The organism is Mycobacterium sp. MOTT36Y (genome assembly GCF_000262165.1).
GTDB classification, from domain to species: domain Bacteria; phylum Actinomycetota; class Actinomycetes; order Mycobacteriales; family Mycobacteriaceae; genus Mycobacterium; species Mycobacterium intracellulare.
The window spans coordinates 4,694,150-4,805,767 of the sequence record NC_017904.1; the positions used below are offsets into that span (position 1 = coordinate 4,694,150).

The following is a 111,618-nucleotide window of genomic DNA, read 5'->3' on the forward strand; positions in this document are numbered from 1 at the left end:
CCTACGGCATGTACATCTACGCCTTCCCGATCCAGCAGTTGCTGATCGTCCTTGGGTTCATCAGCCTCACCCCCATCGTGTTCTGCCTCACCGTCGCGGTAGCGACCCTGCCGCTGGCCGCGGCAAGCTGGTTCCTCATTGAGAAACCGGCCAGGTCCCTGAAGTCGCGTTTCAAAGGGAAACCTTTTGCCTCTCGGTCGCAAGCGCCGGTCGCATTGCCACCAGAGGTCTCGGGTGCTGCTTAGCACCGGTCACGGCGTGTATCGACGTTAGGTCACCGGTCCACCGGCACGTCGTTTTGGTCGTTGTCGCCCGACCGAGCCCGCCTATGTCGCCCGACCGATACGATGGCGCCCGAGGGAGCGCGGCGTACACGTGGACGGAGGCCGATGAAACTCGGGCAGGTATTCGATCCGCGCAAAAATGCGCTGAACGCACTGAGGTTGGCGCTGGCGGCTGAGGTGATGCTGTTCCATTCCTGGCCGATTACGGGCCATACGCTACCGAAGACTTTCCTCCAGCTCCTATTCTCGGTTGGAGTAGACGGGTTTTTTGCTATCTCAGGCTTCCTCATCACTCGGAGTTGGCTCACCGACCCGCGCCTGCGCGACTACCTCGCAGCCCGCGCCCTTCGTATCCTGCCCGGCTTCTACGTCTGCTTGATCGTGACCGCGTTCGGCTTCGCCCCGCTCAGCGTGGCGATCCAGGGTGGTTCGGTGGCCAACTTGCTTCGATCCACCGCGCCCCTTGAATACGTATTGAAAAACAGCGCGGTCGCCTATCTGCAGCCCAATGTCGGCGCAACACTGAACGGTGTACAGGGCGGAACTGCTTGGAATGGTTCGCTGTGGTCCTTGATCTGGGAGTTGCTGTGCTACTTCGCCGTTGCCGGACTGGGCGTGGCGGGACTAGCCAACCGCCGGTGGGTTTCTCCCGCGATCTTAATGCTGGCTACCGGTCTCGCGACTGTGTTACCCCCGCTGACTTTCCCCGGGTTATGGACCATCCCACAGTTGGCTGTGCGCTCGGCCATCATGTTTTCAGCCGGGGCGCTTATGTACCAGTGGCGTGACACGATTCCGGCCAATTGGTCGCTCGTGGCGGTCAGCGTCGCAATTGTGTTGGCGGCCAATCGGCTTCCCGATTACCGGGTCGTCGGCGCCCTGCCGCTGGCCTATGCCGTCATCGTATCTGGTGCCCTACTGCAGGGCCGTCGCTTGAGATTGCACACCGACCTGTCCTATGGCGTCTACATCTACGCCTTTCCAATCCAACGATTATTGGCCGTCTGCGGGCTCTCTCACCTCCAGCCAGTTCTGTTCTTCCTCGTTGCCGCGACGGCTACCCTGCCGCTGGCGGCCGCCAGCTGGTTCTTCATCGAAAAGCCCTCGATGTCCCTCAAACGGCGCCTACGCCGCAAGTGGTCCGCCCCCGTCACCTCCAGCTCCGAGGAGCCGCCCCCAGTCAGCAAAGCCGACGTCATTGGCGACCGGCCCGGTCCGGGTTTGAGCGAAACCGCCTAGCTCCCAATCGCGTTCAAACCCGCTGAAAACGCCAGCCGTCTCGACGGAGTGGCATAGACTGCCGCCGACAACTGGGGATAACGGGTGGAGGGCAATGAAGCTCGGGCAGGCATTCGACACGCGGAATAACGCACTCAACGCATGGCGGTTGGTGCTGGCAGTTTCCGTGATCATGGGGCACTCCTTCACGCTCACGGGCCGCCCGTCCCCGACGGGAATCGTCGGGCATCTTCTTGGCTCAGGAGGGGTTGACGGCTTCTTCGCGGTCTCCGGATTCCTCATCACCGCCAGCTGGCTGCGCCAACCCCAACTGCGGGAATACCTGACGGCGCGAGCTCTTCGCATTCTGCCCGGGTATTACGTGTGCCTTATCGTCACCGCCTTCATCATCGCTCCCATCGGTGTGGCGATTCAGGGTGGCGCAGCGCTGAAGCTCCTCTTCTCAGCCGCGCCCTTCCAGTACGTCTTGATGAACATCGCGGTGGCGACGCTCAAGGTCGATGTCGGCGGAACACCGACCGGGATCCCTTATCCGGGAACATGGAACAGTTCGCTGTGGACGCTCATGTTCGAGCTCGCCTGCTACTTCGTCGTTGCCGGCCTGGGTGTGGTCGGGTTCGCCAATCGCCGCTGGGTTTCGCCGGCAATCCTGGCGATGGCCGTGCTTAGCGCAGCCTTATTGCCACCCTTCAGCGTGCACGAACCATTCACGCTCCAATTTGCCGCCGCCAGCGCCCGCTTCGCCATCATGTTCGCTGCGGGAGCGCTCCTCTACCAGTGGCGAGACGTCATTCCGGCGCGGTGGTGGCTCGTCGGGGTGAGTGTCGCAGTCGTCCTGCTGGGCGGGACCCTACTGCCGGATTACCGCAGGCTCGGAGGCATACCGCTTGCGTACGCGATCATCGTCTCGGGCGCACTGATCCGAAACAAGCGCTTGAGGTTACGTACCGATCTCTCGTATGGGGTGTACATCTACGCGTTCCCGACTCAACAGTTGCTGGTGATCTGTGGGGTTGGCGTTCTGAATCCGAACGTGTTCTCGATAGTGGCCACACTGTGCACCCTTCCGCTGGCCGCGCTGAGCTGGTTCGTCATCGAAAAGCCTGCGATGTCTCTCAAACGCCGACTCAAAAAGAGGTGGTCCGGGCCCGCCGCGGCCGAATCGGACCCCAGGGTGGCAGAGACCGACACAGAACGTCCCGCTGCCACGGCCGATGCGACGGCCGACCGGCCGGCCCCGAACGGCACCGGCGCCGCCTAGCCGGGTTCGGCCCTCTGACAAAATAAAAAGGCTCAATCGTCCCCGCTCCAACAGCGGTAACATCCGCGAAGCGGGGGGTGCACGACGGGCGGTGGCCGATGACCCTCGGACAAGCTTTCAATGGGGGAAACAACGCGCTGAACGCGTGGCGGCTGGTGCTGGCTGCCGAGGTGATGCTGTGGCACTGCTGGCCCATCACCGGCCGGATGCCACCCGCGGCGACGCTGCAACTTCTGTTCTCGATAGGGGTGGACGGCTTCTTCGCGATCTCGGGGTTCCTCATCACCAGGAGTTGGCTCGACGACCCGCACGTGCGTGACTACCTGACCGCCCGCGCCCTTCGTATCCTGCCCGGCTACTACGCTTGCCTCATCGTGACGGCGTTCGCCTTCGCCCCCCTCACCGTGGCTATCCAGGGCGGCTCGGTCGGCGAGCTCGTGTGCTCCGGCGGGCCGCTCGAATACGTCCTGAAAAACAGCGCGGTGGCTTATGTCCATCTCGATGTCGGCGGAACACCAAGCGGGATACCACATTCCGGGCTCTGGAACGGTTCGCTGTGGTCGCTGGTCTGGGAAGTGATCTGCTATCTCGCCGTCGCCGGTATCGGTATGGCGGGCCTGGCCCATCACCGCTGGGTCTCTCCGGCAATACTCGTCGTGGCTACGGGTCTGGCAACGGCGATGCCGCCGATGACGTTCCCGGGGGTATGGACCATCCCCCAGATCGCCGTGCGTTCGGCGATCATGTTCGCCGCCGGAGCCGTCCTCTATCAATGGAGAGAGGTGATCCCCGCGCGGTGGCCGCTCGTCGGGGTGAGCGTCGTCATCGTGCTGGCGTCCAGCATGCTGCCCGATTACCGTACGGTCGCCGCCCTTCCGTTGGCCTACGCGATCATCGTGTCCGGAGCCTTGCTGAAGAGCAGCCGCTTGAGGCTACGCACGGATCTGTCCTACGGCGTCTACATCTACGCGTTCCCGACCCAGCAACTCTTGGCCGTGTGCGGCCTTGCGCGTCTTCAACCCGTTGCGTTCTTTCTCGTCGCCGCCGCGGCGACGCTACCCGTGGCCGCGGCAAGCTGGTTCCTCATCGAAAAGCCCTCGATGGCTCTCAAGCGCCGGCTCAAACGGAAGTGGTCTGACGCCGCGAAAGCCGAAGGCGGCCACCCCGCCACCACAACAGCAGGATGACCACTTCGGCGGCCACGCTGATCGCCGCATGAGGCGACGGATCCCAGCCCCGTTCGGAGAAGCCGAAAAGCCCCACGGTCCGCGACAGCGCGAAGGCGACCAGAGATCCGGCGGCCATCGCGGCACCGGCCCAGCGCAGCCACGCGGGACCGCCGGCCACGATCAGCAGAGCGATCGCCAATGACACACTGGCCTGCACCAGGAATCCCGTGCCGATGGCCGGAATGCGTTGGTAGCCATGGACATAGAGGTAGGCGTGGCTGACGGCGCTGAGGGCCAACGACGCGGCGAGCCCGAGCCGCACCAGGGCGCCGATCACCGCAACGCCCGCTCTTTCAGCGCCAGCGCGGACTCTCCCGTGGTGTAGCCGACCTCGCGGATACCCAATGCGTCGCGCAGCTTGCCGGCCGGCAGCGTCACCGGTTTGGGCGCGGGCCCGTCACCGGGTCTGGGCAGCGGGTACGCGGTGGCGGTGCCGCTGTGAAACGTCACATTGTCCTCCGTTTTGGAAAACAGCTGGTGGACATGGCCATTGAGGCACGTGACGGAGGAGAACCGGCGCAGGTAGCTCAGCGCCTGGGCGGCGTCGTCGGTGCCCCAGCCCCATTGGGGGTACATCGCGAACAAGGGGATGTGACTGAACACGATGATCGGGGTGTCGCTCGGCAGATGGGCGACGTCCTTCTTGACGAACTCCAGCTGATCCACCCCCAGATGGCCCAGCTTGCGCAGGTTCAACGTGTTGACGAGCGCGATCAGGTGCACACCGGCGATGTCGAAGCTGTACCAGCCGTCGCCAACCGCGGCCGCGCCGAAGGTGTTTCGGTACTTCTGTCCCGCGTCGTCGACGGAGTCGTGCTCGCCCGGCACGGTGAACACGTGGGGCGTCTTCAGACCGCTCATCATCTGCTTCGCCTGGTCGAACTGTTCGGGGCTGGAAAGGTGAGTGAGGTCGCCGGTGTGGATGACGAAATCCGGTGTGTAGCCGAGGCTGTTGACCTTGTCGATCGCGTCGCTGAACGTCGCCGCGACGTCCCTGTTGGGCGCACCGTTGAAGCCGAGGTGGCTGTCGCTGATTTGGGCGAACCGCAGGGCGGGCCGGACGTGCGCGCGCTGAGCCGCCGCTTCCCCGGCGACATGCGAGATGACCTCGCCCCCGGCCACGGTCAACCCGACCGCCGCCCCGAACCACGCCGTGTGCCGGAGGAGCTGGCGCCGGGTCATGGCATCGTCGCCCGGGCGGCCGGTCATCCCGTCACCACCACGGTGCCGCGCATCATCGGATGAATCGAGCAGACATAGTCGAAAGTCCCAGGGGCGGAGAAGGTGTGGGCGAAGGTCGCTCCGGTTCCCATGCCGGGTGAGTGAAATGAGCCGTCACTTGCGGCGACCGTATGGGGTTCCTCGTCGCGGTTGGTCCAGGTGACGGTGGTCCCGGCCGGCACCGTCAGGTTCGGCGGCGCGAAAGCGAAGCCGTCGATGGTGACCTGGTTGGCGCCGGCTGCGGGGGGCGGCGCGGTGATCGACACCCCGGCGGTGGGCGCGGGGGTGGTCGCCACGGAGCGCGGCCGGCCACAGCCGGGCGATGAGATCACGCTCGCGGCCAGCACGGCCGCCAAAAGCCTTCGACGCAGGGCGATATCCATGCCCACAGATAGGGCGGCGGGTTACACCGTTCAGGCGCGGCGCCCCGGAGCGAAGACCTCGATAGCACCGTCGACCTCACGAACCATCAATTCGGGCAACGGTTTTGGTGCGATCGGCAACTGGTGGGTGAGCACCTGCCCGCTGGGCGAGAACGACGTGGTGTGGCAGGGGCAGCGCAAGGTGTCTTCGGGCGCGTCGAACCACAGCTTGCACCCTTGATGGGTGCACACCCCCGATATCGCGTGCACGTTGCCGTCGATGCGCCGGACGAATCCGGTCACCGAACCCAGATCGAAAGCGCGCATGGCCCCGTCGGGCACGTCCGAGCTGGAGGCGACGCGCTGCCAGCTTCCCTCGTTGGGGGTGAGTTGCCCGGCGGCGTTATCCGGGGCACTCGGTCGCCGATGGCGACCGGAGATCACTGCGCGATCGAGGGAAACCGCGGCGACCGCGGCCGTCGCCGCGGCCGACGTGCCGACGATGACCTGGCGGCGCGTGCCGGTGCGCCCGGGCGGGGTTCGCGGCGGCGTGCCTGACATCTGCTCGCCGATGCGACGGTGCAGATCGGCGAGGAATTCCGGGCGCGGCGTGTCATCCCCGCTGCGGGCGGCCCGCAGCTCGATGGCGGTGCGCAGCTGCGCCGCCTCGAAGTCGTCGGGCGCGAACGGCCTGGGCCGGCGCCCCCGCAACAGATCGTCGACATAGCGTCGCAAGCCCCGCGCATTCATTGCTTGCCCCCATCGTTGACCTGCGCCGCCAGCCGCAGGGCGCGGTGCTGGAGCACTTTGGCATTGGGCACGCTGATTCCGAGTTCCGCGGCCGACTCCTTGATCGAATTGCCGCGCAGAAAGCGCGATTCCAGGATCAGGCGATACCGATCCGGCAGGGCGTCCAGGACGCGGGCCACCCGCTGCGGCGCGGTGCTGATCGCCTCCTCGCTGTCGGCCGGTTGCTCGATGTCCTCGATCGAGGTGATCTCCCGTCCCAGGGTCTGGCGCCAGTGTGCGGCCAGCACCGTCCTGGCCGTGGCCCGCAGGTAGGCGCGCACCTCGGCCACGCTCACGGTCAGGCGCAGCGGCCGCAGCGCGGCGAGGAACACCTCGGCGGTGAGGTCTTCGGCGTCGGTCCGGTTGCCGACGCGCGCGAACAGCGTGCGGTACACCCACCCCACGTTGTCGGAGTACACGGCCTCCCAGTCCGGGTAGCCGGGCTCATGCCCGGCGCCGGGTACCGCGCGCAGGGGTCGCGGCCCGACGGGATCGCTTCTTGCCGCCACATGCCTCCTTCACCCGATCAATATCGGCTCGGGTTACACGGGTCAGCGCGCGGCGAGCGCGGCCTCGGCGGCCATCAGCTCGTCGAGCTTGGTGGCGGTGGCGGAAAACACGGACTTGGCGATGCCCAGTATCCGGTCGCGGACCCGGGGCTTCGCCGACGCGGACGGCAGCAGGTGGCCGATCAGGTGACCGAACAGGTCCAGGCGCGCCGTCGACAACCACGACATCAAGTCCGGGTCGTCCAACCAGCGCAGCTGGTTGCTGTAATCGGCCCACGCCAGCCGTAGCCAGTCGATGTCGGTGTCCGGATGCGGCAGCGGCACGCAAAGCTCGTTTTTCAGCGAGTCGTCGCGGTACGCGGCCTCCACGTGGGCGATCAGCGCCGCGCTGAAGATCTGTTGGCAGCCGCGCACGCTCTGCAGGGTGATGCGGTTGGAATCGAATATCGGTGTGGCGGGCCGCTTTTCGGCGCCGTCGGCGGTGCAGTCGAGATAGAGCTCGCGGCCGCTGACCGCCACGGCGCCCCGGTCGAGGACCATCGTGTCGGCCTCGATGGCCCGCAGGTGCCCCATCCTCACGACGTCGGTAATCCGCCGCAGCTGCTCGAGTTCGAGGCGGGTGACGGTGGCGCAGCGGTACATGGCGGGACGGATCGCCGGGTCGATCCGCAGCAGCAGGCCGGCCTCTTCGAGGCGGTCGAACAGATCCCGCACCGACGCCGCGTCGTTGATGGCGCGCAGTTGCGCGGTGAAGCTGGCCTTGATCTTCTCGGCGAACAACGCGCCGGGCTGCATGGTCTCGCGGTCCAGCAGCCAGGAATCGCGCGGCATGATCCAGGTGAGCCGATCCGGGTCGACGCCCTGGCCCAGTAGCCACAGGCAGGTGTCGATGCCGGTCTTGCCCGCCCCGACGATGACGTAGCGCTCGTGGGCGCCGCGCCGCGGCAGGTCGCCGGGCGGGACGCAGTCGATGCCGGGCGCGACCCGATAAGGCGGCGGGCGCATCGCGGGGACCGTGACCCGCATGTAGGTGGCGTCGACGACGCGGCGCGCCACCCGGACGGTGTAGTCGGCGCCGGCGAGCGTGCGGAACCGGGCTTCACCACGGTGTTCGCCGAGGTATTCGCTCATCGGGAAGTAGCTGACCCGCCCGCTCGGCAGCAGCCGCCGGCGCATGATGTGGTCGTAGTAGGCGCAGATCTCGCCGGCGGTGGCCAGTTCGTAAAGCCCCCGGTTCCAACCGACTTGGTCGATGGCGTCGCCACCCAGCGGCAGCGAGTTGACGCCGTAGAACGCCGAGGGCTGGTGCAGCCGCACGAACGGGTAGGCCATGGTCCAGTGCCCACCGGGCGCGTGGTTGCGGTCCACCACCACGACGCGGGCCTGCGCCGCTGAGGCTTCGGCGACCTGCGCGTCGATGAACGCCATGGCCATGGCGCCCGCCCCGACCACCAGGTAGTCGGCCTCGATGGTGTGCATACCGCTGTCAGGCTAGCCCGCCACCCACCTTGCCAAGGCCCGAACCGGGTTACTAGGATATGCAAGTATCCGCTTAAGCGCGTCAACCACATCCGAGGGCCCCATGACCACACAGATTCCCCACTTCATCGACGGTCGGCGCACCGCCGGCCAGTCCGGCCGCACCGCCGACGTCTTCGACCCCAGCACCGGGAGTGTCCAGGCCCAGGTGCCGATGGCCGGCCAGGCCGACATCGACGCCGCGGTGGCGTCGGCCCTCGAGGCCCAAAAAGGTTGGGCCGCAACGAATCCGCAACGCCGCGCGCGGGTGATGATGCGTTTCATCGAGCTGGTCAACAAACACAACGACGAGCTGGCCGAGCTGCTGTCGCGCGAGCACGGCAAGACCCTGGCCGACGCCAAGGGCGACATCCAGCGCGGCATCGAGGTCATCGAGTTCGCCATCGGCATCCCGCACCTGCTCAAGGGCGAATACAGCGAGGGCGCCGGTCCGGGCATCGACGTCTATTCGCTGCGCCAGCCGCTGGGCGTGGTCGCAGGCATCACGCCGTTCAACTTCCCGGCGATGATCCCGTTGTGGAAGGCCGGCCCGGCGCTGGCCTGCGGCAACGCGTTCGTGCTCAAGCCCAGCGAGCGCGACCCGTCGGTCCCGGTGCGCCTCGCCGAACTCTTCGTCGAGGCCGGCCTGCCACCGGGCGTGTTCCAGGTCGTGCACGGCGACAAGGAGGCCGTCGACGCCATCCTGAACCACCCGGACATCCAGGCGGTCGGGTTCGTAGGGAGCTCCGACATCGCCCAGTACATCTACGCCGGGGCCGCGGCCACCGGCAAGCGTTCGCAGTGCTTCGGCGGCGCGAAGAACCACATGATCGTGATGCCCGATGCCGACCTGGACCAGGCCGTCGACGCGCTGATCGGCGCGGGATATGGCAGCGCGGGCGAGCGCTGCATGGCGATCAGCGTCGCGGTCCCGGTCGGTGAGCAGACCGCGGACCGGCTGCGCGCCCGGCTCATCGAGCGGATCAACAACCTGCGCGTGGGCCACAGCCTGGACCCCAAGGCCGATTACGGTCCGCTGGTGACCGAGGCCGCCGTGGCGCGGGTGCGCGACTACATCGGCCAGGGCGTCGACGCGGGCGCCGAATTGGTCATCGACGGCCGCGAACGCGCCAGCGACGACCTGACTTTCGGTGACGCCAACCTCGAAGGCGGCTTCTTCATCGGGCCGACCCTGTTCGACCACGTCACCCCGGACATGTCGATCTACACCGACGAGATCTTCGGGCCCGTCCTGTGCATCGTGCGCGCCCACGACTACGAGGAGGCCCTGCGTCTGCCGTCCGAGCACGAGTACGGCAACGGCGTGGCCATCTTCACCCGCGACGGCGACGCCGCCCGCGACTTCGTCTCCCGCGTGCAGGTCGGGATGGTCGGTGTCAACGTGCCGATCCCGGTGCCGGTGGCCTACCACACCTTCGGCGGCTGGAAGCGCTCCGGCTTCGGCGACCTCAACCAGCACGGTCCGTCGTCAATCCTCTTCTACACCAAGACCAAGACGGTGACGTCTCGGTGGCCGTCCGGCATCAAGGACGGCGCCGAATTCGTCATTCCCACAATGGATTAGGGCCGCGCATGTTTACCCTTGACGACGACGAACGGGTGATCACCGAGACGGCCGCCGCGTTCGCCGCCAAGCGCCTGGCCCCGCACGCCCTGGAATGGGATGCGGCCAAGCACTTTCCGACCGACGTGCTGCGTGAGTCGGCGGAGCTAGGCATGGCGGCGATCTACTGCCGCGAGGACGTCGGCGGCAGCGGGCTGCGCCGGCTCGACGGGGTCCGCATCTTCGAGCAGCTGGCGATCGCCGACCCCACCACCGCCGCATTCCTGTCGATCCACAACATGTGCGCGTGGATGATCGACACCTTCGGCACCGCCGAACAGCGCAAGGACTGGGTCCCGCGCCTGGCGTCGATGGACGTCATCGCCAGCTACTGCCTCACCGAGCCGGGCGCCGGCTCCGACGCCAGCGCGTTGAGCACCCGCGCGGTCAAAGAGGGCGGCGACTATGTGCTCGACGGGGTCAAGCAGTTCATCTCGGGCGCGGGCGCGTCGGACGTCTACGTGGTGATGGCCAGGACCGGCGGCGAGGGCCCGCGCGGCATCTCGGCGTTCATCGTCGAAAAGGACAGTGCGGGGCTGAGTTTCGGCGCGCTGGAGGAGAAGATGGGCTGGCATGCCCAGCCCACCGCCCAGGTGATCCTGGAGGGCGTGCGGGTGCCGGCCGACGCGATGCTGGGTGGCGCGGACGGCGAGGGCGCCGGATTCGGCATCGCGATGAACGGCCTCAACGGCGGCCGGCTCAACATCGCCGCGTGCTCGCTCGGTGGCGCCCAGGCCGCCGCCGACAAGGCGGGAGCCTACGTTCGCGATCGGCAGGCGTTCGGCAAGTCCCTGCTCGACGAACCGACCATCCGGTTCGCCCTGGCCGACATGGCGACCGGCCTCGAGACGTCGCGCATGATGTTGTGGCGCGCGGCCAATGCGTTGGACACCGACGACCCCGACAAGGTCGAGTTGTGCGCGATGGCCAAGCGTTACGTCACCGACACCTGCTTCGAGGTCGCCGACAAGGCCCTGCAGCTGCACGGCGGCTACGGCTACCTGCGCGAGTATGGTCTGGAAAAGATCGTGCGCGACCTGCGGGTGCACCGGATCCTGGAAGGCACCAACGAAATCATGCGAGTGGTCATCGGTCGGGCAGAAGCCGCACGGTTCAGAGCTTCTCCGGCAACCGCATAGAAGGGTCTTCAGATGACCGAGCACGTGACCGTGGCTTTCCTGGGGTTGGGCCACATGGGCGGGCCCATGGCGACGAACCTCGTTGCGGCCAACCATGCGGTGCGCGGATTCGACCCGGTGCCCGCGGCGCTGTCCGCGGCCGCGGCGGCCGGCGTCGCCGCCTTCGACACCGCCGTCGACGCGGTGGCCGGTGCGGACGTGGTCATGACCATGCTGCCCAACGGCGAGTTGGTGAAGCGCTGCTACGCGGAGATTCTGCCCGCGGCGCGGCCCGGTGCTCTGTTCATCGACAGCTCCACGATCTCGGTCGATGACGCCCGCGAGGTGCATGCGCTGGCGGAGTCGCGCGGCATCGCCCAGCTGGACGCGCCCGTCTCGGGCGGGGTGAACGGCGCGGTCGCCGGGACGCTGGCATTCATGGTGGGTGGCGACGACGCCGCCCTGCAACGCGCGCGGCCGGTGCTGGAACCCATGGCGGGCAAGATCATTCACTGCGGCGCGGCCGGGGCGGGCCAGGCCGCCAAGGTGTGCAACAACATGGTGCTGGCGGTGCAGCAGATCGCGATCGGCGAGGCGTTCGTCCTGGCCGAAAAGCTCGGCCTGTCGGCGCAGTCGCTGTTCGACGTGATCACCGGGGCGACCGGAAACTGCTGGGCCGTGCACACCAATTGCCCTGTGCCGGGCCCGGTCCCGACGTCGCCGGCCAACAACGACTTCAAGCCGGGGTTTGCGACCGCGCTGATGAACAAGGACCTTGGACTGGCGATGGATGCGGTGTCCTCCAGCGGTTCGACCGCCCCCCTGGGCCGCCACGCCGCCGAGATCTACGCTGAGTTCGTTGCGTCGGACGCCTCCCACGGTGACAAGGACTTCAGCGCGATCATCGAGACGCTGCGTTGACCGCGCGCCGAACGTCGACTTGTGGCGGGAAATAAGCCGATTCGGCGCAACAACTCCACGTTGGGCGCGCGGGACGAAGAGCTTCAGAAGTCGCCGGCGTTGCGGCGCAACGTCTCGATGGACGACGCGAGGTCCTGCGATTCGGCGTCGGACATCCCGAGATCGGCGAACACCTGCTTGTTGAGCGTGATCGTCGCGTCCTCGACCGTGGAGCGGCCCAGGTCGGTGATCTGGACCAGCGTGGTGCGCCCGTCGGTGGGGTGCGGAACACGCTGCACCAGCCCGTCGGCCTCCAGCCGGCGGATCGCGTGGGTGACGCTGGTGACGTGAACCTGCAGCCGGTCGGAGGCCTTGGTGATGGGTAGCGCGCCGGAGCGGCTGAACGCCAGCAGCCGCAGCAATTCGTACCGGGAGAAGCTGAGGTCGTAGGGCCGCAACGCCGTCTCCACGCGGGCCAGCAGGATCTGGTGCGCACGCATCACCGACGTCACCGCGACCATGCCCGGCGCCACGTCACCCCACCCGGCGCGCTCCCAGTTGGCCCGCGCCGCGGCGATCGGATCACGCTTGTCCGGTCGTGAGTCGGCCACGCCCCTTCTTACCGCACTTGGAGCCCGAGCGTGGCCTTTCCCAACGCCGACAGCACCGCCGTCGTCGATGCGCGGCCGCCCACGGTGATCCGCGCGGCACCGTCCGCGTAATACCGCACGCGTGGAGCGTCGTCGCCGAAAGCCTCACGCCACGACAAGCCCTGTTGAGACGGCAGATACATGAAGTTCGCGTGCGCGTCGGTCGTGTAGATCCCCAGCGCGCTCAGGCGCATCCGGAGATAGCGGCGTTCGGCGGTGATCAGCCGGATCCGGCGCAGCAGTTCACCTTCCGCGGCATACGACGCCGCGACCGCGAGCAGGCCCGTGATCGCGATGCCGAACGGCAGCTGCTGGGTCCACAGCGTCGGCGCCAGCTGGTGGGACGCCACCGCGTAACCGATTCGCAGCCCGGCCAGGCCGTAGGCTTTGGAGAAGGTCCGCACCACCACGACGTTGGGAAAACGGGTGACCAGTGCCGCCACGTCGAAACGGTGCTCGGGAGCGGTGAACTCGATATAGGCCTCGTCGAGCAGCACGACGGTGTCGCGCGGCACCCGGCGCAGGAACCGGAGAACGGCGGCCGCGGGCTCCAGCGTGCCGGTCGGATTGTGCGGCCGGCACACCACCACCACGCGGGCGGCGCCGGCCGCGTCGGCCAGCGCGTCGAGGTCGTGCTGGCCGTGCGCGTCCAGCGGAACGAACGACGAGTTCAATCGTGCCAGTTGCGCGACGATCGGATAGCCATCGAACGTCGGCGACGCCATGGCGATCGTGTCGCCCGGCGCGGTCAGCGCCTGCAGCGCCTGCAACACGACGCCCGTCGCCCCGGCGCCCAGCACCACCCGCTCGGTGGGCACACCGATGTGGCCGGCGACCAAGCCGCGCAACCGCTCCGGCAAGAACTCCGGATACCGGTTCGCCGCGGAAACGGACCGAATCAACGCCGAACGCACCGACGGTAGCGGCGGAAACGGATTCTCGTTGAGCGACAAGGCGAACGGATCCACCGCGTCGGGCAGCGCATCGCAGATCTGGCCGGCAACCGGGGCCGGAACCGCGTGCATCAGTCTCGTCCGCCCCAGCGCACCGCGGCGGCGCCGGCGAAGTCGCCGGCATGCGCGAAGGCCGCCATCATGACCACTTCCCCGGCACCCAGCTGGCCGTCGGCGATCGCGCGGTCCAGATTGATCGGGATCCCGGCACCGAACAGGTTGCCGCACTCGTCAAAGGTGTCCCGATGACGTTGCGGGGGCAACTCGAGCGCGTCACGCCAATTGCGCAGAAACGCCCTGTTGGGCTGGTTGGTGACCAGCAGGTCGATGTCCTTGGCGGCCAACCCGATTCGGTCGCAGACCGCCAGCGCCACTTCCGGAACCTGCCGGTTGCCGCGGGCCAGCACCTTGGTGATCTTGCTCTCCGTGAAACCGATGCTGCCCTCGCCGGGGCCGGCCTGCCACCACTTGCGGGGCGGGTCGTAGGACAGCGTCATTTCGCCCGCATACTCGCCGTAGGTGCGGCACTCGACATCCAGGATGGGCGAGTGTTCGCTCAGCGCGACCAGTCCCACGGCGGCGCCGTCACCGGGCACCGCCGACTGCGCCTTGCGGCGGATGGTCGGCTGATCGAAGAATTGTCCGGCCGCGTTCTGTGCGATCGCGATGAGCGCGGTGCGGCCCTGGCCCGCGGACAACAATGTGCGGGCCACGTTGAGCGCCAACACGAATGCGGCGCAGCCGCCGTTGTTCAGGTCGAGCACCCAGGACGGCCGCATGCCCAGCCGATGCGCGATGCCGCCACCCTGGCCGTAGAACGCCATGTCGGGTACCTGGGTGTGGGTGATCAGCACGTCCGCACCTGCGACGACGTCGCGGCCGTGCCGTTCGATCAGGCCCCGGGCCGCACGCTCGATCATGTCGACCGAGCTCTCGTCCGCGCCGACGTGATGGCGAAACTTCGGAGCGCGGAACATCACGTTGTCGCGCAGGTCGTCGGATTCGGCGAATCGGGCGTAGTAGCCGGCGGGAATCGGATCCCCCGGCAGATAGGTGGAAACGTCGATCAGGCTGACGGTCGGCTTAGCCATGGTCTGCTCATCTCATCCACACCGGCGTCACGGGCAGGCCGTTGCGGTGGCGGTACTCGGCGATCGCCTTGAGGTTGCGCAACTCCAGCAGGTGGCCGGCGGCGAACATGTCCCAGAAGTCGCCGACCCACACGGGCCGCTGCGCCGGAGCGGTCTCCGGGTACGGGTTGTGGTCGTAGAAGGGGTGGTGGCAATTCGTCCACAGCACAACCGATCCCGGCTTGTCGAGGACGGTCTGGGCGTCGACGACACGCATCAGGTAGATCATCCACAGATGTTTGCCTTGATCCCAGGCGCAGTGGTAATCCACGGTCCGCGCCTGGGCGTTGGCGACGGTGCGCGTGTAGATCTCGGTTTCCGAGCCGAGCCGGTCGTGCGCCAGCCATAATCCGGGCTCGTCGGTGGGGGTGAACCCGCGCAGGCTGTACGTCCACTCCTCCAGGCTGCGGGTGTCGGCCATGTACTCGTAGAGCTCGTCGGGCGGGCAGTCGACGTAGTCGTTGACGGTGCAGTACTGCCCGAAGACCTGGTCGTGCGGGTACACCGACCGCATCATGTCCATGATGATCGGCGTGGCCTTCTCCCTGGGGCTGGTTTCGATGCGGGTGACCCCGTCGATGAGGTCCGGGATATCCTCAAGCGCTGGCAGCGACATTGGTCAAGTTCTCCTCAGCAAGTGAAATCTGGTCCACCCCGCGGCCTTTAGCGGGCGCGGCGGTGAGAAATGGTGCGAACGGCGGGATCTCGTCGGCGGCGCACTCGACACTGACCACCGCCGGGCCGTCGATGTCGAGCGCCGCGCCCATGGCCGCGGCGAATCCATCGGCGTCGCTGACGTCCACCGCCGCCAGGCCGGGGAACATCGCCGCCAGGCCGGCGCCGAGCCGGCTGGGACGAAACCGGTTGTAGCTGTACAGGTCGTCGTAGAACAGCTGCTCGCGGGTCACGCACATGGCGTGCGCGTTGTTGTTGAACAACACGAACGTCATCGGTAGCCGGTACTGCACGGCCGTGTGCACCTCCATGCCGTGCATGAAGAACGCGCCATCACCGGCGATCACCACGGTGCGGCCGGCCGGGCGGCCAGTGTTGGCTCGCCCCAACGTCATTCCGATCCCGGCGCCGAAGCTGTAGCCCATGCCGCCCATGCCGAGCGCGACGGCGAACCTGCCGCCGCGTCGCACCGGGAGGTAGTGGATGGCCGCGGCGCCGGTGTTGCCGGCGTCGACCACGATGTCGGACCCGTCGGGCACGACATCGTCCAGCACCGCCATGGCCTCGCGGTACCGCACGCCCGGCCCGGTGAAGGGCGGGGGCGTCATTTCGGCGGGCCGGCCCGCGCCGGGGATGCGCGGACCGGCCGGCCGCCCGCGGTGGCGAACCGCATGGGTCAGCGCGCGCAGCGAGCCGCGCAGATCATCGGTATGCACGTGGGTGCAGGGCAGATACGGCGGCGCCGAACCGATCGAGACCGTCCGCACCGCCGCCAGCGCCTCGTCCAGGCCGCCGCGCGCGGTGACCGCCAGCCGGGTGCCGACGATGAGGCACACCGCGCTGGTGGCCACCGCCTCGGCCACGTTGCGGTGACCCATGACGCCGGTCACCCCCAACGCGGCCGGCCCCCCGTCTGCAGCCGCGACATCCTTCGCGTCCGGCACGGTCGCCACCCGCGCGTGCAGCAGCGCGCGTAGCTCTTCGAGTTCGGCGCGGGCGTCATCGCGCGCCACCTGCTCGCCGGCCAGGATGGTGACCCGTCCCTGCACCCGCCGCAGCTCGGCGACGATCGGATGCGGGTTGCCGATCGCGGCCCGCATGCCATCCGCGTCATTGTCGTCACGCCCGGCGTCAAGATGGGCCTGCTGAATGTCCTTGGGCAGCAACAACACCGCCGGTCCGCCGATGCGCGCCGCGGCGATGGCCCGGGGCAGCAGCGAGACGATGTCGGCCGGCGTCAGCAGCCGCTCGCAGAACACCGATACCGCCGAGAACAATGCCTCGGCGTTCAACGATCCGTTTGCGCCGCTGGTGTCCTGAAAGCTGCCGCGGCCGTCCATCGTGCGGGCGGGCTGGCCGACCAACGCCAGCACCGGAACCCGGCTCGCCAGCGACTCGCCCAGACCCGCAACGAGGTTCAGCGCGCCCCCGCCCGAGGTCGCGGCCACCACGCCCACCCCGGCCCCGCTTCGGCTGTACCCGTCGGCCATGGTGGCCGCGGAGAACTCGTGCTTGGCCAGCACCGCGTCGATGTCGGGGCAAAAGTGCGCGGCGTCGTACACGTCCTCGATGTTGGCGCCGTCCACACCGAAGATGTGATCGACTCCGATCGCCGCGAGGTGCCCGACGATATGGTCGACCACCCGGTGCCTGCCAAGCATGCCTGATGAAACGAGGTAGCGGCCCGGTCGGTTCATCGTCGTCCAGATCCAGTACATGAACCGTTCACCGGCGGCCATCGTGATGTTTGAATGACCGTCGAACTTTGCAACGTCGTGCGCGAATACCGGGTCGGCGGTCAAACGGTGCGGGCGCTCGACGGCGTCAGCCTGCGGCTGGCGGACGAGCAGTTCGTGTCGGTCGTCGGACCGTCCGGGGCGGGCAAGAGCACGCTGTTGCACGTGCTCGGCGCCTTGGATTCCCCCGATTCCGGGTCGATCGCCTTCGATGGCGAGGAAATCGCCCGCCTTAGCGATGAACAGCAGTCGCGGTTCCGCCATCGGCGGGTGGGTTTCATCTTTCAGTTCTTCAACCTGCTGCCGACGCTGTCGGCCTGGGAGAACGTGGCGATTCCCAAGCTGCTCGACGGAGTCCGGTTGGGCAGCGCCAAGCCGGACGCGATCCGCCTGCTGGACCGGGTCGGGCTCGGCAACCGGGCGCAGCACCGGCCGGCGGAACTGTCCGGCGGCCAAATGCAGCGGGTCGCGGTCGCGCGTGCCTTGATGATGAACCCGCCGCTGATCCTCGCCGACGAGCCGACCGGAAACCTGGACTCCGCGACGGGCGCGTCCATTTTGGCGCTGTTGGCGGAGGTGGCGCACGAGGAGGGTGGGGGTCGGCTGGTGGTGATGGTGACCCACAACGCCGACGCGGCCGCGGCCACCGACCGGGTGATCACGCTGCAGGACGGTCGCGTCGGTTCGGACGTGATGGCGGTCGCGGGGTGAGGCCCGGGGCGCGGCGCGGCCTCAAGCTCACGGCCGCGGCGAGCAGGCTGCGCGTGTTCAGCCTGCGCGAGCTGGCCGTGCATCGACGCCGCACGTTTGCGTCGATCGCCGTAATGGCGGTCTCGGCAACGTATTTGGTGGCGATCTTCGGCATCTTCGGGTCGATCACCGGGTCGGTGGGCCGGCTGGCCGACGGGATCGCCGGGGTCGCCGCGCTCGAGGTGTCCGGCATCACCGACGGCGGATTCCCCGACTCGATACTGGCCGACGTGGCCGGCGTTCCCGGCGTAGCCACCGCCGCACCGATGATCCGGGCGTCGGCGTCCACACCGTCGGGGCCGGTGCTGCTGCTGGGCGCCGACGCGAGCACCGCCGCCCTGGGCGGCGCCCTCAAGGACGTGGTGACCCGGCCGGTGCAGGCGCTGTCCTCGACGCCGTCCGGCGTTCAGGCCGGACCCCGCGTCGGCTATGCGAAAGGCCAGGCGTTTCAACTGGGTTCGGCGTCGGTCACGGTGACCGATGTGCTCGCGGGCAAGCGATACGAGGACCTCAACGGCGGGCACTACGTGCTTGCGCCACTTGCCTTGGCGCAGAACGCCACCGGCCGCACCGGTCAACTCGACTCGATACTCATCACCACGAAGCGGGGCGCCGACCCCGGCGCCGTCCGCGCCGCGGTCACCGCCGCCGTGCACGGCCGTGCGATCGTCGCGGCCCCGAGCTTTCGGGCGGCCCGCGCCGGCGACGGCGTCAAGCTGATGAACTACATGGCCCTGCTGGGCGCCGCGGTCGCGTTGGTGGTCGGCGCGTTTTTGATCTACACCACGATGACGATGGCGATCACCGCGCGCCGGCCGGTCATCTCGATGCTGCGGGCTATCGGCGGCCGGCGCGCCAGCATCGTCGGCGACATGCTGGCGGAGGCGGCGGTGCTCGGCCTGATCGGCGGGGCAATCGGGTCCGGCATGGGAATTGTGGCGGGCCACATCGCGATTGGGCGCTTGCCCCCGGCGATGACGCAAGGGCTCGAAGCCCGCGTGCAGTATTGGCTGCCCGGTTATGCGATACCGCTGGCGCTCGCGGCGACGGCGCTGACCAGCGTGGCGGCCTCGGCGATGGCGGCGCGGCAGGTGTACAAGGTCTCGCCGATCGAGGCGCTCGCGCCGGTCGGGGCCTCGGCGGCCGACACGGTGCCGCGGTGGCTGCGCATCGCCGGCGGGGTTGGTGCGGTGGCGGTGTTCGCGGTGTCGACGCCGGTCGTCACCGGCCAGCGCGGCAGCTACGCCGTCGTGGCGATGGCCGCGGTGCTGGGCGCCGAGATCGCCCTGGGCTTCGCGCTCACCGCGCCCATCGTCCACGCCACGGCGGCGATGGCGCGCACGTTCGGGTCGTTCGGGGCGCTGGCCGCGGCGACGATCCAGCGTGCGCCGCGCCGGGTGTGGGCGACCGTGATGACCGTGCTCATCGGGGTACTCACCACCGTCGTGATCACCGGCACGAACGCCGACATGATTCGGTCCGCGCGGGACATCTTCGCACCGGTCACCGATACCGACGTGTGGGTGAGCGCGGACCCGCCCGACAGCTACCCCACCGACGTTCTGCCACAGGGGCTTTCCGCGAAGGTCGCCGCGCTTCCCGGCGTGGCGCGCGTGACCGAGGGAGCGTTCGGTTTCGCCGTGGTCGGCGGTACCCGCGTCCTGCTCGACGGGTTTTCCGCCGGCAGCAACGATGCGCTCTTCCGGGCGCTGGACGAACGGGTGCGCACCGAGGTGCTCGCCGGCCGCGGTGTGGTGCTCACGCGGATTCTCGGCACCACTCTGCACGTCCGGGCCGGCGACCAACTGCGGCTCCAAACGCCGCACGGCCCGCGGTCGGTGACCGTGCTGGCCCTGGTGCCGTTCTTCTCGACCGTGATCGGCACCGTCGGAATCGACCTCGACCAGATGCGGGCCTGGTTCGATCGCCCGGCGGCGACGACACTGCAAATCGCCGCGGCCCCGGGGGTGAATCGGCAGCGGCTGCTGGCCGGCGTCCGCGAGGCGGCGCCGGCCCCGAACCACGTGTACGACGGCCCCACCGCGCTGGCGGGGCTGCAGGCCCCGCTGCGTCAGAGCATGTTCATCGCCAACGCGGTGTGGGTCATCGTCGTGGCGGTGGCCGCGGTCGCACTGCTGAACACGCTGACGCTCTCGGTGAACGAACGCCGCCGCGAAATCGGCGTGCTGCGCGCCATGGGATCCAGCCGGCGGTTCACCTTGCGGATGGTGCTGGCGGAGGCGGCCGGAATCGGTGTCGTCGGCGGCGTTTTGGGGCTGGCGCTCGGTCTGACCGACCAGTGGTTGTTCAGCCGCATCAGCGACGACATCATGAATTTCGAAGTCGGCTTTCACCCGAGCCCCCTGGCGCTCGCCTTCACGCTCGGGGCGCTGGCGATCAGCCTGCTCGGCTCGGTGCCACCGGCACGGCGCGCGGCGCGCCTGTCCATCATCGAGGCGGTCAGCGTCGAGTGACGGTGGCGAATCCCTGCAGATGGGGTTTGCACGGGAAGGGCACCGGCGTTCGGATGCTGCGCAGCGCGGCGGTGTCGAATCCGGCGGCGGCGATGGCCTCGAGGGTGCGCCGGTTCGGCTCGCAGCCACCGGCGAGCCACGACCACGGCTTGGCGATCAGATCCTGGAACCGGCCGGTCGCGCCGTCACCGCGCACGTGCTCGAGGACCACGAGCCTGCCGCCGGGCACCAGCACCCGCCGGATCTCGCCGAGGGTTGCGGCCACGTCGCCGACCGAGCACAACACCAGCCCGGCGTGGACGGATTCGAAAGAGTTGTCCGGGAAGGGAATCGACTCGCCCGTTCCCTCGACGAGGTCGACCGCGATGCCGCGGCGCCGGGCGAGCCTCGCGGCCATCCGCCGGAACGGCGCCGCGGGCTCCACGGCGGCGACCGACGTCACCGTGTCGGGCAGAAACATCAAGTCGGTTCCCGGCCCCAGCCCGAGCATCAGCAGCCGGCCGTTCGCGTTACTCAGCGCCGCCCGTCGGTAGCGGTGGTAAAAGAGCCGGTCGAAAAGCGGCTGGCCGAATCGGTACACGTAGGGGAACGCCAGGCTTCGCAGGGTCATCGTGCGCCCAAATCCATTCGGAACGGCGGGTATTCGTCGCGCATCAACGACACGTACACCGCCACCCGGTATCGCCAGCGGACCATGCCCATGAGCAGATCGAACGCGCCCCGTGGGATCGTCCCGGTGAACAGCAGCGCCAGCGCGGCGATGACACACAGCACCTGCAGCGGCGCCTCCATCGACCAGCACAGCAGAACCTGGGGGATGGCCAGCAGCCACTTCACCAGCACCGCCCAGTTTTTCAGCCGCTCGGGATAGTCGACCGCGAGATCGCCGGGGTAGTCGGGCCGAGACGCCAGCGTGAAAGGCGGGTACCTGTCGGTGCTGTTCATCGGGAAGCGGTAGTTCATCAGCCGCCACGACCAGCGCAGCACGCCGACGTTGAATACGAACAGCGGCCGCGGATATCGCCCGGTGCACAGGATGGCCACTCCGGCCGCCACGGTCGAGAACGGATAGATCAGGTAGAGCAGTATCAGTATCGGGTAGTGCGGCACGGCCAGCACGCACCACTTCACCAGCCAGAGCCAGCGCGAGGGCGAGTCGAAATCGCCTCGCACTCTTACGGAATCGGCCGGGCTGTTCACGGGCTTGACGGGACCGTCGCCGCTACCCCCAAGTTTCGGCTGATTTCGGCGGACATCCGGCGGTGACTCGTAAGGCGCAGAAACGTCGTCAGCGCGCCGGCCTGCAGCCGGTCGGAGATCAGCGCGGCCGGTCGCAGCACGAACTCACCGTGCGACACCGGCAGCGACGCCACCCAGGACACGGCCATGACTTTGCGTCGACGGGTCCTCTCATACCACCGCAGGGCGGCCGAGACATCGGCGCCGCCGTTGGTCCCACCGCGAAAATCCCTCAGCGTCTTGCACAAAACCATCGTGTCGAGCAGCGCCTGGTTGGTCCCCTGCGCCAGGGTGGGCGGCATCGCGTGCGCGGCATCGCCGAGCAACGTGACGGGGCCGTGCCCCGGGCCCGGAATCGGATGGCGAAAATGCGGGAATGGCGAGCCGGCCAGGTCGTCGTCGCTCAGCGTCGCGAGCACCCGGTCGACAGAGTCGGACCATCCGGCGAAGTGGGACCGGATCATCTCGATCGGGCGCTGCGGTCGGACGAAGCCATGCGACCACGGCAGGTCGAACCACCACTGCACCTCCGACCCGCCGGCGGGCCACAGGCCGAGGTTTCCGCGAGCACCGATGATCATCAGCGCGGCATCGGAATCCGCGATCTCCGGGACAGTGGCAAGCCCCTGCCAACTGCACCAGCCGGTCGGCTTGGCGGCTTGCGCGCCAACGCAATTGCGCACCATCGAGTGCAACCCGTCGGCACCGATCACCACGTCCGCATCAGCCACGGTGCCGTCGCCGAACTCCACGCAGACACCGACGTCCGTACGGTTCACCGCGATCACCGGGGAGCCGCACCGGATGCGCTCGGCGTCGAACCCGTCGAGAAGGCGTTCCAGCAATATTCGGCGCGGAACCATCCGCACGGGTGCGCCCAGCCGCCGCACCATCGCGGTGACGTCGAGCGTGGCCAGCGGCCGGCCGTGGGACGTCACGGCCCGCACGGTGGCCAGCAGGCGGCCGGCGCCGCCCATGTCGACACCCAGCTGGTTCAGCACCGCCTCGCCGTTGGACCAGATCGTCACCGCACCGCCGGGCGCCTGCACGTCGGGCCGGCGCTCGAAGACGGTGACGTCATGTCCGTCCCCCACCAAGCCGCGGGCGACGGAGATGCCGGCCACGCCGGCGCCCACCACCAGCACCCGAAGCGGACGCCCGAACACGCTGGCTCCGATCTCTACAGCGAACGCTGCAACAACACCTTGCCGCTGTCGGCGGCGACCACTTGCACGGCGGCGATCTGGTCGACCGGGGTCGAGATCGCGCCCACGGGTGTCGCGGTGTGACCGGGCACGGCCACCCAGGTCGCCAGCCGCGTTTGGCTGCCGTCGCGACCCACCACGACCATCGCCAGCGTGTCATGGTGCGCGTTCAGCGGGGCCAGGCACACGCACCGAAGCGCGATGGATGTGCCCCAGTGCTGGCCGGTGACCTGGACGCTGGAGGTCAGCAGCGAGGTGCCCACCTGCGCCATCGGCTCGGCCGACGCGGTCACCTGCTGGGCGGGAGTCGACGACCAGGCCTGCAGGCCGACGAACACCCCGATCGCCAGCACCGCGGCCGCCGCGGCGGAGGCCACCCAGGTCACCACCCGGGTGCGCCGCCGGCGCCACCGCACCGCCGCCAGCAACGACGGCAGCATCTCCTCGGACATCTCCGGCGCCGGGCCGGACTCGTCGATCGCGGCCACCTCGTCGCGGTCCAGTTGCGAAAGCAGTGCCGGCACGCCGCTGAGGTCTGCGACCGCCTCACGGCAGGCCGGGCAGCGCGCCATGTGCGTCTCGAATTCGCGGCGTTGCGCGGCCGACAGCGACCCCAGCACGTATGCGGCATCCCACATCGCGTAGCGGTCTTCGGGAGGGCCGATATCGGCCACCGGCGTGTTCATTTCATCCATGTCCTTCACCCCTCAAGCCTTCGGAGCCCTCATCGGGTAACCCCAAGTTCCTGCAGAGTGAGTCGCAACGCCCGTACGGCATAGTGTAGTCGCGACTTCACCGTTCCCTCGGCGATGCCGAGGTCTGCAGCTATCTGCGTGGTGGTCCAACCGCGGTAGTAGGACCGTTCGATCACCGCTCGGTGATCGGCGGACAGCTGGGCCATCGCGTCCGCTATCAGCAACCGGTCCAGGGCCGCGTTGACCTCGTCCGGCGTGGACTGTTCGGGCGCCCCCGAGACGTCGGTCGAACCGACGACGTTGCGGTACCGCGCGCTGCGCCGATCGTCGATGATCATGTTGCGGGCGACGGTGAACAACCACGCCCGCGCCGAGCGCTCGGTGTCCCCGACGACTTCGGGATGCTGCCACGCCCGCAGCAGCGTTTCCTGGACCACATCCTCGGACTGGCTCGTGTCCCCCGTCAGGCGCAACGCGTAGCGCCACAGAACCGCGGCGTGTTCGTCGAAAAGCGCCTTCATCAGAGCGGCTTCGGCAGCCGCTGACGCGTTCCGAGTGCCAGCCACACGAGCCACTCGATCACCTCCTGCCGGGAGAACGAGCCGAGCAGGCGCCCGGTTCAACGGCCCCGACCCGCCGCGCCCGGCTTCGCCGCGCTTGCGATCGTGGCTCGTTCAACGGCCCCGACCCGCCGCGCCCGGCTTCGCCGCGCCTGCGATCGCGGCTCGTTCAGGCCCCCAGGGTCAGGATGCGCGGTCCGGACTCGGTGACCGCGACGGTGTGCTCCCAGTGTGCCGCCCGCGAGCCGTCGGTGGTGACGACCGTCCACTGGTCGTCGAGCACCACGGTCTTGCCGGTTCCCAGCGTCAGCATCGGCTCGATGGCCAGCACCGACCCGGGGGCCAGCTGCGGCCCGCGCCCTGGCGAGCCCTCGTTGGGCAGGAACGGGTCCATGTGCATCTGCCGGCCGATGCCGTGGCCGCCGTATCCCTCGACGATTCCGAAGGACCGCGAGTGGCGGGCCGCGGCCGCGTGCGTACCCATCTCGATGGCGTGCGATACGTCGGTCAACCGGTTGCCGGGCACCATCGCGGCGATCCCGGCCTCCAGCGATTCCCTGGTGGCCTGGGACAGCGCTTCGTCGGCCGCATCCAGGGTCCCGATCCCGAAGGTGATTGCGGCGTCGCCGTGCCAGCCGTCCAGCACGGCGCCGCAGTCGATCGATACCAGGTCACCCGAGCCCAAAACCTCTGCGGCCGAAGGGATTCCGTGGACCACCCGCTCGTTGACCGACGCGCAGATCGATGCCGGGTAGCCGTGATAGCCCAGGAACGACGGCACCGCCCCGGCGTCGCGGATCACCGATTCGGCGATCTCGTCGAGGCTCAGCGTCGATACGCCGGACACCGCGGCGGCCCGGACGGCCTGCAGCGCGGCCGCCACGACCGCGCCCGCCGCGGCCATCGCGTCGAGTTCGCCGGCGCTGCGCTGCGGCACCACCTTGCGACTCCGCAGCCGCGCCAGCGGGTTCATTTCTACTTGCCCAGCGCCTGCAGCGCGCGGGCGAACACTTCGTCCAAGGTGCCGATGGCGTCGACGGTCTTGAGTTCGTCGCGGTAGTAGTCCAGCAGCGGGGCGGTCTCGTCACGGTAGACCTTCATCCGGTTCAGGATGACGTCGTCGGTGTCGTCGGCGCGGCCGCGCGACTTGAGCCGCTGCAGCAGCTCGTCCTGGGAGACCCGGAACTCCAGCACCGCGTCGATGTCGGTGCCGCGGCGTTCGAGCATCTCGTGCAGCGCCTTGGCCTGCTGCAGCGACCGCGGGAACCCGTCCAGGATGAAGCCGTTGGCCGCGTCCGGGTCGCTCAACCGGTCGTCGACGAGCTGGTTGGTCAGCTCCGAGGGCACCAGGTCACCGGCGTCCAGGTAGCGCTTGGCCTCCAGGCCCAGTTTGGTGCCGTTCTCGATGTTGCTGCGGAACAGCTCACCGGTGGAGATTTGCGGGATCCCCAGCTTTTCGGAGAGCTTCTGCGCCTGCGTCCCCTTGCCCGCCCCCGGCGGACCCAGCAAAACGACTCTCACTTGAGGAACCCTTCATAGTTGCGCTGCATGAGCTGACTCTCGATCTGCTTGACCGTATCCAAGCCCACGCCAATCATGATCAACACCGCGGTGCCGCCGAACGGCAGGTTCTGTACCGCCCCGCCGTTGCCGATCTGCAAGAACAGGTTGGGCAGCACCGAGATCGCACCGAGGTAGATCGAACCCGGCAACGTGATCCGGCTCAGCACGAACCGCAGGTAATCGGCGGTCGGCTTGCCCGGCCGGATCCCGGGGATGAACCCGCCGAACTTCTTCATCTCGTCGGCGCGCTCATCGGGGTTGAAGGTGATCGACACGTAGAAGTACGTGAAGAAGATGATCAGCCCGAAATAGATGCCGATGTAGACGGGGTCGCTGGGGTCGGACAGGTAGCTGCCGACGAACTTGTCCCACCAGCTGTTGCCCACGCCGCCGCTGCCGCTGCGGATCAGCTGGGTGATCAGGTGCGGGATATAGATGAGCGAGGACGCGAAGATCACCGGGATGACACCGGCCTGGTTGACCTTGAGCGGCAGATACGTCGAGGTGCCGCCGTACATCCGGCGGCCGACCATGCGCTTGGCGTATTGCACCGGGATGCGCCGCTGGCCCTGCTCGACGAACACCACGCCGACGATGATGATCAGCGCGGCGATGAGCACGGCGGTGAAGATCATGCCGCCTCGGCTGTCCAGGATGGTCTTGCCCTCGGCGGGGATGCGGGCCGCGATGCCGACGAAGATCAGCAGCGACATGCCGTTGCCGATGCCGCGTTCGGTGATCAGCTCACCCATCCACATCACCAGGGCCGCGCCGCCGGTCATCACCAACACGATGACGATCAGCGTCAAGATGCTCTGGTCGGCGATGATGTCCAGCGAGCAGCCCTGCAGCAGCCCCCCGTTGGCGGCCAGCGCCACGATGCTCGTGGCCTGCAGGATCGCCAGCGCGATCGCCAGATAGCGGGTGTACTGCGTCATCTTGGCCTGGCCGGACTGGCCCTCCTTGCGCAGTTCCTCGAACCGCGGGATGACCACCGTGAGCAGCTGGACGATGATGCTGGCGGTGATGTAGGGCATCACGCCCACCGCGAACACCGTGAGTTTGAGCAGCGCCCCGCCGGAGAACAGGTTGATCAGCGAATAGATCTGTCCGGCCGCGCCGCCGCTGGCCTCTTTGATGCACTGCTGGACGTTCGGATAGTTGACGCCCGGGGACGGCAGCGCGGCGCCGACCCGGTACAAGACGACGATGCCAAGCGTGAAGAGGATCTTCCGTCTCAGGTCGACTGTCCGCAGCGATGAGATGAAAGCGGAAAGCAACTCTTCCTCCTGCGCAGCCGGGGGTTTCCTGCATCACGCGCCCAACTCCCGCAGGCCAGGACGTACGGCGTCGCGCGTCGAACCGTGTACGAGACTAACAGCTGGTCCGGTCAGGTCCGGTCAGGGCCTTTCCCGCGGCCACCGGAAATGCTCGGACGGGGCCCCGGAAAAAGCACAGGAAGCCGTCAGGCCGGCGGCGTAGAGTGCGGCTGTCTCGTTGCATTTGCTAAGTAACTTGGGAGCAGTATGACACGCACCGACCAAGACAGCTGGGACTTGGCCTCGAGCGTCGGCGCCACCGCCACGATGGTCGCCGCGGCCCGCGCGCTGGCCAGCGGGGGAACCAATCCGATCATCAACGACCCGTTCGCCGCGCCGTTGGTGCGGGCGGTCGGCCTGGATTTCTTCCGCCGCCTGGTCGACGGCGAGGTCACCGAGCCCGAGGGCGACGGGGCGGCCGGAGGCGGCGGGAAGGAGCTGGCGCTGGAGACCGATTCGATGGCGGTGCGCACCCGCTTCTTCGACGACTTCTTCCTCAATGCCGCCCGCGACGGGATTCGCCAATCGGTGATCCTGGCCGCCGGCCTCGACGCCCGCGCCTACCGGCTGGGCTGGCCGCCCGGCAGCGTGGTGTACGAGGTCGACCAGCCCAAGGTCGTCGAGTTCAAGAGCGCCACCCTGGCCAGCCTGGGCGCCTCCCCGGCCGCGGACCGGCGGACCGTCGGCATCGACCTGCGGGAGGACTGGCCGGCGGCGTTGCGCGGCAGCGGCTTTGACGTGACGCGGCCGACGGCGTGGAGTGCCGAGGGCCTGCTGATGTACCTGCCGCCCGACGCGCAGGACCGGCTCTTCGACAACATCACCGCGCTCAGCGCGCCCGGCAGCAAGCTGGCCACCGAATATCACCCCGACAACGGGACGACGATGTCGCAACGCGCGCGGGAGTTCAACGACAGGTGGGCCAGAGTCGGCTGCGACATCGACCTTTCGGGGCTGTTCTTCGACGGCGAGCGCAGCAACGTCGTCGACTACCTCACCGGCCGGGGATGGCGGGTGAGTACCCGGCCGCGGCGCGATCTGTTCGGCGACTACGGCCTGGAATTCCCCGACGATGACGAGGCGGCGCAGCACCCCAACATCGTTGCGGTCACCGCGACATTGGGCTCATAACCGCGGCCACGCCCAGCGCTCAGCCGGGGGGTTTGGCCGCCGGTGCGCGCACGACCATCGGGACCGCGGGGAAACACCACGCCATCTCCGAGCGCGACTTGCGCAGGGCGGCGGTGCCGTAGCCCCGCTTGCGGTAATCGGGGTGAATCCAGATCCGCACGTTGACCTCGCCGCGGACCAGCTCGCCGAACACCATGCCGACCTTCTGGCCGGAGTCGACGGCCACGAACCACGCGGCCTCCTCGTCGTCGACGCGTCCGAGGGCCGCGCTGATCTCGTCGTCCAGGCTGCCGGCCGGCCCGCCCGAGCCGTCGCCGGCCGCGCCGATCTCCTCGGTGCGCACGGCGAAGATGTCGCGGTCGGTGGCGGCGGAGAAGGGCCGCAACTCCAGGGTCTCTCCCGAGCTCGCCGGGCGCTCGCCCAGGGTGAAGCTCAGCTGCTTGTTGAGGTCTTCGAGTTCGGCGAGGATCTTGCGGCGCGAGTCGATGGTGAGCTGATCGAACGACATGCCCATCACCGCCTCGGCGGCCAGGTGGGAGGTGTCGAGCAGCCGGACGATCGCCTCCACCGCGGCCGCCCTGTTCTCTGATTCCACGATGGCGTCGGCGATTTCGTGCCGCCGCTCCACGGCTTTCGACAGGGCGTCGGCGATTTCCCGGCGGGTGGCTTTGCGGTCGTGGTCGGTCATTGCACCAGCCTAGAACGGCGGTGGTGCCACCGCGCCACATCGGCGCTCTGCCATCTGTAGGAAGCGGTGGTAGCGGTCCTCGACCGCCGCCGCCCATACGGGATCGGGCTCGACGACGCGCTCGGTGCGCACCCAACGGGCGGCGTCGGCGATCGTCGTCTCCAGGCCGGCGGCCATGCGGGCGAGGAAGGCGGCCCCCAGCGCGGCCCCCTCCGCCACCGCGGACACCTCGACGGGGCGCCCGGTGGCGTCGGCGATGGCCTGCAGCCACGGCCCGACCCGGGTGCCGCCGCCGGTGGCCACGATGCGCGACACCGGCGCGGCGGACAGTTCGATGAGCTGGCGCACCACGAAGCCCGACGCCTCGTAGGCGGCCCGCCGCAGCGCGGCGGCGTCGTGGGTCAGATCCAGCGCCTCGAGCAGGCCGCGGCGGTCCGGGTCGTGGAACGGGCTGCGCTCGCCGCGCAGGTAGGGCGACCACACCGGTACGCGGCCGGGTTCGACGGCCGTCGGATCCGCTTGCGCCACAACGCGATCCACCCAGCCGAGGAAGAGCCCGCCGGCGTTGCTGGCCCCGCCGATCTGACTCTTGCCGGGCGTGGTGTGGGGAATGGTCCACAGCCCGGGCATCTGCCGGGGCTCGGAAATCGTCGTCCACACGATCAGCGTGGTGCCGCACATCACCAGCACGTCGCCGTCGCGGTCGGCGCCGGCCACGATCTGTTCGCACAGCGCGTCGATGGCGCCGGTGGCCAGCGCGGCGCCGCTGCCGCGCACCTCCCCGACGACGGCCCCCATGCTTTCCACCCGCGGCATCTGCTCGATGCGGGCGCCGCGCTCGGCGCAGGCGGTGGGGTCCCAGCCGGTCCCGTCGAACAGGGGGAACGCCGTGGCGGCGGTGGCGATGTCGATCACGGCGTCGCCGGCCAGCGCGTGGTTGGCCACCGCCGGCGCGGGCCAGTAGCCGGCGGCGTCGGGCGCCTGCGCGGCCGTCCACCGCAGGAACTCCGCCGCCTCGCCGAGCGCGGGCAGGGGCTGCGCGTCCCCGCCGGGGGTGCGGCCCCGGCCGTCGCCGTACAGCAGCCCCGGCGTGATCGGCGTGCCCGTGGCGTCGACGGCGGTCATCGACGGCACCATCGCCGAGACGGCCACCGCCGCGACGTCGGTCCGGTGGGCCAGTTCGGCCAGGGCCGCCGACGGCCCCCGCCGCCACGCCTCGTCGGCGTCGTGCTCGAGGCGGTCGGCCGCCGGGACCCGCAGCGCGTGGGGGATGCGCACCCGCGCCGCCACGTTGCCGTCGGCGTCGGCGGCTATCGCCTTGACCGCGGTGCTGCCGACGTCGATGCCGATTGTGACGTCTTTGCGTGACACGGGCGTCACCGTACGCCAGCATTGGCATTCGTGACGTCCAAACCGCGCGCCTTGGTCACGGCCCCGATGCGGGGCCCGGGCTTCGCCAAGCTGCGGGAACTGGCCGACGTGATCTATGACCCCTGGATCGAACAGACCCCGCTGCGCATCTACAGCGCCGAGCAGCTGGCCGAACGGATCGCGAGCGAGGGCGCCGAAATCGTGGTGGTGGAAAGCGATTCGGTGCGCGGCCCGGTGTTCGCCCAGGGGTTGCGCGCGATCGCCTCCACCCGCGGCGACCCCAACAACGTCGACATCGCCGGGGCCACCGCGGCCGGCATCCCGGTGCTGAACACCCCGGCCCGCAACGCCGACGCCGTCGCCGAGATGACGGTGGCGCTGCTGCTGGCCGCCACCCGCCACGTGCTGCCCGCGGACGCGGATGTGCGCAGCGGCAACATCTTTCGCGACGGCAGCATCCCCTATCAGCGTTTCCGCGGCGGCGAGATCGCGGGGCTCACCGCCGGGCTGGTGGGCCTGGGCGCCGTCGGCCGCGCCACCCAGTGGCGGCTGTCCGGGCTGGGCCTGCGGGTCATCGCGCACGACCCGTACAACCCCGACGCGCGGCACAGCCTCGACGAGCTGCTGGCCGAGGCCGACATCGTGTCGCTGCACGCGCCGGTCACCGATGACACGGCCGGCATGATCGGCACCGGGCAGTTCGCGGGCATGCGCGACGGCGTGGTCTTCCTCAACACCGCCCGCGCCCAGCTGCACGACTCCGACGCGCTGGTCGACGCCCTGGTCGCGGGCAAGGTGGCCGCCGCGGGCCTGGATCACTTCGCCGGCGAATGGCTGCCGGTCGACCACCCGTTGGTCGGGATGAACAACGTCGTGCTGACGCCGCACATCGGCGGCGCGACCTGGAACACCGAGGTCCGGCAGGCGCAGATGGTGGCCGACGACCTCGAGGCGCTGCTGAAGGGTGACGCGCCCGCCCATCTCGTCAACCCGGAGGTGCTAGGCCCATGAAATTCGTCGAGAACGCGGAGACCTCGGTGCTGGACGCGGCCAAGGACATGCTGCGCCGCGGCCTGGTGGAGGGCACCGCCGGCAACATCTCGGCGCGCCGCGCCGACGGCAACATCGTCATCACCCCGTCTTCCGTCGACTACCGCGACATGCAGCTCGACGACCTCGTGCTGGTCGATCCGGGCGGCTCGGTGCTGCAGGCGGCCGACGGCCGGTCGCCGTCCTCGGAGATGCAGCTGCACCTGGCCTGCTTTGCCGCGTTCGACGACATCGGCAGCGTCATTCACAGTCATCCGGTGTGGGCGACCATGTTCGCCATCGCCCACCAACCGATCCCGGCGTGCATCGACGAGTTCGCGGTGTATTGCGGCGGGGACGTCCGGTGCACCGATTACGCCGCGTCCGGGACCGCCGACGTGGGTACCAACGCGGTCGCCGCGCTCGAGGGCCGCGCCGCCGCCCTGATCGCCAACCACGGCCTGGTGGCGGTGGGACCGCGGCCCGACAAGGTTTTGCACGTCACCGCGCTGGTGGAGCGCACCGCCCAAATCGTGTGGGGCGCACGCGCTCTCGGAGGGCCGGTGCCGATCCCCGAGGACGTCAACAACAACTTCGCCGCGGTCTACGGTTATCTGCGGGCCAACGCCTGATGCGGCGGTTCCGGCTCGGCCGCGCCACCCTGGCGCGGGTAGTCGAACTGCGATTCTCGTTGGGCGCCAAGTCCTTTCCCCGGACCCCGCCGTCGGGGTGGCACGACAATGCCGACCTGCTGGTGCCCGACTTCTTCGATCCCGACACCGATCAGTGGCACATCGCGATCCAGAGCTGGGTCATACAGGTCGACGGCCTGACGGTCATCGTCGACACCGGCGTCGGCAACGATCGGCTACGCCCGCACATGCCGCCCCTGGACCACCTGAACACGGCGTTCTTGGCCGCGCTGCGTTCGGCGGGCGTCGAGCGCGACGCCGTCGACGTGGTGGTCAACACCCACATGCACTCCGACCACGTCGGCTGGAACACCATGCTGGACAACGGCAACTGGGTGCCGACGTTCCCCAACGCCCGGTACCTGCTGCCCGCCGCCGACTATCGCCACTTCGAACCGGACGGGCCCGCCGCGCGGCGGTCGCCGCGCACCGAAGCCGAAGCTGCCCAGCAGCGCGGCGACCAGCTGGTGTTCGCGGACAGCGTGTTACCCATCGACGCCGCGGGGCAACTGATCCGGTGGTCGGACGACTACGCGGTCAGCGATTCGCTGCGGCTGCGGCCCGCCCCCGGGCACACGCCGGGCTCCTCGGTGCTCTGGCTGGACGCGGGCCAACCCGCGGTCTTCGTCGGTGATCTCACCCACAGCCCGTTGCAGGTGCGTCGCCCCGGCGACGCGTGCGCCTTCGACATCGACGCCGCCGCGGCCGCAGTGACCCGCCGCCGCATCTTCACCGAGGCCGCGCAGGCGACAGCGACGGTGATACCCGCGCACTACCCCGGCCGCGGCGGCGCGACGATCCGCGCGGTCGGCGACGAATTCGAAGTCGGTGAGTGGCTGGACATTCCAGCCCTGTGACGTGCGAGGTCACCGCTGATCGATCGCCACCTTGACCGCGCCGCTCTCGCCCTGATCGGCGAGCGCCCAGAAAGCGTCGCGCCACCGCGCCAACCCGAAGGTATGGGTGAGCATGGGTCGCAGGTCGACGCGTCCGGCGCCGGCCAGGTCGAGGTAGTGGGCGATGGCGTGCTTGCGTTGCCCGTCGACCTCCTCGACGCCGAAGGCGTTGGAGCCCACCAGGGAAATCTCTTTGAAGTAGAGCGGGCTGTCCTCCCAGCGCCCAGGCGCGTGGACGCCGGCCTTCACCAGGGTGCCTCGCGAGCGCAGGACCCGGACGCCCACCTCGAAGGTCTCGGGCTTTCCGATCGTGTCGTAGACGACGTCGACCGCGCCGGGGTGGGCCATCGGCAGGCCCAGCAGCGGCCGGCGCAGCCGGCCACCGCCCCACGCCACGAGCTCCTCGATGAGGTCCGAACGCGGCTCGTGGGCAAGGACTTTCGCGGCGCCGAACCGGCGGGCCAGCTCGGCCTGGGCACCGAAACGGGCCACCACGGCCACGGCCACGCCGGGATACAGCGCCCGCAGGATGGCGACCGCGCACAACCCCAGCGAGCCGGCCCCGTACACCAGCACCGCGCCCGTATCGGGCGGGGGGTGGCGGGTGACCGCGTGCAGGGACACCGAGAACGGGTCGGCGAACACGGCCACCTCGTCGGGGATCGAGTCCGGCACCGCGAACAGCATGCTGTCGTGGGCGGGCATCAATTCGGCGTAGCCGCCCGTCACGTCGGCCGAGACGCCGGTGTGGATGCCCGCGCTGAGGGCGCCGTCGGCGAAGCTCCAGCACAGGCTGTAGTCGCCGGCCTGACACGCCGGGCACGGCGGCTCGATCCCCCGCGGCCCGCAGGACAGCCACGGGTTGAGCACCACCCGCTGCCCCACCCGCAGCCCCCGCGCCTTCGGGCCCAGCGCCACCACGTCGGCCACCACCTCGTGGCCCAGGACTTGCGGGAACGAACAGAACGCGGACATGGCGTTGTCGGCGTCGCCTTCGCCGAAGTCCATCAGGATCTGCTTGGAATCCGACCCGCAGATGCCGGTCAGCCGCGGCCGGGTGAGCACCCAGTCCCCGTGCGGCAGTTGCGGATCCGGCACCTCGCGCAGCGCGGTCGGGGTGCGGGCCAGGTTCTGGGTGAGCGCGTTGGCGTGCTCGGGCACCTCGACGGGCTCCGGCGGCACGCCGTAGACCAGCGCCCTCATGGCGCCGCCAGCCCCGCCGCCCCGGCGATGAACGCGTCGAGGTCGGCGTTCTTGGCGTCGACGACCGGTTTCATGTCCGGCACGTAATGCTCGAAGCCCTCGGTGCCCAGGGCGGCGAGGATGCCGTCGGCCACCTCGTCGGCGGAAACCTTGGGACCCCGGTAGAGGGGTTCCTCGCTGCCCGGGTGATCCCAGATCTCGGTGTCCACCGGGCCGGGCTCGATCAGCTTCACCGCGATCGGTGTGCCGTGCAGGTCCACGGCCATCGCCTCGCTCCAGCCGCACAGCGCGAATTTGCTTGCACAGTAGGCGCTTTCGTGGATTATCCCGAGCCGGCCGCCGACACTGGACACGTTGACGATCATGCCCGATCCCCGCTCGCGCATCCGCGGCAACAGGGCCAGCGTCAGCCGCATCGGGGCGAAGAAGTTGACCCGCATGACCTCTTCGACCTCGTCGGGATCCAACGCGGTGACCGGGCGCCGCTTCGGGACGGCCGCGTTGTTGATCAGCACGTCGATGCCCCCGAGCGTGTCCCAGGCGGTCGCCGCCAGGTCACGCAGCGCGGAGGTGTCGGCCAGGTCGGCGACCCACATCGCCGATCCCGGGGCGGTACGCCGGCAGTCGGCCAGGACCTCGGCCAGCCGATCCCGGCGGCGCGCGACCAGCCCGACCACCGCGCCACCGCCGGCCAGCCGCCGGGCCAGGGCCGCGCCCAGACCCGACGAAGCGCCCGTGATCAGCACCCGCTCGTACGCCATCAGTAAAGGTTGCCGCGAATCGCGGGAAGCGTACAGTGGGGGAAGCTTGTTATATCGGCTAAATATTAGATTGACTACCTCCGATAGGGGCACCACCATGACTTCCACCAGGTACGAGGGCGACACCTGGGACCTCGCCTCCAGCGTCGGCGTGACCGCCACCATGGTCGCGGCGGCCCGGGCGATGGCCACCCGCGCCGAACGCCCGCTGATCAACGACCCGTTCGCCGAGCCGCTGGTCAAGGCGGTCGGGGTCGACCTGCTCTCCCGGCTGGCCGGCGGCGAGCTCGACCCGGCCGAGCTGAACGACGTCCACGACGGCGCCGCCAGCTCCGCCGGGGCGATGTCGCGGATGGCCGACAACATGGCCGTGCGCACCAAGTTCTTCGACGAGTTCTTTGTGGACGCCACGAACGCGGGCATCAAGCAGGCGGTGATCCTGGCCTCCGGGCTGGACGCGCGCGCCTACCGGTTGGCATGGCCGGCCGGGACGGTGGTCTACGAGGTGGACCAGCCGCAGGTCATCGAATTCAAGACCCGCTCACTGGCCGAGCTGGGCGCCGCCCCCACCGCCGAGCGGCGCGTGGTGGCCGTCGACCTCCGCGACGACTGGCCCACCGCGCTCAAGGACGCCGGATTCGATCCCGCCCAGCCGACGGCGTGGAGCGCCGAGGGCCTGCTCGGCTACCTGCCGCCGGAGGCGCAGGATCGCCTGCTGGACACCATCACCGAGCTCAGCGCGCCGGGCAGCCGGCTGGCCACCGAGAGCGCGCCCAACCCCGAACCCGGCGACGACGAGAAGCTCAAGGAGCGCATGCAGGCGATCTCCGAGCGCTGGCGCGCGCACGGCTTCGATCTCGACATGGCGGGGCTGGTCTACTTCGGCGACCGCAACGAGGCCGCCCCCTACCTGGCCGCTCACGGGTGGCGCCTGAACAGCGCCAGCATCCGGGATCTGTTCGCCGCCAACGGGCTTGACCCGCTCGGCGACGACGACATGCGGATGGGCGAGATGCTCTACACGAGCGGCACCTATGAGTGAGGGGCGCGCCGAGGGCGACAGCTGGGGGCCGGCACACAGCGTGGGGGCGACGGCGACCATGGTCGCCGCGTCCCGCGCGGTCGCGTCGAAGGGTCCCGACGCGCTGCTCGACGATCCGCTGGCCGACCCGCTGGTCCGCGCCGTCGGCCTGGATCCCTTCATCCGGATCATCGACGGGGAGATCGACTTCGAGGACGACCCGCTGTTCAACCGCAGGGCGCGGGCCGAGCAGATCACGGTGCGCACCAGGTTTTTCGACGACTTCTTCCTGGACGCGACGAACGCGGGCATCAAGCAGGCGGTCATCCTGGCCTCCGGCCTGGACACCCGGGCCTACCGCCTGCGGTGGCCGGCGGGAACCGTGGTCTACGAGATCGACCAGCCCGACGTCATCGCCTTCAAGACCGACACGCTGGCCGGCCTCGGCGCCGCCCCCACCGCGCAGCGCCGCACGATCAGCATCGACCTGCGCGACGACTGGCCGGCGGCCTTGCGCGAGGGAGGTTTTGACGTCACCCAACCGACCGCCTGGAGCGCCGAGGGGCTGCTGCCCTACCTGCCGCCCGAGGCCCAGGACCGGCTGTTCGACAACATCACCGCGCTGTCCGCACCGGGCAGCCGGGTGGCGACCGAACACGTGCCCGACCCCAACGCGTTCTCCGACGAACGCCTGCGCCGCATCTCCGAGCGTTGGCAGCGCTTCGGCTTCGACCTGAATGCGGCCGACCTGTTCTACCGGGGCGAGCGCAACGTCGTCGTCGACTACCTGAGCGGTCACGGCTGGCAGGTGAGCGCGCACCCCGCCCGGGAACTATACGCCCGCAACGGGTTTGAATTTCCCGCGGACGATATGACGGCCACCTTCGGCGACCTGAGCTACGTCGCCGCGACGCTCGAGTAAGGTTTTTCCCATGCCACGCACTCACGACGACAACTGGGATCTGGCGTCCAGCGTCGGCGCCACCGCGACGATGGTCGCGGCGGGGCGGGCGATGGCGACGAAGGATCCGCGGGGCCTGATCAACGATCCGTTCGCCGAGCCGCTGGTGCGGGCGGTCGGGGTGGAATTCTTCACCAAGATGATGGACGGCGAGCTCGACATCGATGCGATCGAGAACGCCTCGTCGGTGCGCGTTCAGGCGATGATCGACGGAATGACGGTGCGCACCAGGTACTTCGACGACTATTTCATGGACGCCGTCGGCGCCGGGGTGCGTCAGGTGGTGATCCTGGCCTCCGGGCTGGACGCGCGCGCCTACCGGTTGCCGTGGCCGGACGGCACGGTCGTCTACGAGATCGACCAGCCGCAGGTGATCGAGTTCAAGTCCAGCACGCTGGCCGGTATCGGCGCCGAGCCGACCGCCGATCGGCGCACCGTCGGCATCGACCTGCGGGCGGACTGGCCGACCGCGCTGGCCGGCGCCGGGTTCGATACGGCGGCACCGACGGCGTGGCTGGCCGAGGGCCTGCTGATCTACCTGCCGCCGGACGCCCAGGACCGGCTGTTCGACAACATCACCGCGCTCAGCGCGCCCGGCAGCACCATCGCCACCGAATTCGTGCCCGGCATAGTGGATTTCGACGCCGAGAAGGTGCGGGAGATGTCCGGTTCGTTCCGGGACCACGGTGTGGACATCGACATGGCGTCACTGGTCTACACCGGCGACCGCAACCATGTCGTGGACTACCTGTCGAGCACCGGGTGGCACGCCGAGGGCGTGACCCGCACCGAGCTTTTCGAGCGCGGCGGCTTCGACGTGCGCGCCCCGGAGGACGACGACCCGCTCGGTGAGATCGTCTTCATCAGCGGCAGGCTCGGCGGCTAAAGCCGCCATCGGGCTAGAGCCGCCAGGGCCCCGCCCACAGCGCGCTGGCGCCGCTGACGGACCGTTCGACGTTGTCCACGATGCCGCCGATGGTGCGGCCCAGCAGCGCGCCCAGCGCGTCGGGCAGCGACGCGGCGGCCGGCTGCGAGGACGCCCGGGGCCGAAGCATGTCCAGCAGCGAGCCGCCCGGGTAGGTGACGATGCGCACGTCGGCGTCCTCGTCCAGTCCGGCAAGGATTTTCGCGCGCCGCAGCGCGGTTCGGAACCCACCCAGCTCGTCGACCAGGCCCCGCTCCAGCGCGTCGGCGCCGGTCCAGACCCGGCCCCGCGCGACCCGGTCGACGGCGTCTTTGGTCAGGTTGCGCCCTTCGGCCACCCGCGCCACGAAGTCCGCGTACAGCAGGTCGGCCTCGGCCTCCCGGTGGGCGCGCTGCTCCGGCGTGAACGGCGCGTCGATCGCCCAGGCGTCGGCGTTGGCGTTGGTGCGCACGGTGTCCGAGCCGACGCCCAGCCGCCCGAGCAGATCACGGATCACCAGCTTGCCGGTGAGCACGCCGATCGAACCGGTGATCGTCGCGGGGCTGGCGACGACCGCGTCGGCCGCCACGGCGATGTAGTAACCGCCCGAGGCGGCGACCGACCCCATCGACGCCACCACCGGCTTGCCCCGTTTGCGGGCCTTTTTCACCTCGCGCCACAGGGTTTCCGACGCGGTGACCGAGCCGCCGGGGCTGTTGACCCGCACCACGATCGCCGACACCGAATCGTCGGCGGCGGCTTCCCGCAGCGCCGGCGCGATGGTGTCGCTGCCGACCGTGGAGGTGCCGAACGGCAGGAACTGGGGTCCCCCGCGACCGTCGACGATCGTGCCGTCGACGTTGATGACGGCCACCGTCGGCTTGGGCCGGCGACCGGGCACCGACGGCGCCGGCGGGACCAGCCGCGACCGGGCCGCCCCGGCGTAGCGCGACAGATACAGCCGCGGCGGCGCATTCTCCTCCGAAACATCTTTCACGCCAACCAGTTCCGCGATGCGGTCATAGGCTTCGTCCCGGAATCCGATCCGGTCGACCAGGCCCGAGGACACGGCCTCCTCGCGCAACAGCGGGGCGCGATCGGCCAGGGCGTCCAGGGCAGCGGCGTCGAGCTTGCGTGATGCCCCCACCGCTTCCCAGACCTGCTCCCGGATGCTCTCGAGCATCCGGGTGACGGCCTCGCGATGGGCCTCGGTGAAGCCGTGCTCGGTGAAACGGTTTGCCGCCGACTTGTATTCGCCGCGCGCGACGACTTCGGCTTCGATGCCGGCCTTGTCGAACGCGTCGCGCAAAAAGGTGGCGTTGCTGGCGAATCCGATCAGCCCGACGCTTCCCGCCGGCTGCATCCAGACCTCGCCGAAGGCCGAGGCCAGGTAGTACGACAACGTGCCCGGGTAGGTCTCGGCCCAGGCCAGTGACGGCTTGGCGGCGGTGAACGCGACGATGGCCTCGCGCAGTTCCTGCACGGCGGCCGACGGCGACGCCGTCAGTTGCACGCGGGCGATCAGCCCGGCGACCCGCGGATCCTCGGCCGCCCGGTAGATGGCGGACACCGTGTCGCGCAGCGACACCGGACGGCTCCCGCCGGTGATCATCGCCAGCGGGTCGAACCCCGACGTCTCCGGCGGCATTGAGCGCAGATCCAATTCGAGCACGCAGCCGTTGGGCACGCCGTGATGACGTGCGGTGTCGACCCGGTCGGCCAGCGCGCGCACCTCGTCCGCGCCTTTTGACAAACCGGGTATCGAGGGCAGGAAAGCGAACATGCCTGCAGACTACCGACCGGCCACCGTACGGTGGTCCGGTGAGGTTTTCCATCGCCATCCCGCAGTTCGACTACGAGACGTTCGACGCGGCGGGGCTGCGATCCTTTCTCACCCGCGCCGAGGAGCTCGGGTTCGAGGGTGGCTGGGTGCTCGAACAGATCGTCGGACCCGCGCCGCTGCTGGCCCCGATGGAGCTGCTGGCCTATTGCGCCGCCTGCACCGAGCGGCTGCGCCTGGGCGTCGGCGTGCTGGTGACGTCGCTGCACGAGCCGCTGCAGCTGGCCTCGGCGATCACGGCGGTCGACCGGCTCAGCCACGGCCGCCTCGACGTGGGTGTCGCGCCCGGCGGCGGGCGGCGGAAATTCGCCGCCTTCGGCGTGGACAAGGACACCTTCATCTCGTATTTCACCGAGGGCCTGGAGCTGATGAAGGCCGCCTGGTCCGACGACCCCCGGGTGACGTTCCACGGCCGCTTCCGCGAGGTCGACGACCTGCCCGTCGCGCCCAAGCCGGTGCAGCGACCGCACCCGCCGATCTGGTTCGGGGGCCTCGCCCCGAAGGCCCTGGCCCGCGCCGTGCGGCACGGCGATTCGTTCCTGGGCGCCGGCTCGTCGACCACCGAGGCGTTCGCCGGGGCCGTCGCCGTCGTGCGCCGCGAGCTCGACGCGCAACACAAGGACCCCGCCGGGTTCACCATCGCCAAGCGGGTCTACCTGACGGTCGACGACGACGCCGCCAGGGCGCGGGAGCGCGTGCTCGCCGGGCTGGATCGCATCTACGGGCGGATGCCCGGCGTGCAGGACGTGCCGGTCTCCGGCACCCCCGACGACGTGGCCCGCGGGCTGCGCGAGGTCATCGACGCCGGGGCGCAGATGCTGTTACTGAATCCCGTCGGCATCGACGCGAGCGAGAACCGCGAGCAGATGGAACGCCTTGCCGCGGAAGTGATTCCGCAGCTGAGTTAGGACAGCTCGGTGGCCGAGCCGCCGGCGGCGGTGATCTTCTCGCGTGCGCTGCCGCTGAACTTGTGCGCGGTCACCTCGACCTTGACGGTCAACTTGCCGTCGCCGAGGACCTTGATCAGCGAGTTCTTGCGAACGGCGCCCTTGGCCACCAGCTCGTCCACGCCGATCGAACCGCCTTGCGGGAAAAGCCGATTGAGGTCGCCGACGTTGACGATCTCGTACTCGGTGCGGAACCGGTTGCGGAACCCCTTGAGCTTGGGCAGCCGCATGTGGATCGGCATCTGACCACCCTCGAAGGTGGCCGGCACGTTCTTGCGCGCCTTGGTGCCCTTGGTACCGCGGCCGGCGGTCTTGCCCTTGGAGCCTTCACCGCGACCGACGCGGGTGCGGGCGGTCTTCGAGCCGCGGGCGGGTTTCAGGTCGTGCAGCTTGATAGTCACTGTGTTTTCCCTTCGGGCGCCGACTCCACCTCGACCAGGTGGCTGACCACCGCGATCAGGCCGCGGGTCTGCGGGTTGTCCTCGCGGATCACCGAGTGGCGGATCTTCCGCAGGCCGAGGGTGCGCAGGGACTCGCGCTGCTTCCAGCGGGCCCCGATGGTGCTGCGCACCTGGGTGATCTTCAGTTGACTGCTCATGGTTGGGTCCCCGAAATCTGCGCCTCACGTGCCGCCGCACTCGCCAGCGCGTCGCTTTCCCGTCGCGCCTTGAGCATTCCGGCCGGCGCAACGTCCTCGATGGGCAGTCCGCGGCGGGCGGCAACCTCCTCGGGGCGCTGCAGCAGCTTGAGCGCGGCGACGGTCGCGTGCACCACGTTGATGGCGTTGTCACTGCCCAGCGACTTGGCCAGGATGTCGTGCACGCCAGCGCATTCCAGCACCGCGCGGGCGGCGCCGCCGGCGATCACACCGGTACCCGGGCTGGCCGGGCGCAGCAGCACCACGCCGGCGGCCGCCTCACCCTGCACCGGGTGCGTAATGGTCCCGCGAATCAGCGGCACCCGGAAGAAGCCCTTGCGGGCCTCCTCGACGCCCTTGGCGATGGCGGCGGGAACTTCCTTGGCCTTGCCGTAGCCGACGCCGACCATGCCGTTGCCGTCACCGACGATCACCAGCGCGGTGAAGCTGAATCGCCGACCACCCTTGACCACCTTGGAGACGCGGTTGATGGCGACGACCCGCTCCAGGTAGTTGCTCTTGTCGCCGTCGCGGTCGCGGCCACGACCGCCGTCGCCGCGCCGACCGCGGCTGTCGCGGTCACCGCGCGAGTCACGGCTGTCGCCGGCGCCTTGTCCGCCGGCGGGCTGCTCCGCCATTATGCGGTCCTTCCAGTCGTGTACACGTTCTCAGTCATCAGAATTGCAATCCGTTCTCGCGTGCGGCATCGGCCAGCGCCGCGATCCGTCCGCCGTAGGTGTATCCGCCGCGGTCGAAGACCACGCTGTCGATGCCGGCGGCCTTGGCGCGCTCGGCGATCAGCTGGCCCACCCGCACGCTGCGGGCTTTCTTGTCCCCCTGCAGGCTGCGCACGTCGTCCTCGATCGACGACGCGGCGGCCACGGTGGTCCCGTTCTCGTCGTTGACCAGTTGCACGTGAATGTGTCGCGCGGACCGGTTGACCACCAGCCGCGGACGCTGCGGCGTGCCCTCGATCTTCTTGCGCAGCCGGGCGTGCCTGCGCAGCCGAGAGACGCGCCGAGTCGCGGAAACGCTCTGCCCCACCGGCTTTCGCGCGGCGGCGCCAGCTTGTGATTGCGCCATGATTACTTACCTGTCTTTCCGACCTTGCGGCGGATCTGCTCGCCCTCGTAGCGCACGCCCTTGCCCTTGTACGGGTCGGGGCGACGCAGACGGCGGATGTTCGCCGAGATCTGGCCGACCTTCTGCTTGTCGATCCCGGTGATGGTGAACTTCGTCGGCGACTGCACGGCGAACGTGATGCCGTCCGGCGCCTCGATCACCACGGGGTGGCTGTAGCCCAGCGCGAACTCGAGGTTGGAGCCCTTGAGCTGCACGCGGTAACCGACACCGAAGATCTCCATCTTGGTGGTGTAGCCCTGCGTCACACCGGTGACCAGGTTGGACACCAGGGTGCGGGACAGCCCGTGCAGCGAGCGGTTGCGCCGCTCGTCGTTGGGGCGGGTGACCACGATCGCGCCATCGTCGTTGCGCGCCACGGTGATCGGCTCGGCCACGGTCAGATCCAGCGTGCCCTTGGGGCCTTTCACCGAGACCTTCTGACCGTCGATCGTTACGTCGACTCCGGCGGGAACCGGAACCGGCTGCTTACCAATACGCGACATCTTTTACCCCCTCACCACACGTACGCGAGGACTTCGCCGCCCACGCCCTGTCGGGCTGCCTGGCGGTCGGTCAGCAGGCCCGAGGAGGTGGAGATGATCGCCACACCCAGGCCGCCGAGCACGCGCGGCAGATTGGTGGATTTCGCGTACACCCGCAGGCCGGGCTTGGACACGCGGCGCAAGCCGGCGATGCTGCGCTCCCGGCTCGGCCCGTACTTGAGCTGAACGATCAGCGACTTGCCGACCCGGGCATCCTCGGTGCGGTAGTCGCTGATGTAGCCCTCGCTCTTGAGGATCTGGGCGATGTTCGCCTTGAGCTTCGAGTGCGGCAACGTCACCTCGTCGTGATACGCCGAATTGGCGTTGCGCAGACGTGTCAAGAAGTCTGCGATCGGGTCCGTCATAGTCATCGAGCGCCACTCCTCTTCATCGCTGCGCTCTGCATCGTCGATGTCGCAGTCATGACAGTGTCTGTCACCTTCCTCGCGGTGGTTCCCGGTCCGGGCCTGTCGCGCACTTTTCTGGGTTGGTCTTAGGGGGTCGGGCTGTTACCAGCTGCTCTTTTGCACGCCGGGCAGCTCGCCCGCATGCGCCATCTCGCGCAGGCAGATCCTGCACAGGCCGAATTTGCGGAAGACCGCGCGCGGCCGGCCGCACTTGTTGCAGCGCGTGTAGCCGCGCACCGCAAACTTCGGCTTGCGTGCGGCCTTGTTGACCAGTGCCTTCTTTGCCATTTACTCAGTTCTCCTTGAAGGGAAAGCCGAGGGCCCGCAGCAGCGCTCGTCCTTCTTCGTCAGTCGTCGCCGAGGTGACGACGTTGATGTCCATGCCGCGGACCCGGTCGATCTTGTCCACGTCGATCTCGTGGAACACCGACTGCTCGGCCAGCCCGAAGGTGTAGTTGCCGACACCGTCGAACTGCTTGGGCGAAAGGCCGCGGAAGTCGCGGATACGGGGCAGCGCGATCGAGGTGAGACGGTCGAGGAACTCCCACATCCGGTCCCCGCGCAGGGTGACCCGCGCGCCGATCGGCATGCCCTCACGCAGTTTGAACTGCGCGATGGATTTGCGGGCGCGACGGATCTCGGGCCGCTGCCCGGTGATCAGCGCCAGGTCGCTGACGGCGCCGTTGATCAACTTCGCGTCCCGGGCGGCGTCGCCGACACCCATGTTGACGACGACCTTGGTCACCGTCGGGATCTGCATGACGTTGCCGTAGCCGAATTCCTTGTGCAAGGCATCGCGAATCTCGTTGCGGTAGCGCTCTTTCAGGCGCGGCTGCACTTTCTCACTGGCCTCTGTTGTGGTCATCAGATGTCCTTGCCGTTGCGCTTGGAGATGCGGACGCGCTTGCCGGTCTCCTCGTCGACCCGGTAGCCGACGCGGGTCGGCTTGCCGTCCGAGTCGACCACCATCACGTTGGACGCGTCGATCGGGGCTTCCTGGGTGACGATTCCACCCGACTGGGCTCCGCGCTGGTTGGTCGAAATCGCGGTGTGCTTCTTGATGGCGTTGACGCCCTCGACCAGCACCCGGTTGCGTTCGGGGTAGACCTTGAGCACCTTGCCTTTGGCGCCCTTGTCCTTACCCGCGATCACCAGGACGGTGTCGTCCTTTTTGACCTTCATCTACAAAACCTCCGGAGCCAGCGAGATGATCTTCATGAACCGCTTCTCGCGCAGTTCGCGGCCGACGGGCCCGAAGATGCGCGTCCCGCGTGGGTCGTTGTCGGGCTTGATGATCACCGCGGCGTTCTCGTCGAATTTGATGTAGCTGCCGTCGGGGCGCCTGCGCTCCTTGACCGTGCGCACCACGACGGCCTTGACGACGTCCCCACGCTTGACGTTGCCGCCGGGGATGGCGTCCTTGACGGTGGCGACGATGACATCGCCGATGCCGGCGTAGCGTCGCGACGAACCGCCGAGCACACGGATGCACAAGATCTCCTTGGCGCCGGTGTTGTCGGCGACCTTCAGCCGCGATTCCTGCTGAATCACTCGATCTCCTGACCTGGTTGCGTGTGCACGGCAGGAGAACCCACCTGGGTGGGCATTCGGCGGGCATGACCCACCAAAAAACCTGACGTGCGCGGTCTTTGTCACCGAAGGGCACGCGGGGCCGATTCGCACCGGCCGAGGTCTGCCCAAGGCAACCCCTAGAGTCTAGGGGACGACCAGCTCAGAGCCAAATTCTGCTTCGGCGGCATCGAGATCAGGAAATTCTGCACCTAAAACGGCGGCGGATCGTCGTCGGGACCGTAGACGGTGGGCCAGGAGCACGTCGCCGGCAGGGCCCGCCGGGCCAGCCGGGCGTCGCGGTTGTGTTTGCGTTCTCCGGCGATGCGGGCGGCGCGGTCTTGGGTGCGGGTGCGGCGGCGTTGGGGCATCATCGCGGTGCGCTCGCCGCAGGGTTCGGGCCGCGGCGCAGCGGGCGCGGGGAGGTCGCCGGTGGGCGCGCACAAGCTGGGAAACAACAGCGCACTACCCGGGGTGGTCACATAAGTCTGACCCGCCGGGGAGGTGAAGATCAGCGTGCCATCGGGCAGCTGTTGGTCACGCCAGCCCCAAAACGTTTTCACCAAATGATGCGTACGACACAGCGCCTTGAGGTTAGTGACAAGTCATGAATGTGCCCACTTACTTGGGCCTAGAAGGATTCGCGTTAAGGATCCGCAAACCGGGCACACGGCGAGTGCTGGTTGGATGCGCCACATCGTCACCTCATCGGGGTCCACCGCGCCACGCCAGGGCTGAGAACTCCGCACCGGGATCAGCACTGCCATCTGAGACCTCGATGTTTACCACCGCAGAACCCCCGGGATGGGAGTGAGCGTGCGCGCACCATGTTGCGCAAATTCAACGGAAGCCGTCACAGTGTGGCGGTGCCGGGGGCGGTTGCGCCGCGGCTATAAGATGGCCCAGTGCAAATGTTGTTGCAGTCTATTAATGAGTTGCAGCTGGTGGTTTTGGAGCGGTCGGTGATATCGATATGCACTGTTTGCCTACATCACCGGGCCGTGGCGGTGGCCGACCCACCAGGCCGCGCTTCGTTGTCCCGGTTGACGCAGCACTCACTCGTTGATGGGCTGATGTGCTCCGCGGCCGTGTCTTCCGCGATCGGCCATGGGGTGGGTTTGCGCCCAACCTGCGGCGCCGACGGCTGGCCAACGGAGCCAACGTTATGAGTAGTTTCCGTCCAGTCGGCGATCCCACCGAACTTGTAGGTGACACGTGCTGCGCGGAGTCCACGCAGGTCGCGCGGAATTCGGGGACGCGGGACGCGGGATGGCGCGGGGCCGCTCGCTGGGCGCGGCGGCTGGCCTGGGTCAGCTTGATCGCGATGCTTACCGAGGGCGCGGCGGGGCTGTGGCAGGGCCTAGCGGTCGGGTCCATCGCACTTACCGGTTGGGCGCTAAGCAGCGCGCCCGAAGGCTTGGCCAGCGCGATGGTGGTATGGCGGTTCACCGGCGCGCGGATGCTGTCCGAGAGCGCCGAACGACGCGCTCAACGCGGTGTTGCCGTGTCATTTTGGCTGACGGCCCCCTACATCGCCGCCGAGTCTATTCGGCACCTGGCTGGTGAGCACCATGCGGAGACTTCGATGATCGGTATCGTGTTGACGAGCGTCACCTTGCTGGCGATGCCGATCCTTGGCCGGGCCAAAAAACAACTTGGCGCACGGCTGGGCTCGGCGGCCACCGCCGGCGAAGGTACCCAAAATTACCTTTGCGCGGCCCAAGCCGCCGCAGTGTTGATCGGCCTGGCGGTAACTGCCCACTGGCCGAGCAGCTGGTGGTTCGACCCGGCGGTCGGGCTTGCCATCGCCACCGTCGCCGTCTGGCAAGGCGTCCGAGCCTGGCGCGGCGAGGACTGCGGCTGTTGAATCAAAAGCGACACGCCAGCTGGCGCCGTCAGTCGAGGCGGTATCAGGACAAGCGGGCGTAGGTGACCGCCGCTACCCGATCGGGGTTGCGCCGTATCGCCATCATCACGCCACCCGCCTTTGGGGCCACTACATACTCGCGTTAACCACAGGTCCGCTATGTGGGCGCACGCCTGGGTCAAACAACTACGGCGACTGGCGATTGTAGTGATGCCAGCAGTGCGGCCAACCCGAGATTCCGTAGTTTTCTCAGGCAGCAGTGTTAGCGGGGCGACGTCTCTTAATGCAGTCTTGGTAGCGTTGTGCCACCACCGATCACCGGACAGGGAAAAACATGTCGCACATGCAAACCCGCGAGACGCGCTTGCGGGTGCTGGTGCTGGGCTACAGTGGGATTCTGGCCGGAATCGCCGGATTCATCAATTCGGTTGCACTGCTGGTTTTGGCGTTTCCCGTTGGCAACCTGACCGCACTGAGCACCCAGCTCGGCATGGATTCGGCCAACCCATTGCTATACGAGAGCTGCATGATCGCGCTGATCGTGGGGGGTTTTTTGGCTGGAGCCGCTGGGGCCGGAGCGGTACTGGCTACAGTGCAGACCCACACCAGTGCGCGTCACGCCGCGGTCCTGCTCGCCGAGGCCGCACTGCTGCTAGCCGCCGCCGGCATCGAGATTCCCGGGTTCAAGGCCCTGCTAGCCGCGGCCGCGTGCGGGCTGCAAAACGCGATGACCTCAGACTTTCCCGGGATGACAATCCGCACCACGCACTTCACCGGCACCATCACCGACCTCGGTTTAATATTGGGCCGCAGCCGCCACCATGGAGTGGATAGATGGAAAGCCACTGTGCTCGCGACAACCGTGGTGCTGTTTATCGGCGGCGGTGCGACGGGAGCGCTCATCGGCGGCCGGTTGGGCCACAACGCGCTGCTCCTTCCGGCCGCCGCCTGCCTGGCCATCGCGATGGCCATCCTGTGGTATAGCCGCCGGCGCAGCAGCCGGATGGCCAGCGCGATATCGGCCCTCGAGCCCGCGCATGCCCCACTTGTTGACCGAGCACCAGCAGGCTAGCCACACCCAAATCGCCCGCATTCGTACATGCGCATGCATTTATGTCTGTTAGCCTAGGCGGGTGAGGCATTTGCCGTTGCCTCTTTAGAGAGGTTCAAGTGACAGGCGAACGTGAATCAAAGCAGACCAACGAATCGACGCTGCTGTGTCCGCGGTGCGTGTCGCAGATGTTGCCGGTGCAGCGCTTCGGGGTGACCATCGATCAGTGCACCGGTTGCGGCGGCGTTTTTCTTGACCGCGGCGAACTCGAGCAGCTCTCCGAAGCCGAGGCTAAGTTCTACGCAGCCGCACAACAACCCCCACAGCCACCGCCGGCAGGGTACCCGCCTCAGCAGTACGCGGCCCAGCCGGGGTACGTCGAAAATACGCGCCCGCGAGGGTTTTTGGGTGGCTTGTTCGGGGAGGGCTATTACGGTGGTCGCCACGGAGGATACCGTGGCGGGCACCACTGACATTGATTGTTTCCAGGCGGTCCGGATTGGTCGTGGTTTGGTAACGGTAAGTGTCGCGCCGCTCTGACTGATGCGCTGCCGGGTTGTCTTTTATCGACCAATTCAGCCGCCACTGCAGCGTCAGGTCCCTGGGATCTAGAGCGGCGCGATGCTGGCATTGTTGGTCGCCGTGGTGATCGTCGGGCTGGTCGCCAACTTCTTGTGTTAATGCACCGACGCCGCGTCGATTATTTCGGCGCTTATCGCGATCCGCGTGGCGCTGCGCCCGGGCGCAAGACCGCGACCGAAGGCTCCTGATCTTCGACCTAACTCCACCGCGGCTGAACCGAATGCTTTGGACATGGTCAGTCTTCCGGCAAGCTTACGCTCGGCGTGTCCGAGCAAGATAAACTCGACTGGCTGTGTCAAGGTAACCGACCGTTGATTCTGACAGACCGATTGTGGAGCTATGGCTTCAATACGGTGAGGCCAGGTCACGCGTCCGCGGCTAGGGATTGGTGTTCCTCCTTGTTATCCGAGGGTCGCCGAGGGCGGTACCACCGTCAGTCGGGGCAAGAAGCGGAGATCGGCTTCCCCGACGTTGCCTATGCCACGCCCGGCCATCGTTGCCATCGGCGCGCCGAGCATGCTTGCGGGAGCGCCCGCCGTGGCTCCTGGGGCAGAGGCCAGGCTGGTGCTATGCAGCGCCGCCGCGGCAGGACCCATTGCCGGGGCCGCAGATGCCCAGGTCTGCGGAACCGACAGCGCCCCGACCGTGGCCGCCCGGCCCACCCCCGCCGACACCGCCGCTCCACCGAGCCCTGCTGAGCCGGACGCTCCCAGCGCGCCGGAAGCGAGCGCGCCCGCCAGCCCCGATCCCGAAGCGGCGGTGCTGGCGGCGCTGACGGCCGGCATCAGAGACTTCAACTGGTTGGCGTTGGAGAGCAGCGCACTCGATATCCACGCGAACGAGCTTGTCATCGACAACGCCGGATTCACCGAACTCAGCGACGAACTCAGCGACGACACAGATCCCGTCGACGAAGCGGACGTGGACGACAGCGGGGAGGCGAGCTGCTGCAGGGCCGTGGGCACCGTGGAGGTCACCTGTGACAGGACCGCCTGGGTGTCGGTGCTGGCCGAGCTGCTGACAGCTTGGCCGACCGCGGTCCCCTGTCCGGCCAGGCCGGCCGGGTTGGTGGTGGGTTGCGGCGTGGTGAACGGGGTCAGGAGCGACGCACTGGCTGAGGCGGCCGCGTAGCCATACATCGCGGCGACGTCCTGGGCCCACATCCCCGCGTACTGCGCCTCGGTCGCCGCGATCGCCGGCGCATTCTGCCCGAGGACGTTGGTCGCGATCAGCGACAGCAGCAAGCTGCGGTTGGCCGCGATCACCGGCGGCGGCACCGTCATCGCAAACGCCGCCTCATAGGCGGCCGCGGCTGCCATGGCCTGCGAAGCGGTCTGCTGGGCCGTGGCGGCAGTGGTGTCCATCCACGTCACGTAGGGGGCGCTCGCGGTGGTCATCGCCGCTGACGCCGGACCCAGCCACGGCCCGCTGGTCAGCCCTGAGACCACCGAGGAATACGAGGCGGCCGCCGAATACAGCTGCTCGGCGAGTCCCGTCCAGGCCGCCGCGGCGGCCAGCATCGAGGTCGGGCCCGGACCGGCATAGATCCTTGCCGAGTTGATTTCGGGTGGCAAAGCTGCGAAATCCATCATTTCACCTCGGAGTGCTTAGCCGGTCGCGACCGCGTTGGCGGCTTCGGTACCCGCATACGAATCAGCGCTGGCGCCAAGGGTGTTCGCGAACATTCGTTGATCACCGCAGCTTGGGCGCTGACGGCCTGGTACATCTGCGCCTGCGCGGCAAACTGCAACGCCGTCAATGCCGACACCTCGTCGGCGGCGGGAACCACCCCGGTCGTCGGGGCGGCCGGGGCGGCGTTTTCGGCGCTCATCGCCGAGCCGATGCCCTGCAGGTTGTCTGTTGCCGCCGTCAGAGCCGCTGGCTGAGTAGTCACAAACATCATGGCCTGCTCCTGGCTAAACCTTTCCTGATGGAAAAGGACCGAACTCCCGCATCAGATAACGCGGGTCCCGCGCGGTCGGCGGGGTCGAGGTGGTGCAGGGTGAGTGCGGCGATGAGGCCGATGAGAACCAGGCCGCCCCACACCAGTGCGCCGGCGCTCAGCCCTTGTGCCGCACCGAATATCGACCCGGTGGCCAAGTTGCCGACGAGGATCCCCAGTCCGACGATGGTGTTGTAGAACCCGTAATGGGTGGCCACGAGGCGGCCTCCGGCCAGCGAGACGACGGTGTCCATCTCGAACGGGAAGACCGCGGCCGAACCGACGGCCAGCAGCGCCGCCGACACCAGCAGGGCCCCCACCGCCGCCGGTGTACCGAACCGATGGCCGTCGGGGACGACCGTCAGCGGCACAAACGAGGCCGCCAGGATGGCCACACCGATGGCCAGGCTACGTCCAGATCCCCAGCGTTTGGTGAACCAACGGGTGATGCGCAGCTGTCCGATCACCGCAACCAGGCCAGAGACAACGAAAAGTGCTGCAACCAAAGCCTTTCCAGACCGCGGCATCAGCATCGACGCCTGCAGCGGCAGCGCCAGGTACACCTGGAAGGTCAACACGTAGGAGCCGATCATCGACGCCGCGAAGAGCAGGAACGGCCGGTTACCGGCAACAACCCGCCAGTCCTGAAGAAACGAAGTCTGCCGTGGCGCCGAATCGACACCGCGCTGCGGCAACGCCAACAGCTGCGCCACCGTCAACACTGCGAAAACGGCCGCCGCTGCCGCCGCCGTGACCTGAAAGTCAACGGCCACCAGGACCAGTCCGACCAGCGGACCCAACAGGATTCCGGCCTGATAGAAGAGGTTGAACATGGCGAAGGCCTCCACCCGGCGATCCCCGGCGTCACCGGCCAGATACGCCCGCACCGCCGGGTTGAACAAGGCCCCGGCGAAACCGGTCGCCGCCGCGGCGATCAGCACAGCCGGCAACGACTGAGCCACCACCAGCAGCGCGAAACCGCCTGTGCGCAACAGACATCCAGCCACGATCAACGGCTTGTAGCCCAGCCGGTCGGCCAGCGTGCCGCCCACGATGAACATCCCCTGCTGCGAGAAATTCCGCACCCCCAGCACCAATCCCACCGCCCAGGCCGCCAGCCCGAGCGGGCCAGCCAGGTACCCCGCCAGATACGGCATCAGCATGTAAAAACCCATGTTGATGCCGAACTGGTTGATCATCAGTACCCGGCTGGGCCCGTCGAATCCGCGAAACCGCGCGATAAAGCCCTTCATCGCAACACCAAGGCCGGGTTGGTGATGGTGGTGGTGCGGGTCCAGGAGGTGATGACGTGTTGGTTGGGGTCGGTGAGGGTGGTGGGTTGGGGGGTGGGTTGCCAGTCCAGCAGCTGGTGTTGGTGGCAGTAGTCGTCGTTGTAGATGGTGTCGAAGTAGCGTTGGGGTCCGTCGGGGAAGACCGCGGCGATGCGGGTGTCTTTGGGGTAGGTGCGCGCGGCCCAGCCGGCGACCAGGGCGACGGCGCCTACGCTCCAGCCGCCGCTGGCGAACTGGCTGGCCGCTAAAGTGCGTGCGGCCCAGACGGCTTCGTGTGGGGCGATCCAGTGGACTTCGTTGAAGGCGTGGTAGTCGATGTTGGCGGGGTGGATGCTGGAGCCCAGGCCGCGCATGAGCCGGGTGGTGGCGGGTTGGCCGAAAATGGTGGAGCCGATGGTGTCGACCCCGATCAGTTTCATGTCGGGGTTGAATTGGCGCAGCACCCGCGCCACCCCGGCCGAATGTCCGCCGGTGCCTACCGAGCACACCAGCACGTCGACGTGGCCGAGCTGATTTATGAGCTCTAATCCCAGTGATTGGTAGCCGGTGATGTTGTCGGGGTTGCTGTATTGGTCGGGGCACCAGGAGCCGGGGTGGTCGGCCAGAACTTGGGCGACGCGGTCTTTGCGGGCTTGTTGCCAGCCCCCCACCGGGTGCGGCTCGGTGACCAGCTCGACCTGGGCGCCGTAGGCGGCCAGCATGTGACGCACGATGGGTTCCATGCCGGTGTCGGTGACTACGGTGACCGGGTGCCCGTAGGCTTGGCCGGCCAACGCCAGCCCTAATCCCAGGCTGCCGCTGGTGGATTCCACGATGCGGGCCCCGGGTGTGAGTTCGCCGCGGGCCCGGGCGGCTTCGACCATGTGCAGGGCCGGGCGGTCTTTCATGCTGCCGCCGGGATTGAACCCCTCCAGCTTGGCCCAAAACCCGCGACCGGGCGGGCTCAGCGGCGCCGAGACCCGCAGCACCGGAGTGTTGCCCACCAGGGCGGCGGGCCGCCGGGAAGTGGCCGGGGCAAGTTGGCCGCACTCACGCGGCTCGAGAATCTTCGGCGTTGCCAGGGAGTGAAGACACGTGTCGCTAAAGGAACGAACTTCGGTCATCAGATTTGTCGCTTTCCTGCGAAGCCGCGAACCAGAACGCGGCACTTGACATGGGTCAGCGGTCACCGGCCGCTCGCCACAAAGGGCAGAAACGACCTGACGCTGACCAGTCAGCGACGAGACAAGCAGAACCGGATCAAAACCTCTTGACCGATAACAGAAAAAACCGGGGCGCGCGGTGGGCCGCGCCCGGCGGGCACCCCAAACCGGGCCAACCCACCGGTCACCGCAACGGCCGCCACCACGCCCAGCGCGATCAACGCAGCCACCACAGCGCCCGAGCGCGGCAACACCGCCGCGGTGAACCGCTCAGGATGGTCGCCCGCCAAGCCCTTGCCCACATGCAGATGATCGACGCTGAGAGTGGGCTGACCACCACCACTTGCGGAGGCCAGCATCGCGGGTGCTAGGTGCACCACCGAAGACTGCGAATGCGTGTTTACACTGTGGGCGCCAATCAAAACCCCCCACATCGCCAACCACACCGCAGCCCCCACCGCCACCACAGACCGGATCCGTGGCGCCCCGCTAGCGCTGGCCAACCGCACAACAACCCAATCTCTAACCGCGAATATGCGATAACGACGAGGAGGCCATGCCGCCTGTGTCCGACTCGGGATCATGGGCCTGCTGGTTAGCGGAGCGGTGCGTGGGACCGTGCGGGTCTGCGCAATGCGCGCATGCGCCCGCGAAACCGTGTTCGTCGGGGCGGCCTGACTTTTGGTGCTCAAGCTGCAGGGTGATGTGTGAAATCCCGTGCGAGTGCGCGAGCAACTCCGCTAACTCGGCCCGGGTTTCATGGCAATCGCGGTCCTCATCCACGATGACGTGCGCTGAAAGCGCTGTTTGCCCTAACGTTATTTCCCAAACATGCAGGTCGTGAACTTCGACCACCGCGTCGCATGTCGCCATCGCCTGGCCAATCTTTTCGGGCTCGACCCCGCGAGGCGCGGCCTCCAGGAGGACCAGACTTGCGGCACGCACCAATCCCGTTCCAGCCTTTGCCATCAACACCACCACGACCAGCGTGGCGATGGCATCGGCGCGCGCAAACCCGGTGAACACCATCACCAAGCCGGCGACTGCGGTTGCGATGAAAGCGAACAGGTCGTTGAGGATGTGCTGGAAAGCGCCCTCGACGTTGAGGCTGGAGCGATTAGCGCGGCTGATCATCCACGTCGCGGCCACGTTCACCACGACCCCGACCAGTGCCGTTATCAGCACCAGCCTGCCGGTGACCGGCGGCGGGTCGATTAGCCGACGGGCCGCCTCGTAGGCCAGCCAGCCCGCCAATACTAGTAAAGTCAGGCCGTTGCCCAGCGCAGACAAGATTTCCGCCCGTCGCCAGCCGTAGGTCATTCGGCCCGCCGCCGGTCGTGCTGCCAGCCCGATAGCCCATAGCGCCAAAGCGATTGAGGCCGCGTCGGTAAGCATGTGCGCCGCGTCCGAGATCAGTGCGAGGGATCGTGCAACGATTCCTACCGTTACTTCGCCGACCATGAATGCTGTGATCACCGCCAGGGCGCCGGCTAGCCACCGCCGGTCAGCATCGGTTGTGTGCCCATGCCCGTGGGCGTGGCTGTGCCCGCTCATGGTCGCATCCTCGGCGGGCGGCTAGGGGCTAGATCCCCGGCTAGACTTGATCTGTCGGACATTCCGGTTCGTTTTCCCATATGAGTTGCGCCTCTTTCTTTCCTCGGTGTTGACTACGCCGTGATGCAGGCTTAAGGCCATTGTTCTGGTTCAGATGATCACGGTTTCGTGACCCTTTTTCGGAATAATGTTCGTTTGAGCGCAAGTGTTGTGGAGCCGCTAACGAAGAATCATGCAGTGCAGAGTTTTTCGGCGTGACCGCGACGTACCGCTGCGCCGACGATCGCCTCTGTCCCAAATTGCAGATCAAGGTTCTGATTGCGACGACGGGGTTGTAGAGCCGGTAAAGTGTTGCCAGTAAACGGCTACCGGTGAAAGCATTTACAGTATCCATTTTGAACGGGATCGCCGCGGCGGATCCGAGCGCAAGCAGCGCCGCGAAGACTGCAACTGCATCGACGGCCGCCCGTGACCCTAAGCCCCCACCGTCGGGCAGGAGGATCAGCGGCACATACGACACAGCCAGGATAACTAGACCGGCACTCAAGCTACCCCGACAACCCCACCCGTCGAAGAACCATCGCGCGATGCGCAACTGGCCGGCAACGACCACCACACCTGAAATGGCGAACACGACGGTGACAAAACAGCTTTGGAACCACAGTGTCGGTGCCGCCACTTGCAGAGGCAGGGCAAGGTGGCCCTGAAAGGTCACTACATACGAACCTATCATCGCGGCGAAGAGCAGCAAAGACCGGTTGGCTAGGACGATCCGCCAATCCTGCACAACCGATGTAGATCTCGGCGCCTGCTCGCTCTGCTGAAGTAGCAATCGCGCAATTCCTGCCGAATAGCTGCCGGCAGCCACCGGGCACACCACCGCATCGATTCCACCGAGCTGGACGAGCAATCCAAAATCCAACGATTGATAATCGACAACGTTGTCAAAGTTGGTGTACTGAAACGGAATCCATGCACCGTGTTCGGTGGCCAACGACTGCACGACCCGATCTTTGCGGGCTTGCTCCCATCCACCAACCGGGCGCAGTGCGTCGACGAGGACAACGTCGGCGCCGTAGGCAGCAAGCATCCGGCGAATGGTCGGTCCCATCATCCCGGTATCGATGACAACCGCTACCGGACCCACGCACACCTGGCCCGCTAGAACCAGTCCCAAACCTAGTCTGCCGCCGGTGAACTCCGCGGTCCGCGCTTCAGACAGCAACCCGCCGCGGGCGCGCGCCTTATCGACCATGTGCGTGGCAAGGACTTCCTTCATGCTGCCACCTGGGTTAAAGCACTCAAGCTTCGCCCAGAAACCGCGGTCCGGAATGCTCTGGGACGCCGAGATCTTCAGCACCAAAGCGTGTCCCACCAAGACACCAGGCGCCCATAGGTGGCAGGCCTGCGCGGCCAGTAGAAGCGCCCCGATGGCGGTAAGAGGTGGACCTTTTGCAAGATTATTGTCAGTGCGAACAACGTCAGTCATTTGATCGTCACTTCCATCAACGCGCGAGGCGCGACAATTGGTAAGAAGCGTTCACCGGCCGGCGACGCGAAGCGCAGCGGCCTGACGGTGACTGATCAGCGACGAGACAAGCAGAGCCGAGTCAACAGATCTCGACCGGCGCAACGCACTGCAAGCACAGTGGGCGGACCCCGCCCCGGCGCCGCCGCGGGATAAGCCAACCACCCCGCCCCCCCAACTGGGCTGACTGCGGCGCCGAAACTCGCCAACGCGGCCACGGACGGTGTCAAGGCGACGGCCATGAACTGGTCGTGGTGGTGTGTCGACGAATCTCTTCTTGCGTGTGCATGGTCTGGGGGTAGCTGATCCCTGACCACTTGCGACGATTCAAGCGAAGTTGCCGCTTCACCGGCAACGATTTCCAGATCCGTTGAGTTAGTTCTACTTTCGTGGTGGTGTGCGCCACCGATTACCATCCACAATATCAACCATACTGCGGCTGTTACCGCGACCAAACGGGATCGCGGCATTGTCGGATCGGCAACGTCGATTCTCATAACAACCCCGAAGCTAGCACCGCACGGGAACGATGTCGTCGGCAAAAGCCTTGCTGGGACAATATGTTCCCGACTTGACACGACTCGTTCAGCGCTTGCTCACCACCAGCTCACTTAACGAACCAGATCGAGCGTTAACCCGCGCCGGTTTGGCTGCTTTGCATGATCTCGGTTCGGTTGCGTCAACGGTCCGTCAATTCGTACTTCTCGCCTTCGGGCGCCACACGGCAATCGATGGCCGACGATATGGCGCGGTCACAGCAGCGCCCCCGGTGTCGCCATCAATGTCCAGTGCGCCGAACCGCCGCAAGATCCTCACCAGCTCACCCAGCATCGGCGCCAGCCACATGCCAGCCGGCATGTCCAGCACGGCCTAGTAAAGGCCCCGGTGCAACGCTGGCGTTCACCCACCGTCAATCCCATCGTCTGGGCCTGCTGCGCCGCACCGGTTTCGCCGCTTCAACACGCCACTTCGCGGGCAGCATTTCTCTTTGGGACAACGAAGGGGGCACGCGGGCATTGTTGGTGAGTCAACGCGCCGGGTTGACTGGTGCCGCCTTGACTGCGAAGATAACGTTCGCATAAACCTCGGTAGGTGAGGCGTCTGCACGGATATAGGCCACTGACCTCGAACGTCGAGAGACGCCCCGGGTCAGGACAGCTCTTCCCGGCTTAAGGGTTGAGCCCAAGTGGCTTCCGGCTCAACCGGATACGCCGTGTGGTGCCAAAGCTCTGACGAGAGGGGTGCCGCGCCCGGCTGAATCGCCGGGTCGCCTTACCCCGGTGTGCGACTGTTGGCACCCCCGTGTGCCCTGGCCGTGAGGAGGTGAGAGCGAGATGAATCGCGGTGATAGTCCCTATCCGAGTCCGATGAGCATTTCGTTCGGATCCGGCCCAGGCACCGTTTCCACTATCTGAATCGGCTTGCGCCGCTTCGGTTAACACTCGCCCGCGTCCGCTTCGTGGACGCGTGTTGTTGTGGCGTGCCCTGACACGACCACAGCCGCAGCCTTAATCTGCATTCCCTTGAGGAGAAGTCCGATGTCTTTTGTGACCGCACAACCAGAAATACTGGCGGCAACGGCCAATGATTTGCGCAATATCGGCTTAGGGCTCGCCGCCCAGAACGCGGCCGCATCTACGCCTACGACAGGCGTGATTCCTGCAGCGGCCGATGAGGTTTCGGCGCTCACCGCGACCCAGTTCGTTGCGCACGCGCAGCTGTATCAAGTGGTGAGCGCACAAGCCGCAGCAGTTTCTGACCTGTTCGTGCGGACCTTAGCGGCCAGCGCCGTTTCGTACGCCGCCACCGAGGCCCTCAACACGACCGCGGCCGGCTAAAGGAAGTGTGTCCAATGACTGTCATGATCGATTTCGGCGCGTTGCCGCCGGAAATCAATTCCGCAAGAATGTATTCCGGCGCGGGCTCAGCGCCGATGCTTAGCGCCGCCGCCGCCTGGGACACGCTGGCCGCTGAATTGCGTTCGGCGGCAACCTCCTACAGCTCGACGATCTCAGGATTGACCAGCGAAGGCTGGCGCGGCCCGGCATCGATATCGATGGCGGCCGCCGCAGCACCTCTTGTCGCCTGGATGAACACGACCGGGATGCAGGCTGAACAAACCGCCACCCAGGCCACCGCAGCCGCGGATGCCTATGAGACCGCGTACTCGATGACGGTGCCCCCACCGGTCATCGCGGCCAATCGTAGCCTTTTGAGCGCGTTGGTCGCGACCAACGTTTTGGGGCAGAACACGCCGGCGATCGCGACCACCGAGGCTCACTACGGCGAAATGTGGGCCCAGGACGCTGCCGCAATGTACGGCTACGCCGCCGCTTCGGCGGCCGCCTCGAAGGTGACGCCATTCACCGGTCCACAACAGACAACCAATGCGGCGGGGCTGACCGGGCAGGCCGCGGCGGTCAGCCAGGCCACTGCTACCTCGACAGGCACGAGCACGCAGACTGCACTGTCACAGCTGACCTCCACGGTACCCACAAAGTTGCAGAGCCTCGCGGCACCCGCGTCGTCTTCGTCGTCGACGTCGGGACTTTCGGAAATCCTTGGCCAACTGCCTCAGTCTGGGTCTGGGAATCCGCAGCTCGACGACTTCTGGAACCAGTGGGGGCCCAACGCGAACATCTGGAACACCATCTTCTCGTCCGGGTTCTACACACCCAGTAACACATTGGGTGCCTTCACGAGTTTGCTGGGCGCCGGCGCAGCCGGGGGCGCGGCGGGAAACGCGATCGGAGAAGCTGTCACAACCGGCCCCCTCGGAGGCCTATTGGGTCTGGCGAGCCTGGGCTCTGGCGGCGGCGCATCGGCGGCCCTGGGTCAAGCCGCATCAATCGGCCCGTTATCGGTGCCCGCGAGCTGGACCGCCCTAGCCCCACCCCCGAGCTCTCTTGCCTCAGGGCTGGGCGGCACGCCCCTCACCGCGGCTCCGGCAGGTGTGATACCCATGATGCCCGGCATGCCGATGGCGAACACGGCCGGAAGCCACATAGCCAGTGCTCCCAAATACGGGCTCCGGCTCACCGTAATGGCCCGCTCACCCATCGCCGGATAGCAGATACGGGGATCGGCTGCGAGCCTCAGTTCGACGGCCCCAACCGCATAAGCAGTTCGGCCACGATTCACCGCTTATGTGGCACTCGATGATTTCTAGATAAGGAGACATTCAGATGACTACGCGTTTTACGACCGACCCGCACGAGATGCGCTCGATGGCAGGGCGTTTCGAAGTGCACGCCCGAACCGTGGAGGACGAGGCCCGCAAGATCTGGGCGTCCTCGCAAAACATCGCCGGCGCCGGCTGGAGCGGTAGCGCTCAAGCCACCTCCTACGACACCGTGAGCCAGATGAACACCGCCTTTCGCAATATCGTCACCATGCTGCACGGGGTGCGCGACAACCTGATTCGTGACGCCAGCAACTACGAGGACCAAGAACAGGCCTCTCAGCAGATCCTGGGCAACTAACCGCTTTGCACCCGTGAGGAGAACACCGATGACGATCAACTACCAGTTCGGCGACGTCGACGCCCACGGTGCGCTGATCCGCACCCAAGCCGCCACCCTAGAGGCTGAGCATCAGGCCATCATTCGCGATGTGCTTGCCGCCGGCGACTTCTGGGGCGGCGCGGGCTCACTGGCCTGCCAGGAGTTCATCACCCAATTGGGCCGCAACTTCCAGGTGATCTACGAGCAGGCCAACGCTCACGGCTCCAAAGTACAAACGGCCGGTTCCCACATGGCCAACACCGACAGCGCCGTGGGCTCCAGCTGGTCCTAACCCCAAGCGCGGCAGCCGTATTGCCGCTCCCGTGCTACACCACCCACCACTGATTTACACGTTGCGCCAAGGAGAGATCCATGAACAAACCGGCGACCGAGATCCGACGACCGCTCCGCCTGCTCGGACTGCTGAAGACACCCGGCGGCCACGTTGCCCGCCCTCCCACGAGGTCGCCGCGTTGCTCGCCCGGATCCGTGCCGACGACGCCGACGACGCGGCCTTCATTTTGCGCCAGTCCCACCCGGCGCCGTGTTCTGGAATTGATGCCCGCACCCCAGCGCTCCCACGGTGATCGCCCTTGTTGGGATTCAAACCCGCACAGCGCAGGCCGTTTGATGAACCTCGACATCGTCTCCTGCGAAACATGGGCGTCTGCAGCTGCACGTCCTCCACGAGTGCGGGCGGCTGGCCGGCGTGGTCTCAGTGATCGCACTTTGCAATCGAACATTGCGGATGCGGTTGCGACACTGATGGATTCGAATCCCATCTTGGTGACTCCCGATGCCGATCTGATCGATGCCGCGGTATTGATAGCCGACTACAACTTACACACCATTTCGGTCGTCGATGACGAGGGTCAGGCGCTGGGGGTGGTGACCGTCGATGCCGTGCTCAGGCCACCATTCCCGACGACTGGCGCTAGCGAGCGCCCGGGCCACGCCTGGTTCGCGAAGACCTGACCTCGATGAGCAGCGAAGAAGGAGACTGGCTATGACACTCTTGGACCGCCCCACTTCCGACACAGTGTTGGCGGCGCCGCACGGCACCGCGGTGCTGGACAGCGCACACGTCGGCGACATCGAAGGTGCGCTGGGCCGAATCGGCCTCGGCGACACCGCCCGTCCGCGTAGCCTGAAAATCCGCCTAGCCACCATGCTGGCGATCATCGGGCCCGGCTTGATCGTGATGGTCGGCGACAACGACGCCGGAGGCGTCTCGACCTACGTGCAGGCCGGACAGAACTACGGCTACAGCCTGCTGTGGGTGCTGGTGTTGTTGATCCCGGTGCTGATTGTTAACCAGGAGATGGTGGTCCGGCTCGGTGCGGTCACCGGGGTCGGACACGCGCGGTTGATCAATGAGCGGTTCGGCCGCGGCTGGGGCTGGTTTTCCGTGGGTGACCTGTTCCTGCTGAACTTTCTGACCCTGGTCACCGAATTCATTGGCATCACCCTGGCGGCCGACTACATCGGCATCCCCCGATATGTGGTCGTCCCGCTGGCCGCGATCGCGCTGATCACCATCATGGCCACCGGCAGCTTCCAGCGCTGGGAACGCGCGATGCTCGCGTTCATCGCGATCACGCTGCTGCAAATCCCAATGTTGTTGATGTCCCATCCAGATGCGGGGCGCGCCGCCAAATCGTTTGTCATCCCGGGCATGCGTGGCGGAGTCACCTCGGACGCGGTGCTGTTGATCATCGCGATGGTCGGCACCACGGTGGCCCCGTGGCAGCTGTTCTTTCAGCAGTCCAACATTGTCGACAAGCGCATCACGCCGCGTTTCATCGGCTACGAGCGCGCCGACACCACACTGGGTGCCTTCGTCGTGGTGATCGGTGCGGCGGCGTTGATCATGACCGGCGACTGGGCCGCGCGGGCCACCAACAGCCGTGGGCGCTTCGCCGACGCCGGCACGGTTGCGCACCTGCTCGGCCAAATCAACACCACCCTCGGGTCGGTGTTCGCGATCGTGTTGCTCGACGCCTCCATCATTGGGGCGGCTGCGGTGACCCTGGCCAGCAGCTATGCCTTCGGGGATGTACTCGGGCTCAAGCATTCCCTGCACCGTGGCTTCGGTGACGCCAAGCCATTCTACCTGTCCTACACCGGAATGGTCGTGATCGCCGCAGCGATCGTGCTAATCCCCGGGGCGCCGTTGGGGTTGATCACGACCGGCGTGCAAGCGCTGGCCGGGTTGCTGCTGCCCAGCGCGACTGTCTTTTTGGTGCTGTTGTGCAACGACCGGGAAGTCTTAGGCCCGTGGGTGAACCGGCCGTGGCTCAACGTAACGTCAGGGCTCATCGTCAGCGTGCTGTTGCTACTCTCGGGCATACTCATGGCCACGACCGTATTCCCCCGCCTCGACATCGTCTCACTCGCCGCCGACCTCACCGTCGGTATCGCCCTATGCGCCGCAACCGTTTTCGGTGTGCTGCGGTGGTATGGTCGCCAGCGCCCGAAACAACAATGGCCTGACCAGCCCCCCTTTGACCTGGCCACAGCCCAACGGGCCACCTGGCGAATGCCGCCGTTGACCTCGTTGAAACCGGTGTCCTGGTCGGCCGGAACTCGGCTAGGCATGCTGGCCTTGCGTGGCTACCTCGTAGTCGGGGCGATTTTGCTCGTGGCCAAAGCCATCCAACTCGGTAGCACCTGACGACGACCGTGCGCGTCGGACGCAGCAGCTCACTTAGTGGCCTCGCCAGCGCGAGTGAACTTCACCCAAACGCCCTCCCACGCACTTGTGACCGCAGCTTCACCGAGCAGACCTGCTTGCTAACTCTGTCGCCGCGCAACCAGGTCTGGGCAACAAGACCTTGGCGCGTGTCGGCTGAGCGGGCTCGATCGAACAGTTGTCGGTGCCGTCCAAGCTGGACCGCGAGCGCCCCGCCAATGAACGCGCAGGCTTGAGCGGTGGGAAACATCTGAAGATTCCTCGCCGGCGGGTCGCGATCGATGGCATTGCTGGGATGCCGCTTAGACATCCTGGGGCCGGCCCATCGGGGTCCGTCAGATTACGGTGTAAGCGGCATCTTCGGTAGGTGTTTCACTTTCCGGCATGCGGTCGGCGAAGCAGATCGCGAAGGCGTTCACTGCCAATCTTGAACGCATGTCCATCGCTTCTGTCCCGTCCCGGTCAGGTGCAGTGACCGCGTGATTAAGTAGAGGTATTCGAGTGCAGCCTGCTTGGTCGGGAAGCGGGAAGTGTCCGCGGACACGGATGGCCCAGCCGCGCTCAAAAAGCGGCGCGGTGTCCGTGGGCCACTCGAACGGCGTTGCGCTGAACTGGATCTCGGCGCAAATGGTTGGGACGTCGTCGCGTTATCCGGCAAACGGGGGGCGCGCCATCACCGTCGGGCGGATCCCGTAGCGCGGACCGGTGCCGCCCGAACTTCCGCCGATACCCGCCAGCGGCATGCCGCCGAGCAGGTTTCCGGGCGCTGATGTGTCCGGGGTGGTGATGAAGCGGCTGACCGGAATCGACGATGCCCCCGACGTGACCGCCGGGGGCGCGGCGGACCACGCGGGCGGTACGGACAGCCCACCGACCGGTGCGGCGGAAGCCAAAGTTGCCGAGATGGCGCCGCCGCCACCGGTCAGGCCGCGCAGCGAGGCGCCGACGGTGGGCAGGGCCGCGGCGGCTTTGGCTCCCTCGCTGGCGGCTTTGGCGGCGGGTGCTAGTGCCTTGCCGAGTGATTGAAAGTGCGTTGTCATGCCGGTAGCGCGATACATCATTGCGAGGGTGTTTTGGGTGGGGCTGGCATATTGGGACCACAGGCTCACGAATTCGTTCTGTTTTAACGCGTCTGAGATCGGTGTTGTGGATGCGGTTGATGAGCTAGGTGATGCGAGGCTTTGCAGTGCGGAGGGTGTGGAGGATAACAGTTGCGACTGCGTAGCCTGCGTGCTCGTGCCGGCCGGTGTGCCGGCGGCTCGGGTGACCGCGGCGCCCTGCATGGCCTGTCCGGCGGGGTTGGTGGTTTGGGCCGGCTCGGTGAATGGCGTGACTTCGGCAGTGGGTGCGGTGTGGGCGGCGTAGCCGTACATCGTGGCGGCGTCTTGGGCCCACATTTCGCCGTATTGGGCCTCGAGTTGGGTGATCAGTGGGATGTTTTGGCCGAGGACATTGGTGGAGATCGCCTGGGCGAGCAGGGTGCGGTTCGTTTCGATCAGTGGTGGGGGCACCGTGGCGGCGAACGCGGTCTCGTAAGCGCCCGCCGCGGCTCTGGCTGATGTGGCGGCCTGTTCGGCTTGCGCGGCGCTGGTCCGCATCCATACCAGATAGGGTTGGGCGGCCTCGGCCATTTGGGCTGATGCCGGGCCCATCCACCCTTCGCTGGTCAGTTGTGTGATGACGGTGTCGTAGGCGGTGGCTGCGGAGTCCAGCTCGGCGGCCAGCATGTTCCATGCCCATGCCGCGGCCATCATCGATGCCGAACCGGGGCCGGAATACATGCGCGCAGAATTGAATTCAGGGGGTAGTGCTCCGAAATCCAGCACGTAGTCAGCCTCCTTAGCTGGCCGCGGCGGCGTTGATGGCTTCGGTGGCCGCATAGGAACCGGCGCCGAGGTGCAGCATTTTCACGAAGCTGTCGTGAATCATCGTGGCTTGGGCGCAGACGGTCTGATACATCTGGGCGTGCGTGGCGAACTGCGCCGCGATCAGGACCGAAACCTCGTCGGCCGCCGCGGGAACCACGCCCGTCGTCGGCGCCGATGCCGCGGCATTCTGCGCGGCCAGCGCCGAACCGATCACGGCCAATTTGCTGGCTGCTGCGGATAACACTTCGGGTTGGGTGGTCACGAACGACACTGTGATCTCTCTCCTCGCTGGATCTCGTTTCAGCGGCCGCTAAAGCCGCTCCCCAGCGAGGTTAAGTGCTGCGCGATCAATAGTGTATTGCCAAAGACTAATGTTCATCGTCAGTTAGATTCAGTTCAGAGTCGTGAACTGTCGCGTACATATATGTTCTTAGAATCATATATGTGCATCATCGTCCACTCATGAGAGATGGCGGCCGCGGTCGACGAACGGCTTCGCGTTCGTGACTTCCTCGCCGACGGTGTCGGCTGCGCTGGACGGTAGCCACGCACACGTATCTGACCACAGTTTCGGGCGGCGTTGGTGTGCGTGCGACAGCCGTCGACAAGCCGAGGGGACCACTTAGTGGATTACGGGGCGCTTCCGCCGGAGGTCAACTCCGGGCGGATGTATGTCGGCGCGGGTTCGGGGCCGATGCTGGCCGCGGCGGCAGCCTGGGATGGGGTGGCCATCGATCTGTACAGCGCGGCCGCCTCCTACAGTTCGTTGATCGCCGAGCTCACCGGCGTGTGGAGGGGTCCGGCGTCGGCGACGATGGCCAGCGCTTCGGCCCCGTATACCGCGTGGCTGACTGCGACGGCTGCGCAGGCCGAGCAGACGGCCGTCCAGGCGAAGGCCGCTGTGGGAGCGTACGAGGCGGCGTTCGCGATGACGGTTCCGCCGCCGGTGATCGCGGCCAACCGCGCGCAACTGATGACGTTGATCGCGACGAACTTCTTCGGCCAGAATTTGCCGGCGATTGCGGCTACCGAGGCCCAGTACGCCGAGATGTGGGCCCAGGACGCGGCGGCGATGTATGGCTACGCCGCGGCGTCGGCCGGCGCCTCAGCACTGCCCACCTTCGATCAGTCGCCGCCGACCACCAACCCGGCGGGCCAGGCCGGTCAAGCCGCCGCCGTCGCCCACGCCGCCGATACAAGTGCACAACCCAGCGCGTCCATCTCCGGGCTAGCAAACCTCAAATCAGTCTCGACCGGATTACTGAATGCATCGACTACGTCATCCGGATCGTCCAAACCGGTGGCCTGGAAAGACTGGGTAAAAATGTATACCAGCGACCTTGGCATCCTATATTACCAACTGGGCGACTATGACCACTTTATGAAGCTCTGGCTAGGTGGGAGGCCGGCCGCCGTCAGCAAAGGAACTCAGGCCGCGGCGGCCGCAGCCACCTTGCGCGGTGTGGGTGGAACCCTCGGCGGTGGCCCGACGCCCTCGGGCGCGTCTGTGTCGGCGGGTCTGGGCAGGGCGGGCACCGTCGGCCACTTGTCGGTGCCCCAGAGTTGGGCCGCCGCGGCACCGGCGACAAGCGCAGAAACAGCGCCGCCCGCGGTCAGCACCGTCAGCGCCGGCTCCGAGGCCAAAGCAGGGGGTTTGCTCCGCGGCATGCCGCTGACGGGCGCGGGCCGGGGTGCCGGCGGCAAGATCGTCGGACAGCGGTACGGGTTCCGTCCGATGGTGGTGGCACGCCACGTCGTCGGCGGATAGACGCCCAGGGTCCCGCGCTGGTCGAGGGGCGCCGAACGCGTGGTGTGGGCCTATTTGCCGGACGTGAACCAGGCGACCTTGGCTTGCCAAGATCGGGCGGATCCGTAGGCGAAACCGATGGCGCTCAGGCAGGCGCACAACCAGACGGGCAAGGCGATGTCGGTGCCCGCCCACGCGGTTCCAATTTGGATCACGCTGGCCGCCGCCCCGAATCCCGCCGAGATCAGATAGAGGTCGACGGTCGTCGTTGAGCGGGGATCCGTCCGCAGGATCAAAAGGATTCGCCCGGCGTAGGAGAGTAGATAGATCATCAGGGCGCCCAGGACCAGCCAGTAAGCCAGCAGCCAGAAGTCGGCGGGGGCCGCGAAGAAGTCGAGGTGATGGCCTTCGTCGGCGATGATGAACAGCGCCACCAGCAGCGGAACCGCAAGCCGCAGCGGGCGCGTGACGTGCTTGCGAAATAGTTCGCGCTCGTAGGTTTCGTCGACGAGGCGGATGAGCCCGTGCCGAATAATGGCCGTCACCGCGAAGATCCAGCAGATGTGACCGAGCAGATGTTGTATGTTCCACAGCCCCAAGACGCGATGCAGTGGCGGCCCGAGCGCGGCCGCGGCCCAATGCGACATCAACAGCACGGCGCAACCGTGCAGGGCGATGTTGCGGGTGGCGCCGGCCTCCCACCGGGAGCGCCAGGTGTCGCGCCGGATCCACAGGCTGCACATCAGGGCCGCCAGGGTGACGATGATGAGTGCGGTCTTGATCATTCAAACGGTCCCGGCAGTGCCGCTCAGACGGGCGGACTGTTGGGATCGGGGCGAAGATCACGCAGCCGGGGCGGCCCGGCCTGGGACTCCACATACTCGGTAACCGAGTCGGAGTCGATCAAACCGAAGCGAACCTGCAGGTCAACCGGGTTCAACCCCAAATACTTGGCCGCCCTAATCAGGTTGTCCGCGGTGATTAGCCTGCCCTCACGAGCCGCCTTGTAGTACGCGGACTTGCGGTAGCCGAACGCTTCGTAGACCTCGGTAGCCGCCAAGGGCCGCCCGACCAGATACGGAAGCACCACCGCCGGGTCCTTCGCACTGTCGTCCACAATCAGGGACGATAGCGTCGTACGACGGACCTCGCAAAAGAAACGCGACCACGCCAATGTGGCGGGGCGATTGCGGTTCGCCTGCCTGCCAGCCTTAGCCACCCTGCCTGATTTCGACGTCGATGCCGCCGCCTGCTGCACCGCTCGGCGGTCATCAACATCGACCGCGAGTGTCCTACCGACTACGCGACCATGCCGCCGCCGAAGCCCCGCGCCGCGCCGCCACTGCGACCGGCACACTGACCGCAGCTCACGGCGGGGAATTCGACGAGCCCACCCCGGGGGCTTGCGACGAGCGCGATCAGCCAGCCGAATTGTGGCGGTTGTACCACGGATGTTCGCACAGTTCCTCGTCCGGAGCGGTTTCGAAGACGGTCTTGGTCCGCCTTAAGCAATCCGCCGGGCCGGTCACCACGCCGACCTCCCGAGCCTGGCGCACCAACTCCCTAGCCCAAGCGATCTCGAGTCGGTCGACCTCGCGGCTGCCGACGACATCAACGGCCGGCGCAGAGGCGGCCTCATCTTCAGGATTCTGCGTCAACTGCGCAGCCACGACAGTCTTGGTCTTGGTATCAGACGACCCCTCCGGCCCCACACACTGTGGCCGATAGCCATCTATACCTTTAATGCAATCCCGGACCTAGGGAACACGATCCGGGGTTCGCCCCGGGTTGGCCTTCGCCAAGACCCATTACATAGTGATATTGCGATGTATCTATGTTACGGTCGAATGAGTAGTAGGTGAAATGCGCCCGACAGGGCCGAACACGAGGAGGAATTTGATGTTTCCGCATGCGCTAGCGGCAAAGGCGGCCGCGACGGTGTTCACCGGCTTGGTGGGCGTGAGCGCTTATGAGTTGTTGCGGAAGGTGGCTGGTGGGGCGCCTGTGCGCCGGGCGACGGTCGCGGCCGCGGAGTTGAGTTTGCGAGGGACGCGTCGCGCGGAAGTGGCCGCGGAGTCGGCTCGGCTGAAGGCGGCCGACGTGGTCGCTGAGGCGCGTGAACGCATCGGTGAAGAGGCTTCCCCGCCGGCTGCGGCCGCGGTCCACGATCACGACCACTGATCGCTTAACGATGACTGTTGTCGATGACCCCGCCGTAGAAATTCTGTCCGATGCGGCGGGGCGGATGAGATTGCATGTTCCGTGGGTTCGTTCGGATTCCCGTCGTGCGGTGGCCGTCGAGGACATGGTGGACAAGCAGACCGGTGTGCGTGCGGTGCACGCCTATCCCCACACCGGATCGGTCGTGGTGTGGTATTCACCCAAGCGTTGTGATCGCTCGGCGATCATGGCGGCCATTGCGGCGGCGAAAGACGTTGCGGCTGAGCTTATTCCCGCGCGTACGCCGCGCTCGGCTGATGTTCGCAACACTGAGGTGCTGCGCATTGCGGTCGGCGGGGCGGCGCTGGTGTTGTTGGGTGTGCGCCGCTATGGTTTCCGACGCCCGCCGCTGCTGGGGCCCAAGGGTCAGCTGGTGGCGACCGGCGCGACGGTGTTCATGGGCTATCCGTTCTTCCGGGGGGCGCTACGTTCGCTTCGTTCTGGCCGAGCGGGCACCGACACGTTGGTGACGGCGGCCACGGTGGCCAGCATGGTGTTGCGGGAGAACGTGGTCGCGCTGACTGTGTTGTGGCTGCTCAATATCGGCGAGTACCTGCAGGACCTGACGCTGCGCCGCACCCGCCGGGCCATCGCCGACCTGTTGCGCGGCACCGCGGACACGGCCTGGATCAGGGCCAATGATGGCAGCGAAGTCCAGGTGCCCATCGATACCTTGCAAATCGGTGACGAGGTCGTCATCCACGATCACGTGGCGATCCCGGTGGACGGCGAGGTGCTCGACGGGGAAGCGGTGGTCGACCAGTCGGCGATCACGGGCGAAACGTTGCCGGTCAGCATGGTCGTCGGCTCCCGCGTACACGCCGGATCGGTGGTGATACGCGGACGCCTCGTGGTGCGCGCGACCGCGGTGGGCAGTGAAACCACGATCGGGCGGATCATTTCTCGCGTCGAAGAGGCCCAGCACGATCGGGCACCGATTCAAACGGTCGGTGAGAATTTCTCCCGCCGGTTTGTTCCGATCTCGTTCATCGTGTCCGCGGCAACTCTACTGCTGACCGGCGACATCCGGCGCGCGATGACCATGCTGTTGATCGCGTGTCCATGTGCGGTGGGATTGTCGACCCCGACTGCGATCAGCGCCGCGATCGGCAACGGGGCGCGCCGCGGCATTCTGATCAAGGGCGGGTCTCACCTCGAACAAGCCGGGCGGGTGAACGCCATCGTGTTCGACAAGACCGGGACGCTCACCGTTGGGCGCCCCGTCGTGACGAATGTCGTTGCCTTCCAGAAGGATTGGCAGCCCGAAGAGGTCTTGGCCTATGCGGCCAGCTCGGAGATACATTCACGTCACCCGCTGGCCGAGGCGGTGATCCGCTCGACCACCGAACGCCATATCACGATCCCGCCGCACGAACAGTGCGAAGTGTTGGTCGGCCTGGGCATGCGCACCTGGGCTGATGGCCGTGTTTTATTGCTGGGTAGCCCTTCGCTGCTGCGTGCCGAAAAAGTCCGCGTGTCCAAGAAGGCAACCGAGTGGGTTGAAAAACTGCGCCGCCAAGCCGAGACCCCGCTGCTGCTTGCCGTCGATGGCAAGCTGATCGGCCTGATCAGCCTGCGCGACGAAATCCGCCCCGAGGCAGCCGACGTGCTGAACAAGTTGCGCAGCAAGGGCATTGGGCGCATCGTGATGCTCACCGGTGATCATCCTGACACCGCCGAGGTGGTCGCCGGCGAACTCGGCATCGACGAGTGGCGCGCCGAGGTGCTACCCGAAGACAAGCTTCAGGCGGTGCGCCAACTGCAGGACGAAGGCTTCGTCGTCGCGATGATCGGTGACGGCGTCAATGACGCGCCGGCGCTGGCGACCGCCGATATCGGGATCGCCATGGGTCTGGCCGGCACCGACGTCGCCGTGGAAACCGCCGATATCGCGCTGGCCAACGACAACCTGCAGCGCCTGCTTGATGTACCCGATCTGGGTGCGCGAGCCGTCGCGGTGATCCGGCAGAACTACGGCATGTCCATCGCCGTCAACTCGATCGGTCTGCTCATGGGTGCCGGAGGGGCCCTGTCGCCGGTGCTGGCCGCGATCCTGCACAACGCATCCTCGGTCGCGGTGGTCACCAACAGCTCTCGACTCATCCGCTACCGCCTGATGAACGGTCAATCCGCGACCGCGAACGAACACGCGACGGGGGCGCCCGTCGGCACCACCCGTGAGCAAGCCGCGGTGTCGTCCCCGGTCGCCGATTGATTGCCCCTGCTGTCGCGTCTCCCCCGCAGCGTCATCCCCAATGGGCGCGCTTCTGGGCTCACGGGCCTTTCATTCGAGTGGGCCGCTTAACGCCTGAGGCCGACGAGCGCCCGGTTAGAAAGGTGAGCACAAGTGAGTGGACCAGAAACGTCGGCTGAGCAGGTCGGGTCGCACCCGGTTATGCATCTCTCGGAGTTGCTGCATGCGCCGGTGTTGGCCCGGTCGGGCGAGGCTGTGGGCCGGGTGCAGGACGTGATTGTGCGGCTGCGCGGCGCCGACGAGTATCCGTTGGTGAGTGGGATCGTCGCTGTGGTGGGGAGGCGGCGGGTGTTCATCGGCAGCCCCTCCATTTCTGAGTACGCCCCAGACCGCGTGGTATTGGCGACACACAAAATCGATCTGCGCGGTTTCGAACGCCGCGACGGCGAGGTGTTGCTGCGCGCTGATGTGCTGGGACACCGGTTGATCGATGTGGCTGCCGTGGAGTTGGTACGCGCCTATGACGTGGAGCTCGAAGATATCGGCGTCGGGTGGGTGCTTGCCCGTCTGGATACTCGCCGCCCGGCGCGGTTCTTCGGACTAGGGCGTGTCTGACAAATGCGGTAGCCAGAGGGTGATAGCTCTCAGGACAGCTGCGCCGCGGTAGACGAGAGCGAGTTTGTCATAGCGGGTGGCCAGTCCGCGCCATTGCTTGACGACGTTGAAGTTTCGCTCAACGACGTTGCGGCCCTTGTAATCCTCGGCGTTGAAGGCCGGCGGCCGGCCGCCACGTGCACCTCGCCGCTTACGGTTAGCGATTTGGTCGGAGGGTTCGGGAATGACCGCGCCGATGCCACGTCGGCGCAGCCGTGTTCGTGTTGCGCGGCTGGAGTAGGCCTTATCTGCGCGGACGCGATCGGGGCGGGTCCGTGGTCGGCCACCGCGGCGGTGCACTTTCACGTGTGCGAGCAAATGCTCCAACACCGGTCCGTCATGGGCTTGGCCAGGGCCGACGAGCACCACCAAGGGCCGTCCACGACCGTCGACGAGATGATGAATCTTGCTGGTCAACCCACCGCGGGAGCGGCCAATGCCGTGGTCAGGCGGCTCGATGCCCAGATTCGTGTAATTCGACCCAGCCCCCCGTGTCACGGGTGATGTTCGTAGCGTGCTGATGAGCACGGGCGATCGTGGAATCCACCGCCACCGCCCAGTCGATGAGCCCGGCCGCCTCTGCGGCGGCCAGCAACCGAGCCAGCACCACATCCCAGGTGCCTTCGGCGCTCATCCTTCGATGCCAGGTCCAGATCGTCTGCCACGGTCCGAACACCTCGGGCACGTCTCGCCAGGCGATCCCACACCGGTACCGGTAAATAATGCCTTCGACCATCGAGCGAGCATCCTGAAAGGGCCTGCCCCGCTTACCTGTCCGGGCCGGAAGCAAATCTTCGATCAACGACCACTGAGCATCAGTGAGCAACTGAAACCGCGACATAGCTCAAGCCTCAGGCACAACACCCCAAAACTTTGTCAGACACGCCCTAGTCAAAAGTCGGGGTGGGCATGCGGCCCGGGATTGGAAGGCATTCGAACCACTGATCGGCCACGCCCGCTCCGGTGCCTCGCGACGTCAGGCAGGCCGGCTCGGCGGGTTCAAACCCGCCGACATCGCCGATCTTCTCGAAGACGCTGACAAAGCCGAGGGTGGGGAGATCCTCGACCGAGTCCGCAGCGACCCGGAATTGGAAGCCGACGTGTTCGAAGAACTCGACCCTGACAAGGCCAGCCGATTGCTCAATGACATGGCCGATGACGAGGTCGCCGCACTAATGGGCCGGATGCGCGCCGACGACGCCGCCGACGCGATCGCAGACCTGCGTCAATCGCGGCGCAGGCGCGTGCTGGAGCTCATGCCGGGCCCGCAGCGCACGAAAGTGATCACCCTGATGGGCTTTAACCCCGACAGCGCCGGCGGCCTGATGAATGTCGACTTCGTCTCCTGCGCCGCAAGCACCACCGCGGGCATGGCGCTGGCACTGATCGCGGGCGCCACAACGATACAGCCCGAGGCATTGGTCAAGATGCATGTCCTTGATGAAGACAACCGCCTGGCTGGTGTCGTGTCGGTGATCGACCTGCTGCAAGCCGAACCCGGTCAAACCGTTGAAGCACTGATGGATTGCGACCCAATTCGAATCGGGGCCGAAGCCGATCTGACCGACGTCGCCCTATTGATGGCCGACTTCAACCTCTACTCCATCCCCGTCGTCGACGGCCAGGACCGCGTGCTCGGGGTTGTCACCGTCGATGACGTGCTAGAAGCCACCATCCCCGAGGATTGGCGGCGCCGCGAACCCGCCCCCCGCCCGGTCCGCGAAATCGCCCCACCGTATGACGATCGCGACGCGCCTGCACCGGAGAGTGAGGCGCCGTGACCTCCGGCGAGGAGGCCACCGGCCACGCAGCAGCGACTCACCGATCCGAGTCGCCACCACCGAAGCGCACCGCGGTGCTTGACTCGGCTCACCTCGGTGATATTGAGGGCGCCTTTGGGCGCATTAACGTCGGTGAAACCGACCATCCCCGCACGTTCAAGACGCGGCTACTGACGCTGCTGGCCATCGTCGGCCCCGGAATCATTGTGATGGTCGGTGATAACGATGCCGGCGGGGTTGCCACCTACACCCAAGCTGGCCAAAACTACGGCTACTCCCTGCTGTGGGTGCTACTCCTGCTCATCCCGGTGCTCATCGTCAACCAAGAGATGGTGGTCCGGCTCGGCGCGGTTACCGGTGTCGGACATGCCCGCTTGATCAACGAACGCTTCGGCCGCGGCTGGGGCTGGTTCTCCGTCGGTGACCTGTTCCTGCTCAACTTCCTCACGATCGTCACCGAGTTCATCGGCATCACTTTGGCCGCCACCTACATCGGTATCTCCAAATATATTGTCGTTCCGGTCTCAGCGCTCACGCTCATCGCGATCATGGCCAGCGGCAGCTTTCGCCGTTGGGAGCGGGCCATGTTCGTCTTCATTGCCATCACTTTGGCGCAGATCCCAATCCTGCTTATGGCGCACCCACAGTGGGCCCAGGCCGCCAAGTCATTTGTGGTGCCAAACATCTCCGGTGGCGTGACCTCGGATGCGGTGCTTTTGATCATTGCCATCGTCGGCACCACCGTGGCGCCTTGGCAGCTGTTTTTTCAGCAGTCCAACGTCGTCGATAAGCGCATTACGCCTCGATTTATGGGCTACGAGCGCGCCGACACCGTGTTGGGGGCCTTCATCGTGGTTGCCGGCGCCACCGCACTGGTCATGATCGGCGACTGGGCGGCGCGCTCCACTGGCACAGCCGGTGGTTTCACCGACGCCGGCGCCATCTCGCATCTGCTGGGCCAACACAATTCGACGCTGGGCTGGTTGTTCGCGATCGTGCTGATGGACGCCTCGATCCTCGGCGCCGCCGCAGTGACCCTGGCCACCAGCTACGCCTTTGGCGACGTATTCGGCCTGAAACACTCGCTGCACCGAGGGTTCGCCGATGCGAAACCTTTCTACCTTTCCTACAGCGCAATGGTGGCGTTTGCGGCGGCGATCGTGCTGATTCCTGGCGCCCCCCTCGGGTTGATCACCACCGCCGTGCAGGCCCTCGCTGGCTTGCTGTTGCCCAGCGCCAGCGTGTTCCTCCTGCTGCTGTGCAACGACCGGGAAGTATTGGGCCCCTGGGTAAACCGGCCCTGGCTCAACTGGATTGCCGGCCTAATCGTCGGCGTCCTGCTGCTGCTGTCGGGAATCCTGATGGCGACTACCTTGTTCCCCGGCCTCGACGTGATCGTTGTCGCCGGCTACCTGGCACTGACATTGGTCATACTCGCCGCAGCCACGGTACCGACACTTCGTTGGATGGGTCGCCGCCAGCCCTCACCACCGGCGGCATCAAGCCCGGCGCGGCCCCTTGACCGCAATAGCTGGCGAATGCCACCACTGACCTTGTTAGAGCCCGTGACCTGGTCGCCAGGGACCCGTCTAGGCATGATTGCGCTGCGCGGCTACCTCGTCGTCGGCGCCGTCCTGCTCATCGTCAAGGCTGTCCAGCTCAGCGGCCGATGAATTTGGGCCAATCCGAAAGGTCACCAAATGAGCACGCCACGCAACGGGCGATTCGCCGCGGAAGCCAACTACCTACCGCACTACAACGACATCCAGCAGATCACCGGAACTGCCATCCTCGCCACCATTGCAGTCGCCCTGGCAGTGGCATTCATCATCATCCAACGTCGACGACGCCGCGCGCGCACCAAACAAAGCCATGTCGGTGGCCCCCAACGCTCCCGCGTCTCAAGACCTTCTAATATTTGTCGCTGGCGAATGATACCGACCTCTCGGCACATGTGGCCGGCAATTTCTTCGGCGCGGCGGTGACATCGCACAGCCCGCAATACCGTCCGGGTATCCCAGCCGGGGGCATGGACCAATGGGGGACGGACAATGCCGCACCACCGGTAGAGCGCGGGACTCCCAGTAGCGGCCCAGCGCTGCGCTGACACCCACCCACTATTGCCTCGTGTCGACATGCCCGAAGCCGTCGGTTGCCGGTCGGGGTGATCCGGCCGTTGAAGGTGATGGCAAACGCTTCGAGTGCGGGTTTCCACCTCATTCCCATCGCGCCTTGCCAGCTCTTGAATGTTCAACGGGCAGTTGTGACTTCGCCTCATAGGGCGTGTCGTTGGATGAGAAGGCTATCGGCCTTCCGGAGTCTGAAGTTCACGGACCTCACAGTCCAGAAGGAACGGCAAGGACCGTGTGTGACGGTACGACATCGTTGTTTGGTTGCCATGTGTACGGGTTGAGCGTGTCGAGCGGCGCGCGGCGAGGTCTGGGTGGTGCACGTGGTCACGGCTGGCGAAAGGGCAGCGGCCTGCCCCGGGTGCGGGGTGCTCCTCCTCGGTCAAAAGTGGGTGATGACCTCGCCGAAGGACATGCCCTACGGGGCAAGATCGCATCCGAACCGCTCCTCGCGGAACTCCCGGTCGTACTTTTTCAGTTTCTCTGGCGTCGCTACCCCTCATAACTGATGCCTCCGCGGCCTCGGAGGAATCTCGGCTTTCTGGCTGTCGTCTCTAATCGCTTGCCCGTCGCCTGAACCAGTGATTGTCTGGCGTTGCCGCAGCGCAGTCATCGCGTGCCGTTCACCGGATCGCGCGGCGCGGGCGAGTGCGTCGCTTTCCTCGGCCGGATCTGGCCGCAGGAAACTGCCCGTGCCGGGGGCGCCGCTGGCGCCGAGCTTGTTCATCCGCTTGGGTACTGCCGCGCCCTGATATTCCAATGGAATTGGGTGACCGTCTTCGTCGACGTCTCCTAGCGGTTGATGTATTTCTATGTAGGCGCCGTGCGGAAGGCGATTAATGATGCCGGTCTCGACGCCATGCTGAAGCACCGCGCGGTCGCTGCGCTGGAGTCCGACGCACCACCGGTAGGTGATGTAGTAAATGATCGGTGGCAGCACCACCATCCCGATGCGACCTATCCAGGTCGTGGCGTTCAGCGAGACTTCAAACTTGTAGGCCAAGATGTCGTTCATTCCGCTGAAGGTCAGCACCAGGTAGAAGGCGATCGCCATCGCCCCTATGGCGGTGCGCACCGGCGCGTCGCGCGGCCGCTGCAGCAGGTTGTGGTGGGCGTTGTCGCCGGTCATCTTGTTCTCGATGAGCGGATAACTCGTCAACAGGACGAATACCACTCCCATGAGCAGCGCCACCCAGAACGCCGCGGGCACGGTGTGGCCCCACACGTACAGTTCCCACGCCGGCCAAAGGCGAGCCAGCCCCTCGGTCCACATCAAATAGAAATCGGGTTGGGAACCGGCCGACACCTGCGACGGCTTGTAGGGACCGAGATTCCAGATCGGGTTGATCTGCAACAGCCCACCCATCAGACCCAAGATGGCGACCGTCATCGCGAAAAACGCGCCGGACTTGACCGCGAACACCGGCATGACCCGCACACCCACCACGTTGTTCTCGGTGCGGCCGGGACCGGGAAACTGGGTGTGTTTCTGAAACCACACCAACGCCACATGCACGCCGATGAGTGCCGCGAAGATCGCCGGGAGAATCAGGACATGGATGGCGTACATGCGCGAAACGATGATGTCGCCGGGAAAGTCGCCACCGAATAGCGCCCAGTGCAGCCACGTGCCGATTACCGGGACGCTCATCGTGATCGATGACAACGCGATGCGCAGCCCGGTGCCCGACAGCAGATCATCGGGTAGCGAATAGCCGAAGTAGCCCTCGAACATGGCCAGAATCAGCAGCAGGGCGCCGATCATCCAGTTGGCTTCCCGGGGCCGCCGAAACGCCCCGGTGAAAAAGACTCGGGCCAGATGCACCATGATCGCCGCGGCGAACATCAACGCCGCCCAATGGTGGACCTGGCGGATGAACAACCCGCCGCGCACTTCGAAACTGATATCCAGCGTCGACTGGTAGGCCTTCGACATCGCCACGCCGCGCAGCGGTTGATAGACGCCGTTGTAGGTGACCTCGGTCATCGACGGGTCAAAGAACAGGGTCAGATACACCCCGGTGATCACCAGCACGATGAAGCTGTACAGGGCCACCTCGCCCAGCAGAAACGACCAATGGGTGGGGAACACTTTATTGAGCTGACGCCGTAGAGCCGCCGAGGGGTGATACCGCGAATCAAGCGCGCCGCCCTGATCAACGAGCACGTCATCGAATTTTGGGCTCATCGGCTACACAGATGCCGCGAAAGTCGGCAGTGGACGCATCGCTTCACGGCGAAAGTGTTTACCATTTCTGGGGCCGTTAAACGCGTAGCGCGATCCCCCAATGGCTGCCCCGGGCGGCGAACCCGCAGCAGTGGGCCATAGTCACAATAGTCGTGGGTCATTCGCGGCACACCCCCCATGCTTTGAGGCGCGTGCATACTGCTTACCTACGGCGAAGCACCACGGCAAGCAGGGTCGACTGTTCGGGTCGACTGTTCGCGTCATCAGTATCGCGGCTCCGCGCCACCGCGTCGTGGATATCTGGCCCGCGGATGTCACGCGGTTAAGTCCCTTCAAAAGTGCTCACTCGCAGCAACATCGCTGTCAGTAGCAGCGCTAAACTCCGTGACCGCTTTCAAATTTCGTGTCATGAGGGGAACCCAGCAATTGCCCACGCGCAGTAGCCCGTTCTTCACTTTGCGACTGCGGCTGGGCGCCAGCGATACCACCTGGCTCGCGCCCATCGACCCGGAAGCGTTCCGGGCGTGAATGGTAACTGTTACGATCGGGCACCGTGGCCCGCTACGAATCTCCGAATAACGGTGGCGATGACCAGATTAGCTATACAAATCTCGGCCAGAGTCTAAACCAGCCGCGCCTCACCCCTTGGTATCGCAGGCGCGTGGTGTTGTTAGGAGCGGTCCTCGCGATCCTCATCGCCCTGATCACCTGGGGCATCGTCGCGCTGTTCACAGGCAGCCAGGGCGGCAGCCCCTCCATAACGACAACTACGACAACGACCGCGCCAGCCACCAGCACGTCGGGCGGCTTTCGGCTGCCGTCACTGCCATCGGAAATCACCCTCCCATCACTACCGTCGAAAATCACGCTGCCATCGGAGATCACGCTGCCGTCGCTGCCTTAGCCTGAATCCACCGACGGGGCTGGTTGTTGAGCTGATGCCGCCTGGTCTGATCCTGATTTCGACGGACGGCGTGCTGTATCCGCTGGTCTGCCCGGCTTTCCTTGTTGCTCCGCTCCGGCCTTTTCGGCGATCGTCAGGCGGTGAGCCGTGGTGGGCGCTGTCCGATCATGTTGCACCACAACGTCAGCCATGCGTCAGCCCAGGGCCAATGGCTGAGCAGATGCAGAAGAGGTCGGGTCAGGCGGACCGGAACGTTGACGACCTTGTGGCGCAGTGTGGCGTCCCGCGCGGTGGAGTTGCGGTTGATCCCAGCTTGCGGCAACGCGCGGCAGGTTGTGGGCGAAGGCAGCGGATCGGATCCTGTTGGCGCCGAACGCTCCAAGGGCGTCTGCGCCAGTGGTCCGTCGATCAGGTCGGCGAACACACGCAACTTCGCGCGTTAGGTCGGCCGCCGAACCTCCTATCATTGGACCTCCTGGGACGCGTTGTGTAGGAACGTGCCCATAGGCTTACGGGTCAAGTGCCCGGGTGCCCGACTCCCACTGCCGTGTGGTACCAGCATGTTCCATGCACCTGGCTGGAACCGTGCCGAACGCGTTGTTGAGCCGACGAGAAGCCAGCACACTGCCGTTCTCTGGTGGTCGTTCAGGCTGCGCGGTGTAAACGTTTCGCGTCGCGCGAGCTTGTTCAAGACAGATGCAAGGTGTCGTCAGCGGCTTCCGGCGGACCATGTTGGTGTCGCGGCTTCGCTTCGGACACCCGTTTGCTCGCTGCGGTCAGAAGCCGGCGGGTTGTTCGACGTGGCCGGCAGGCTCGACCTCGATTGTGGAATGGGTTACCCCGTAGCGTTCGGCAAGGAGTTGGCGGCTTGAGTCCAGCACGGCGTGCCAGTTGGCCCCATCGCTTATCACCACGTGTGCGGTTGCGGCCTCCATGCCGCTGGTGACCGTCCAGATGTGCAGGTCGTGGACCTCACGGACACCGGGAATTGCGGTCAGGTCACGGGCGGCGCCGTTGACATCGACTCCCGGGGGTGCGACCTCCATGATGATTCGCAGCGCCTGACGCATGAGTTGCCAGGTGCGCGGCAGGATGAACAGGCCGATAGCCGCAGCGACAATGGCGTCGATATATCGAAATCCAGTGATTGCTATCACGATGGCCCCGACGATGACGCCGATCGAACCGAGCATATCGGAGAGCACCTCCAGGTAGGCCCCCTTGACATTCAGGCTCTCCTTGGCGCCTGCGGTGAGCAGCCGAAAGGAAATGATGTTGACCGCCAGCCCGACCGTGGCCACGATCAACATCGGCACACCCAGTACCTCTGGCGGCGCGAGGAAGCGCCGCACCGCCTCATAGAGGACGTAAAAAGCGACGCCAAATAGCAACAGCCCATTGATTACTGCGGCCAGCACCTCCAACCGGTATGTGCCATAGGTGCGCTGGTCTGCGGCCGGCCGCTTTGCCATATAGATCGCGGACAAGGCGAGCCCGAGTCCGAGCACATCGGTACCCATATGGGCAGCGTCACTGATCAGCGCCAGGGACCCGGTGACAATACCGCCGATGACCTCCACGATGGCATAGGTGGCGGTCAACGCGAATGCGATCATCAACGGCTTCTGATGGCGTTCACCGGCGCTGCCGATGCGCAGCCCGTGCCCGTCACCATCGGGCCGGCTCGGAGTGGGCTCCATAGTGTTATCGCGCTTGCTGGATGAGCTCATCTGGATGTCTCCCGCGTTTAGCTAAATGACCACTACATATTTCACGCTAGCGAACTGAGGGTCGTCGCCGTCGTCATCTCGGCAAAGTTCACCCGCCATACTGCCAGCAGCAGGCGTAGAAAGCAGGTGGGGCCAAGGCGGGTGAGCGCCAGCCCGGTGCGCTTCGCGCCACACGGCAAGCGAATTCCGGAAATAGCCGACCGGACAGCCGCTTGATACCAGTAAAGAAAGTTCTCACGGGCCAGGTCACAGGTGGTCGGTGGTGGGCTTGGTCGGTGTTGGGGCCGTGGTCGTGCGGGGCGGCGGACGGGAGCGCCAGCGGACGGTAGCCGCCCCGCTGGGCGGCTGGTTCGGGTTACTGGCCGGTGAGGACTTCGATCAGGGTGGCGGCGTTGCGGCCGAGGTGGTCGAGGGCTTTGTTGCCTTTGGTTTCGGTGGCGTGCGATGGGTAGCCGATGATGCCGGTGGGTGTGTAGGCGTGGATGCCGAGGGTGGTCAGGTAGCGGCGATCGCTGGCTGTGTGATCGCTGGTCTGCCATCCCTCGCGCAGGTAGTCGGGGCAGCTGGCGAGCAGGATGGAGGTCTCTAGTTCGCCAGCGTGCATGTCGTCGTGGTTGCTGCTTTGGATTCCTGCGGCGATGCGGGCCTCAGCCCAGTCGTCGCGGCTGGGGTAGAGCCCGACCTTCATGGGGGTTCGCGGGTGGTTGGCTTGTTGTACGACGTTGGTGAGTACCGCGTTGCCACCGTGGCCGTTGACGACGATGAACGCGGCGATGTTCTGGTGGGCAAGTGATTCGGTGATGTCGGCGACGACGGCGGCAAGTGTGGTTGCGCTGATACTCACAGTGCCGGGATAAGCGGCGTGCTCGTGGGAGCAGCCGAATGCGACAGGCGGTAGCTGAAACACGTTGTGATGCTGACTGATTGATGAAGCGATAGCGCAGGCAATGAGAGTGTCGGTGCCCAACGGCAAGTAGGGGCCGTGCTGCTCGAATGCTCCGACCGGCAAGACCGCAACGGTGCTGGCGGTCGCGGAGTCTGCGGTAGTGGTGTCGGGGATGACACGGCGGCTCATGTGGCGGCTCCTTGGGTGGCGTTCTTTATGCGACCGGCGAGTTGTTGCAGAATCGGGCTTTTGTTTCGTCGCCGGCGGTCCCGAACGACTGTGCCAGCCTTGGCGAGATGAAGTCGGGCTCGCTGAGAGGGTGCGGCCAGGTAGCCCGGGATCGCCGTGACGGCCAGTGCCAGCGCTTGCTGGTATTCGCCGACGGCGATGTAGGCGTGCAAAAGCCGCATATCGGCCACGGCCCGGTCGCGGTGCTGGTCTGACGTCCAGGCGTGATGGTGGCCGGCAAGCAGGGTTACCGCCTTGTCCGGGTTGCCGATGCGTAGGTAGCCCGACGCGATCTCGCTGGCAACGTAGGCGCCGTGGGCGTAGATCGCACGGTCATGGGCCGTGGGAGCGATGCCGCTGAGGTCTAACGCTGCGGCAGCATGGCGGTGAAAAGCCCGCTCATTGCGGTTGGCCAACTCAGCGAGTGCTTGTTGGCGGGCGATGCTTGCCGCCAGGCGACCCACGTCTTGCCCGTCAATGAGTTCGGCGGCGTCGGCGGCCAGATCAGCGGCGAGGTCGGGGTTGGCGCGGGCAAAAATATTGGACTGCCGCATCAAGATCATCGCATTCAGTTCCGGACCGGCCGACCGCAAGTGCAGGGCGGCCGTGTTGGTGAGTTTTTCCGCGGCGCTGTGATCGCCGAGGTCTTGGGCGATCCACCCCGCCACCTCGGCGATTGTCCCGGCAGCGTGCCGCATCTGTGGTTTGAGCTGCGGTGGTGCATGGGCGATGAGGGATTCGATCGTGACCAGATCGGACTCGACGAGCGGGCGGGCGTGTTGAGGGCCGAAGGCGTGCTCGGCCCGGATATGCGCATGTTGCTGAGCCTGAATGACGTCAAGTACCTCGCTGTCGACGGGGAGCTGCAGCAACAACGGGTGCGGCAACTGGCTCTCGATCGGCACGACGAAGAACTCATCGGGCTCGACGCCGAACACTGCAGCCAGGTCTTCACGCCACATCGGACCGATCTTGCCGGTCGCCAAGACGTGAGAGATTTCGCGCTTGAGGGTGTCGCGAGTAGGGACGTCGTCATCGCCGCGCAGCCGGCGAACATTCTCGGCCTCGATTGCCAGTTCACGAAGGCTGTAACCGTACTGGTCCATGGCAGCGCGCAGCCGTTGCGCGTTGCGTGCCCGGATCGGGTCGGCTTCAGCCACGGCTTTAATCATGCCGCACACATCGGCGCAGGTCAGCTGGGCGTGCGCGTTTCCGGTTATCACTGCCATCAGTGGCTGTCACTTCCGGCGGCAGCCGGGGTGGCGCTGTCCTTGAGTCGCGGCCGAACAGACCGCGTCAACACCACGAGAAAGGACAGCAATCCATGAAGTTACGAATCGAGACCACCGGCGTGACGTTCCTGTGCACCCGGATTCCGGAGCAGCGCACCAACTTCGACACCGGCGCACCACGAATCGACAAAGCCACCGGGCAGGCGTTATGGCAGGTCCAGCTGATCGCCCTTGATGCCACCGGTGGCGAGGTGCTCGCGGTGACCGTGGTCGGTGAGCCCAAAGTCACTGTCGGCCAACCGGTTGCGGTGTCGGGCCTGGTGGCGTTGCCGTGGTCGCAAGACGGCCGCTCAGGCATCGCGTATCGCGCCGAAACCATAACCGCCGCCGACCCGGCTGGGGCCGCCGCGAAGGCGGGCCAGCAGGCCCGGTAGCCGAGGGTCTGGCCCGACAGCACCCGCACGAGCGCGAGCTGTCGGGCCAGCCTTCCCGACAACACCCCAACCCGTCGCAATGGAAAGCGTGCCATCATGTCGAACACCTCAAACCGTAAGAACCACAACACTAATCAAGCATCTGATGACGACTGGATCGGCGAGCTGATCTGGGCAGTAGTCAAAGCCGCCGGGCAGCTGCTGTGGTGGGCAATCCTTTTCCCCACGCTCAGTATCCCGATCATCGTCTCGATGTGGTTCGCCCTCGCCCACGGCCCCCGCGCGGGCCTGCTGACCGCCGTCTTGTCCGTCGCCGCCTATATCGGCTGGGCCGTGTTGGAGCCGTCCTCGTTTACCGCGTGGGTGACCGTCCCGGTGCGCCAACGCTGGCTGTCGTGGTGGCGATACCGCCGCAACTGGGAGTCGGTGTGCGTCCTGCACGGTTTGACCGCCCGGCTCGGTGAACGCACCCTGGTCCCGGCATTGCGGTCGGTGCAGATCGGCAGCCACACCGACATACTGAGCCTGCGGGTACTGGCCGGCCAGTCGATTGCTGATTGGCAGAAACGCGGCGACGCGCTGGCGGCGGCGTGGCGGGCCGAGCGGCTCACCATCCGCGCCACGGCCCCCGGCGAGCTGCAGATCATCATCAGTCGCGGTGACGTGCTGGCCCAACCCATCGCCCTGCCCATGCCAACGCGAGCAACCCCGGTCGACCTGGCCGCGGTGCGCGTCGGCATCACTGAGACGCGGATGTGGTGGCAGTTGCCTGTGCTGGGGCAGCACATCCTGATCGCCGGTGCCACCGGATCTGGGAAGGGCTCGGTGCTGTGGTCACTGATCGCCGGACTGGCACCACACGTCGCGACAGGCCGGGTGCGGCTGTGCGTGATCGACCCCAAAGGCGGCATGGAACTGGGCGCCGGCGCACCGATGTTTTCGGTGTTCAGCCACAACACCGGCGAACCCACCGTCGCACTGCTGCGCCAGCTGGTGGAATTGATGCAGGCGCGGACCAACCGGCTGCGCGGACGCACCCGCCTGCACACCCCCAGCACCAGCGAACCGCTGATCGTGGTCGTCATCGACGAGATCGCCGCGCTGACCGCCTACGTCACCGACCGCAAACTGCGCACCGAAATCGAACAGCTGCTGGGCCTGCTGCTCTCTCAGGGCCGCGCGGTGGGGATCTCGGTGATCGCCGCGGTGCAAGACCCGGCCAAAGACAACCTGCCGGTGCGGCAGTTGTTCACCGTGCGGATCGGGCTGCGCATGACCGAAGCCACCCAAACCGCGATGGTGTTGGGCCAAGCAGCTCGCGATGCCGGCGCCGAATGCGACCTGATCGCTGATGCCACACCCGGTGTCGGGTACGTGATGATCGACGGCACCGCCGACCCGATACGGGTGCGAGCCTTTCACGTCACCGACCGCGATATCACCGCCCTGGCCCGAACATTCCCCGCACCCCGGCGCCGTACACCAGGCACGGTGAGAAACCGAACAGAGCGCCCGGACTACCGAGACGGCCAGGGGCAGCGGTGACAGCCGTCGCTGCGGACAGCCCGCCGGTCATGTTGCCAGGGCTGCCGAGCACCGTGGATCCCGGGCCGGTGATCGCCCAGATGCTGCGCCGCGCCGCCTCCCCCGGGTTTGGGTCGTGGTGGCATCGCGCCGAATCGGTCGGGTTTTGCGCCCACCCGATCCAGCTGTCCGGTGCTGACACCGCCGGGCGTAGCCACACCGTGTGGACACGCTGCAACAACCGCCGTCACGCGGTGTGCCCATCATGCTCAGACCTCTACGCCCGCGACACCTGGCAACTCGTGCACGCCGGAGCCGCCGGCGGCCATCACGACATACCCGTTGAGGTCGCGGCCCGACCGCAAGTGTTCGCCACCATGACCGCGCCCAGTTACGGGGCGGTGCACAACGCCACCGGCACACCCTGCCACACCGCACGGAACAGGTCGGCGGACCGTTGCCGGCACGGAACACCCTTGCGCTGCAACGCCACCCACCATGTCGATGACCCCGTGGTGGGGCAACCGCTGTGCCACGAGTGCTACGACTACCTCGGGCATGTCTTGTTCACCTGGCATCTGCCCGAACTGTGGCGGCGCTTCACCATCGCACTACGGCGAGCCGTCTCGACGCACCTGAAAACAGTTGGCGTCAAGCCCGGTTCGGTGCGGGTCAGCTTCGTCAAAGTCGTTGAACTGCAAGCCCGCGCCATCCCCCATATCCACGCGCTGATCCGCCTCGACCCGCCACCGGCCGACAACGACACCCCAGGATCGGGTGACCACGATCGTCACGGCCCCGCCGCCGCCGGGGGTGGTGGGGAGCCCCGTCCGGTAACCGACCAGCACACCAACTGGTCGTCACCGATCATCCCCGCCGACCTAGCCGCGCTGATCCAGCGCGCCGCCCGCCACGTCCGCATCGACATAGACGCCGGCGACCGCGGCCCCACCCAGGGCGGCTTGCGCACCCTACGATTCGGCGCCCAGACCGACACCCAACCATTGGCACCCGAAACCACGGCAGCCGCAAACGATTCCACAATCAACGACACCGCGGGCACTTCGGTATCGCGGCTCTCGCCGCGCCGGGTCGCGGCCTACCTGGCCAAATACGTCACCAAATCCCTACACGACTTCGGCATCACCGCCCGTCGCCTCACCGCCGAAGCAATCCGCGACCTCGACATCACCGAACACATACGCGCGATCCTGGCCACCATCGCCGAACTCGCCGAACACACTGCATCCGCAGGCCCGTCGTTGGTGGGAATCGGACGCTGGCTGCACACCCTGGGCTACCGCGGCCACATCACCACCAAATCCCGGCACTACTCAACCACCATGGGCGCCCTACGCGCCGCCCGCGCCACCTGGACCCGCCACCAGATGACCAAACGATCAGGGCAACAGGGCGATACCCAACCATCCCGCTCGGGCCAACACGTGACCGGTGCCGCTGGTGATCGACACGAACCGATTGACACCGACGAGATGCTGTGGGAGTTCGACCGCGCAGGACACACCAGCGCCGGAGATCGCGTCCTGGTCATCTCCGCAGCCCTGCGCCACATCGGCGCTCGGATCACTGGCATCACCGAATCCCAGGCTGTCGCCACCCGCATCCCGCCAAACCCACACGGGGCAGGGTGATGGCCACCACACCCGCGGACGCCGCCGCTAGCAACTACGAGGCTGGTGCCCTCCCGCCCTATGAGCGCCCCGAATTCGTCGCCTGGCTGACCTCCTCATGTGAACGCCAGAACGTGCCAGTCACCATCACCGACCCAACGGTCATCGCACGCATCGCCACCCTGCTCGGAGCAAGCCACCCGGCGCGGTCCTCGGTTCAGGTCCGCCACACCGGTCGCACCCGGGCGATATCCAGGCTGCGCGACCCAGGGGTCCCCGGAGCGATGACGGCGTGATCGAGCACCGATCTGATGACTGCCTGTTGACGGTCAATGTCCAAGCTGTCCCACTGCAGTCGGAGCAGACGCCCGGTGCCGGCCAACTCCTGCACATCGGTGGTATCGGTCGCGGCCGCGATCGCTCGGCGTGTTTCGGCGATACGAGCGATGATCGGGTCACGTGCGGCGATCCATTCCCGCGCGGTCACGGCACCGTTCGCATACAGCGCGGCCAGCTCATCCAAACGGGTAGTGTCGGCGTCGAGCCGGGCCGACAACGCCGCCACATCGGCATCCACGCTGGCCCTGCCCGCCAACGCATCGGCCAGAGCCGGAGAGTCCAGCCGGGTCAGCACCGCGTCGGTCAACAGCTCTTCGACGGGTTGGGCCACGACCGTCAGACGGCCGCAGCCGCCCTGATCCGGGCCGGATAAGCACACATAGCGGCGCACCCGGTTCTCGGGATTGACATGGCGGGCTTGGGAATACAACCGGTTGCCGCAGCGCCCGCAGCGCAGCAACCCCGACAGCAGGTAGGTGCGCGGGGCGCGGGTCTTGGCAAGCGCGCGGGCGGTCATGCGGGCCAATACCTGGTCCCGCTGTGCCGGGGTGATGATCGCTGGCCACGCGGCCTCACCGATGACTTGGCCGTGATGCTCGCGCAGTCCCGCGATGCGACCCGAGCATAGGATTTGGCGTACCGCTGAGGTCCGCCACGACTTTGATGCCGCCGGCGCGATGCCGGAATCGTTGAGCCACATCGTCAATGAGCGGATCGAGGCCCCCGCCAGATACCGGTCCACCATCTCGCGCACCACGGCGGCCTCCGGCTCACGCACGGTGATCTTGTCGGGTTCGTAGCCGAACGGGCGCACCGAGCCGTGCGGGCGTCCTTGTTCGGCGTTCTGCAACATCCTGCGGCGGATGCGCGCGGATTTGCGTCCGGACTCTTTGGCGGCGAACGCGGCGAAAATCCGGGCCATGAACAACCCGTCATCATTGCCCAGATCGATATCGGCGGTCACGGTGGCCACGTCGCGCACTCCTACCGATTCACACAACGCGACGAACTCTTCCAGCTCCACCGGGCGGCGATGCAACCGATCCAAGTTGTAAACGATCACCGCATCCCGCGCACCCGACTGCAGATCGGCCAGCATCCGTGCGTACTCGCGGCGCGGTTTACCGGAGAAGGCCGACACGTCGTTGTCGACATACTCAGCCCCGACCGGCCAGCCCCGATCGGCGGCCAGCTTGCGGCAATCCTCCAACTGACGAGCGACCCCTAATCCAGCGCCCTCAACATCAGCGGAGATGCGAGCGTAGATTGCCGCAGATTCGACACCGACCCGCTGAGCAGTGGTTTTCCGGCGCGACATGAGGGTAGTTTAACATCATCTCAGCTTCGAGGCATGCGTGGGCCCACCGGCGGCGTACGGGATGGTGTGGTCCACATCGCAGGCGGTGGCCGGGCGATCACAGCCGGGCCAGCGACACGTCAGATCCCGACACCGCACGAAATCGGCCAACGCCCGCGAGGGCACATACCCCGCCTCCGGCGGCGCATCGGCGGGATGGGCCAACGGCACCAGCCGCGCCGAGGCCGCCAACTCGGCCAGCACCTCCGGCGGGATCAATCCCTCGGCACCGATCTGCACGCCCGGCGCCCACCCCGCGCTGGTCTGCGGGGCGATCACATGAATCACCACCGGGCCCGCGGCCCGGCCCCCGGCCGCACAATCCGAGCGGCCGCAACGACACCCCAACCAGTCGGCGTCGGCGGCCAACGCCCCCAACGCATCAGCGCGGCGCTGCTCCCGAGTCCGTGGGTCATGCGCACACACCGTGGCCGCCAACGCATCCAGGCGCCGATCCAACGCGTGCGCATCCGGGGCGTACAGGGTGCCCTCCAGATGCGCCAGCCCATCGCCCATGTCGGCCATCCACACCTGCCGGCCGGCCACGCGCTCCTGGCGCCGGCGCACCGCATCCACATCCGCCTTGGCCACGATCTTGTCGACCTGGGCGGCCAACCGGCCCTGACTCAACGACGGCCAGCGGCCCACCGTGGCCGCCAACACCGCGTCCACCGAACGCAACACATCGAGGTCGGTAATCAGATCCGTGCGGAACACAATGGTCTGAAACATCCGGTAATCGATATCCCCGGCGGCAAACACCGCCCCCACTTTCGGCAGGCGTTCGCGCATCGCGCGGGCATAACGCACCCGGCTCGCGGCCAGGCCCTGGCCGATCCGCAACTGCGCGCCCACCTCCGCGGCCACCGCCGCCTCGGTGTCCACCGCCCACTCCTCGCTCTCCGCACAGCGCGAGAGCCGATAGGCAAACAACTCCCCGACCGCCACCAACTGCGCCGCCGCCGCCCGATTCTCCACGCGCGCCACAACCCCGATCTGTTCCAACAGGGCCGCCGACTCCGGCGTCGACGACGGATGACACCGCTCAACGAGCTCATCAAGCTCCGCGATCACCGCACGCCGCCGCACCTCATCGAACATACATTCGACTATGCCACAGGGGTCCGACAAGCCGCCCGGCCTAGCCCGACCGCGAATCCGCCACGCAGCGAAACCCGATGTGGGTGGTCGCGGAGTCCTGCGATTGCGGGGACCGGGCCGCCGGCCGGTATCGGTGGCAGTACTCCGGCGCGCACAGGTGGCTGCCGCCCTTCAACGTCTGGCTGACGGACGGGTCGGCGGGGCCCGGCGGGGTGCAGCACGCCTTGGGCGGCGAATGGAGCCGATGGTGCGGCGAGAATTCGGTGGCGGTCCATTCCCAGACGTTGCCGATCATGTCGACGAGGCCGAACGCGTTGGGCGCAAACGTGCCCACCGGCGAGGTCCCCACCCAGCCGAGCGCCCCGTCATTGCGGTAGGGGAAGCTGCCCTGCCAGGTGTTGGCCATCAGCCGGCCATCGCTGGTGACCTCGTCACCCCACGAGTACGTCGTGGTGCTTCCGGCGCGGGCCGCGTACTCCCACTCGGCCTCGGTCGGCAGCCGCCGCCCCGCCCAGCGCGCGTAGGCGGCCGCGTCGGGGTAGGCGACCTGCACCACCGGGTGATCGCCGCGGTCGGCCACGTCGCTGTCGGGCCCGAACGGATGACGCCAGCTCGCGCCCGGCACCCACTGCCACCACTGTCGCCAGTCACGCAGGTCCACCGGCCCCGGCGTCGGCCGGAAAACCATTGCGCCCGGGCACAGATCGTCGGGATCCGCACCGGGAAACAGCGCCGGGTCGATCGGTTGCTCGGCCACCGTGAGATACCCGGTGGCGTCGACGAATTCGGCGAACTGCGCATTGGTCACCGGGTGCCGTTCCACCGCAAGGGGACCGATGGTGACCGTATGGATCGGCGCCTCTTCCGGGTAGAAGCTGGTCGAGCCCATGCGGAATGACCCGCCGGGGAGGTCGACCAGTTCGCTCAGCACCAGTCCAGGGTATGACGAACCCCGCTCGATCGATCCAGGCGTCGCCGGCGCTCGCTCGCGCGGCCGCGTCAGTCGCGCGAAAAGGCCAGCGCGATCTCGGTTTCCACGTCCCGATAGGGCCGGCCGGACAGGTCGACGGTGACCTGGGCAATGGTCCCGCCGGTGAACGCGAACGGCGCCTTGAAGCGACTGGACACACCCGATCCGCCGTTGCGACCGACGGTGATGCCGGCGCCCGCCAACCCGAAGGTGCCGGGGTGGGTGCTCACCCCGGCGAGCGTGCCGACGACCTCGTCATCGATGAACAGCGTCAGGTCACCGAGCGGCGTATGACTGTTTTCGACCGTGCCGGTCCGCGAATAGCTGGCGCCGAACAGATGCCTGCCCAACGGCACGGCCTGCGCCGAGGAGACCTCCTGCTGGCGCTCGCCGAGGAAGTTGTACACGTAATGCAGCCGCCCGTCCTGGATGAACAACACGTGCCCGCCGTGCGCGCCGCCCTGCTTGAACAGCACACCCTCGGCGCCGGTGGTATCGATGGTCACCTCGGCCAGCACCGAGAACGAGCGGCCGCGGATCTCGGCGGCGGCGCCGATGCTCACGTCCGCGCAATCGGGATAGTAGACGTAGCTGGACCGTTCGCCGACCAGATACGGCCGCGACCGCCCCAGGGTCTCCAGGATGTTGAAATCCGAGAGCGGCAGCCCGTTGTACTTGGCGGCCTCCGAGAACCACAACGCCTTGAGTTCCTCGAGTTTCTCCGGCTTTTGGGCCGCAAGGTCGTGGCACTGGCTGCGGTCGGCCTCGATGTGGAACAGCTCCCAGCGATCGGCGTCGAAATGCGACCAGCCGGCCGGTGTGGCCGCGTGCACCGTGTTGGCGAACCAGCCCTCGTGCCAGATCCCGCGGGTACCCAGCATGGTGTAGAACTGGGTGTTCTTGCCGGTGGTGGCCTTCGGATCGTCAAGTGCCGCTTTGAAACTCACGCCATCCAGTGGCTTCTGTGCGATGCCCTTGACCGTTTCCGGCGGTGTCAGGCCGAGCAGGTCATAGACGGTCGGCGTGATGTCGCAGACGTTGATGTAGTTGTCGCGGACCTCGCCGTGCGCGGCAATCCCGTTGGGCCAGGAGATGATTGCGGTGTCGGCGATCCCGCCCTCGTGGGAGGCGTAGCGCTTGTAGAGCTTGTAGGGCGTGTTGAACGCCATCGCCCACCCGATCGGGTAGTGGTTGTAGGTCTGCGGCCCGCCGAGATGCTCGAACAGCTTCATGCTTTCTTCGACCGTGTCGATGTAGCCGTTGAAGAACTTGCCCTCGTTGACCGAGCCGTTGGGCCCGCCCTCGCCGCTGGCGCCGTTGTCGGAGATCACCACGATGATGGTGTTGTCGAGCTGGCCCGATTCCTCGAGATAGTCCAGGATCCGGCCGATCTGGGCGTCGGTGTAGCTCAGGAACCCGGCGAACACCTCGGCCATCCGGGAAAACAGCCTCTTCTCGTCGTCATTCAGGGAATCCCAGGGTCGCACCGTGTCCTGCAGGGGCCACTCCTGGCCGTCGGGACCCTTCACGTCGAGGTACGGGTTGACCGGCGACAGTTCGGTGTCGCCCGGCACGATGCCCATCGACTTCTGCCGCTCCAGCACGATCTCGCGGTAGCGCTCGTAGCCCATGTCGAAGCGGCCCGCGTAGCGGTCGGCCCATTGCTTGAAGACGTGATGCGGCGCGTGCCCGGCGCCGGGGCACACGTAGGAGAACCACGGCTTTTCCGGCGCAATCACTTTGGCGTCGCGGATGAATTCGATCGTCTTGTCGGCGAGGTCCTTTGACAGGTGGTAGCCGTCCTCCGGGGTGGCCGGCGGGCTGACCGGGTGGTTGTCGTACACCAGGTCGGGATACCACTGGTCGGTCTCCCCGCCCAGGAACCCGTAGAACCGTTCGAAGCCGCGCGAGAGCGGCCAGTGCCGCTTTGTCGACGCCAGGTTCGATTCCTCCAGCGGCGTCAGGTGCCACTTGCCCACGCAGTAGGTGTTGTATCCCGCCTCGGCGAGGGCCTCGGACAGCAGGGCGGTGTCGAACGGGATGCGACCGTTGGCGTTGGGGAAGCCCTCGGTGAACTCCTCGATGGTGGCCATGCCGACGGTCGTGGCGTTGCGCCCGGTGAGCAGCGACGCCCGGGTGGGCGAACACAGCGCGGTGGTGTGAAACTGCGAAAGCCGGACGCCGCGTTCGGCGATACGCGACATGGCCGGCATCTCGACCAGGCCGCCGAAGCAGTCCCAGGTCGCGATGCCGGTGTCATCCCAGACCAGATAGAGGACGTTCGGTGCGTCCTGCGGCGCGGTCGGCGCGGCGTAGGGACCCCAATCCGGTTCGGAATCCCGGATATCGAGCTCGATCTTGCCGTTGAAGGCTCGCGAGTCAGTGGACATGCGCCGAGCGTAACGCCACCGCGAGAATTCGGCCGTTCTTTCGCAGTGAGGTCACGCTCGGCGAACGCACATACGCGTGAGGGCTTACTTCGCCTTTTCCAGAATCTCGACGAGCCGCCAGCGCTTGGTCGCCGACGTCGGGCGCGTCTCCATCAGCGAGACGCGGTCGCCGATCCCGGCGGCGCTGTTCTCGTCGTGCGCCTTGACCTTCTTGGTGGTCCGGATGATCTTGCCGTACAGCGGGTGACGGACGCGGTCTTCCAGTTCGACCACGATTGTCTTCTGCATCTTGTCGCTCACCACGTAACCGATGCGCATCTTGCGGCGGCCACGCACCTTCGGGTTCGCGGGAGTGTGCTTGGGGCCCTTGTCCTTCGACGCGGCTTGGGCTGCGGCGGCCTTCTTGGGGGCGGCCTTCTTGGCTTCTGCCATCACGATTCCTTACCATCCGGCCCGGAAGCCAGGCCGAGTTCTCGTTCGCGCAGCACGGTGTAGACGCGCGCGATCTCCTGACGCACGGTGCGAAGCCGGCGGTTGTTGGTGAGCTGGCCGGTCGCCATCTGGAAGCGCAGGTTGAACAGCTCCTCCTTGGACTCGCGCAACCGCTCGGTCAGCTCCTCGTCGGTGAGCTCGCGCAGTTCGCCCGGCGAAATTCCCACTGCCATCAGAACTGATCCTCTCGAGTCACGATGCGCGCCTTGATCGGCAACTTGTGGATTGCGCGGGTGAGCGCCGCGCGGGCGATCTGCTCGTTGGGGTAGCTGAGCTCGAACAGCACCCGGCCCGGCTTGACGTTGACGACCCACCACTCCGGCGAACCCTTACCCGAACCCATCCGGGTTTCCGCGGGCTTCTTGGTCAGCGGGCGGTCGGGGAACACGTTGATCCACACCTTGCCGCCACGCTTGATGTGCCGGTTGATGGCGATACGAGCGGACTCGATCTGCCGGTTGGTGACGTACGCGTGCTCCAGGGCCTGGATGCCGTAGTCGCCGAAGTTCACCGCCGTGCCACCGCTGGCGATGCCGCGCTGGCGGGGGTGGTGCTGCTTGCGGTGTTTAACTCTGCGTGGAATCAACATGATTCAGCTCTCCGTGCTTTGCGGTTCTGCAGCGGGTGCGGCGGCCGCGGCGCCCTCTTCGGCGCTGGCGGCCCGGCCGGCCTCGGTGCTGGTGGCCGTGGTGCCTGAGGCGCCACTGCGGCGCGGGCGGGTGCCCGACGGGCGCTCGCGGCGGGAACGCTCGGCGCCCGCGGGGGCGGCGGCGGCCAGTTCGCGCTTGCCACCGACGATGTCGCCCTTGTAGATCCACACCTTCACGCCGATCCGGCCGAAGGTGGTCTTGGCCTCGTACAGGCCGTAGTCGATGTCGGCGCGCAGCGTGTGCAGCGGCACCCGGCCCTCGCGGTAGAACTCCGAGCGGCTCATCTCGGCGCCGCCGAGACGGCCGGAGCACTGCACGCGGATGCCCTTGACGTTGGGCTGGCGCATCGCCGACTGGATGGCCTTGCGCATCGCCCGGCGGAACGCCACGCGGTTGCTCAGCTGCTCGGCGACGCCCTGGGCCACCAATTGCGCTTGGGACTCAGGGTTTCTGACCTCGAGGATGTTGAGCTGCACCTGCTTGCCGGTCAGCTTCTCCAGGTCGGCGCGGATCCGGTCGGCCTCGGTGCCGCGGCGACCGATGACGATGCCCGGGCGCGCGGTGTGGATGTCCACCCGGACGCGGTCGCGGGTGCGCTCGATCTCCACGTCGGCGATCCCGGCCCGCTCCAGGCCGGTCGACAGCAGCCGCCGGATCGCGACGTCTTCCTTGACGTAGTCCGAGTACTGCTTGTCGGCGTACCAGCGGGACTTCCAGTCGGTCGTGATGCCCAGCCGGAAGCCGTGCGGATTGATCTTCTGGCCCACTAGTCTGAGCCTCCCTTCGCGTCAGAAGTCTCAGACGTCTTGGCTTCGGCCTTCGGTGCGGCCTTCTTCGCGGGCGCTTTTGCCGCGGCCTTCTTGGCGGGCGCCTTGCTGGCCGGCGCCTTGGTGGCCGGGGCCTTCTTGGCGGCGGCCTTGCTCGCCTCGGCGCGGCGGGCCCGGGTCGACTTCGCCGACCGCTGGTCCTTGGCCGGGCGGCTCTCCACCACGACCGTGATGTGGCTGGTGCGCTTGCGAATCCGGAACGCGCGGCCCTGGGCGCGCGGCCGGATGCGCTTGGCGGTGGGGCCCTCGTCGGCGTAGACGGTGGCGACCACCAGGGTCGACGGGTCCAGCCCGTTGTTGTTCTGCGCGTTGGCCGCGGCGCTGGCGATCACCTTGGCCACCGGCTCGCTTGCGGCCTGCGGCGCCCAGCGCAGGATGTCGAGCGCGTCGGCCACCGAGCGGCCGCGCACCAGGTCGATCACCCGTCGCGCCTTTCTCGGCGACACCCGCACGAAGCGCGCTTTGGCCACCGCCGAGGGAAATTCAGTCGTGGTCATCGCCGTTTGGCCTTCCGGTCGTCCTTGATGTGTCCCTTGAAGGTGCGGGTGGGGGCGAATTCACCAAGCTTGTGGCCGACCATCGACTCGGTGACGAACACCGGGACGTGCTTGCGTCCGTCGTGGACCGCGAACGTGTGGCCGATGAAGTCAGGAATGATCGTCGAACGGCGCGACCATGTCTTGATCACCTGTTTGGTGTTCTTCTCGTTCTGCGTATCCACCTTCTTGAGCAGGTGGCCATCGACGAACGGGCCCTTCTTCAGGCTGCGTGGCATGTGCTACTCCTGACTTCCCTAGCGACCGTGCTTCTTGCCGGTGCGCCGGCGTCGGACAATGAGCTTGTTGCTGGCCTTGTTGGGATGGCGGGTGCGGCCCTCGGGCTTGCCCCACGGGCTCACCGGGTGGCGACCACCGGAGGTCTTGCCCTCACCACCACCGTGCGGGTGATCCACCGGGTTCATGACCACACCACGGACCGAAGGGCGCTTGCCCTTCCACCGCATGCGGCCGGCCTTCCCCCAGTTGATGTTCGCCTGCTCGGCGTTGCCCACCTCGCCGACGGTGGCGCGGCAACGCACGTCGACGCGACGGATCTCGCCGCTGGGCATACGCAGCGACGCGTAGGTGCCCTCCTTGCCGAGCAACTGAATGCTCGCGCCGGCCGACCGCGCCAGCTTGGCGCCACCGCCCGGCCGCAGTTCCACGGCGTGGATCACGGTACCGGCCGGGATGTTGCGCAGCGGCAGGTTGTTGCCCGGCTTGATGTCCGCGTTCGGACCCGTTTCCACCACGTCGCCCTGCGAAAGTCCCTGCGGCGCAATGATGTAGCGCTTCTCACCGTCCAGGAAGTGCAGCAGCGCGATGTTGGCGGTCCGGTTGGGGTCGTATTCGATGTGGGCGACCTTGGCGTTGACGCCGTCCTTGTCGTTGCGACGGAAGTCGATCACCCGGTAGGCGCGCTTGTGGCCGCCACCCTTGTGGCGGGTGGTGATGCGGCCGTGCGCGTTACGCCCACCGTGGCCGTGCAGCGGCCGAACCAACGACTTCTCCGGGGTGGAACGGGTGACCTCGGAGAAATCGGACACGCTTGCGCCGCGACGGCCGGGGCTCGTCGGCTTGTACTTACGAATTGCCATGTCTAATCAGGTCTTCCTCGTCGTCGGGCTAGCTCGGTGCGCCGAAGAGATCGATCGGCTTGCTACCCGGCGCCAGCGTGACGATGGCCCGCTTGGTGCTCTTGCGCTTGCCGAACCCGGTCCTGGTGCGCTTGCGCTTACCCTGCCGGTTCGCGGTGTTCACCGATGCGACCTTGACGGAGAAGATCTTCTCGATCGCGATCTTGATCTGCGTCTTGTTCGAATCGGGGTGCACCACGAACGTGTACACGTTGTCATCGAGGAGCGAATAGGACTTCTCCGAGATGACCGGGGCCAAGATGATGTCGCGGGGGTCAGTGACGGTCGCCATCAGGCCGAAACCTCCTCGGGAGTACCGGTGTTGGCGCTGATGTAGGCGTTGAGGGCCTCCACGGAAAACACCACGTCGTCGGAGCGGAGCACGTCATAGGTGTTGAGCTGGCCGGGCGTCAGGATGTGCACACCGGGCAGGTTGCGCACGCTCTTGGCGCCCGCCTCGTCGCTGCGTCCGATCACGACCAGCACCTGCTTGCGGTCGGTCAGCGCGCCCAGGAACGCCTTGGCGCTCTTGGTCGACGGGGTCTGGCCGGCGACGATTTCGGTGACCGCGTGGATGCGCCCGTTGCGCGCCCGGTCGGACAGCGCACCGCGCAACGCCGCGGCGATCATCTTCTTGGGCGTGCGCTGGCTGTAGTCACGCGGCTTGGGGCCGTGCACGACGCCACCACCGGTGAACTGCGGGGCCCGCGTGGAACCCTGCCGGGCGCGGCCGGTTCCCTTCTGCCGGTAAGGCTTACGGCCACCGCCGCTGACGTCGCCGCGCGTCTTGGTCGAGTGCGTGCCCTGGCGCGCCGCCGCCCGCTGGGCGGTGACGACCTGGTGCATCAGCGCGATATTGGCCGGGGCGTCGAACAATTCGGCCGGCAACTCGATCGAGCCTTCGACCTTGCCGGCCGGTGTCTTGACGTCGATCTTGAGCGTCTTGGAACCTTGTGCTGCCATCACTTCTCACCTCGTTTGACCGCGCTGCGGACCACCACGAGTCCACCGGTGCGGCCGGGGACCGCACCCTTGATCAGCAGCACGCCGTTCTCGGTATCGACCTTGTGCACCAACAGGTTTTGGACGGTCACCCGGTCGTTACCCATCCGGCCCGCCATCCGCGTGCCCTTGAACACGCGGGCGGGGGTGGCGCAACCACCGATGGAACCCGGGCGACGGTGCACCGCCTGGGCACCGTGACTGGCGCCCTGACCACCGAAGCCGTGGCGCTTCATGGTGCCGGCGAAGCCCTTCCCCTTGGAGGTTCCGGTGACGTCGACGTAGCTGCCGTCGGTGAAGATCTCGGCCGTCAGCTCCTGGCCGACCTGGTATTCCGCCGCCGCGTCCGGGTTGTCCAGCCGCAGCTCGGCCAAGAACCGGCGCGGGTTGACGCCCGCGGCCGCGTACTGACCGGTCACCGGCTTGTTGACCTTGCGCGGACTGATCTCGCCGTACGCCAGCTGCACGGCGCTGTAGCCGTCCTGCTCCGGCGTGCGGATGCGGGTCACCACGTTCGGCCCGGCCTTGACGACCGTCACCGGCACAATCCTGTTGTTCTCGTCGAATACCTGCGTCATGCCCAGCTTGGTACCGAGAATGCCCTTACGCGCCATTGCTCTGTAACCCCCTACTGGATGTTGACGTCGACACTGGCCGGAAGGTCGATGCGCATCAGCGCGTCAACGGTCTTCGGCGTCGGGTCGAGGATGTCGATCAGCCGCTTGTGCGTGCGCATCTCGAAGTGCTCCCGCGAGTCCTTGTACTTGTGCGGAGAGCGGATGACGCAATACACATTCTTCTCGGTCGGCAGCGGCACCGGCCCTACGACGCTGGCACCCGTGCGGACGACGGTCTCGACGATCTTGCGCGCCGACGCGTCGATAGCCTCATGGTCGTAGGCCTTAAGCCTGATGCGGATCTTCTGTCCCGCCACGCTTCTCCTACCCTCGCTCCTGTTGAGGCCCGGTTTCCGGGCTCAAATAATCCATGTCCTCAGTGCCACCGGCGCGCCGATCGGGCCGGCCGATGTTGGCCGATCGAGCGTTGCGCCGGATAGTGCGCCGCTGTTTACCTGTCGTGGTCCACCGGCCCCCGCGGTCGGGTGTGTCACCCTCACGCGGCCTCGGCGCGCCGATTTCACGATCGAAATTCGTCGCACTCGAAGGATGGGACCGGACGCGCCCGTTTGGACGCTGGTCGTATGCCCGACCAGGCGCAAACCCGGCTCAAGGCAACCTGAACAGTATGCCCTAGATCGGGGCCCGAACAAAATTCGGGCGAGATGCCGGGCCCAATCCGCCACGGCCGGCCCGGACGTCGTCGCTACGCGACGCTAACGCCCAGGTCAGAGGCCTTGAGATGGCCGGTGCCGGGGCCAAGACTAGTGCCATGAGCACACCGACCGTCGATCCGGAAACCGCGCAGGCCGTCAAGGTGTTCGCCGACCCCACCGCGTACGCCGACGAGCCGCGGCTGCATGCGGCGCTGACGCACCTGCGCGCGCACGCACCGGTGTCGTTGGTCGACTGTCCGCCGTACCGGCCGTTCTGGGCGATCACCAAGCACGCCGACGTCATGGAGATCGAGCGGGCCAACGACCTGTTCCTCAACGAGCCGCGGCCGTTGCTGGCCCCCGCCGAGGCCGACGACTTCGCGCGCGCCCAGCTGGACGCCGGGATGGGCCTGCGCACCCTGATCCACATGGACGACCCCCGGCACCGGGTGGTGCGCGCGATCGGTGCCGACTGGTTTCGACCCAAGGCCATGCGCGCGCTGAAGGTCAGGGTCGACGAGCTGGCCAAGAGCTACGTCGACAAGATGATGGCCGCGGGCGGCGAATGCGATTTCGTGCAGGAGGTCGCCGTGAACTATCCGCTGTACGTGATCTTGTCGCTGCTGGGCCTGCCGGAATCGGATTTCCCGCGGATGCTCAGACTCACCCAGGAACTGTTCGGCGGCGACGACGAGGAATTCAAGCGGGGCACCACGCCCGAGGAGCAGATGCAGATCCTGCTCGACTTCTTCAGCTACTTCAGCGATCTCACCGCGGCGCGGCGGGCCCGCCCCACCGACGACCTGGCGTCGGCGATCGCCAACGCGCGCGTCGACGGCGAGCCGCTGTCGGACGTCGACACGGCCTCCTATTACGTCATCATCGCGACCGCCGGGCATGACACCACGAGCGCCACCATCGCCGGCGGGCTGCAGGCGCTGATCGAAAACCCCGACCAGCGCGCCCGGTTGACCGCCGACCCCGCACTGATGCCGCTGGCGACCGAGGAGATGATCCGCTGGGTGACGCCGGTCAAAGAGTTCATGCGCACCGCGGTCGCCGACACCGCCGTTCGCGGGGTGCCGATCGCCGCGGGCGAATCGGTGTATCTGTCCTACGTGTCGGCGAACCGCGACGAGGAGGTGTTCGACGACCCGTTCCGGTTCGATGTCGGCCGAGACCCCAACAAGCACTTGGCTTTTGGCTACGGCGTGCACTTCTGCCTGGGGGCCGCGCTGGCCCGCATGGAGGTGAACAGCTTCTTCACCGAACTGTTGCCCCGGCTGGAGTCCGTCGAGTGCGCCGGGGAACCCGAACTCGTCGCCACCACGTTCGTGGGTGGTCTCAAGCACCTGCCGATTCGGTATTCGCTGCGTTAGCCCGATTGGTCTGGACGTGGAGGAAGCCGTCGACCGCCGCCAGCGCGCATTCGCGGTAGTCGAAATCGGGCAGGGTGGATAGGCGGCCCAGCACCAGGGGTCCGATGAGCATGGCGATCGCCCGGGATCGGTCCACCTCGCCCAGCTCGGCGGCCTCCGGGCTGTCGAAGATGACGTCGAACGGCTCCGCGTACTGCTGAGCGATCCGCTCGCGCAGGGTGGTGATCGCCGCGCTGTCGGCGTTGGCGCTGTGCCGGGGTTCGGGCAGCCCCTCCAGGTCACGCCCCAGCGCCAGCCAGGACATCGCCGTCATGAGGGTGGGCGCGTGGGCCACGGACTCGGCCTGGGCCAACACCACCGCGACCAGCCGGTCCCGCAGCGACCCCTCGGCCGGCGGGGTCGGTGACGCCGGTATCAGGCTGTTGAAAGCCGCTGCCAGCAAGTCGTTTCCGCTCGGAAAGTGGCGATACAGGGTCGCCCTGGCCACGTTGGCGGTGCGGGTGACCGCGTCGACCGTCACCGCGCTGGGACCCCCGGCCCGCAGCAGCGTGACGGCGGCGTCCAGCAGCCTGGCCCGCGACCTCGCGGGGCGCGGGTCGGTCGTCCCGGCGGTAATGGCGACCACCTCCTGTCTGAGACGAGACTATCGGGTCGAAACGAATTCTGACGCCCGGTGCCCGATCATCACGATGGTGGCGTGCGGACCGCGGCTGGTGATCGCGGGCAGGACCGAGCCGTCGATCACCCACAGGTTGTCGATGCCATAGACCCGGCACCGGGGGTCGACGACGGCCCGCGGGTCGCCGTCGACACCCATCGGCGCGGTGCCGCACAGATGCTGCGAGGTGGACCAGACCGCCGACGCGGAACCGATTGTGCTGCCGGCCAATTCGTGGGCCAATTCGATGCCCCGGCGCAGGTCCGCGACGTCGTCGGGCTCGCTGTCGTAACGGTGCTCGATGCGCGGCGCCACGTCGGGATCCGACGAGACCAGCGTGATGCGGCCCCGCGCGCGCGGTTGCATGAGGGCCACCCCGATGTGCGGCCAATCGGCGTGCCCGGCGGTGCCATCGCCGGTCATCGCCACGAATCCACCGGTGTACGGCCTGATCTCGAGGCCGTCGGCCGTGCTGAGCACCACCTCGAGCACCGGGCGCCCGGGGGCCACCGTCCAGTCGGTGGGCAGCACCCACTCGGCGTGATCGCTGAACGACGCCCCCACCGGCAGCGGCGCGACCACCGGCACCCCGGCGGCCGCCAGCGCGTCGGGGTCGCCGATGCCCGACAGCATGAGGAGGTGCGCCGTTTCAATGGCCCCGCCGCACAACACGATTCGGTCGGCGGTGAACGCGGTGTGGCCGTGCGGCCCGATCGCGTCCACGCCCACCGCGACGCTCCCGGCGAAGCGCAGCCGCACCGCCCGGGTCCGCGCGTGCAGCCGCAGGTTCGGCCGGCTCAGCGCCGGGATGAGATACCCGGCGCCGGACCCCCTGCGCACTCCGTCGACGATGTTGAGCGGGACGGCTCCTATGCCCGGAACCGGTTCCGCCGCAACGTCGTTGAGGTCGGCGATCCAGCCGAATCCGGCGCGCTGGGCGGCGGTGATGAAACGGTGCGTGGTCCCGGTCATCTCGTGGGTGCGGCGCACCAGGATGGGTCCGCTGTCGCCGTGGGCGGGACCGTCGAAGTCCAGGTCGGTCTCGATGGCCCGGAAGCTGTCCAGCACCTCGGACCATCCCCAGCCCGGTAGGCCGATGCGGTCGAAGTCGCGGGGCAGCCCGCGGCAGAAGTAGCCGCCGTTGATGGCTCCCGATCCGCCCACCGTGGCCCCCCGCACCAAGGGGTGCTGGCGGACGGGTTCGTCGGTGAGGTGGGTCTGATAGCGCCGGACCAGGGGGCTGCCGACGCCGATCGGCAGCTGCAGCCCGTTGGCGGTCTGGGCGAGCAGGCCCGGATCGTCGAGGGCGGGGCCCGTCTCGAGGACGGTGACCGTGCGGTCCGCGTCGGCGGAAAGGCGTTCCGCGACAACCGATCCAGCGCTGCCGGCGCCGACGATCAGCACATCGCTGTGCGTGACGGCTGCGGTCAAGGCGGCGGCTAACTCCGGATCTGGGGTTTCAGGGCGCGCAAGTTGCGCTCCCGTAGCACACCCCACCACAACCCCAGGCCGTACGCCAGGTCGTCGACGCGCTTGAGCACCAGATAGGTCGGCAGCCCGATCGGTTCGACGTCGTCGCCGACGGCGTCCCGGCGGCGCAGCCAGTCGACCACCCCGTCCATGACGGCCGCGACCAGTACCACCCGCCGGAAGTGCCGCGACATGGTCGCGGCCATCAGCGCCAGCGGCCAGTAGTGCCGGCACAGCGCCGACGCCAGCTGCAGCGCCGCCGACCACAGGCCGCGGCCCGCGATCATGGCGACATCGGTCATCGACGTCTCCGCGCTGCGCATCGCCCGCGCGATGCGCCGACCCGTCAGGACGGCCAGCACGATGGACGCCAGCCGCGACAGCGTGGACCCGAAGGCCATCAGCGTCCAGGTCATCAGCGCCCAGCCGGAGATCACCACGGGCGCCGTCTTGTCCGGGTGGCGCACCGACAGCGGGGCGGCCGAGCCGCCGTAAAACGCCTTGCGCGCGAGCCAATCCCGCAATTCGGTGCGGTGGTCGTGGGCCACCAGCGCGATCGGCTCGTAACGCAGCCGGACGCCCGACTCGATCAGCCGCCAGCACAGGTCGACGTCCTCGCCGGACTGCAACGTCTCGTCGAACCCGCCGACCTCCCGGATGGCCGAGCACCGACAGATGATCGCCGCGCTGGGGACATACGACACCGTGCTGTGGGGCAATACCGGGGCCTCGCGCTCACCGAGGTCGAGCGAGGAGTGCACGGCCTCGTAGCGCGCCACCACGTTCTCGTTGTGCGTCAGGCCGACAATGCGCGGCGCGACCAGGCCGACGGTGGGGTCGCAGAAGTGACCGAGCAGGGCCTCCAGCCAGCCCCGGCGCGGCGCCACGTCGGAGTCCAGGAACGCCACGAAGTCCGTCCGGCAGGCCGCCAGCCCGGTGTTGCGGGCCGCCGCGGGGCCCTTGCTGCGGTGGTGGCGCAACACCTCGATGTCGCAGTGCGCGCCGACGAAGTCTTCGGGCTCGACGGCGTGGAACGAGCCGTCGTCGACCACGACGACGCGCAACCCGCGCAGCGAGCTCACCAGCCGGCGCACGCCAGAAAGGTTGTTGCGCACCGGGATTACCACGGTCACGTCGTGATGCGACGGGCCGCCGGCGGGTCTGGGATGCGCGACCGTGGCGTCCAGCAGGGTGCGGGCGAGCTGGGCGGACAGGTCGTCGCGGACCTTCAGCCGGCCGTCGCAGAGCATGTCCTGTGCGGCCGGGGCCAGCTTCAGCAGCCGGGTCGGCGAACCGCCGAGCAGCGCCGAGCCGTCGCCGAGCACCCGCACGCGGCGGTCGACCTGGACCGCGAAGCCGTCGGGCAGCCGGGGCGCCGAGGAGGTCATGTCAGCATCCCGTCGGGGCCGGGCCCCCAGCGGGCGACGCGGCGGACACACTCGTCGACCATCTCGGCGACGATGCGCTCGCCCTCGGCGGCGGTGGCGGTGGTCGGGTCGCCCAGCACGCCGACCGGGCTGACCGCCGCGACTCCCCCGCGGCGCATCGACCCGAGCAACTCCGGCAACGGTGCGGTGTTGCCGGCGCGCCACCGGTCGGTCCGGACATCGGCCGGCGAGATATGGAGCAACACCGATGTTTCGGTATGCCCGGCGTGGGCGTCACCGCCGGGGGCCACACAGGGGCACCACCCGGCGTCGCGGCCCTCGGCGCGCAGCCTGGCCACCGCGGCGCCCAGCGCGGCGACGTTGCCGCCGTGGCCGTTGACGAAGACCAGCCGCCGGGCCCACGTGCCCGCCGACCTGCCGTACTCGACCAGCAGCAGCGTCAGCGCCTCGGTGCCGACCGAGATCGTCCCGGCAAAGCTCTGGTGCTCGCCGCTCGCGCCGTAGGCGATGGCCGGCGCCACCAGCCACCCGTCGCCGAGGCGGGCGCGAGCGCGCCGGGCGACCGCCGCCGCGATCCGGGTGTCGGTGTCCAGCGGCAGGTGCGGCCCGTGTTGCTCGGTCGAACCCAGCGGAATCATGACCGATGCCGCCGTACCGGACAGCTGGCTCGACGTCGCTGTTCCTAGTTCGCCGAGTACGGGCACTCGGTGATGGTAGGACGAATTCACCTGGCGTGCACCGATTGTTGAAGCTTGAAAATAAGTTTTTTTCCGCGCCGTTCATCGGTCATTCGAATTGTCGGCTCGTTCGTCACGGTTACCCCGCCCGTACCACGATTTCCGTGGCCGTCAAATAATTCCGACAAAACCGCCCCGGATAGCCCGGCTTTCGTTATCCGCCGACCGGCGGCACGCCCAGCGCCCGGGTGAAACCGGGCGGCACCAGGATGTCGCCGGGCCCGAGGTCGTGGATCGAGGAATGTCCCAGACCCATCAGGGCCGAGTCGATGCCGCCACGCAAGATGTCGAGGACGTTCTCCACGCCCGGTTGGCCCGCCGCGGCCAGGCCCCACAGGTACGCCCGGCCGATCATCACCGCGCGCGCTCCCAGCGCCACGGCCTTCACGACGTCGCTGCCGCGCCGGATGCCGCCGTCGAGCAGCACCTCGACCTGATCGCCGACGGCCGCGGCGATCGCCGGCAGGGCGCGGATCGAGGCGGGGGTGCCGTCCAGGTTGTTGCCACCGTGATTCGACACCGAGATCGCCGAAACCCCCGCGTCCACAGCCCTTTTGGCGTCATCGACGCGGATCACGCCCTTGAGCATGAACGGCCCGTCCCACAGTTCGCGAAGCCAGGCGATGTCTTCCCAGGTCGGCGGCGGGGTGCCCATCCACTCGCCGTAGGCCGCGAAGAAGGGGGGCCCCGGCTCGCCGCGGCGGCCCTGGTTGGGCACCCGCAGCTCCGGCGGCCGCATGGTCTTCGCCCACTGCAGAAACCACCGCGGCTTGGTGATCACCTCCGGGCTCATCTTCAGGATGGTCTTGACGTCCATTTTCTCCGGGATCGAGGGGCTGCCCCAGTCCCGGCCGTGCGAGAAGCTCCAGTCGGTGGTGACGATCAGGCCCGCCGCGCCGGCCGCCCGGGCGCGCTCGACCCGCGCCGCGATCGCGTCGCGGTCACCCAGCCAGTACACCTGGAAGAACAACTTGGGGTTCGCCGCGATGACCTCTTCGATCGGCTTGCTGGCGAACGAGGACAGGCCCATGGCGGTGCCGCGGGCGGCGGCGGCGCGCGCGACAGCCACCTCGCCGTCGGGGTGCACCGCCTGCACGCCGGTCGGTGAGATCAGGACGGGCATCGAAATATCCTGCCCCATAACGCTGGTCGACATGTCGCGCTTGGCCGGCGCGCCGACTACGTGGGGGGCGAAACCGAGCTCACCGAAGGCTTCGACGTTGTCGGAAACCGTGATTCCCTTTTCGCTGGCCGAAATCAACGACGAATAGGCCGATTTCGGCAGCCGGCGCTTGGCGCGCTGCTGCGCGATGGCTACGGTCTCAAACCATTTCTCGGCCATTGTCACACCGGGCTTTCATTACACAGGCGCGCCGGCGGCGCCGCGGGCGTGATCGTCGGCGGCCGCAGCGACAGCGTGAGCGGCACCGGTTGGCGGATGCGCTTGCCGCGGGAGTGGTCGGCCCGGGGGCGCGGCGTCTCGCGGTCGTGCGCCAGCGCCGACGCGCTGTGGCCCTGGACGCATTCGGGGTCCGGCCCGTCCAGCGGCAGGCCGGTGAAGAACTTGGCCGCCATGCAGCCGCCCCGGCAGCTGTCGTAATGCCCGCAGCTGCCGCAGGCGCCCGCCGACTGCGGTTCGCGCAGCTCGCGGAACAACGGGGCGTTCTTCCACACATTGTCAAAGCCGCCGTCCGACAGCACGTTTCCGGCCAGGAAGCGGTCATGGATGGCGAACGGGCAGGCGTACACGTCGCCGACGGGGTCGATCAGGCACACGACGCGGCCCGCGCCGCACATGTTCAGGCCGGCCAGCGCGCCGGACTGACCGAGCGGGGCCAGGTGGAAGAAGGAGTCGCCGGTGAGCACCCGCTCGCCCTTGGCGACCAGCCAGTCGTACAGCTGCACCTGCTGGTCGGCGGTGGGGTGCAGCTCCTCCCAGACATCGGCGCCGCGCCCGGACGGGCGCAGCCGGGTGATCCGCAGCGTGGCACCGTAACGGCTTGCCAGCGCGGCGAATTCGTCGAGCTGGTCGACGTTGTGCCGCGTGACGACCACCGAGATCTTGGCGTCTTTGAAGCCGGCGTCGGCCAGATTTTCCAGCGCCCGCACCGCCATGTCGAACGACCCGGGTCCGCGCACCGCGTCGTTGACCTCGGCGGTGGCGCCGTCCAGCGAGATCTGGACGTCGACGTAGTCGCTGGCCGCCAACCGCGCGGCGACCTCGGGCGTGATCCGGACGCCGTTGGTGGAGAACTTGACGCCGACGTGATGGGCGGTCGCGTAGTCGACGAGCTCCCAAAAGTCCGGGCGCACAGTGGGTTCCCCACCACCGATGTTGACGTAGAACACCTGCATGCGTTCCAGCTCGTCGATGATGTCCATGCACTGACGGGTGGACAGCTCGCGCGGATCCCGCTTGCCCGACGACGACAGGCAGTGCACGCAGGCCAGGTTGCAGGCGTAGGTGAGCTCCCAGGTGAGGCAGATGGGCGCGTCGAGCCCGTGCTCGAACTGCTCGATCAGCCGCGGTACGGCCGCTTGGGTCGGTGCGGTCATTGATGGTCCTCCCGGGGCACCAGCATCTTGGAGTCGACGAGCACACCCAGCGCGTGCAGGTAGGGAGCCTGCCCCGCGTCGTCGATGCCCGCCGCGCGACACGCGGAGCGGACGTCGGGGTGCTCGGCCAGCGACTGCACCACCGTGAGGATGGTGCGGTTCTTCAAAAACGACAGCTTGCGGGTGCCGAAGTGATAGAGCAGCGCGCCGAACGGTTCCGGGCGCACCGCCACCTGCGGGTGCAGTCGCCAGCCGCGATCAGGATCGAACACGGTGTCGCCGGCGGGGCGAGCCGTTTCGGCCTGCGCGGACGCAGGCACGGTCAGTAGACCCCGCACATGCCGTCGATGGACACCTCTTCGACCAGGGTCTCGGTGACGAGCTGGGTGTCAGTTTCGGTCTCGTGGTCCACGGGGCCTTGCCTTTCGTCGGGTCTTGACAACGATGGGGTCTGAGTCACACTCGCCGCCAGAATATGGCATCGAGTGCCGAAATGGAAGGGCGGGGTCCGAAGATGCCGCAGCCGCGGGTGGGCAGGCGCCGCTCGACCACGCCGGCCCACATCACCGACGTGGCCATCGACCTGTTCACCGCCCGCGGTTTCGCCGACGTGAGCGTCGACGACGTCGCCCACGCCGCCGGCATCTCGCGCCGCACGCTCTTTCGCTACTACGCGTCCAAGAACGCCATCCCCTGGGGCGATTTCGACACTCACCTCGCCCACCTGCGGGACCTGCTCGACAACGTGGATTCCCGGGTGCGCCTGGGCGATGCCCTGCGCGCCGCGTTGTTGGCGTTCAACACCTTTGACGAGTCCGAGACCGCCCGCCACCGCCGGCGCATGCGGGTGATCCTGCAAACCGCTGAGCTGCAGGCCTATTCGATGACGATGTACGCCGGCTGGCGCGAGGTGATCGCCGGGTTCGTGGCCCGCCGTTGCGATTGCAAGACCACCGACCTGCTGCCGCAGACCGCCGCCTGGACGATGCTGGGGGTGGCGCTGTCGGCGTACGAACACTGGCTCAGCGATGAATCCGTCCCGCTGCCGGTAGCCCTCGGCAATGCCTTCGACGTGGCCGGCGCGGGGCTGAACGAGCTGGACATTTGAGCGTCGAGCACCTGGCGCACACGCTGCGCGCCCAGGGCCGGTTCTGCGCCTCGTCGGGCTCCGCGATGTACGGCGAGCTGTTCGATCTGGTGGCCGCCGACGTCGAAGCCGGCGGCGTGTTCGCGGCCATCCTGTCCGGGCACCGCCACGCCCCCTCGCGCGACGCGGTGCCGCTCCGGCTGCTCGGCGGGCTGCACCGGCTGGTGCTCGACGGCCGGGCGCCGCACCTGCGCCGCTGGTACCCCAGCACCGGCGGGATCTGGGACGCCGGACCGGCCTGGCCTCAGATCCGCGACGCCGCGGCCGGCCACGCCGATGCGCTGCGCGCGGCGCTGGATCAACCACCACAGACCAACGAGGTAGGCCGATCGGCCGCACTGATCGGCGGTTTGCTGCACCTCAATCAATCCGGTTTGCCGATAAGGCTTTTCGAGATCGGGGCGAGCGCCGGGCTGAATCTGCGGGCCGACCACTACCGCTACCGGTTCGCCGGAAGCCAGTGGGGGCCGCCCGACTCGCCGGTGGCCATCGATGACGCGTGGCGCGGCGCGCTGCCGCCGGGGGGCGACGTGCGGATCGTCGAGCGGCGTGGCTACGACATCGCGCCGATCGACGTCGGCGACATCGACGGGGAGCTGACCGTGCTGAGCTACGTCTGGCCCGACCAGGCCGCGCGGCTCGCCCGGCTGCGCGGGGCCATCGAGGTCGCCCGCCGGGTCCCGGCCCGGCTCGAACGCCGGACGGCGGCCGGCGCGGTCGCCGGCCTGCGGGTGTCCGACGGCGCGCTCACCGTCCTCTGGCATTCCATCACCTGGCAATACCTGTCGGCCGGCGAGCGCGACGCAGTGCGCGCCCACGTGGACGCGCTGGCCGCACGGGCCGACGCGCGCTCACCGTTCGCCCACCTGACGATGGAGCCGGCGCGCTCTCGCCCCGGCGGGCCGATCAGGTTCGAGGTGCGCGCCCGCAGCTGGCCGGACGGCGAGACGCGCGTGCTGGGCGACTGCCACCCGCACGGCCCGCCGGTGCACTGGCACTAACTCGGCAAAAACGAATTGCCGGACCAAGTCCGGCAATTCGTCTTCGTCAATGCTGCGTGTACTAGGTACCCATGAAGGTCATCGGATCGTGCAGCACCCGGGTGCCGTCGTGCAATCCGTCGATGGCCTCCATGTGCTGAGGCTCTAAGGTGAAGTCGAACACGTCGAGGTTCTGGGCGACGCGCTCGGGCTTGGACGACCGCGAGACGACCACGTTGTCCAACTGCAGGTTCCACCGGACCAGCACCTGCGCCGGCGTGCGGCCGTACTCGGCGGCGATCGCCGTCACGGTCGGGTCCTCGAGCATCTTGCCGACGCCCAGCGGGCTGTAGGACTGCGTGGTCACGTCGTGCTGGGCGTGCGCCTGGCGCAGCTCGGCCTGGTTGAGGCGCGGGTGCAGCTCGACCTGGTTCACCGCGGGCACCTCGTCGGTCTCCTCGATGACGTTCGCCAGCAGTTCCTCGGTGAAGTTGCAGACGCCGATCGAGCGGACATGCCCTTCGTCGCGGGCGACCTTCATGCCCTCGAAGCTCTCCACATACTTGCCCAGCTTCGGCGCCGGCCAGTGGATCAGGTAGAGGTCGAGGTAATCCAGCCCAAGACGGTCCAGGCTCTCCTTGCACGACTCCTGGGCACTCTGGAAGCCCTGCCTCGAGGTGCCCAGCTTGGTGGCGACGAACAACTCCTCACGCGGGATGCCCGACGCGGCGATCGCGCGCCCGACGGCTTCTTCGTTTCCGTACGAGGCAGCGGTGTCGATGAGGCGGCAGCCAGCCTCCAGAGCCGCGAGTACCGAGCTTTCCGTCTCCTCATCGGACAACTTGGCCACGCCCAAGCCGAGTACGGGCATCTTCGCCTCGTCGTTGAGAGCGACGGTCGGAATCACGCTGGAAGCGCTGTATATCTCATCAATCACTGTCACTTTTCAATCACCTGCCTGCCAGGTTGGGGTGTGGGGTTTCTTCGACGTAAACGATCCAGGGACAACACACCAGGCGGCTTATGCCAACCCCTTCTGGTGCGTATGGGCCCCATACATCGTTCGCTTGGAGACAATAACCGAGCCGGGCGGATGCCGCCCGGACCGAGGCGGTCGACGTCGCATTAGCAAAAAAACGCGAGCTCAGAAGTTACGTCTTTCCAGCACAATAAGATTGGCGATGGAATTTTGGCAATTTTGTGACACCGCAGACACGAGCGCCCGGTGCCCTCGACGAAGACAAACGAAACCTCAAACCGATGTGATGTGCAACACCATCGAATTGCGTTGTGGCGCATCACCGATTTCAGCGTAATTCTCCCTGGGCCAGGCGCCTTACCGGCGAAAACACCGACAATGGTGCGTGTTTCACTCCCGGGGAACGGACATAGCTGCGTCGTGATGCGAACGTGATATACCGTGATGCGACTGTGATGTGAAATCACCTGTCCCCTATCCTCGAGAGACGCGACCACGCGCTACCCCTGGAAGCGAGGCAAGTCTGTCGCATGAAGACAATGCAAGAGCTTTTCGAAATTGCCTGGCAAGCAACGCAAATCGGTGCCGCAACGCTCAAGAAATCACAGCCGAGCTCGGTGCAGCACAAGGGAGACCGTGACCTGGTCACCGACATCGACCTTGCGATCCAGCGTGACATCGCCGACTACCTGGCCCAAACCACACCCGAGATCCCACTGTTGGCCGAAGAGTCCGAGCAACAGCCGGACATCGAAACCTCCGAGTGGCTCTGGGTGCTCGACCCCATCGACGGAACGTCGAACTTCGTCCACGGGCTGCCGTTGTGCGCCGTATCACTGGCGCTGATGCGCACCGGGCGCACCGTGGTCGCGGTCACCCACGCTCCCCTGCTCGGCAAGACCTACCACGCCATCGAGGGCAAGGGCGCTTTTCTGGGCGGCCAGCGGATCAACGCCAGCGCCGCCGACAGCCTCAGCGGGGCCATCGTGTCGCTCGGCGACTACGCCGTCGGCCACGACGCCGGCAGGCTGAACGAGCACCGGCTGGCGCTCACCGCCGAGCTGGTGCCGCGGGTCGAGCGCATCCGCATGATCGGGGCGGCGACCCTGGACCTCGCGTTCGTCGCCGAGGGCGCCCTGGACGCCTGCGTGATGATGTCCAACAAGCCCTGGGACACCGCGGCGGGGACCCTGATCGCCCGGGAAGCGGGGGCGCAGCTCACCGACGCCCAGGGCAATCCCCACACCCACAAGTCCGCGTCGACCGTGATCAGCGCGCCGGGCATCGCCGAGCAACTCGCGACGGTGATCCGCAACACCGAGAACGTCGGCGACCGGTACGCGACCGCCGTCGGCTAGCGGCGGCTCAGCCCAGCACTTCCGAAATGGGCACGGCCGCAGCGATTTTGGCGCGCATCTTCATGACCTTGCCGGGCATCCCGCCGCCGACCACGCCGGCCAGGGCGCCGTCGCGTTCGTAGTAGGCCAGGAACTTGCGACCGTCGTCCTCGACGACGTGCACGATGTCGTCGGCCTCCGGCTCGCCCAGGCACTGGATCTTGACGTCGTATTGGTCGCTCCAGAAGTAGGGAACCACCACCGCGGTGGGCACGTCCTGCCCCAGCATCGCGGGCACCACGGCGCGGGCCTGATCGGCGACATTGCTCCAATGTTCCACGCGCCCTTGGTGTCCCGTCGCGTCACGCCACGACGCGACGTCCCCGAGCGCCCACACGTTCGGCGCGCTGGTGCGCCCGGCCTCGTCGCAGATGACGCCGTTGTCGACGTCAACTCCGCTGCCCTCGAGCCATTCGGTCGCCGGGCGCGACCCGATGCCGACCACGACCACGTCGGCCGGCAGCTCGGTGCCGTCGCTGAGCACCACCGCCTCGACGCGCGTGTCACCGCGCACCTCCGCCACGCCGACCCCGAGGCGGACGTCGACGCCTTCGGCGCGGTGCAGCCGGGCCACCAGCTCACCGATCCGTTCGCCGAGCACCGCGGCCAGCGGAGTGGGCTGGGGCTCCACCAGCACCACGTCCACCCCCAGGCTGCGCAGGCTGGCCGCCACCTCGCAGCCGATGAAGCCGGCGCCGATGACGACGGCGCGCTGCGCCGCGGACGCGTGCTCGCGCAGCGCCAGGGACTCGTCGAACGAGCGCAGCACCCGGATGCCCTCGAGGTCGGGGATCGACGGGATGCGTCGCGGTACCAGCCCGGTGGCGATGACGAGTTCGTCGTAGCGAAGCGTCGTCCCGTCGTCGAGCGTCACCGTCTGCGCCGCGGTGTCCAGGCGTGTCGCGGCCGATCCCAGCCGCAGGGTGATGTCGTTCTCGTCGTACCACTCGCGCGGTTTGAGTGCGGTGTCGTCGACCTCTTTGCGCAGCACCTCTTTCGACAGCGGCGGGCGGTCATACGGCAGGTGGACCTCGTCGCTGACGAGCGTGATGGGCCCGGAATACTCCGATTTCCGCAGCTGCTCGGCGGTGCGGGCGGCGGCCAATCCGCCGCCGACGATCACGATTCCGTTGGTGGCGCTCGCGTCAGTACTCACGTGGAGTTCTTAGCACGGTGGCCGGTCAGTACTTTAGGGCACCCTTATCTACCGGGATCTGCGTGCCGGTCAGTGTGCCGGACCCGTCGCCGGCGAGCCACGCCACGACGTCGGCGACTTCGTCGGCCGTCATGAAGCCGTTGGGCTGCACCGGCATTGGCGGGAAGCTGTGCACGAAGCTGGGATGCCTGCCGAAGATCTCCATCATCGCTTCGGGCTCGATCATCGGGGTTTCGACGGAGTACGGATGGATCGAGTTGACCCGGATGCCGTATTCGCCGAGCTCGATCGCGAGGGTGTTGGTGAGCGCGGTGAGCCCGTGCTTGCTGGCCGAGTAGTGGCCGTTGCCCGGTGTGGCCTTGAGCCCCGCCGACGAGCTGACCACGACGATGGAACCGCCGTTGCCCGCCTCGATCATCGCGGGCACGGTGGCGCGCAGCGTGCGCCAGGTGCCGGTCAGGTTGACAC

At 67.1% G+C, this 111,618-nt stretch carries 112 protein-coding genes, 10 pseudogenes and 1 riboswitch (2 of these 123 only partly in view); of the genes and pseudogenes, 42 read left to right on the plus strand and 80 right to left on the minus strand.

Annotated elements, in window-relative coordinates; all coding sequences use genetic code 11:
* The 4 genes from W7S_RS21380 to W7S_RS21395 form a co-directional block, all read left to right on the plus strand.
* Window positions 1-245: the final stretch of an acyltransferase gene (locus W7S_RS21380; protein ID WP_014712339.1), read on the plus strand. 880 nt of this gene lie to the left of the window's left edge; 245 of the gene's 1,125 nt are visible here — the last part of the coding sequence; its start codon lies beyond the left edge, outside the window; the stop codon is at window positions 243-245.
* 144 nt (window positions 246-389) lie between these two features.
* Window positions 390-1,523: an acyltransferase gene (locus tag W7S_RS21385; protein ID WP_008260502.1), complete on the plus strand. Its 1,134-nt coding sequence runs from the start codon at window positions 390-392 to the stop codon at window positions 1,521-1,523.
* A gap of 94 nt (window positions 1,524-1,617) precedes the next feature.
* On the plus strand, window positions 1,618-2,784 hold the full coding sequence (locus tag W7S_RS21390; RefSeq protein ID WP_008260504.1) for an acyltransferase: 1,167 nt from the start codon (window positions 1,618-1,620) through the stop codon (window positions 2,782-2,784).
* A 98-nt stretch (window positions 2,785-2,882) separates the two neighbouring features.
* On the plus strand, window positions 2,883-3,971 hold the full coding sequence (locus W7S_RS21395) for an acyltransferase (RefSeq protein ID WP_008260506.1): 1,089 nt from the start codon (window positions 2,883-2,885) through the stop codon (window positions 3,969-3,971).
* Here W7S_RS21395 and W7S_RS21400 read toward each other — a convergent pair.
* The 6 genes from W7S_RS21400 to W7S_RS21425 are packed head-to-tail and all read right to left on the minus strand — an operon-like array spanning window position 3,904 to window position 8,373.
* The gene (locus W7S_RS21400; RefSeq protein WP_008260507.1) at window positions 3,904-4,290 is read right to left on the minus strand and encodes a hypothetical protein; all 387 of its coding nucleotides are present in this window, start codon (window positions 4,288-4,290) and stop codon (window positions 3,904-3,906) included. The two genes, W7S_RS21395 and W7S_RS21400, sit on opposite strands and share 68 nt — an antisense overlap.
* Window positions 4,287-5,222, minus strand: a complete 936-nt coding sequence (locus W7S_RS21405; protein ID WP_008260508.1) for a metallophosphoesterase — start codon at window positions 5,220-5,222, stop codon at window positions 4,287-4,289. Before W7S_RS21405 ends, W7S_RS21400 begins: the two co-directional genes overlap by 4 nt.
* The gene (locus tag W7S_RS21410; protein WP_036429491.1) at window positions 5,219-5,617 is read right to left on the minus strand and encodes a cupredoxin family copper-binding protein; all 399 of its coding nucleotides are present in this window, start codon (window positions 5,615-5,617) and stop codon (window positions 5,219-5,221) included. Before W7S_RS21410 ends, W7S_RS21405 begins: the two co-directional genes overlap by 4 nt.
* Window positions 5,618-5,647: 30 nt before the next feature.
* Window positions 5,648-6,346: a Rieske 2Fe-2S domain-containing protein gene (locus tag W7S_RS21415; protein WP_008260511.1), complete on the minus strand. Its 699-nt coding sequence runs from the start codon at window positions 6,344-6,346 to the stop codon at window positions 5,648-5,650.
* The gene (locus W7S_RS21420) at window positions 6,343-6,894 is read right to left on the minus strand and encodes an RNA polymerase sigma factor (RefSeq protein WP_008260512.1); all 552 of its coding nucleotides are present in this window, start codon (window positions 6,892-6,894) and stop codon (window positions 6,343-6,345) included. Before W7S_RS21420 ends, W7S_RS21415 begins: the two co-directional genes overlap by 4 nt.
* 42 nt (window positions 6,895-6,936) lie before the next feature.
* Window positions 6,937-8,373 carry a hypothetical protein gene (locus W7S_RS21425; protein WP_014712341.1) on the minus strand — a complete coding sequence of 479 codons (1,437 nt, stop codon included), beginning with the start codon at window positions 8,371-8,373 and terminating at the stop codon, window positions 6,937-6,939.
* Window positions 8,374-8,476: 103 nt separating this feature from the next.
* On the opposite strand from W7S_RS21425, the gene W7S_RS21430 reads away from it, so the two are divergent.
* The 3 genes from W7S_RS21430 to mmsB are packed head-to-tail and all read left to right on the plus strand — an operon-like array spanning window position 8,477 to window position 12,075.
* Entirely contained in the window at window positions 8,477-9,997 is a 1,521-nt protein-coding gene (locus W7S_RS21430; RefSeq protein WP_014381093.1) for a CoA-acylating methylmalonate-semialdehyde dehydrogenase, read from the plus strand.
* Window positions 9,998-10,005: 8 nt separating this feature from the next.
* Window positions 10,006-11,175 (plus strand): acyl-CoA dehydrogenase family protein, encoded by a 1,170-nt coding sequence (locus W7S_RS21435; protein WP_014381094.1) that lies wholly within the window; start codon window positions 10,006-10,008, stop codon window positions 11,173-11,175.
* A 12-nt stretch (window positions 11,176-11,187) separates the two neighbouring features.
* Entirely contained in the window at window positions 11,188-12,075 is an 888-nt protein-coding gene (gene mmsB, locus W7S_RS21440) for a 3-hydroxyisobutyrate dehydrogenase (RefSeq protein WP_014712342.1), read from the plus strand.
* Window positions 12,076-12,158: 83 nt separating this feature from the next.
* On the opposite strand, the gene W7S_RS21445 is transcribed toward mmsB, so the two are convergent.
* Genes W7S_RS21445 through W7S_RS21465 form a run of 5 tightly spaced genes read right to left on the minus strand, consistent with a single transcriptional unit; the run spans window position 12,159 to window position 17,159 of the window.
* The gene (locus tag W7S_RS21445) at window positions 12,159-12,665 is read right to left on the minus strand and encodes a MarR family transcriptional regulator (RefSeq protein WP_008260522.1); all 507 of its coding nucleotides are present in this window, start codon (window positions 12,663-12,665) and stop codon (window positions 12,159-12,161) included.
* A gap of 8 nt (window positions 12,666-12,673) precedes the next feature.
* Window positions 12,674-13,729: a histidinol-phosphate transaminase gene (locus W7S_RS21450; protein ID WP_009956590.1), complete on the minus strand. Its 1,056-nt coding sequence runs from the start codon at window positions 13,727-13,729 to the stop codon at window positions 12,674-12,676.
* Complete coding sequence (locus W7S_RS21455; protein WP_014712343.1) at window positions 13,729-14,748, minus strand: 3-oxoacyl-ACP synthase III family protein; 1,020 nt, start codon at window positions 14,746-14,748, stop codon at window positions 13,729-13,731. The genes W7S_RS21450 and W7S_RS21455 overlap by 1 nt, the downstream gene beginning before the upstream one ends.
* A gap of 7 nt (window positions 14,749-14,755) precedes the next feature.
* Complete coding sequence (locus W7S_RS21460; protein ID WP_008260527.1) at window positions 14,756-15,403, minus strand: hypothetical protein; 648 nt, start codon at window positions 15,401-15,403, stop codon at window positions 14,756-14,758.
* Entirely contained in the window at window positions 15,384-17,159 is a 1,776-nt protein-coding gene (locus W7S_RS21465) for a thiamine pyrophosphate-binding protein (protein ID WP_043955847.1), read from the minus strand. Before W7S_RS21465 ends, W7S_RS21460 begins: the two co-directional genes overlap by 20 nt.
* A gap of 54 nt (window positions 17,160-17,213) precedes the next feature.
* Here W7S_RS21465 and W7S_RS21470 point away from each other — a divergent pair, with 54 nt between their 5' ends.
* Both W7S_RS21470 and W7S_RS21475 read left to right on the plus strand, forming a co-directional pair.
* Window positions 17,214-17,909, plus strand: coding sequence for an ABC transporter ATP-binding protein (locus tag W7S_RS21470; RefSeq protein ID WP_009956588.1), 696 nt, complete (start codon window positions 17,214-17,216; stop codon window positions 17,907-17,909).
* On the plus strand, window positions 17,906-20,422 hold the full coding sequence (locus W7S_RS21475; protein WP_009956587.1) for an FtsX-like permease family protein: 2,517 nt from the start codon (window positions 17,906-17,908) through the stop codon (window positions 20,420-20,422). Before W7S_RS21470 ends, W7S_RS21475 begins: the two co-directional genes overlap by 4 nt.
* Here the strand turns inward: W7S_RS21475 and W7S_RS21480 are convergent.
* From W7S_RS21480 to secY, 8 genes are all read right to left on the minus strand, one after another.
* A complete protein-coding gene (locus W7S_RS21480; RefSeq protein WP_009956585.1) occupies window positions 20,409-21,032 on the minus strand; it encodes a class I SAM-dependent methyltransferase in 624 nt (207 codons plus the stop codon). The two genes, W7S_RS21475 and W7S_RS21480, sit on opposite strands and share 14 nt — an antisense overlap.
* The gene (locus W7S_RS21485) at window positions 21,029-21,595 is read right to left on the minus strand and encodes a DUF4389 domain-containing protein (protein WP_014381096.1); all 567 of its coding nucleotides are present in this window, start codon (window positions 21,593-21,595) and stop codon (window positions 21,029-21,031) included. Before W7S_RS21485 ends, W7S_RS21480 begins: the two co-directional genes overlap by 4 nt.
* Before the next feature lie 23 nt (window positions 21,596-21,618).
* Window positions 21,619-22,827 carry an NAD(P)/FAD-dependent oxidoreductase gene (locus tag W7S_RS21490; protein ID WP_014712344.1) on the minus strand — a complete coding sequence of 403 codons (1,209 nt, stop codon included), beginning with the start codon at window positions 22,825-22,827 and terminating at the stop codon, window positions 21,619-21,621.
* A gap of 14 nt (window positions 22,828-22,841) precedes the next feature.
* Window positions 22,842-23,561 (minus strand): anti-sigma factor, encoded by a 720-nt coding sequence (locus tag W7S_RS21495; RefSeq protein ID WP_036429494.1) that lies wholly within the window; start codon window positions 23,559-23,561, stop codon window positions 22,842-22,844.
* 29 nt (window positions 23,562-23,590) lie between these two features.
* The gene (locus tag W7S_RS21500) at window positions 23,591-24,136 is read right to left on the minus strand and encodes a sigma-70 family RNA polymerase sigma factor (protein ID WP_026071196.1); all 546 of its coding nucleotides are present in this window, start codon (window positions 24,134-24,136) and stop codon (window positions 23,591-23,593) included.
* 154 nt (window positions 24,137-24,290) lie between these two features.
* On the minus strand, window positions 24,291-25,094 hold the full coding sequence (map, locus tag W7S_RS21505) for a type I methionyl aminopeptidase (protein ID WP_014381099.1): 804 nt from the start codon (window positions 25,092-25,094) through the stop codon (window positions 24,291-24,293).
* Window positions 25,095-25,096: 2 nt separating this feature from the next.
* Window positions 25,097-25,642: an adenylate kinase gene (locus W7S_RS21510; RefSeq protein WP_009956578.1), complete on the minus strand. Its 546-nt coding sequence runs from the start codon at window positions 25,640-25,642 to the stop codon at window positions 25,097-25,099.
* Window positions 25,639-26,964, minus strand: a complete 1,326-nt coding sequence (gene secY / locus W7S_RS21515) for a preprotein translocase subunit SecY (RefSeq protein WP_008260543.1) — start codon at window positions 26,962-26,964, stop codon at window positions 25,639-25,641. Before secY ends, W7S_RS21510 begins: the two co-directional genes overlap by 4 nt.
* Before the next feature lie 246 nt (window positions 26,965-27,210).
* Here secY and W7S_RS21520 point away from each other — a divergent pair, with 246 nt between their 5' ends.
* The gene (locus W7S_RS21520; protein ID WP_014381101.1) at window positions 27,211-28,134 is read left to right on the plus strand and encodes a class I SAM-dependent methyltransferase; all 924 of its coding nucleotides are present in this window, start codon (window positions 27,211-27,213) and stop codon (window positions 28,132-28,134) included.
* A 19-nt stretch (window positions 28,135-28,153) separates the two neighbouring features.
* Here W7S_RS21520 and W7S_RS21525 read toward each other — a convergent pair whose 3' ends face one another.
* Together W7S_RS21525 and W7S_RS21530 are read right to left on the minus strand one after the other, a co-directional pair.
* The gene (locus W7S_RS21525) at window positions 28,154-28,822 is read right to left on the minus strand and encodes a GNAT family N-acetyltransferase (RefSeq protein WP_008260545.1); all 669 of its coding nucleotides are present in this window, start codon (window positions 28,820-28,822) and stop codon (window positions 28,154-28,156) included.
* A gap of 9 nt (window positions 28,823-28,831) precedes the next feature.
* Window positions 28,832-30,193 carry an FGGY-family carbohydrate kinase gene (locus W7S_RS21530; protein WP_041298271.1) on the minus strand — a complete coding sequence of 454 codons (1,362 nt, stop codon included), beginning with the start codon at window positions 30,191-30,193 and terminating at the stop codon, window positions 28,832-28,834.
* Window positions 30,194-30,223: 30 nt separating this feature from the next.
* On the opposite strand from W7S_RS21530, the gene W7S_RS21535 reads away from it, so the two are divergent.
* Genes W7S_RS21535 through W7S_RS21545 form a run of 3 tightly spaced genes read left to right on the plus strand, consistent with a single transcriptional unit; the run spans window position 30,224 to window position 32,771 of the window.
* Window positions 30,224-31,204, plus strand: coding sequence for an NAD(P)-dependent oxidoreductase (locus W7S_RS21535; RefSeq protein WP_008260547.1), 981 nt, complete (start codon window positions 30,224-30,226; stop codon window positions 31,202-31,204).
* A complete protein-coding gene (locus W7S_RS21540; RefSeq protein ID WP_008260548.1) occupies window positions 31,201-31,854 on the plus strand; it encodes an L-fuculose-phosphate aldolase in 654 nt (217 codons plus the stop codon). The genes W7S_RS21535 and W7S_RS21540 overlap by 4 nt, the downstream gene beginning before the upstream one ends.
* On the plus strand, window positions 31,854-32,771 hold the full coding sequence (locus W7S_RS21545) for an MBL fold metallo-hydrolase (protein ID WP_014712346.1): 918 nt from the start codon (window positions 31,854-31,856) through the stop codon (window positions 32,769-32,771). Before W7S_RS21540 ends, W7S_RS21545 begins: the two co-directional genes overlap by 1 nt.
* Window positions 32,772-32,780: 9 nt before the next feature.
* Here W7S_RS21545 and W7S_RS21550 read toward each other — a convergent pair whose 3' ends face one another.
* Both W7S_RS21550 and W7S_RS21555 read right to left on the minus strand, forming a co-directional pair.
* A complete protein-coding gene (locus tag W7S_RS21550; RefSeq protein ID WP_014712347.1) occupies window positions 32,781-34,013 on the minus strand; it encodes a zinc-binding dehydrogenase in 1,233 nt (410 codons plus the stop codon).
* Entirely contained in the window at window positions 34,010-34,774 is a 765-nt protein-coding gene (locus tag W7S_RS21555) for an SDR family oxidoreductase (RefSeq protein WP_014381107.1), read from the minus strand. The genes W7S_RS21550 and W7S_RS21555 overlap by 4 nt, the downstream gene beginning before the upstream one ends.
* A 97-nt stretch (window positions 34,775-34,871) precedes the next feature.
* On the opposite strand from W7S_RS21555, the gene W7S_RS21560 reads away from it, so the two are divergent.
* Genes W7S_RS21560 through W7S_RS21570 form a run of 3 tightly spaced genes read left to right on the plus strand, consistent with a single transcriptional unit; the run spans window position 34,872 to window position 37,642 of the window.
* On the plus strand, window positions 34,872-35,816 hold the full coding sequence (locus tag W7S_RS21560) for a class I SAM-dependent methyltransferase (protein ID WP_014712348.1): 945 nt from the start codon (window positions 34,872-34,874) through the stop codon (window positions 35,814-35,816).
* The gene (locus tag W7S_RS21565; protein WP_008260587.1) at window positions 35,809-36,717 is read left to right on the plus strand and encodes a class I SAM-dependent methyltransferase; all 909 of its coding nucleotides are present in this window, start codon (window positions 35,809-35,811) and stop codon (window positions 36,715-36,717) included. Before W7S_RS21560 ends, W7S_RS21565 begins: the two co-directional genes overlap by 8 nt.
* A gap of 10 nt (window positions 36,718-36,727) precedes the next feature.
* Window positions 36,728-37,642 (plus strand): class I SAM-dependent methyltransferase, encoded by a 915-nt coding sequence (locus W7S_RS21570; protein ID WP_008260589.1) that lies wholly within the window; start codon window positions 36,728-36,730, stop codon window positions 37,640-37,642.
* Between the two features lie 13 nt (window positions 37,643-37,655).
* On the opposite strand, the gene sppA is transcribed toward W7S_RS21570, so the two are convergent.
* Window positions 37,656-39,443, minus strand: a complete 1,788-nt coding sequence (gene sppA / locus W7S_RS21575; RefSeq protein ID WP_008260591.1) for a signal peptide peptidase SppA — start codon at window positions 39,441-39,443, stop codon at window positions 37,656-37,658.
* A 38-nt stretch (window positions 39,444-39,481) separates the two neighbouring features.
* On the opposite strand from sppA, the gene W7S_RS21580 reads away from it, so the two are divergent.
* Window positions 39,482-40,408: an LLM class flavin-dependent oxidoreductase gene (locus W7S_RS21580; protein ID WP_009951874.1), complete on the plus strand. Its 927-nt coding sequence runs from the start codon at window positions 39,482-39,484 to the stop codon at window positions 40,406-40,408.
* On the opposite strand, the gene rplO is transcribed toward W7S_RS21580, so the two are convergent.
* The 11 genes and pseudogenes from rplO to W7S_RS21635 all read right to left on the minus strand — a co-directional run.
* Entirely contained in the window at window positions 40,405-40,848 is a 444-nt protein-coding gene (rplO, locus tag W7S_RS21585; RefSeq protein WP_008260595.1) for a 50S ribosomal protein L15, read from the minus strand. The genes W7S_RS21580 and rplO overlap by 4 nt on opposite strands.
* Window positions 40,845-41,045 (minus strand): 50S ribosomal protein L30, encoded by a 201-nt coding sequence (rpmD, locus tag W7S_RS21590; RefSeq protein ID WP_008260597.1) that lies wholly within the window; start codon window positions 41,043-41,045, stop codon window positions 40,845-40,847. The genes rplO and rpmD overlap by 4 nt, the downstream gene beginning before the upstream one ends.
* The gene (rpsE, locus tag W7S_RS21595) at window positions 41,042-41,722 is read right to left on the minus strand and encodes a 30S ribosomal protein S5 (RefSeq protein WP_008260606.1); all 681 of its coding nucleotides are present in this window, start codon (window positions 41,720-41,722) and stop codon (window positions 41,042-41,044) included. The genes rpmD and rpsE overlap by 4 nt, the downstream gene beginning before the upstream one ends.
* 37 nt (window positions 41,723-41,759) lie before the next feature.
* Window positions 41,760-42,128: a 50S ribosomal protein L18 gene (gene rplR, locus W7S_RS21600; RefSeq protein ID WP_008260609.1), complete on the minus strand. Its 369-nt coding sequence runs from the start codon at window positions 42,126-42,128 to the stop codon at window positions 41,760-41,762.
* Between the two features lie 41 nt (window positions 42,129-42,169).
* Window positions 42,170-42,709, minus strand: coding sequence for a 50S ribosomal protein L6 (gene rplF / locus W7S_RS21605; RefSeq protein ID WP_008260611.1), 540 nt, complete (start codon window positions 42,707-42,709; stop codon window positions 42,170-42,172).
* Window positions 42,710-42,720: 11 nt separating this feature from the next.
* On the minus strand, window positions 42,721-43,119 hold the full coding sequence (rpsH, locus tag W7S_RS21610; RefSeq protein ID WP_008260619.1) for a 30S ribosomal protein S8: 399 nt from the start codon (window positions 43,117-43,119) through the stop codon (window positions 42,721-42,723).
* A 138-nt stretch (window positions 43,120-43,257) separates the two neighbouring features.
* Complete coding sequence (locus W7S_RS21615) at window positions 43,258-43,443, minus strand: type Z 30S ribosomal protein S14 (protein ID WP_003873499.1); 186 nt, start codon at window positions 43,441-43,443, stop codon at window positions 43,258-43,260.
* Between the two features lie 4 nt (window positions 43,444-43,447).
* Window positions 43,448-44,020: a 50S ribosomal protein L5 gene (gene rplE, locus W7S_RS21620; RefSeq protein ID WP_014712349.1), complete on the minus strand. Its 573-nt coding sequence runs from the start codon at window positions 44,018-44,020 to the stop codon at window positions 43,448-43,450.
* The gene (gene rplX / locus W7S_RS21625; protein WP_008260626.1) at window positions 44,020-44,337 is read right to left on the minus strand and encodes a 50S ribosomal protein L24; all 318 of its coding nucleotides are present in this window, start codon (window positions 44,335-44,337) and stop codon (window positions 44,020-44,022) included. The genes rplE and rplX overlap by 1 nt, the downstream gene beginning before the upstream one ends.
* Window positions 44,338-44,706 (minus strand): 50S ribosomal protein L14, encoded by a 369-nt coding sequence (rplN, locus tag W7S_RS21630; RefSeq protein WP_003403649.1) that lies wholly within the window; start codon window positions 44,704-44,706, stop codon window positions 44,338-44,340. It abuts the gene before it with no gap.
* Window positions 44,707-44,936: 230 nt separating this feature from the next.
* Window positions 44,937-45,323: pseudogene (locus tag W7S_RS21635) on the minus strand (hypothetical protein); the annotation flags it as partial.
* Window positions 45,324-45,889: 566 nt separating this feature from the next.
* Between W7S_RS21635 and W7S_RS21640 the strand changes: the two are divergent.
* From W7S_RS21640 to W7S_RS21650, 3 genes are all read left to right on the plus strand, one after another.
* A complete protein-coding gene (locus W7S_RS21640; RefSeq protein WP_014712351.1) occupies window positions 45,890-46,591 on the plus strand; it encodes a cation transporter in 702 nt (233 codons plus the stop codon).
* 334 nt (window positions 46,592-46,925) lie between these two features.
* The gene (locus tag W7S_RS21645) at window positions 46,926-47,663 is read left to right on the plus strand and encodes a DUF1275 family protein (RefSeq protein ID WP_014712352.1); all 738 of its coding nucleotides are present in this window, start codon (window positions 46,926-46,928) and stop codon (window positions 47,661-47,663) included.
* Between the two features lie 98 nt (window positions 47,664-47,761).
* Window positions 47,762-48,115, plus strand: coding sequence for a zf-TFIIB domain-containing protein (locus tag W7S_RS21650; protein WP_014712353.1), 354 nt, complete (start codon window positions 47,762-47,764; stop codon window positions 48,113-48,115).
* Window positions 48,116-48,625: 510 nt separating this feature from the next.
* Here W7S_RS21650 and W7S_RS21655 read toward each other — a convergent pair.
* From W7S_RS21655 to W7S_RS26490, 7 genes and pseudogenes are all read right to left on the minus strand, one after another.
* Window positions 48,626-49,816 carry a PPE family protein gene (locus W7S_RS21655; protein ID WP_041298056.1) on the minus strand — a complete coding sequence of 397 codons (1,191 nt, stop codon included), beginning with the start codon at window positions 49,814-49,816 and terminating at the stop codon, window positions 48,626-48,628.
* A 15-nt stretch (window positions 49,817-49,831) separates the two neighbouring features.
* Window positions 49,832-50,127 (minus strand): annotated as a pseudogene (locus tag W7S_RS21660) (PE family protein).
* Window positions 50,124-51,419 carry an MFS transporter gene (locus tag W7S_RS21665; RefSeq protein WP_014712356.1) on the minus strand — a complete coding sequence of 432 codons (1,296 nt, stop codon included), beginning with the start codon at window positions 51,417-51,419 and terminating at the stop codon, window positions 50,124-50,126. Before W7S_RS21665 ends, W7S_RS21660 begins: the two are co-directional and overlap by 4 nt.
* Window positions 51,416-52,561, minus strand: coding sequence for a PLP-dependent cysteine synthase family protein (locus W7S_RS21670; protein WP_041298058.1), 1,146 nt, complete (start codon window positions 52,559-52,561; stop codon window positions 51,416-51,418). The genes W7S_RS21665 and W7S_RS21670 overlap by 4 nt, the downstream gene beginning before the upstream one ends.
* A gap of 110 nt (window positions 52,562-52,671) precedes the next feature.
* Window positions 52,672-52,959, minus strand: coding sequence for a hypothetical protein (locus W7S_RS21675; RefSeq protein WP_238535818.1), 288 nt, complete (start codon window positions 52,957-52,959; stop codon window positions 52,672-52,674).
* Window positions 52,960-53,122: 163 nt separating this feature from the next.
* The gene (locus W7S_RS21680) at window positions 53,123-54,154 is read right to left on the minus strand and encodes a cation diffusion facilitator family transporter (protein ID WP_014712359.1); all 1,032 of its coding nucleotides are present in this window, start codon (window positions 54,152-54,154) and stop codon (window positions 53,123-53,125) included.
* Window positions 54,155-54,194: 40 nt separating this feature from the next.
* Window positions 54,195-55,643: a pyridoxal-phosphate dependent enzyme gene (locus W7S_RS26490; protein ID WP_081490133.1), complete on the minus strand. Its 1,449-nt coding sequence runs from the start codon at window positions 55,641-55,643 to the stop codon at window positions 54,195-54,197.
* A gap of 1,116 nt (window positions 55,644-56,759) precedes the next feature.
* Window positions 56,760-56,930: riboswitch (M-box (ykoK) riboswitch) on the plus strand.
* Window positions 56,931-57,220: 290 nt separating this feature from the next.
* Between W7S_RS26490 and W7S_RS21690 the strand changes: the two genes are divergently transcribed.
* From W7S_RS21690 to W7S_RS21715, 6 genes are all read left to right on the plus strand, one after another.
* Window positions 57,221-57,520 (plus strand): PE family protein, encoded by a 300-nt coding sequence (locus W7S_RS21690; protein ID WP_014712361.1) that lies wholly within the window; start codon window positions 57,221-57,223, stop codon window positions 57,518-57,520.
* Window positions 57,521-57,534: 14 nt separating this feature from the next.
* On the plus strand, window positions 57,535-58,752 hold the full coding sequence (locus W7S_RS21695; protein ID WP_014712362.1) for a PPE family protein: 1,218 nt from the start codon (window positions 57,535-57,537) through the stop codon (window positions 58,750-58,752).
* A gap of 115 nt (window positions 58,753-58,867) precedes the next feature.
* Complete coding sequence (locus tag W7S_RS21700) at window positions 58,868-59,164, plus strand: WXG100 family type VII secretion target (RefSeq protein WP_014712363.1); 297 nt, start codon at window positions 58,868-58,870, stop codon at window positions 59,162-59,164.
* Between the two features lie 28 nt (window positions 59,165-59,192).
* On the plus strand, window positions 59,193-59,477 hold the full coding sequence (locus W7S_RS21705; protein ID WP_014712364.1) for a WXG100 family type VII secretion target: 285 nt from the start codon (window positions 59,193-59,195) through the stop codon (window positions 59,475-59,477).
* A 338-nt stretch (window positions 59,478-59,815) separates the two neighbouring features.
* Window positions 59,816-60,160 carry a CBS domain-containing protein gene (locus W7S_RS27620; RefSeq protein ID WP_225520576.1) on the plus strand — a complete coding sequence of 115 codons (345 nt, stop codon included), beginning with the start codon at window positions 59,816-59,818 and terminating at the stop codon, window positions 60,158-60,160.
* 31 nt (window positions 60,161-60,191) lie between these two features.
* Window positions 60,192-61,859: an NRAMP family divalent metal transporter gene (locus W7S_RS21715; RefSeq protein WP_014712365.1), complete on the plus strand. Its 1,668-nt coding sequence runs from the start codon at window positions 60,192-60,194 to the stop codon at window positions 61,857-61,859.
* 353 nt (window positions 61,860-62,212) lie between these two features.
* Here the strand turns inward: W7S_RS21715 and W7S_RS27035 are convergent.
* From W7S_RS27035 to W7S_RS21725, 3 genes and pseudogenes are all read right to left on the minus strand, one after another.
* Window positions 62,213-62,400, minus strand: a pseudogene (locus W7S_RS27035) (hypothetical protein); the annotation flags it as partial.
* Window positions 62,401-62,524: 124 nt separating this feature from the next.
* Complete coding sequence (locus W7S_RS21720; protein WP_041298062.1) at window positions 62,525-63,703, minus strand: PPE family protein; 1,179 nt, start codon at window positions 63,701-63,703, stop codon at window positions 62,525-62,527.
* Between the two features lie 13 nt (window positions 63,704-63,716).
* The gene (locus W7S_RS21725; RefSeq protein ID WP_014712367.1) at window positions 63,717-64,016 is read right to left on the minus strand and encodes a PE family protein; all 300 of its coding nucleotides are present in this window, start codon (window positions 64,014-64,016) and stop codon (window positions 63,717-63,719) included.
* 354 nt (window positions 64,017-64,370) lie between these two features.
* Between W7S_RS21725 and W7S_RS21730 the strand changes: the two genes are divergently transcribed.
* Window positions 64,371-65,513 (plus strand): PPE family protein, encoded by a 1,143-nt coding sequence (locus tag W7S_RS21730; protein ID WP_014712368.1) that lies wholly within the window; start codon window positions 64,371-64,373, stop codon window positions 65,511-65,513.
* Window positions 65,514-65,563: 50 nt separating this feature from the next.
* Here the strand turns inward: W7S_RS21730 and W7S_RS21735 are convergent, their stop codons facing one another.
* The 3 genes and pseudogenes from W7S_RS21735 to W7S_RS27235 all read right to left on the minus strand — a co-directional run.
* Entirely contained in the window at window positions 65,564-66,277 is a 714-nt protein-coding gene (locus tag W7S_RS21735) for a hypothetical protein (protein WP_014712369.1), read from the minus strand.
* A 23-nt stretch (window positions 66,278-66,300) separates the two neighbouring features.
* Window positions 66,301-66,609, minus strand: coding sequence for a hypothetical protein (locus tag W7S_RS21740; RefSeq protein ID WP_014712370.1), 309 nt, complete (start codon window positions 66,607-66,609; stop codon window positions 66,301-66,303).
* A gap of 304 nt (window positions 66,610-66,913) precedes the next feature.
* Window positions 66,914-67,204 (minus strand): annotated as a pseudogene (locus tag W7S_RS27235) (hypothetical protein); the annotation flags it as partial.
* A gap of 187 nt (window positions 67,205-67,391) precedes the next feature.
* Here W7S_RS27235 and W7S_RS21750 point away from each other — a divergent pair.
* The 3 genes and pseudogenes from W7S_RS21750 to W7S_RS21760 all read left to right on the plus strand — a co-directional run.
* Complete coding sequence (locus W7S_RS21750; RefSeq protein ID WP_014712372.1) at window positions 67,392-67,673, plus strand: DUF1490 family protein; 282 nt, start codon at window positions 67,392-67,394, stop codon at window positions 67,671-67,673.
* Between the two features lie 10 nt (window positions 67,674-67,683).
* Window positions 67,684-69,927, plus strand: a complete 2,244-nt coding sequence (ctpC, locus tag W7S_RS21755) for a manganese-exporting P-type ATPase CtpC (RefSeq protein WP_041298064.1) — start codon at window positions 67,684-67,686, stop codon at window positions 69,925-69,927.
* A 180-nt stretch (window positions 69,928-70,107) separates the two neighbouring features.
* Window positions 70,108-70,509, plus strand: a pseudogene (locus tag W7S_RS21760) (magnesium transporter MgtE); the annotation flags it as partial.
* Here W7S_RS21760 and W7S_RS26505 read toward each other — a convergent pair.
* Window positions 70,507-71,401, minus strand: a pseudogene (locus W7S_RS26505) (IS5 family transposase). The pseudogenes W7S_RS21760 and W7S_RS26505 sit on opposite strands and share 3 nt — an antisense overlap.
* A 46-nt stretch (window positions 71,402-71,447) precedes the next feature.
* On the opposite strand from W7S_RS26505, the pseudogene W7S_RS21770 reads away from it, so the two are divergent.
* The 3 genes and pseudogenes from W7S_RS21770 to W7S_RS26510 all read left to right on the plus strand — a co-directional run.
* Window positions 71,448-72,341 (plus strand): annotated as a pseudogene (locus tag W7S_RS21770) (magnesium transporter MgtE N-terminal domain-containing protein); the annotation flags it as partial.
* On the plus strand, window positions 72,338-74,014 hold the full coding sequence (locus W7S_RS21775) for an Nramp family divalent metal transporter (RefSeq protein WP_014712378.1): 1,677 nt from the start codon (window positions 72,338-72,340) through the stop codon (window positions 74,012-74,014). The pseudogene W7S_RS21770 and the gene W7S_RS21775, both read left to right, overlap by 4 nt.
* Window positions 74,015-74,041: 27 nt before the next feature.
* On the plus strand, window positions 74,042-74,326 hold the full coding sequence (locus W7S_RS26510; protein ID WP_208852502.1) for a hypothetical protein: 285 nt from the start codon (window positions 74,042-74,044) through the stop codon (window positions 74,324-74,326).
* 643 nt (window positions 74,327-74,969) lie between these two features.
* Here W7S_RS26510 and W7S_RS21780 read toward each other — a convergent pair.
* Window positions 74,970-76,658, minus strand: a complete 1,689-nt coding sequence (locus W7S_RS21780) for a cytochrome bc complex cytochrome b subunit (protein ID WP_014712379.1) — start codon at window positions 76,656-76,658, stop codon at window positions 74,970-74,972.
* A 553-nt stretch (window positions 76,659-77,211) separates the two neighbouring features.
* Here W7S_RS21780 and W7S_RS26520 point away from each other — a divergent pair.
* On the plus strand, window positions 77,212-77,562 hold the full coding sequence (locus W7S_RS26520; RefSeq protein ID WP_232067548.1) for a hypothetical protein: 351 nt from the start codon (window positions 77,212-77,214) through the stop codon (window positions 77,560-77,562).
* Window positions 77,563-77,695: 133 nt separating this feature from the next.
* Here the strand turns inward: W7S_RS26520 and W7S_RS27910 are convergent.
* The 4 genes and pseudogenes from W7S_RS27910 to W7S_RS21805 form a co-directional block, all read right to left on the minus strand.
* Window positions 77,696-77,986 (minus strand): annotated as a pseudogene (locus W7S_RS27910) (IS1380 family transposase); the annotation flags it as partial.
* A gap of 352 nt (window positions 77,987-78,338) precedes the next feature.
* Window positions 78,339-79,262, minus strand: a complete 924-nt coding sequence (locus W7S_RS21795) for a cation diffusion facilitator family transporter (protein ID WP_014712382.1) — start codon at window positions 79,260-79,262, stop codon at window positions 78,339-78,341.
* A gap of 385 nt (window positions 79,263-79,647) precedes the next feature.
* Complete coding sequence (locus tag W7S_RS21800) at window positions 79,648-80,367, minus strand: creatininase family protein (protein ID WP_014712383.1); 720 nt, start codon at window positions 80,365-80,367, stop codon at window positions 79,648-79,650.
* Window positions 80,364-81,566, minus strand: a complete 1,203-nt coding sequence (locus W7S_RS21805; RefSeq protein ID WP_041298282.1) for a hypothetical protein — start codon at window positions 81,564-81,566, stop codon at window positions 80,364-80,366. The genes W7S_RS21800 and W7S_RS21805 overlap by 4 nt, the downstream gene beginning before the upstream one ends.
* A 164-nt stretch (window positions 81,567-81,730) precedes the next feature.
* On the opposite strand from W7S_RS21805, the gene W7S_RS21810 reads away from it, so the two are divergent.
* The 3 genes from W7S_RS21810 (at window position 81,731) to W7S_RS21820 (ending at window position 85,248) form a co-directional block, all read left to right on the plus strand.
* Window positions 81,731-82,072 carry a hypothetical protein gene (locus tag W7S_RS21810; RefSeq protein WP_014712385.1) on the plus strand — a complete coding sequence of 114 codons (342 nt, stop codon included), beginning with the start codon at window positions 81,731-81,733 and terminating at the stop codon, window positions 82,070-82,072.
* Window positions 82,073-82,168: 96 nt separating this feature from the next.
* Window positions 82,169-83,617 carry an FtsK/SpoIIIE domain-containing protein gene (locus tag W7S_RS21815; protein ID WP_014712386.1) on the plus strand — a complete coding sequence of 483 codons (1,449 nt, stop codon included), beginning with the start codon at window positions 82,169-82,171 and terminating at the stop codon, window positions 83,615-83,617.
* Window positions 83,618-83,646: 29 nt separating this feature from the next.
* The gene (locus W7S_RS21820; protein ID WP_139799157.1) at window positions 83,647-85,248 is read left to right on the plus strand and encodes a replication initiator; all 1,602 of its coding nucleotides are present in this window, start codon (window positions 83,647-83,649) and stop codon (window positions 85,246-85,248) included.
* A 196-nt stretch (window positions 85,249-85,444) separates the two neighbouring features.
* On the opposite strand, the gene W7S_RS21825 is transcribed toward W7S_RS21820, so the two are convergent.
* From W7S_RS21825 to rpsJ, 15 genes and pseudogenes are all read right to left on the minus strand, one after another.
* Window positions 85,445-86,884: a recombinase family protein gene (locus tag W7S_RS21825; RefSeq protein WP_050989395.1), complete on the minus strand. Its 1,440-nt coding sequence runs from the start codon at window positions 86,882-86,884 to the stop codon at window positions 85,445-85,447.
* An 18-nt stretch (window positions 86,885-86,902) separates the two neighbouring features.
* Window positions 86,903-88,024 (minus strand): annotated as a pseudogene (locus W7S_RS21830) (HNH endonuclease signature motif containing protein); the annotation flags it as partial.
* Between the two features lie 40 nt (window positions 88,025-88,064).
* Window positions 88,065-88,955 (minus strand): formylglycine-generating enzyme family protein, encoded by an 891-nt coding sequence (locus W7S_RS21835; RefSeq protein WP_014712390.1) that lies wholly within the window; start codon window positions 88,953-88,955, stop codon window positions 88,065-88,067.
* Window positions 88,956-89,023: 68 nt separating this feature from the next.
* Window positions 89,024-91,384, minus strand: coding sequence for an arylsulfatase (locus W7S_RS21840; RefSeq protein WP_014712391.1), 2,361 nt, complete (start codon window positions 91,382-91,384; stop codon window positions 89,024-89,026).
* Window positions 91,385-91,468: 84 nt separating this feature from the next.
* Window positions 91,469-91,816, minus strand: coding sequence for a 30S ribosomal protein S17 (gene rpsQ, locus W7S_RS21845; RefSeq protein ID WP_008260801.1), 348 nt, complete (start codon window positions 91,814-91,816; stop codon window positions 91,469-91,471).
* Entirely contained in the window at window positions 91,816-92,049 is a 234-nt protein-coding gene (gene rpmC / locus W7S_RS21850) for a 50S ribosomal protein L29 (protein WP_008260802.1), read from the minus strand. The genes rpsQ and rpmC overlap by 1 nt, the downstream gene beginning before the upstream one ends.
* Window positions 92,049-92,465: a 50S ribosomal protein L16 gene (gene rplP, locus W7S_RS21855; protein ID WP_008260803.1), complete on the minus strand. Its 417-nt coding sequence runs from the start codon at window positions 92,463-92,465 to the stop codon at window positions 92,049-92,051. Before rplP ends, rpmC begins: the two co-directional genes overlap by 1 nt.
* Window positions 92,466-92,468: 3 nt before the next feature.
* A complete protein-coding gene (gene rpsC, locus W7S_RS21860) occupies window positions 92,469-93,293 on the minus strand; it encodes a 30S ribosomal protein S3 (RefSeq protein WP_008260804.1) in 825 nt (274 codons plus the stop codon).
* On the minus strand, window positions 93,293-93,850 hold the full coding sequence (gene rplV, locus W7S_RS21865; protein WP_009957089.1) for a 50S ribosomal protein L22: 558 nt from the start codon (window positions 93,848-93,850) through the stop codon (window positions 93,293-93,295). The genes rpsC and rplV overlap by 1 nt, the downstream gene beginning before the upstream one ends.
* Window positions 93,847-94,128, minus strand: coding sequence for a 30S ribosomal protein S19 (gene rpsS / locus W7S_RS21870; RefSeq protein WP_008260806.1), 282 nt, complete (start codon window positions 94,126-94,128; stop codon window positions 93,847-93,849). The genes rplV and rpsS overlap by 4 nt, the downstream gene beginning before the upstream one ends.
* 18 nt (window positions 94,129-94,146) lie before the next feature.
* Window positions 94,147-94,989 carry a 50S ribosomal protein L2 gene (rplB, locus tag W7S_RS21875; RefSeq protein ID WP_008260807.1) on the minus strand — a complete coding sequence of 281 codons (843 nt, stop codon included), beginning with the start codon at window positions 94,987-94,989 and terminating at the stop codon, window positions 94,147-94,149.
* A gap of 28 nt (window positions 94,990-95,017) precedes the next feature.
* On the minus strand, window positions 95,018-95,320 hold the full coding sequence (gene rplW / locus W7S_RS21880) for a 50S ribosomal protein L23 (RefSeq protein ID WP_008260817.1): 303 nt from the start codon (window positions 95,318-95,320) through the stop codon (window positions 95,018-95,020).
* A complete protein-coding gene (gene rplD / locus W7S_RS21885) occupies window positions 95,320-95,991 on the minus strand; it encodes a 50S ribosomal protein L4 (protein ID WP_008260818.1) in 672 nt (223 codons plus the stop codon). Before rplD ends, rplW begins: the two co-directional genes overlap by 1 nt.
* Window positions 95,991-96,644: a 50S ribosomal protein L3 gene (gene rplC / locus W7S_RS21890; protein ID WP_014712392.1), complete on the minus strand. Its 654-nt coding sequence runs from the start codon at window positions 96,642-96,644 to the stop codon at window positions 95,991-95,993. The genes rplD and rplC overlap by 1 nt, the downstream gene beginning before the upstream one ends.
* Window positions 96,645-96,658: 14 nt before the next feature.
* A complete protein-coding gene (rpsJ, locus tag W7S_RS21895) occupies window positions 96,659-96,964 on the minus strand; it encodes a 30S ribosomal protein S10 (RefSeq protein ID WP_003873519.1) in 306 nt (101 codons plus the stop codon).
* 110 nt (window positions 96,965-97,074) lie between these two features.
* On the opposite strand from rpsJ, the pseudogene W7S_RS27915 reads away from it, so the two are divergent.
* Window positions 97,075-97,281 (plus strand): annotated as a pseudogene (locus W7S_RS27915) (hypothetical protein); the annotation flags it as partial.
* A 138-nt stretch (window positions 97,282-97,419) separates the two neighbouring features.
* A complete protein-coding gene (locus tag W7S_RS21900) occupies window positions 97,420-98,682 on the plus strand; it encodes a cytochrome P450 (RefSeq protein WP_014712393.1) in 1,263 nt (420 codons plus the stop codon).
* On the opposite strand, the gene W7S_RS21905 is transcribed toward W7S_RS21900, so the two are convergent.
* The 8 genes from W7S_RS21905 to mftA form a co-directional block, all read right to left on the minus strand.
* Window positions 98,648-99,247, minus strand: coding sequence for a TetR/AcrR family transcriptional regulator (locus W7S_RS21905; protein WP_170320628.1), 600 nt, complete (start codon window positions 99,245-99,247; stop codon window positions 98,648-98,650). The two genes, W7S_RS21900 and W7S_RS21905, sit on opposite strands and share 35 nt — an antisense overlap.
* 78 nt (window positions 99,248-99,325) lie before the next feature.
* Window positions 99,326-100,771, minus strand: coding sequence for a mycofactocin system GMC family oxidoreductase MftG (mftG, locus tag W7S_RS21910; RefSeq protein ID WP_014712394.1), 1,446 nt, complete (start codon window positions 100,769-100,771; stop codon window positions 99,326-99,328).
* An 8-nt stretch (window positions 100,772-100,779) separates the two neighbouring features.
* A complete protein-coding gene (mftF, locus tag W7S_RS21915) occupies window positions 100,780-102,198 on the minus strand; it encodes a mycofactocin biosynthesis glycosyltransferase MftF (RefSeq protein WP_014712395.1) in 1,419 nt (472 codons plus the stop codon).
* A complete protein-coding gene (mftE, locus tag W7S_RS21920; RefSeq protein WP_014712396.1) occupies window positions 102,195-102,926 on the minus strand; it encodes a mycofactocin biosynthesis peptidyl-dipeptidase MftE in 732 nt (243 codons plus the stop codon). The genes mftF and mftE overlap by 4 nt, the downstream gene beginning before the upstream one ends.
* A 163-nt stretch (window positions 102,927-103,089) precedes the next feature.
* The gene (gene mftD / locus W7S_RS21925; RefSeq protein ID WP_008260831.1) at window positions 103,090-104,277 is read right to left on the minus strand and encodes a pre-mycofactocin synthase MftD; all 1,188 of its coding nucleotides are present in this window, start codon (window positions 104,275-104,277) and stop codon (window positions 103,090-103,092) included.
* Between the two features lie 2 nt (window positions 104,278-104,279).
* The gene (gene mftC, locus W7S_RS21930; RefSeq protein ID WP_008260832.1) at window positions 104,280-105,491 is read right to left on the minus strand and encodes a mycofactocin radical SAM maturase; all 1,212 of its coding nucleotides are present in this window, start codon (window positions 105,489-105,491) and stop codon (window positions 104,280-104,282) included.
* Window positions 105,488-105,829: a mycofactocin biosynthesis chaperone MftB gene (gene mftB, locus W7S_RS21935; RefSeq protein ID WP_008260833.1), complete on the minus strand. Its 342-nt coding sequence runs from the start codon at window positions 105,827-105,829 to the stop codon at window positions 105,488-105,490. The genes mftC and mftB overlap by 4 nt, the downstream gene beginning before the upstream one ends.
* Window positions 105,814-105,903 (minus strand): mycofactocin precursor MftA, encoded by a 90-nt coding sequence (gene mftA, locus W7S_RS27050; protein ID WP_007773607.1) that lies wholly within the window; start codon window positions 105,901-105,903, stop codon window positions 105,814-105,816. The genes mftB and mftA overlap by 16 nt, the downstream gene beginning before the upstream one ends.
* A gap of 102 nt (window positions 105,904-106,005) precedes the next feature.
* On the opposite strand from mftA, the gene mftR reads away from it, so the two are divergent.
* Entirely contained in the window at window positions 106,006-106,599 is a 594-nt protein-coding gene (gene mftR / locus W7S_RS21945) for a mycofactocin system transcriptional regulator (protein WP_008260836.1), read from the plus strand.
* A complete protein-coding gene (locus W7S_RS21950) occupies window positions 106,596-107,639 on the plus strand; it encodes a DUF2332 domain-containing protein (protein ID WP_008260838.1) in 1,044 nt (347 codons plus the stop codon). The genes mftR and W7S_RS21950 overlap by 4 nt, the downstream gene beginning before the upstream one ends.
* 61 nt (window positions 107,640-107,700) lie before the next feature.
* Here W7S_RS21950 and W7S_RS21955 read toward each other — a convergent pair whose 3' ends face one another.
* Window positions 107,701-108,561: an aldo/keto reductase gene (locus tag W7S_RS21955; protein ID WP_170320610.1), complete on the minus strand. Its 861-nt coding sequence runs from the start codon at window positions 108,559-108,561 to the stop codon at window positions 107,701-107,703.
* Window positions 108,562-109,127: 566 nt separating this feature from the next.
* Between W7S_RS21955 and W7S_RS21960 the strand changes: the two genes are divergently transcribed.
* The gene (locus tag W7S_RS21960; RefSeq protein ID WP_009956322.1) at window positions 109,128-109,955 is read left to right on the plus strand and encodes an inositol monophosphatase family protein; all 828 of its coding nucleotides are present in this window, start codon (window positions 109,128-109,130) and stop codon (window positions 109,953-109,955) included.
* Window positions 109,956-109,962: 7 nt separating this feature from the next.
* Here W7S_RS21960 and W7S_RS21965 read toward each other — a convergent pair whose 3' ends face one another.
* A complete protein-coding gene (locus W7S_RS21965; RefSeq protein WP_008260843.1) occupies window positions 109,963-111,150 on the minus strand; it encodes an NAD(P)/FAD-dependent oxidoreductase in 1,188 nt (395 codons plus the stop codon).
* A 25-nt stretch (window positions 111,151-111,175) separates the two neighbouring features.
* Window positions 111,176-111,618, minus strand: the 3' portion of a protein-coding gene (locus W7S_RS21970; protein ID WP_081490137.1) for a mycofactocin-coupled SDR family oxidoreductase. Its footprint extends 376 nt past the window's final position; only the last 443 of its 819 coding nucleotides appear in the window; its start codon lies beyond the right edge, outside the window; its stop codon occupies window positions 111,176-111,178.

What these genes read in the sequence shown, in the direction of transcription:
- W7S_RS21385 (WP_008260502.1), top strand. Translation starts at nt 390, where the DNA reads ATGAAACTCGGGCAGGTATTCGATCCGCGCAAAAATGCGCTGAACGCA.
- W7S_RS21390 (WP_008260504.1), top strand. Translation starts at nt 1,618, where the DNA reads ATGAAGCTCGGGCAGGCATTCGACACGCGGAATAACGCACTCAACGCA.
- W7S_RS21395 (WP_008260506.1), top strand. Translation starts at nt 2,883, where the DNA reads ATGACCCTCGGACAAGCTTTCAATGGGGGAAACAACGCGCTGAACGCG.
- W7S_RS21405 (WP_008260508.1), bottom strand. Translation starts at nt 5,222, where the DNA reads ATGACCGGCCGCCCGGGCGACGATGCCATGACCCGGCGCCAGCTCCTC.
- W7S_RS21410 (WP_036429491.1), bottom strand. Translation starts at nt 5,617, where the DNA reads ATGGATATCGCCCTGCGTCGAAGGCTTTTGGCGGCCGTGCTGGCCGCG.
- W7S_RS21415 (WP_008260511.1), bottom strand. Translation starts at nt 6,346, where the DNA reads ATGAATGCGCGGGGCTTGCGACGCTATGTCGACGATCTGTTGCGGGGG.
- W7S_RS21425 (WP_014712341.1), bottom strand. Translation starts at nt 8,373, where the DNA reads ATGCACACCATCGAGGCCGACTACCTGGTGGTCGGGGCGGGCGCCATG.
- W7S_RS21430 (WP_014381093.1), top strand. Translation starts at nt 8,477, where the DNA reads ATGACCACACAGATTCCCCACTTCATCGACGGTCGGCGCACCGCCGGC.
- W7S_RS21435 (WP_014381094.1), top strand. Translation starts at nt 10,006, where the DNA reads ATGTTTACCCTTGACGACGACGAACGGGTGATCACCGAGACGGCCGCC.
- mmsB (WP_014712342.1), top strand. Translation starts at nt 11,188, where the DNA reads ATGACCGAGCACGTGACCGTGGCTTTCCTGGGGTTGGGCCACATGGGC.
- W7S_RS21450 (WP_009956590.1), bottom strand. Translation starts at nt 13,729, where the DNA reads ATGCACGCGGTTCCGGCCCCGGTTGCCGGCCAGATCTGCGATGCGCTG.
- W7S_RS21455 (WP_014712343.1), bottom strand. Translation starts at nt 14,748, where the DNA reads ATGGCTAAGCCGACCGTCAGCCTGATCGACGTTTCCACCTATCTGCCG.
- W7S_RS21460 (WP_008260527.1), bottom strand. Translation starts at nt 15,403, where the DNA reads ATGTCGCTGCCAGCGCTTGAGGATATCCCGGACCTCATCGACGGGGTC.
- W7S_RS21465 (WP_043955847.1), bottom strand. Translation starts at nt 17,159, where the DNA reads ATGAACCGACCGGGCCGCTACCTCGTTTCATCAGGCATGCTTGGCAGG.
- W7S_RS21470 (WP_009956588.1), top strand. Translation starts at nt 17,214, where the DNA reads ATGACCGTCGAACTTTGCAACGTCGTGCGCGAATACCGGGTCGGCGGT.
- W7S_RS21480 (WP_009956585.1), bottom strand. Translation starts at nt 21,032, where the DNA reads ATGACCCTGCGAAGCCTGGCGTTCCCCTACGTGTACCGATTCGGCCAG.
- W7S_RS21495 (WP_036429494.1), bottom strand. Translation starts at nt 23,561, where the DNA reads ATGGATGAAATGAACACGCCGGTGGCCGATATCGGCCCTCCCGAAGAC.
- map (WP_014381099.1), bottom strand. Translation starts at nt 25,094, where the DNA reads ATGAACCCGCTGGCGCGGCTGCGGAGTCGCAAGGTGGTGCCGCAGCGC.
- W7S_RS21520 (WP_014381101.1), top strand. Translation starts at nt 27,211, where the DNA reads ATGACACGCACCGACCAAGACAGCTGGGACTTGGCCTCGAGCGTCGGC.
- W7S_RS21525 (WP_008260545.1), bottom strand. Translation starts at nt 28,822, where the DNA reads ATGACCGACCACGACCGCAAAGCCACCCGCCGGGAAATCGCCGACGCC.
- W7S_RS21540 (WP_008260548.1), top strand. Translation starts at nt 31,201, where the DNA reads ATGAAATTCGTCGAGAACGCGGAGACCTCGGTGCTGGACGCGGCCAAG.
- W7S_RS21545 (WP_014712346.1), top strand. Translation starts at nt 31,854, where the DNA reads ATGCGGCGGTTCCGGCTCGGCCGCGCCACCCTGGCGCGGGTAGTCGAA.
- W7S_RS21550 (WP_014712347.1), bottom strand. Translation starts at nt 34,013, where the DNA reads ATGAGGGCGCTGGTCTACGGCGTGCCGCCGGAGCCCGTCGAGGTGCCC.
- W7S_RS21555 (WP_014381107.1), bottom strand. Translation starts at nt 34,774, where the DNA reads ATGGCGTACGAGCGGGTGCTGATCACGGGCGCTTCGTCGGGTCTGGGC.
- W7S_RS21560 (WP_014712348.1), top strand. Translation starts at nt 34,872, where the DNA reads ATGACTTCCACCAGGTACGAGGGCGACACCTGGGACCTCGCCTCCAGC.
- W7S_RS21565 (WP_008260587.1), top strand. Translation starts at nt 35,809, where the DNA reads ATGAGTGAGGGGCGCGCCGAGGGCGACAGCTGGGGGCCGGCACACAGC.
- W7S_RS21570 (WP_008260589.1), top strand. Translation starts at nt 36,728, where the DNA reads ATGCCACGCACTCACGACGACAACTGGGATCTGGCGTCCAGCGTCGGC.
- sppA (WP_008260591.1), bottom strand. Translation starts at nt 39,443, where the DNA reads ATGTTCGCTTTCCTGCCCTCGATACCCGGTTTGTCAAAAGGCGCGGAC.
- rpmD (WP_008260597.1), bottom strand. Translation starts at nt 41,045, where the DNA reads ATGAGCAGTCAACTGAAGATCACCCAGGTGCGCAGCACCATCGGGGCC.
- rpsE (WP_008260606.1), bottom strand. Translation starts at nt 41,722, where the DNA reads ATGGCGGAGCAGCCCGCCGGCGGACAAGGCGCCGGCGACAGCCGTGAC.
- rplF (WP_008260611.1), bottom strand. Translation starts at nt 42,709, where the DNA reads ATGTCGCGTATTGGTAAGCAGCCGGTTCCGGTTCCCGCCGGAGTCGAC.
- rpsH (WP_008260619.1), bottom strand. Translation starts at nt 43,119, where the DNA reads ATGACTATGACGGACCCGATCGCAGACTTCTTGACACGTCTGCGCAAC.
- W7S_RS21615 (WP_003873499.1), bottom strand. Translation starts at nt 43,443, where the DNA reads ATGGCAAAGAAGGCACTGGTCAACAAGGCCGCACGCAAGCCGAAGTTT.
- rplE (WP_014712349.1), bottom strand. Translation starts at nt 44,020, where the DNA reads ATGACCACAACAGAGGCCAGTGAGAAAGTGCAGCCGCGCCTGAAAGAG.
- rplX (WP_008260626.1), bottom strand. Translation starts at nt 44,337, where the DNA reads ATGAAGGTCAAAAAGGACGACACCGTCCTGGTGATCGCGGGTAAGGAC.
- W7S_RS21640 (WP_014712351.1), top strand. Translation starts at nt 45,890, where the DNA reads ATGAGTAGTTTCCGTCCAGTCGGCGATCCCACCGAACTTGTAGGTGAC.
- W7S_RS21645 (WP_014712352.1), top strand. Translation starts at nt 46,926, where the DNA reads ATGTCGCACATGCAAACCCGCGAGACGCGCTTGCGGGTGCTGGTGCTG.
- W7S_RS21655 (WP_041298056.1), bottom strand. Translation starts at nt 49,816, where the DNA reads ATGATGGATTTCGCAGCTTTGCCACCCGAAATCAACTCGGCAAGGATC.
- W7S_RS21665 (WP_014712356.1), bottom strand. Translation starts at nt 51,419, where the DNA reads ATGAAGGGCTTTATCGCGCGGTTTCGCGGATTCGACGGGCCCAGCCGG.
- W7S_RS21670 (WP_041298058.1), bottom strand. Translation starts at nt 52,561, where the DNA reads ATGACCGAAGTTCGTTCCTTTAGCGACACGTGTCTTCACTCCCTGGCA.
- W7S_RS21675 (WP_238535818.1), bottom strand. Translation starts at nt 52,959, where the DNA reads ATGCTGGCCTCCGCAAGTGGTGGTGGTCAGCCCACTCTCAGCGTCGAT.
- W7S_RS21680 (WP_014712359.1), bottom strand. Translation starts at nt 54,154, where the DNA reads ATGAGCGGGCACAGCCACGCCCACGGGCATGGGCACACAACCGATGCT.
- W7S_RS26490 (WP_081490133.1), bottom strand. Translation starts at nt 55,643, where the DNA reads ATGACTGACGTTGTTCGCACTGACAATAATCTTGCAAAAGGTCCACCT.
- W7S_RS21690 (WP_014712361.1), top strand. Translation starts at nt 57,221, where the DNA reads ATGTCTTTTGTGACCGCACAACCAGAAATACTGGCGGCAACGGCCAAT.
- W7S_RS21695 (WP_014712362.1), top strand. Translation starts at nt 57,535, where the DNA reads ATGACTGTCATGATCGATTTCGGCGCGTTGCCGCCGGAAATCAATTCC.
- W7S_RS21700 (WP_014712363.1), top strand. Translation starts at nt 58,868, where the DNA reads ATGACTACGCGTTTTACGACCGACCCGCACGAGATGCGCTCGATGGCA.
- W7S_RS21705 (WP_014712364.1), top strand. Translation starts at nt 59,193, where the DNA reads ATGACGATCAACTACCAGTTCGGCGACGTCGACGCCCACGGTGCGCTG.
- W7S_RS27620 (WP_225520576.1), top strand. Translation starts at nt 59,816, where the DNA reads ATGAACCTCGACATCGTCTCCTGCGAAACATGGGCGTCTGCAGCTGCA.
- W7S_RS21715 (WP_014712365.1), top strand. Translation starts at nt 60,192, where the DNA reads ATGACACTCTTGGACCGCCCCACTTCCGACACAGTGTTGGCGGCGCCG.
- W7S_RS21735 (WP_014712369.1), bottom strand. Translation starts at nt 66,277, where the DNA reads ATGATCAAGACCGCACTCATCATCGTCACCCTGGCGGCCCTGATGTGC.
- W7S_RS21750 (WP_014712372.1), top strand. Translation starts at nt 67,392, where the DNA reads ATGTTTCCGCATGCGCTAGCGGCAAAGGCGGCCGCGACGGTGTTCACC.
- ctpC (WP_041298064.1), top strand. Translation starts at nt 67,684, where the DNA reads ATGACTGTTGTCGATGACCCCGCCGTAGAAATTCTGTCCGATGCGGCG.
- W7S_RS26510 (WP_208852502.1), top strand. Translation starts at nt 74,042, where the DNA reads ATGAGCACGCCACGCAACGGGCGATTCGCCGCGGAAGCCAACTACCTA.
- W7S_RS21780 (WP_014712379.1), bottom strand. Translation starts at nt 76,658, where the DNA reads ATGAGCCCAAAATTCGATGACGTGCTCGTTGATCAGGGCGGCGCGCTT.
- W7S_RS21795 (WP_014712382.1), bottom strand. Translation starts at nt 79,262, where the DNA reads ATGGAGCCCACTCCGAGCCGGCCCGATGGTGACGGGCACGGGCTGCGC.
- W7S_RS21800 (WP_014712383.1), bottom strand. Translation starts at nt 80,367, where the DNA reads ATGAGCCGCCGTGTCATCCCCGACACCACTACCGCAGACTCCGCGACC.
- W7S_RS21810 (WP_014712385.1), top strand. Translation starts at nt 81,731, where the DNA reads ATGAAGTTACGAATCGAGACCACCGGCGTGACGTTCCTGTGCACCCGG.
- W7S_RS21815 (WP_014712386.1), top strand. Translation starts at nt 82,169, where the DNA reads ATGTCGAACACCTCAAACCGTAAGAACCACAACACTAATCAAGCATCT.
- W7S_RS21820 (WP_139799157.1), top strand. Translation starts at nt 83,647, where the DNA reads ATGTTGCCAGGGCTGCCGAGCACCGTGGATCCCGGGCCGGTGATCGCC.
- W7S_RS21825 (WP_050989395.1), bottom strand. Translation starts at nt 86,884, where the DNA reads ATGTCGCGCCGGAAAACCACTGCTCAGCGGGTCGGTGTCGAATCTGCG.
- W7S_RS21840 (WP_014712391.1), bottom strand. Translation starts at nt 91,384, where the DNA reads ATGTCCACTGACTCGCGAGCCTTCAACGGCAAGATCGAGCTCGATATC.
- rpsQ (WP_008260801.1), bottom strand. Translation starts at nt 91,816, where the DNA reads ATGGCAGAAGCCAAGAAGGCCGCCCCCAAGAAGGCCGCCGCAGCCCAA.
- rpmC (WP_008260802.1), bottom strand. Translation starts at nt 92,049, where the DNA reads ATGGCAGTGGGAATTTCGCCGGGCGAACTGCGCGAGCTCACCGACGAG.
- rplP (WP_008260803.1), bottom strand. Translation starts at nt 92,465, where the DNA reads ATGTTGATTCCACGCAGAGTTAAACACCGCAAGCAGCACCACCCCCGC.
- rplV (WP_009957089.1), bottom strand. Translation starts at nt 93,850, where the DNA reads ATGACCACGACTGAATTTCCCTCGGCGGTGGCCAAAGCGCGCTTCGTG.
- rpsS (WP_008260806.1), bottom strand. Translation starts at nt 94,128, where the DNA reads ATGCCACGCAGCCTGAAGAAGGGCCCGTTCGTCGATGGCCACCTGCTC.
- rplB (WP_008260807.1), bottom strand. Translation starts at nt 94,989, where the DNA reads ATGGCAATTCGTAAGTACAAGCCGACGAGCCCCGGCCGTCGCGGCGCA.
- rplW (WP_008260817.1), bottom strand. Translation starts at nt 95,320, where the DNA reads ATGGCGACCGTCACTGACCCCCGCGACATCATCTTGGCCCCGGTCATC.
- rplD (WP_008260818.1), bottom strand. Translation starts at nt 95,991, where the DNA reads ATGGCAGCACAAGGTTCCAAGACGCTCAAGATCGACGTCAAGACACCG.
- rplC (WP_014712392.1), bottom strand. Translation starts at nt 96,644, where the DNA reads ATGGCGCGTAAGGGCATTCTCGGTACCAAGCTGGGCATGACGCAGGTA.
- W7S_RS21900 (WP_014712393.1), top strand. Translation starts at nt 97,420, where the DNA reads ATGAGCACACCGACCGTCGATCCGGAAACCGCGCAGGCCGTCAAGGTG.
- mftF (WP_014712395.1), bottom strand. Translation starts at nt 102,198, where the DNA reads ATGACCTCCTCGGCGCCCCGGCTGCCCGACGGCTTCGCGGTCCAGGTC.
- mftD (WP_008260831.1), bottom strand. Translation starts at nt 104,277, where the DNA reads ATGGCCGAGAAATGGTTTGAGACCGTAGCCATCGCGCAGCAGCGCGCC.
- mftC (WP_008260832.1), bottom strand. Translation starts at nt 105,491, where the DNA reads ATGACCGCACCGACCCAAGCGGCCGTACCGCGGCTGATCGAGCAGTTC.
- mftR (WP_008260836.1), top strand. Translation starts at nt 106,006, where the DNA reads ATGCCGCAGCCGCGGGTGGGCAGGCGCCGCTCGACCACGCCGGCCCAC.
- W7S_RS21960 (WP_009956322.1), top strand. Translation starts at nt 109,128, where the DNA reads ATGAAGACAATGCAAGAGCTTTTCGAAATTGCCTGGCAAGCAACGCAA.